The organism is Paenibacillus sp. fava2, assembly GCF_058313675.1.
In genome coordinates this window covers 1264789-1379759 of the sequence record NZ_CM177755.1, presented here as the reverse complement: position 1 = coordinate 1379759, position 114971 = coordinate 1264789, and the positions used below count along the sequence as shown (strand labels likewise).

At 53.1% G+C, this 114971-nt stretch carries 109 protein-coding genes and 2 pseudogenes (1 of these 111 running past the window's edge); 44 read left to right on the top strand and 67 right to left on the bottom strand.

Annotated features, from left to right (window positions below; all coding sequences use genetic code 11):
- Positions 1-64 precede the first annotated feature (64 nt).
- Complete coding sequence (locus AC4G46_RS06075) at positions 65-1216, bottom strand: amidohydrolase family protein (protein WP_491127134.1); 1152 nt, start codon at positions 1214-1216, stop codon at positions 65-67.
- A gap of 118 nt (positions 1217-1334) precedes the next feature.
- On the opposite strand from AC4G46_RS06075, the gene AC4G46_RS06070 reads away from it, so the two are divergent.
- On the top strand, positions 1335-2000 hold the full coding sequence (locus AC4G46_RS06070) for a pentapeptide repeat-containing protein (RefSeq protein ID WP_491127133.1): 666 nt from the start codon (positions 1335-1337) through the stop codon (positions 1998-2000).
- Positions 2001-2004: 4 nt separating this feature from the next.
- On the opposite strand, the gene AC4G46_RS06065 is transcribed toward AC4G46_RS06070, so the two are convergent.
- Positions 2005-2478 carry a SprT family protein gene (locus AC4G46_RS06065; protein WP_491128805.1) on the bottom strand — a complete coding sequence of 158 codons (474 nt, stop codon included), beginning with the start codon at positions 2476-2478 and terminating at the stop codon, positions 2005-2007.
- Positions 2479-2610: 132 nt separating this feature from the next.
- Between AC4G46_RS06065 and AC4G46_RS06060 the strand changes: the two genes are divergently transcribed.
- Both AC4G46_RS06060 and cmpA read left to right on the top strand, forming a co-directional pair.
- Positions 2611-2970: a hydrolase/acyltransferase gene (locus tag AC4G46_RS06060; protein ID WP_090715390.1), complete on the top strand. Its 360-nt coding sequence runs from the start codon at positions 2611-2613 to the stop codon at positions 2968-2970.
- A gap of 112 nt (positions 2971-3082) precedes the next feature.
- Positions 3083-3220 carry a cortex morphogenetic protein CmpA gene (gene cmpA, locus AC4G46_RS06055; RefSeq protein ID WP_491127132.1) on the top strand — a complete coding sequence of 46 codons (138 nt, stop codon included), beginning with the start codon at positions 3083-3085 and terminating at the stop codon, positions 3218-3220.
- A gap of 121 nt (positions 3221-3341) precedes the next feature.
- On the opposite strand, the gene AC4G46_RS06050 is transcribed toward cmpA, so the two are convergent.
- A complete protein-coding gene (locus AC4G46_RS06050; protein ID WP_221803806.1) occupies positions 3342-3509 on the bottom strand; it encodes a hypothetical protein in 168 nt (55 codons plus the stop codon).
- A gap of 160 nt (positions 3510-3669) precedes the next feature.
- On the bottom strand, positions 3670-4161 hold the full coding sequence (locus tag AC4G46_RS06045) for a DinB family protein (RefSeq protein WP_491127131.1): 492 nt from the start codon (positions 4159-4161) through the stop codon (positions 3670-3672).
- 255 nt (positions 4162-4416) lie between these two features.
- Between AC4G46_RS06045 and AC4G46_RS06040 the strand changes: the two genes are divergently transcribed.
- Positions 4417-4971: a CGNR zinc finger domain-containing protein gene (locus AC4G46_RS06040; protein WP_491127130.1), complete on the top strand. Its 555-nt coding sequence runs from the start codon at positions 4417-4419 to the stop codon at positions 4969-4971.
- A gap of 84 nt (positions 4972-5055) precedes the next feature.
- On the opposite strand, the gene AC4G46_RS06035 is transcribed toward AC4G46_RS06040, so the two are convergent.
- Entirely contained in the window at positions 5056-5772 is a 717-nt protein-coding gene (locus AC4G46_RS06035) for a sensor domain-containing protein (protein ID WP_491127129.1), read from the bottom strand.
- A 351-nt stretch (positions 5773-6123) separates the two neighbouring features.
- Between AC4G46_RS06035 and AC4G46_RS06030 the strand changes: the two genes are divergently transcribed.
- Positions 6124-6612, top strand: a complete 489-nt coding sequence (locus AC4G46_RS06030; RefSeq protein ID WP_491127128.1) for a DUF1003 domain-containing protein — start codon at positions 6124-6126, stop codon at positions 6610-6612.
- Between the two features lie 169 nt (positions 6613-6781).
- Here AC4G46_RS06030 and AC4G46_RS06025 read toward each other — a convergent pair whose 3' ends face one another.
- Together AC4G46_RS06025 and AC4G46_RS06020 are read right to left on the bottom strand one after the other, a co-directional pair.
- Entirely contained in the window at positions 6782-7039 is a 258-nt protein-coding gene (locus tag AC4G46_RS06025; RefSeq protein ID WP_090715402.1) for a hypothetical protein, read from the bottom strand.
- 447 nt (positions 7040-7486) lie between these two features.
- Complete coding sequence (locus AC4G46_RS06020; protein ID WP_491127127.1) at positions 7487-9466, bottom strand: GTP-binding protein; 1980 nt, start codon at positions 9464-9466, stop codon at positions 7487-7489.
- Positions 9467-9629: 163 nt separating this feature from the next.
- Here AC4G46_RS06020 and AC4G46_RS06015 point away from each other — a divergent pair.
- Positions 9630-9878, top strand: a pseudogene (locus AC4G46_RS06015) (SDR family oxidoreductase); the annotation flags it as partial.
- Positions 9879-9959: 81 nt separating this feature from the next.
- Positions 9960-10928: an S-layer homology domain-containing protein gene (locus AC4G46_RS06010; RefSeq protein ID WP_491127126.1), complete on the top strand. Its 969-nt coding sequence runs from the start codon at positions 9960-9962 to the stop codon at positions 10926-10928.
- 616 nt (positions 10929-11544) lie between these two features.
- Here AC4G46_RS06010 and AC4G46_RS06005 read toward each other — a convergent pair.
- The 4 genes from AC4G46_RS06005 to AC4G46_RS05990 all read right to left on the bottom strand — a co-directional run bounded on the left by AC4G46_RS06005 (position 11545) and on the right by AC4G46_RS05990 (position 13300).
- The gene (locus AC4G46_RS06005) at positions 11545-11832 is read right to left on the bottom strand and encodes a hypothetical protein (RefSeq protein WP_491127125.1); all 288 of its coding nucleotides are present in this window, start codon (positions 11830-11832) and stop codon (positions 11545-11547) included.
- 24 nt (positions 11833-11856) lie between these two features.
- A complete protein-coding gene (locus tag AC4G46_RS06000) occupies positions 11857-12048 on the bottom strand; it encodes an alpha/beta fold hydrolase (protein ID WP_491127124.1) in 192 nt (63 codons plus the stop codon).
- Between the two features lie 243 nt (positions 12049-12291).
- The gene (locus tag AC4G46_RS05995) at positions 12292-12438 is read right to left on the bottom strand and encodes a glycine zipper domain-containing protein (RefSeq protein ID WP_481856909.1); all 147 of its coding nucleotides are present in this window, start codon (positions 12436-12438) and stop codon (positions 12292-12294) included.
- Between the two features lie 133 nt (positions 12439-12571).
- The gene (locus AC4G46_RS05990; protein WP_491127123.1) at positions 12572-13300 is read right to left on the bottom strand and encodes a hypothetical protein; all 729 of its coding nucleotides are present in this window, start codon (positions 13298-13300) and stop codon (positions 12572-12574) included.
- Positions 13301-13545: 245 nt separating this feature from the next.
- On the opposite strand from AC4G46_RS05990, the gene AC4G46_RS05985 reads away from it, so the two are divergent.
- Entirely contained in the window at positions 13546-14574 is a 1029-nt protein-coding gene (locus AC4G46_RS05985; RefSeq protein ID WP_491127122.1) for a CdaR family transcriptional regulator, read from the top strand.
- Positions 14575-14741: 167 nt separating this feature from the next.
- Here the strand turns inward: AC4G46_RS05985 and AC4G46_RS05980 are convergent, their stop codons facing one another.
- From AC4G46_RS05980 to AC4G46_RS05920, 13 genes are all read right to left on the bottom strand, one after another.
- Positions 14742-15884: a glycerate kinase family protein gene (locus AC4G46_RS05980; protein WP_491127121.1), complete on the bottom strand. Its 1143-nt coding sequence runs from the start codon at positions 15882-15884 to the stop codon at positions 14742-14744.
- Positions 15885-15904: 20 nt separating this feature from the next.
- A complete protein-coding gene (locus tag AC4G46_RS05975; protein ID WP_491127120.1) occupies positions 15905-17200 on the bottom strand; it encodes a GntP family permease in 1296 nt (431 codons plus the stop codon).
- 340 nt (positions 17201-17540) lie between these two features.
- Positions 17541-18158 carry a hypothetical protein gene (locus AC4G46_RS05970; protein ID WP_491127119.1) on the bottom strand — a complete coding sequence of 206 codons (618 nt, stop codon included), beginning with the start codon at positions 18156-18158 and terminating at the stop codon, positions 17541-17543.
- Between the two features lie 323 nt (positions 18159-18481).
- Positions 18482-20680 (bottom strand): Tex family protein, encoded by a 2199-nt coding sequence (locus AC4G46_RS05965; RefSeq protein ID WP_491128804.1) that lies wholly within the window; start codon positions 20678-20680, stop codon positions 18482-18484.
- 149 nt (positions 20681-20829) lie between these two features.
- Positions 20830-22038 (bottom strand): MFS transporter, encoded by a 1209-nt coding sequence (locus AC4G46_RS05960; protein ID WP_491127118.1) that lies wholly within the window; start codon positions 22036-22038, stop codon positions 20830-20832.
- 219 nt (positions 22039-22257) lie between these two features.
- Positions 22258-22812, bottom strand: coding sequence for a TetR/AcrR family transcriptional regulator (locus tag AC4G46_RS05955; RefSeq protein WP_491127117.1), 555 nt, complete (start codon positions 22810-22812; stop codon positions 22258-22260).
- A 205-nt stretch (positions 22813-23017) separates the two neighbouring features.
- The gene (locus AC4G46_RS05950; RefSeq protein ID WP_039870351.1) at positions 23018-23368 is read right to left on the bottom strand and encodes a type II toxin-antitoxin system PemK/MazF family toxin; all 351 of its coding nucleotides are present in this window, start codon (positions 23366-23368) and stop codon (positions 23018-23020) included.
- A 3-nt stretch (positions 23369-23371) separates the two neighbouring features.
- Positions 23372-23653: a CopG family ribbon-helix-helix protein gene (locus tag AC4G46_RS05945; RefSeq protein WP_039878289.1), complete on the bottom strand. Its 282-nt coding sequence runs from the start codon at positions 23651-23653 to the stop codon at positions 23372-23374.
- Between the two features lie 211 nt (positions 23654-23864).
- Positions 23865-25046: an alanine racemase gene (gene alr / locus AC4G46_RS05940; RefSeq protein WP_491127116.1), complete on the bottom strand. Its 1182-nt coding sequence runs from the start codon at positions 25044-25046 to the stop codon at positions 23865-23867.
- Positions 25047-25274: 228 nt separating this feature from the next.
- Positions 25275-26357 carry a LolA family protein gene (locus AC4G46_RS05935; RefSeq protein WP_491127115.1) on the bottom strand — a complete coding sequence of 361 codons (1083 nt, stop codon included), beginning with the start codon at positions 26355-26357 and terminating at the stop codon, positions 25275-25277.
- 163 nt (positions 26358-26520) lie between these two features.
- On the bottom strand, positions 26521-27138 hold the full coding sequence (locus AC4G46_RS05930) for a hypothetical protein (protein WP_491127114.1): 618 nt from the start codon (positions 27136-27138) through the stop codon (positions 26521-26523).
- 47 nt (positions 27139-27185) lie between these two features.
- Positions 27186-27737, bottom strand: coding sequence for a hypothetical protein (locus AC4G46_RS05925; protein WP_491127113.1), 552 nt, complete (start codon positions 27735-27737; stop codon positions 27186-27188).
- Between the two features lie 9 nt (positions 27738-27746).
- On the bottom strand, positions 27747-28589 hold the full coding sequence (locus AC4G46_RS05920; protein ID WP_491127112.1) for a methyl-accepting chemotaxis protein: 843 nt from the start codon (positions 28587-28589) through the stop codon (positions 27747-27749).
- A 282-nt stretch (positions 28590-28871) separates the two neighbouring features.
- Between AC4G46_RS05920 and AC4G46_RS05915 the strand changes: the two genes are divergently transcribed.
- The 5 genes from AC4G46_RS05915 to AC4G46_RS05895 all read left to right on the top strand — a co-directional run bounded on the left by AC4G46_RS05915 (position 28872) and on the right by AC4G46_RS05895 (position 34412).
- Complete coding sequence (locus tag AC4G46_RS05915; protein WP_491127111.1) at positions 28872-30935, top strand: methyl-accepting chemotaxis protein; 2064 nt, start codon at positions 28872-28874, stop codon at positions 30933-30935.
- Positions 30936-31156: 221 nt separating this feature from the next.
- Positions 31157-31339 (top strand): hypothetical protein, encoded by a 183-nt coding sequence (locus AC4G46_RS05910; protein WP_342564624.1) that lies wholly within the window; start codon positions 31157-31159, stop codon positions 31337-31339.
- A gap of 167 nt (positions 31340-31506) precedes the next feature.
- Positions 31507-32412 (top strand): helix-turn-helix transcriptional regulator, encoded by a 906-nt coding sequence (locus AC4G46_RS05905; protein ID WP_491127110.1) that lies wholly within the window; start codon positions 31507-31509, stop codon positions 32410-32412.
- On the top strand, positions 32412-33404 hold the full coding sequence (locus tag AC4G46_RS05900; protein WP_491127109.1) for a hypothetical protein: 993 nt from the start codon (positions 32412-32414) through the stop codon (positions 33402-33404). Before AC4G46_RS05905 ends, AC4G46_RS05900 begins: the two co-directional genes overlap by 1 nt.
- A 33-nt stretch (positions 33405-33437) precedes the next feature.
- Positions 33438-34412 carry a hypothetical protein gene (locus AC4G46_RS05895; protein WP_491127108.1) on the top strand — a complete coding sequence of 325 codons (975 nt, stop codon included), beginning with the start codon at positions 33438-33440 and terminating at the stop codon, positions 34410-34412.
- A 6-nt stretch (positions 34413-34418) separates the two neighbouring features.
- Here the strand turns inward: AC4G46_RS05895 and AC4G46_RS05890 are convergent, their stop codons facing one another.
- On the bottom strand, positions 34419-35267 hold the full coding sequence (locus tag AC4G46_RS05890; RefSeq protein WP_491128803.1) for a helix-turn-helix domain-containing protein: 849 nt from the start codon (positions 35265-35267) through the stop codon (positions 34419-34421).
- A 155-nt stretch (positions 35268-35422) separates the two neighbouring features.
- Between AC4G46_RS05890 and AC4G46_RS05885 the strand changes: the two genes are divergently transcribed.
- The 3 genes from AC4G46_RS05885 (at position 35423) to AC4G46_RS05875 (ending at position 36949) form a co-directional block, all read left to right on the top strand.
- Positions 35423-35845: a MarR family transcriptional regulator gene (locus tag AC4G46_RS05885; protein WP_491127107.1), complete on the top strand. Its 423-nt coding sequence runs from the start codon at positions 35423-35425 to the stop codon at positions 35843-35845.
- Positions 35846-35984: 139 nt separating this feature from the next.
- Positions 35985-36644 (top strand): hypothetical protein, encoded by a 660-nt coding sequence (locus AC4G46_RS05880; protein ID WP_491127106.1) that lies wholly within the window; start codon positions 35985-35987, stop codon positions 36642-36644.
- Positions 36641-36949 carry a hypothetical protein gene (locus AC4G46_RS05875; RefSeq protein ID WP_491127105.1) on the top strand — a complete coding sequence of 103 codons (309 nt, stop codon included), beginning with the start codon at positions 36641-36643 and terminating at the stop codon, positions 36947-36949. The genes AC4G46_RS05880 and AC4G46_RS05875 overlap by 4 nt, the downstream gene beginning before the upstream one ends.
- A gap of 74 nt (positions 36950-37023) precedes the next feature.
- On the opposite strand, the gene AC4G46_RS05870 is transcribed toward AC4G46_RS05875, so the two are convergent.
- The 3 genes from AC4G46_RS05870 to AC4G46_RS05860 form a co-directional block, all read right to left on the bottom strand.
- Positions 37024-37980 (bottom strand): DUF4367 domain-containing protein, encoded by a 957-nt coding sequence (locus tag AC4G46_RS05870; protein WP_491127104.1) that lies wholly within the window; start codon positions 37978-37980, stop codon positions 37024-37026.
- Positions 37977-38567 (bottom strand): sigma-70 family RNA polymerase sigma factor, encoded by a 591-nt coding sequence (locus tag AC4G46_RS05865; protein ID WP_491127103.1) that lies wholly within the window; start codon positions 38565-38567, stop codon positions 37977-37979. The genes AC4G46_RS05870 and AC4G46_RS05865 overlap by 4 nt, the downstream gene beginning before the upstream one ends.
- A gap of 267 nt (positions 38568-38834) precedes the next feature.
- Entirely contained in the window at positions 38835-40058 is a 1224-nt protein-coding gene (locus AC4G46_RS05860; protein ID WP_491127102.1) for an MFS transporter, read from the bottom strand.
- Positions 40059-40297: 239 nt separating this feature from the next.
- Between AC4G46_RS05860 and AC4G46_RS05855 the strand changes: the two genes are divergently transcribed.
- Positions 40298-40873 carry a TetR/AcrR family transcriptional regulator gene (locus tag AC4G46_RS05855; protein ID WP_068728215.1) on the top strand — a complete coding sequence of 192 codons (576 nt, stop codon included), beginning with the start codon at positions 40298-40300 and terminating at the stop codon, positions 40871-40873.
- Between the two features lie 22 nt (positions 40874-40895).
- Here AC4G46_RS05855 and AC4G46_RS05850 read toward each other — a convergent pair whose 3' ends face one another.
- The 4 genes from AC4G46_RS05850 to AC4G46_RS05835 all read right to left on the bottom strand — a co-directional run bounded on the left by AC4G46_RS05850 (position 40896) and on the right by AC4G46_RS05835 (position 43134).
- Complete coding sequence (locus AC4G46_RS05850) at positions 40896-41072, bottom strand: Spo0E family sporulation regulatory protein-aspartic acid phosphatase (RefSeq protein ID WP_491127101.1); 177 nt, start codon at positions 41070-41072, stop codon at positions 40896-40898.
- A 168-nt stretch (positions 41073-41240) separates the two neighbouring features.
- Entirely contained in the window at positions 41241-42005 is a 765-nt protein-coding gene (locus tag AC4G46_RS05845) for a DUF3600 domain-containing protein (RefSeq protein ID WP_491127100.1), read from the bottom strand.
- Positions 41995-42579 carry a sigma-70 family RNA polymerase sigma factor gene (locus AC4G46_RS05840; RefSeq protein ID WP_491127099.1) on the bottom strand — a complete coding sequence of 195 codons (585 nt, stop codon included), beginning with the start codon at positions 42577-42579 and terminating at the stop codon, positions 41995-41997. The genes AC4G46_RS05845 and AC4G46_RS05840 overlap by 11 nt, the downstream gene beginning before the upstream one ends.
- Positions 42580-42717: 138 nt before the next feature.
- Positions 42718-43134 (bottom strand): MarR family winged helix-turn-helix transcriptional regulator, encoded by a 417-nt coding sequence (locus AC4G46_RS05835; protein ID WP_491127098.1) that lies wholly within the window; start codon positions 43132-43134, stop codon positions 42718-42720.
- A gap of 254 nt (positions 43135-43388) precedes the next feature.
- On the opposite strand from AC4G46_RS05835, the gene AC4G46_RS05830 reads away from it, so the two are divergent.
- The 3 genes from AC4G46_RS05830 (at position 43389) to AC4G46_RS05820 (ending at position 46091) form a co-directional block, all read left to right on the top strand.
- On the top strand, positions 43389-43925 hold the full coding sequence (locus tag AC4G46_RS05830) for a DoxX family protein (RefSeq protein WP_491127097.1): 537 nt from the start codon (positions 43389-43391) through the stop codon (positions 43923-43925).
- Between the two features lie 251 nt (positions 43926-44176).
- Entirely contained in the window at positions 44177-45295 is a 1119-nt protein-coding gene (locus AC4G46_RS05825; RefSeq protein WP_491127096.1) for a stalk domain-containing protein, read from the top strand.
- Positions 45288-46091, top strand: coding sequence for a TatD family hydrolase (locus AC4G46_RS05820; protein ID WP_491127095.1), 804 nt, complete (start codon positions 45288-45290; stop codon positions 46089-46091). Before AC4G46_RS05825 ends, AC4G46_RS05820 begins: the two co-directional genes overlap by 8 nt.
- 547 nt (positions 46092-46638) lie before the next feature.
- Here AC4G46_RS05820 and AC4G46_RS05815 read toward each other — a convergent pair.
- From AC4G46_RS05815 to AC4G46_RS05805, 3 genes are all read right to left on the bottom strand, one after another.
- Positions 46639-47910, bottom strand: a complete 1272-nt coding sequence (locus AC4G46_RS05815; RefSeq protein ID WP_491127094.1) for an MFS transporter — start codon at positions 47908-47910, stop codon at positions 46639-46641.
- A 93-nt stretch (positions 47911-48003) separates the two neighbouring features.
- Complete coding sequence (locus AC4G46_RS05810; RefSeq protein ID WP_491127093.1) at positions 48004-49155, bottom strand: winged helix-turn-helix domain-containing protein; 1152 nt, start codon at positions 49153-49155, stop codon at positions 48004-48006.
- Positions 49156-49316: 161 nt separating this feature from the next.
- Positions 49317-50003, bottom strand: coding sequence for a YjgB family protein (locus tag AC4G46_RS05805; protein WP_491127092.1), 687 nt, complete (start codon positions 50001-50003; stop codon positions 49317-49319).
- Positions 50004-50237: 234 nt separating this feature from the next.
- Here AC4G46_RS05805 and AC4G46_RS05800 point away from each other — a divergent pair, with 234 nt between their 5' ends.
- From AC4G46_RS05800 to AC4G46_RS05790, 3 genes are read left to right on the top strand one after another with little or no spacing between them, the layout of a single operon-like run.
- Positions 50238-50834, top strand: a complete 597-nt coding sequence (locus tag AC4G46_RS05800) for an RNA polymerase sigma factor (RefSeq protein ID WP_491128802.1) — start codon at positions 50238-50240, stop codon at positions 50832-50834.
- A complete protein-coding gene (locus AC4G46_RS05795; protein WP_491127091.1) occupies positions 50827-51165 on the top strand; it encodes a hypothetical protein in 339 nt (112 codons plus the stop codon). The genes AC4G46_RS05800 and AC4G46_RS05795 overlap by 8 nt, the downstream gene beginning before the upstream one ends.
- A complete protein-coding gene (locus AC4G46_RS05790) occupies positions 51155-53569 on the top strand; it encodes a hypothetical protein (protein ID WP_491127090.1) in 2415 nt (804 codons plus the stop codon). Before AC4G46_RS05795 ends, AC4G46_RS05790 begins: the two co-directional genes overlap by 11 nt.
- 69 nt (positions 53570-53638) lie before the next feature.
- Here the strand turns inward: AC4G46_RS05790 and AC4G46_RS05785 are convergent, their stop codons facing one another.
- The 7 genes from AC4G46_RS05785 to AC4G46_RS05755 form a co-directional block, all read right to left on the bottom strand.
- The gene (locus AC4G46_RS05785) at positions 53639-53842 is read right to left on the bottom strand and encodes a hypothetical protein (RefSeq protein ID WP_491127089.1); all 204 of its coding nucleotides are present in this window, start codon (positions 53840-53842) and stop codon (positions 53639-53641) included.
- A complete protein-coding gene (locus tag AC4G46_RS05780; RefSeq protein ID WP_491127088.1) occupies positions 53820-54557 on the bottom strand; it encodes a hypothetical protein in 738 nt (245 codons plus the stop codon). Before AC4G46_RS05780 ends, AC4G46_RS05785 begins: the two co-directional genes overlap by 23 nt.
- Before the next feature lie 27 nt (positions 54558-54584).
- The gene (locus tag AC4G46_RS05775; RefSeq protein WP_491127087.1) at positions 54585-55160 is read right to left on the bottom strand and encodes an RDD family protein; all 576 of its coding nucleotides are present in this window, start codon (positions 55158-55160) and stop codon (positions 54585-54587) included.
- Positions 55161-55219: 59 nt separating this feature from the next.
- Positions 55220-55693 (bottom strand): hypothetical protein, encoded by a 474-nt coding sequence (locus AC4G46_RS05770; protein ID WP_491127086.1) that lies wholly within the window; start codon positions 55691-55693, stop codon positions 55220-55222.
- Between the two features lie 30 nt (positions 55694-55723).
- Positions 55724-56152, bottom strand: coding sequence for a hypothetical protein (locus AC4G46_RS05765; RefSeq protein ID WP_491127085.1), 429 nt, complete (start codon positions 56150-56152; stop codon positions 55724-55726).
- 60 nt (positions 56153-56212) lie between these two features.
- A complete protein-coding gene (gene abc-f / locus AC4G46_RS05760; protein ID WP_491127084.1) occupies positions 56213-58057 on the bottom strand; it encodes a ribosomal protection-like ABC-F family protein in 1845 nt (614 codons plus the stop codon).
- Between the two features lie 443 nt (positions 58058-58500).
- Entirely contained in the window at positions 58501-59412 is a 912-nt protein-coding gene (locus tag AC4G46_RS05755) for a helix-turn-helix transcriptional regulator (RefSeq protein ID WP_491127083.1), read from the bottom strand.
- 101 nt (positions 59413-59513) lie between these two features.
- On the opposite strand from AC4G46_RS05755, the gene AC4G46_RS05750 reads away from it, so the two are divergent.
- Positions 59514-59978 (top strand): VOC family protein, encoded by a 465-nt coding sequence (locus tag AC4G46_RS05750; RefSeq protein WP_491127082.1) that lies wholly within the window; start codon positions 59514-59516, stop codon positions 59976-59978.
- A gap of 96 nt (positions 59979-60074) precedes the next feature.
- Here the strand turns inward: AC4G46_RS05750 and AC4G46_RS05745 are convergent, their stop codons facing one another.
- Positions 60075-60998 carry an SMI1/KNR4 family protein gene (locus AC4G46_RS05745; RefSeq protein WP_491127081.1) on the bottom strand — a complete coding sequence of 308 codons (924 nt, stop codon included), beginning with the start codon at positions 60996-60998 and terminating at the stop codon, positions 60075-60077.
- Positions 60999-61179: 181 nt separating this feature from the next.
- Between AC4G46_RS05745 and AC4G46_RS05740 the strand changes: the two genes are divergently transcribed.
- Positions 61180-62202 carry an N-acetylglucosamine kinase gene (locus tag AC4G46_RS05740; RefSeq protein ID WP_491127080.1) on the top strand — a complete coding sequence of 341 codons (1023 nt, stop codon included), beginning with the start codon at positions 61180-61182 and terminating at the stop codon, positions 62200-62202.
- A 121-nt stretch (positions 62203-62323) separates the two neighbouring features.
- Here AC4G46_RS05740 and AC4G46_RS05735 read toward each other — a convergent pair whose 3' ends face one another.
- A complete protein-coding gene (locus AC4G46_RS05735; RefSeq protein WP_491127079.1) occupies positions 62324-63238 on the bottom strand; it encodes a L,D-transpeptidase family protein in 915 nt (304 codons plus the stop codon).
- Between the two features lie 197 nt (positions 63239-63435).
- Between AC4G46_RS05735 and AC4G46_RS05730 the strand changes: the two genes are divergently transcribed.
- Positions 63436-64029 (top strand): hypothetical protein, encoded by a 594-nt coding sequence (locus tag AC4G46_RS05730; protein ID WP_491127078.1) that lies wholly within the window; start codon positions 63436-63438, stop codon positions 64027-64029.
- 475 nt (positions 64030-64504) lie between these two features.
- Here AC4G46_RS05730 and AC4G46_RS05725 read toward each other — a convergent pair whose 3' ends face one another.
- Together AC4G46_RS05725 and AC4G46_RS05720 are read right to left on the bottom strand one after the other, a co-directional pair.
- Positions 64505-65620 (bottom strand): diacylglycerol kinase catalytic domain-containing protein, encoded by a 1116-nt coding sequence (locus AC4G46_RS05725; RefSeq protein ID WP_491128801.1) that lies wholly within the window; start codon positions 65618-65620, stop codon positions 64505-64507.
- A gap of 262 nt (positions 65621-65882) precedes the next feature.
- The gene (locus AC4G46_RS05720) at positions 65883-66947 is read right to left on the bottom strand and encodes an SPFH domain-containing protein (RefSeq protein ID WP_491127077.1); all 1065 of its coding nucleotides are present in this window, start codon (positions 66945-66947) and stop codon (positions 65883-65885) included.
- Positions 66948-67292: 345 nt separating this feature from the next.
- Between AC4G46_RS05720 and AC4G46_RS05715 the strand changes: the two genes are divergently transcribed.
- Entirely contained in the window at positions 67293-68318 is a 1026-nt protein-coding gene (locus tag AC4G46_RS05715) for an ABC transporter substrate-binding protein (protein WP_491127076.1), read from the top strand.
- A gap of 138 nt (positions 68319-68456) precedes the next feature.
- The gene (locus AC4G46_RS05710; RefSeq protein ID WP_491127075.1) at positions 68457-70127 is read left to right on the top strand and encodes an ABC transporter substrate-binding protein; all 1671 of its coding nucleotides are present in this window, start codon (positions 68457-68459) and stop codon (positions 70125-70127) included.
- Positions 70128-70352: 225 nt separating this feature from the next.
- Here AC4G46_RS05710 and AC4G46_RS05705 read toward each other — a convergent pair whose 3' ends face one another.
- The 10 genes from AC4G46_RS05705 to AC4G46_RS05660 form a co-directional block, all read right to left on the bottom strand.
- On the bottom strand, positions 70353-70700 hold the full coding sequence (locus tag AC4G46_RS05705; RefSeq protein WP_491127074.1) for a hypothetical protein: 348 nt from the start codon (positions 70698-70700) through the stop codon (positions 70353-70355).
- A 371-nt stretch (positions 70701-71071) separates the two neighbouring features.
- On the bottom strand, positions 71072-72583 hold the full coding sequence (locus AC4G46_RS05700; protein WP_491127073.1) for an alpha-L-fucosidase: 1512 nt from the start codon (positions 72581-72583) through the stop codon (positions 71072-71074).
- A 5-nt stretch (positions 72584-72588) separates the two neighbouring features.
- Entirely contained in the window at positions 72589-73287 is a 699-nt protein-coding gene (locus tag AC4G46_RS05695) for a copper homeostasis protein CutC (RefSeq protein WP_491127072.1), read from the bottom strand.
- 258 nt (positions 73288-73545) lie between these two features.
- Positions 73546-74445 carry an ROK family protein gene (locus tag AC4G46_RS05690; protein ID WP_491127071.1) on the bottom strand — a complete coding sequence of 300 codons (900 nt, stop codon included), beginning with the start codon at positions 74443-74445 and terminating at the stop codon, positions 73546-73548.
- Positions 74442-75149, bottom strand: coding sequence for an N-acetylmannosamine-6-phosphate 2-epimerase (locus tag AC4G46_RS05685; RefSeq protein ID WP_491127070.1), 708 nt, complete (start codon positions 75147-75149; stop codon positions 74442-74444). The genes AC4G46_RS05690 and AC4G46_RS05685 overlap by 4 nt, the downstream gene beginning before the upstream one ends.
- A gap of 627 nt (positions 75150-75776) precedes the next feature.
- Positions 75777-76595 (bottom strand): carbohydrate ABC transporter permease, encoded by an 819-nt coding sequence (locus AC4G46_RS05680; protein ID WP_491127069.1) that lies wholly within the window; start codon positions 76593-76595, stop codon positions 75777-75779.
- Positions 76592-77473, bottom strand: coding sequence for a carbohydrate ABC transporter permease (locus AC4G46_RS05675; protein ID WP_491127068.1), 882 nt, complete (start codon positions 77471-77473; stop codon positions 76592-76594). The genes AC4G46_RS05680 and AC4G46_RS05675 overlap by 4 nt, the downstream gene beginning before the upstream one ends.
- Before the next feature lie 128 nt (positions 77474-77601).
- A complete protein-coding gene (locus AC4G46_RS05670; protein WP_491127067.1) occupies positions 77602-78894 on the bottom strand; it encodes an ABC transporter substrate-binding protein in 1293 nt (430 codons plus the stop codon).
- Between the two features lie 203 nt (positions 78895-79097).
- Positions 79098-80279: a response regulator transcription factor gene (locus AC4G46_RS05665; RefSeq protein WP_491127066.1), complete on the bottom strand. Its 1182-nt coding sequence runs from the start codon at positions 80277-80279 to the stop codon at positions 79098-79100.
- Between the two features lie 5 nt (positions 80280-80284).
- Positions 80285-82120, bottom strand: coding sequence for a cache domain-containing sensor histidine kinase (locus tag AC4G46_RS05660; RefSeq protein ID WP_491127065.1), 1836 nt, complete (start codon positions 82118-82120; stop codon positions 80285-80287).
- A 283-nt stretch (positions 82121-82403) separates the two neighbouring features.
- Here AC4G46_RS05660 and AC4G46_RS05655 point away from each other — a divergent pair, with 283 nt between their 5' ends.
- Positions 82404-82913: a GNAT family N-acetyltransferase gene (locus AC4G46_RS05655; RefSeq protein ID WP_491127064.1), complete on the top strand. Its 510-nt coding sequence runs from the start codon at positions 82404-82406 to the stop codon at positions 82911-82913.
- A 73-nt stretch (positions 82914-82986) separates the two neighbouring features.
- Here AC4G46_RS05655 and AC4G46_RS05650 read toward each other — a convergent pair whose 3' ends face one another.
- The 4 genes from AC4G46_RS05650 to AC4G46_RS05635 form a co-directional block, all read right to left on the bottom strand.
- Positions 82987-89874 (bottom strand): DUF5695 domain-containing protein, encoded by a 6888-nt coding sequence (locus AC4G46_RS05650; protein WP_491127063.1) that lies wholly within the window; start codon positions 89872-89874, stop codon positions 82987-82989.
- A 24-nt stretch (positions 89875-89898) separates the two neighbouring features.
- Positions 89899-90768, bottom strand: a complete 870-nt coding sequence (locus AC4G46_RS05645) for a carbohydrate ABC transporter permease (protein WP_491127062.1) — start codon at positions 90766-90768, stop codon at positions 89899-89901.
- The gene (locus tag AC4G46_RS05640) at positions 90765-91700 is read right to left on the bottom strand and encodes a carbohydrate ABC transporter permease (protein ID WP_491127061.1); all 936 of its coding nucleotides are present in this window, start codon (positions 91698-91700) and stop codon (positions 90765-90767) included. The genes AC4G46_RS05645 and AC4G46_RS05640 overlap by 4 nt, the downstream gene beginning before the upstream one ends.
- A 68-nt stretch (positions 91701-91768) precedes the next feature.
- On the bottom strand, positions 91769-93196 hold the full coding sequence (locus tag AC4G46_RS05635; protein WP_491127060.1) for an ABC transporter substrate-binding protein: 1428 nt from the start codon (positions 93194-93196) through the stop codon (positions 91769-91771).
- Positions 93197-93857: 661 nt separating this feature from the next.
- Between AC4G46_RS05635 and AC4G46_RS05630 the strand changes: the two genes are divergently transcribed.
- The 3 genes from AC4G46_RS05630 to dnaN all read left to right on the top strand — a co-directional run bounded on the left by AC4G46_RS05630 (position 93858) and on the right by dnaN (position 96338).
- Complete coding sequence (locus AC4G46_RS05630) at positions 93858-94748, top strand: helix-turn-helix transcriptional regulator (protein WP_491127059.1); 891 nt, start codon at positions 93858-93860, stop codon at positions 94746-94748.
- 201 nt (positions 94749-94949) lie between these two features.
- Complete coding sequence (locus AC4G46_RS05625) at positions 94950-95186, top strand: ribbon-helix-helix domain-containing protein (protein WP_491127058.1); 237 nt, start codon at positions 94950-94952, stop codon at positions 95184-95186.
- Between the two features lie 24 nt (positions 95187-95210).
- On the top strand, positions 95211-96338 hold the full coding sequence (dnaN, locus tag AC4G46_RS05620; protein ID WP_491127057.1) for a DNA polymerase III subunit beta: 1128 nt from the start codon (positions 95211-95213) through the stop codon (positions 96336-96338).
- A gap of 73 nt (positions 96339-96411) precedes the next feature.
- On the opposite strand, the gene AC4G46_RS05615 is transcribed toward dnaN, so the two are convergent.
- The 5 genes and pseudogenes from AC4G46_RS05615 to AC4G46_RS05595 all read right to left on the bottom strand — a co-directional run bounded on the left by AC4G46_RS05615 (position 96412) and on the right by AC4G46_RS05595 (position 100879).
- The gene (locus AC4G46_RS05615) at positions 96412-97380 is read right to left on the bottom strand and encodes a sugar phosphate isomerase/epimerase family protein (RefSeq protein WP_491127056.1); all 969 of its coding nucleotides are present in this window, start codon (positions 97378-97380) and stop codon (positions 96412-96414) included.
- Complete coding sequence (locus tag AC4G46_RS05610) at positions 97381-98112, bottom strand: ThuA domain-containing protein (RefSeq protein WP_491127055.1); 732 nt, start codon at positions 98110-98112, stop codon at positions 97381-97383.
- A gap of 57 nt (positions 98113-98169) precedes the next feature.
- Positions 98170-99249, bottom strand: a complete 1080-nt coding sequence (locus tag AC4G46_RS05605; protein WP_491127054.1) for a Gfo/Idh/MocA family protein — start codon at positions 99247-99249, stop codon at positions 98170-98172.
- A 40-nt stretch (positions 99250-99289) separates the two neighbouring features.
- Positions 99290-100213: pseudogene (locus tag AC4G46_RS05600) on the bottom strand (helix-turn-helix transcriptional regulator).
- 204 nt (positions 100214-100417) lie between these two features.
- Complete coding sequence (locus AC4G46_RS05595; protein ID WP_491127053.1) at positions 100418-100879, bottom strand: NanQ anomerase/TabA/YiaL family protein; 462 nt, start codon at positions 100877-100879, stop codon at positions 100418-100420.
- A gap of 147 nt (positions 100880-101026) precedes the next feature.
- Between AC4G46_RS05595 and AC4G46_RS05590 the strand changes: the two genes are divergently transcribed.
- Both AC4G46_RS05590 and AC4G46_RS05585 read left to right on the top strand, forming a co-directional pair.
- Complete coding sequence (locus tag AC4G46_RS05590) at positions 101027-101638, top strand: hypothetical protein (protein ID WP_491127052.1); 612 nt, start codon at positions 101027-101029, stop codon at positions 101636-101638.
- 123 nt (positions 101639-101761) lie between these two features.
- Positions 101762-102499: a glycerophosphodiester phosphodiesterase gene (locus AC4G46_RS05585; RefSeq protein ID WP_491128800.1), complete on the top strand. Its 738-nt coding sequence runs from the start codon at positions 101762-101764 to the stop codon at positions 102497-102499.
- A 79-nt stretch (positions 102500-102578) separates the two neighbouring features.
- On the opposite strand, the gene AC4G46_RS05580 is transcribed toward AC4G46_RS05585, so the two are convergent.
- Positions 102579-103430 (bottom strand): GGDEF domain-containing protein, encoded by an 852-nt coding sequence (locus AC4G46_RS05580; protein ID WP_491127051.1) that lies wholly within the window; start codon positions 103428-103430, stop codon positions 102579-102581.
- A gap of 140 nt (positions 103431-103570) precedes the next feature.
- Positions 103571-104152 carry a histidine phosphatase family protein gene (locus AC4G46_RS05575; protein WP_491127050.1) on the bottom strand — a complete coding sequence of 194 codons (582 nt, stop codon included), beginning with the start codon at positions 104150-104152 and terminating at the stop codon, positions 103571-103573.
- Between the two features lie 224 nt (positions 104153-104376).
- Here AC4G46_RS05575 and AC4G46_RS05570 point away from each other — a divergent pair, with 224 nt between their 5' ends.
- From AC4G46_RS05570 to AC4G46_RS05525, 10 genes are all read left to right on the top strand, one after another.
- Complete coding sequence (locus AC4G46_RS05570) at positions 104377-105534, top strand: phosphodiester glycosidase family protein (protein ID WP_491127049.1); 1158 nt, start codon at positions 104377-104379, stop codon at positions 105532-105534.
- Positions 105535-105567: 33 nt separating this feature from the next.
- Complete coding sequence (locus AC4G46_RS05565; protein WP_491127048.1) at positions 105568-106527, top strand: helix-turn-helix transcriptional regulator; 960 nt, start codon at positions 105568-105570, stop codon at positions 106525-106527.
- Positions 106528-106639: 112 nt separating this feature from the next.
- Positions 106640-107092: an SRPBCC domain-containing protein gene (locus AC4G46_RS05560; protein WP_491127047.1), complete on the top strand. Its 453-nt coding sequence runs from the start codon at positions 106640-106642 to the stop codon at positions 107090-107092.
- Between the two features lie 1123 nt (positions 107093-108215).
- Positions 108216-108470, top strand: coding sequence for a FeoA family protein (locus tag AC4G46_RS05555; RefSeq protein WP_491127046.1), 255 nt, complete (start codon positions 108216-108218; stop codon positions 108468-108470).
- Positions 108467-109198, top strand: coding sequence for a FeoB small GTPase domain-containing protein (locus tag AC4G46_RS05550; protein WP_491127045.1), 732 nt, complete (start codon positions 108467-108469; stop codon positions 109196-109198). The genes AC4G46_RS05555 and AC4G46_RS05550 overlap by 4 nt, the downstream gene beginning before the upstream one ends.
- Complete coding sequence (locus AC4G46_RS05545) at positions 109176-110585, top strand: nucleoside recognition domain-containing protein (protein ID WP_491127044.1); 1410 nt, start codon at positions 109176-109178, stop codon at positions 110583-110585. Before AC4G46_RS05550 ends, AC4G46_RS05545 begins: the two co-directional genes overlap by 23 nt.
- 148 nt (positions 110586-110733) lie before the next feature.
- Entirely contained in the window at positions 110734-111579 is an 846-nt protein-coding gene (locus AC4G46_RS05540) for an STM4015 family protein (protein ID WP_491127043.1), read from the top strand.
- A complete protein-coding gene (locus tag AC4G46_RS05535; protein WP_491127042.1) occupies positions 111576-112853 on the top strand; it encodes an STM4014 family protein in 1278 nt (425 codons plus the stop codon). The genes AC4G46_RS05540 and AC4G46_RS05535 overlap by 4 nt, the downstream gene beginning before the upstream one ends.
- A 20-nt stretch (positions 112854-112873) precedes the next feature.
- Entirely contained in the window at positions 112874-113659 is a 786-nt protein-coding gene (locus AC4G46_RS05530) for an STM4013/SEN3800 family hydrolase (protein WP_491127041.1), read from the top strand.
- A 68-nt stretch (positions 113660-113727) separates the two neighbouring features.
- Positions 113728-114971 carry the 5' portion of an STM4012 family radical SAM protein gene (locus AC4G46_RS05525; RefSeq protein WP_491127040.1) on the top strand. The gene runs 391 nt beyond the window's last position, so only the first 1244 of its 1635 coding nucleotides appear in the window; the start codon lies at positions 113728-113730; its stop codon lies off the right edge, out of view.

Here is a 114971-nt window from a genome sequence, read left to right as displayed (position 1 = left end):
GCAGCCACAAAAAAGCAAAACATCGCTCTCCCGGCTGCCGCTATATTATAGAAGAAATATATTTTTAAGAAACAACGATCTGGCCGTCCTTCATCACTAATCTTACGTTTCGGAGGTTCCCTACATCAGACAGCGGATCTCCTTCAACAACAAATAAATCCGCCCTCTTGCCTGGTTCGATTGTTCCGAGCTCATGAGATACTTTGCCTATTTTTGCACCGGTAGAGGTTGCTGCCACTATTATTTGCATCGGGGTAAGACCAGCCTCCCCTAACAGACGGATCTCTTCCCAAGGCATCCCCAGCCGGTACCAAGGACTTTCCTCTTCCACAAAATCATCCCCCAAGCCAATTTCTCCGCCTGCCAGGACAAACCTGCGGACATTATCCAGCCCTTGCTGCAGCAGCGGCGCACCGAACTTATCCTGGAACATCTGCAGTACAGTTAGCGTAGGAACGATCCGGATGTTCTGCTCTACCATCTGCCGGATCAGACTGTCGTCCAGGCGGTCATAGACCATATGCGCAGCATCGTTAATCCCGGCATCGGCTAAAATCTGCAGATTACGTGAGCTGGTTACATGAGCAGACACATGCGCTCCGTTCTTTGCGGCTTCCTGACAAATGGCTTGCAGCAGTTCCTGGTTAAGCTTGGGCAGCCCGAAGGTGCTGGGGTCGTAGCCGTCTTCCAGTGCTGTTTTGATAAAATGAACGCCTTGCGCCAGTACCTCCCGGACCTTAACTCTGGCTTCCTCCACACTTGCAACCCCTATAGGCGCTTGTCCGCCGTATCCTCCGGGAGCCGTGAACACTTTACCTGAGGTGAGGACTCTGGGAAAAACCCGGCTGTCCAGCTGATTTGTATGTAAGATCACATCATCAATCGTTGCGTCCGTTGTCATGCCTTCGTCACGGACCGTAGTAATCCCCTCCCTGAGACAGGCAGACAGATATTCCTTATGGTAACCGTGCAGCGGCTGGCCCTGAACCCATTTAAAGCTGGTGTGCGCATGGGCATGTATCATTCCCGGCAGGATGGTAAGCCCTCTCAAATCGATTTCTTGTACATTTTCATTCCTAATCCGGCTGCTTGTCTCCTGCTGTGTAATGGCTCTGAAGCGGCCCTTTACGATTTCAATCGTTACGTCGGGTATAGGCCGGACCCCGGTTCCATCGATCAACGTCCCGTTTCTCAGCACAATTGCTTCATTTTTCATGAGAAAATAAACCCTCCAGCACAGAATGTTTGTTTGCATTCAGGAGAGAGTTTACCGCATAATAATTACCAGATGAAGGTAATCTTCATTTATATACGTTTGTTACCTGGAGGCATTCATGAAGAACAAGACGGATAAAGCTGAAAAAAACGATAAAATCGAAACCCCGAAAATCACGGACACCGCTCTTTTGCCGCTGCAGCCTATAGATGCACTGCAGACCAAAGAGGAATACAGCCGCTGCCAGATCAGCGATATTCAGCTGGAGTATCAGGAAGCCGAGAAGGTCTCTTTTGACAAGGTATTATTCAAAAATGTGATCATCAGCGAATCCTCACTCCGCGCCATTGAGCTGACGGATGTGATCTTTGAGAACTGCGACCTCTCTAATGTAAATTTCAGTGAAGCCTTTATCCACCGGACCGAGTTCAGACATTGTAAAATGATCGGCACCGACTTTACCCGCGCCCGCTTCCAGAATGTCTCTGTAATTGATTCACTCTGCGATTTCGCCAGCTTCCGGTTCAGCAAGCTCAAGCTTACCGCCTTCGGGCAATGCTCGCTGAACAGCGCCGATTATTATCAGGCCGACTTTCAGAAAGTCGCGTTTGAGGATTGCAAAATAGACCAGGCCGTCATGGCCGGAGTCAGGCTGAAGGATACCGATCTGAGCAGCTGTGAATTCACCGGACTGCTGGTGGACCTTGAGGACCTGCCGGGCTGCATTATTTCTGCCGATCAGGCGGCTTCTTTTGCCGGACTGCTGGGCCTTGTCATTAAATAACGGATTATTTGCCGGCTTCGAGCGTCAGCAGCTTCAGCCTGCCGGCACATTTGCCGCAGCGGTAGCGTGCCGGATCGGCCCGCCGTTTGCGCGGGTATTCCATGGCACAGGCCGTACACACCAGCTTGTACCGGTAAGGCTGCGGCTTACGCGCCTTGGCTCCGGGAAGGGTCTGGCAATAGCGGCTGCCGCCGACTTTGGCCAGCAGGCTTTTAAAATCGGCATCCCGGTGCATATACCCCCGCTTCGCCAGGTGAAGGTGATAGTGGCAGAGCTCATGCTTGATGATTTTTTCCGTCTCCTCATGTCCATGGATGGCAAGCTGCTGCGGATTAATCTCTATATTATGGCTTTTGGTAAAATACCGTCCGCCCGTCGTCGTCAGTCTGCTGTTAAAGCTGGCCTTGTGCCGGAACGGCACGCCGAAGCTGCTGAGCGATACCCGCTCGATCCACTGCTGCAACTCCTCGTTGCTCATACTGATGCTGGTACTGGTCATAGCGTCCGCCCCCTTTTTTACATATGCAAAATAACATCACCACTTGAATTGTAACTTGCCCATAGGCTACACTGTCAAGAAGGAAGACAAGTACGGAGGGAGACATAGGGAATGCCGAAAATGCGGTATGTAATTTTGCAGCAGCACCAGGAACTGCAGTTTGTAGAAATGCCTGAGGAGTATGCGTACCAGCTGAGTGCGCTAAATCTGCGCCTGAATAAGGAGATTGCCAAGCTGACCGCCGACAATGTGCCGGATCTGCCGCTGGCGGTTGCGGAATGCGATGCGCTGGAGCTTTTGCGTGAAGGGGATGTGCTGGAGTCTGGGCTGGGGTATATCAACCGGCTGGAGAGCGCTTTTGCCTCCATTCAGGAGAAGGAATATCCGCTCATCTCGCTGCTGACCGAAATCCGCGCACTGCAGGCGCAGCTGGAGCAGTGGTACGAAGAGGAAGAAGAAGGCGTGCATTAGGCTTTTTTGTTTAAGACGGATCAAGCAAATTCTTACCCGCTGCCGCACCATTGGGCACCTTTCCCCATATGCTATCTGTACATAGGATGCATGCTCATAAGGAGGGGTACACTTGCCGCAGTGGCTCTGCCATCAACTGATGAAGGCTTATTTCAAAAAAGACCGGCGCCAGATCAAAATGCTCAACGAATGCTGGTTCTTTTACCGTAACTCCGGTGATCCCAGGGAATTTACCCAGCGGGATGTATAGTTTAGAAAGCAAAAGCCGTGTCTACCATCAGGTAGGCGCGGCTTTTTGGATTGGGTGTACTGTGGCAGTCACAGCTGACTTCAGTAAGTGGCACAGTGGCGAGTGTCTGCTCACCCTCTAATTAAAACATCGGGAAGACGTACCGCACCAGGAAGAACAGGATACCAAAGATAATAATGATATAAGCGGCGTATTTAATAAAGGTGGATGCGACAGCGCTGGAGTCCGAGTGCTTGCGTACCTCCGTGCGTTCAACCTCAACACTTCTGTCCTTGTAATTCGGATCCATTATCAATCTCTCCCTTCGATTATCAAGCTGTTATGACATCCATTAACCCCGGATTTTTCTTCTTGAAACAAAGAGCCGCACCCCGCGGCGCCCGGAATGTACTCAGGCAGCAGGAGGTGCGGCTTAAAGATTAGCGAGAATTACGGTACACTGAATAGTCCTAGTTAAAGCTGCGGTTTGACGGCCAGGAGCCCTGCAGCTTGCGGATCAGAACAATCTGACCGGTATGGTAGCAGTCATGCAGGATAAGGCTCATGACCTCTTCGCCGGGAGCGTGTCCGGAACCGCCCCAGTCATACGCGCCCTCTTCCAGCGCTTCAATAATCTCACGCAAGGATGCATGAACCGATTTCAGCTTGGTGACAGCCTGTGTCCAGGCTTCTTCCCCGCTCTCTGTTACTGTAAACGTGGCATCGTTGCTCTCCAGATCCGGCAGCTTCGGAAGCCCCTTAAGCTTACGCAGCAGACGCTCCTTGTAATAAGTCAGATGATTCACCGTCTCCCAGATCGAGTTGCCCGCTTCACCCGGCTTCCAGACCGCCTGTCCGGCATTTACACCCTCCAGCGCATCACTCAGCGGCGGCGCCCAGTCCTCGGTGTCCATGGCATAATCCCAGTTTTGCAGCAGTACTTCGCTGATTTTGTTTTGCATGATATACCTCCTGTGGGGTTATTAATGGTTAGCGTAAAATGCTTAGTACATTCATTGTCCATTGTCTCGTATTTAGTATTCAGCTCAGCTATAATTGATTCATCCTTTGTAACCACTTAAATTCATAAATAATAGTTACACCGAAAATATAGCACAACTCCAAAGCTGAATCAAGTAACTAGCAATACCTAGTTTTAACTGTTACAATCAAGAGAACAATGATTACGGAATAAGTTGCGGGAGGAGGGATATCCAATGCTCTGGGATGATTACATTAACAGCTATTGGCGGGACTGGCGGACCGGCGACCGGAGCCTGGACCGTGACCGACTGGACGATCCGCAGTGGCTGGCGGAGTGGCTAGAGCAACACGGGCTGCCGGCAGCTGCACCGGCAAAACCGGAGGAATTGCAGCAGCTTAAAGAGTTGCGCAGCTTGCTTTGGGAAGAAGTCAAGAAGCTTGTACAGGGAGTTCCCCCGGATCAGTCACTGTTTGACCAGCTTAACAGCTATATGACGGCAGGTCCGGTTATCCGGCAAATCGTCCGTAATCCGGACAAGCCTCCAGAGCTTGCCCTCCTGCCGCAGTGCAGCGATTGGGGACAGATCATGGCCGAGATCGCCGCGTCTTTTGCCGATGCTGTACTGGAGAAGGAACCTTCCCGCATCCGCATCTGCGACAATCCCGACTGTCTCTGGGTCTACTATGATGATACACGCAACCGCTCAAAGCGGTATTGCGATGATAAAATGTGCGGGAATCTCATGAAGGTGCGGCGGTTCCGGGCGCGGAGGAAGGCTGGGGTGTAGAGATAGCGCATAATGGGCGCACTAAAAAATGAGCTGTCCCAGATAACCATTTCATGGCTTTAGGGACAACCCTCTTCATTACTATTAATACCGTTGTACTTCCTCGTAGGGTACAAGCAGCATTCTACGCTGCACATCCATAAGCGACCGAATCGCCCAAGATGCGATCACGGCAACGACCAATCCTACTACAACATAAGAAATGTACTGTTGAGGTAATGTCCAGTGGATATTAAACAAAGTAAATACATTATTCTCAAGAATGTTCAAATCCATCGTTTGCAGAAAAATCTGATGTAGCACTGGTAGTGTAATCAGACTCAATGCAGTCGCTACCATAGCTACCGTAAATGAAAAGAAGACAATACTGGAAACAAACCGCCCCATAATCAACATAATGTTACGTGCAAAATCCGCACCATGAAAACCCAGCTTTATTCGTTGAAGGAACCCTGCTACCTCCTTCTGCATATCTGATCTGTGTTCTTCGGTCGATCTAGGAATATCCAGCAATGATCTTACTAGCTCTTGTTCAAATTTTACAATGTAATCTAATCCCTTAGCTACTGCAAAAAACAAGGGAATACCGATGAAAATCGGTGTTAATCCAATGGATAACGCTAGCCCTGTCACCATAAACACGAAATAGACAATCGTGATCGGCAATGATATTAAGAAATACAAAATACTCCGATATGTCTTGGGACTTCCTCCACGTTTGCGTGGTTTAGATTGTGATTCTACAGGAACTTGTATGGAATCCAGCATTCCAATCGGCCTAGTATACACTTTATCATTCATTTTCCCTGTCCTTCCTCTCACGTTTTTCAATTACTTTCATTATACGTGGTGAAGAGAAGGCTAAAAACAGTCTATGGAATGGAGTTGAACCAGACCTAAGGCTAGGATTTGTTTCTCTGAGCAACAGATAATTTAAGTCTACATATCCAAGGCAGCATGAATCCAATAATGTTATGACTAAAGCGCTTATAACAAATCTGATTGCGCTGAGGTTAATGCACAGTACGAAGATATAGCATCGTACCATGCTATAGGCAGTTTTTTAAACAGGAATAAAGAGGAAAGGCAAAAAGTGAATGCGGGGAGGTGAATTAGGGTATAAGAAATGGAACCAAAAAGGAGTGATATGAGATGAAATCCAAGCGCTCGATGAACTCTAACTTTGATCATACAGCGCATTCGGATTCACTACTGAGGGAACTTGAGAAATACCCCAAGCAGAAACCAAACGAAGACGATATAAAGCGGGTTGCTTCAATGGTTAATGAATACAAAGGCAGCATCAAATCCCATCTGCATGAACAACAGGAACAAAAGGTTGGGCATGGGGAGCGTTTTGCGGATTGGGTTGCGAAATTGGGCGGCAGCTGGCTATTTGTTATCAGTTTCGGTCTGATTGTCATTCTATGGCTCGCGTATGACAGCAGCCGCAGTTCCTTATTTATACTCAGCTTTTGTTTATCCGTCTTTGCGGTATTTCAAGCAGCAATGATCCAAATGAGCCAAAACAGGCAAACTATAAAGGACAAACAGGAACAAATGCTGCATATCGCGATTAACTATAAAGCCGAAAAAGAGAATCTTGAAATGCAGGAGAAACTGCACAAAATCGATAACTAGCTTCAAGCTATCGAGAATCATTTAACGTCAATGCGTAATTCTAAATTTTTTTAATGTATGAGGTCAGAGTTATTTATGCATCAAAAGCTGTGCCTAAGCCATAAAAAAGTGCGCCCCTCCAGTTTCCTGTCCGCTGAGGGCACGCACTTATTCTACATTGGATAGTTATCTACTCTCTGGCCACCGCCATCTCCCGCTCCAGCTCCGCCTCAATTTCTTCATTGCTCACGACAGCTTCCTTTGTCTCCATTATCCCCAAGTGCTGCTTAATCAGCTTCAGATCACTTTGTACCTCCCTGACTCTGGCGTGAATGCTGAACAAGAAACCAAAACCCACCGCAAGCATCGTAAGCAGCCCGTACGGACCAAGGAAGGAGGATATAATGATAGCGGTTACAATTGCAACGATGGTTCCAAGTATGACCATTCGCAAGTCTCCTCATCTCTAAATAATATAGTTTATTCAGTGACTCATTGTTTATTTACGGAAATTTAAACAGATACAGTTAAGAGTAAACCGTTATTTGCTTATATCTTCAAAAATCCTTGGGCAGACGCCTGAGATTACGAATAACTGCACTCTGTACAATTATAATGGACCTTTAAGGGGATTCGGAGGATTAACTGCATTCTATACAACTATATTTACCCATATCACTGATAATTGTGAATTCGGGCCGTTTTAGTTGTATGAAATACATTTAACTCGCGAAACACTCTAAATATCGGCATTTTAGTTGCACAAAGTACACTTGTCCGCTGGCGAGGGTAGTCAGGCCGGAATGATAGCGCTGGGTCAGCCTATCTGCCAGTCAGCCCATTGCCATTCTGTCAACTCAGCCAGCCCTCCAATGCCCCCGCGCGGCAAGCAAATTCACCCCTGCAACGCCTTCCGCACACTCAAAATATATTTCGCCTGGTCCAGCGGGTTCACGCCGCGGCGCGTGCGCTCGGCGGTGACGTCCGGCGGGCACGGCTCGTAGCCGGCATAAGCGGAAGCGAAGGTGCTGCGCCCCTTCGTGTAGGAGCTGAGCGTCACCGGATAATCCAGTGACGTGGCCAGCGGCAGCCGGCCTTCGATGATCATCCGCTCGCCCTGCAGTACGGGCGGCTCGAAGCTGCCGCGCATCTGCACGAGGTCGTTCATCACGCGGCCGGCGTTCTCCTCCGGCACAACGATGCGCACAGCCAGAATCGGCTCCAGCAGCCGGGTGCCGATCCGGTTCAGCCCGTCCATCAGGCCCATCGGCGTAGCCACCGCAAAATCCAGCGGATGGGTATGCCACACATGATGGTTCCCCTCCACCAGCGTCACCTTCAGGTCGGTGACCTCCCAGCCGTACATCCCCTGCTGCAGTGCCTCCGGTACGCGGCGCGCCGTCTCGTTCTGATACTGCGGCAGCAGGTCGGAGCTGCGCACGACCGATTCATATACGAGGCCGCTGCCCGGCGGCCCCGGCTCAATATGAAACCGCAGAATCGCCCAGCATGGCTTCGGCATCAGGTAGGCGACATAGCCTTCGCCCGCAGTGCGCGGCGTTTCCTTGTAGATCACCGACGGCTGGCCGAAGGTGACCTTCAGGCCGTATCGGCTCTGCAACACACTGTCCAGCACCTCCAGCTGGATCGGCCCCATCACCTTGATGTGCAGCTCGCGCTCCTCCGGCAGCCACTCGGCGCCAAGCTGCGGATCCTCGTCCGCCAGCTCCTGCAGCGCGCCGATTACCTTGTGGTCGTCCATGTCTGCGCCCCAGAACACCCGCACGGTCAACAGCGGCACAGCCAGCTTCGCCTCTTGCGGAACCGCATCCGGCCGGCCCAGCACATCACCGATCCGCACGCCGGACAGACCGTAGACTACCGCGATGTCGCCAGCCTCAAGCGCGCCGACATCCTCAGTGCGGCCGCCTTCCACCTTACGGATCTGCGTTACTTTGGCTTCAATCCCCTGGGAGTAGTTCGTTACCGTATCACGGTTGCGGATCGTTCCCTCATACAGGCGGACAAACGCCATCCGGCCCATGCTTTTATCCCGCTGAATATTGTAGACGATGCCGGACACCGGCTCCTCCGCCGCACCTCCCGCCCTCGGAAAATAGTCAATCATCGCATCCAGCAGCTCCGTAATACCGATTCCCCTAGCCGCAACTCCGTATGTGAGCGGGAACAGACGCCCGGCAGCAGCGGCGGTCTGCATGTATTTTTTCCAGTAGAGAAGATCCGGCTCCCCGCCCGTCATATACAGCTCCAGCAGCGACTCATCCCGTTCCGCCAGCGTCTCCAGCAGCTCTGTCCGTGCATCCGTATCCGACTCACCAGACCACAAATCCGCTGCCCCGCGATAATCCTGCTCCCTGCCGAGCGGCTGCTGCACCGGAATAATGTCACCCGACAGATAGGTCCGTGCCTGTGCCAGTACTGCTTCCGGGTCCGCTCCGGTCCGGTCCATTTTATTGACAAAAATCAGCGTAGGAATCCCCAGCTTGCGCAGCGCATTCCAAATCATCTCGCTCTGTGCCTGTACACCTTCAACCGCCGAGAGGATTAGTACCGCGCAGTCCATCACCCGCAGGCTCCGCTCCACCTCAGACAGAAAATCAACATGCCCCGGCGTATCGACCAGGTTCACCTGTACCCCTTTCCAGCTAAAAGAGGCCAATGCCGCCCGGACTGATATGCCCCTCTGCCGCTCCACCTCCATCGAATCGGTCACCGCCGTACCGCTGTCCACACTGCCCAGTGCGCGGATACGTCCGCTTTCATATAAAATATGCTCCGTAGTCGTCGTCTTCCCGGCATCGACATGGGCAAAAATCCCGATATTCATACGCTCTGCGCGTTGCTGCTGATTCATCTATTGTCTCCAGTCCTGTACGTATAAGTTATAATAGCGCTCTCATGCGATAAGTGTACTGCGAAACTGCAGCTTTGATCAATGCCAGAGCCTGCCGGGGTGGTTCATCCGGGGTCATGCGGGTATTAGTTACTGACGTGCCGGAAGGCTTTTTATGTAGCCAATCCGCGTCAATGCGGTCTGCGCTGGTGCTATAGATACGAAAATTGGCGATAATACGTATAAGAGCGATGACCTGAAGGAAGTTAAGATTCCGGTAGAGTTCCCGGAGGGCAGTCATCCGCTGGAGCAGGCTCCCGGCAAGCCGGAGCAGGTCGCGAATCTGGTGCTGTTTCTAGCCTCGGATGAGTCGTTCCATGTTACGGGGACGGAGATTTTTGTGGATGGAGCAGAGTCGCTGCTGCGCGGTTAACTTTTCAAATTGCAATTAATTTGCGCGAGTCTGCAACCTTTTGCCGCTTTTCCCCATCTAGGAGTATGAGAGGTGAGGCACATGAAGAAATTATCATTCCAGACGGGCGCTAAAAAACTGACATTAGCGTGCGGTATCCTGGCGGCAACAGTATCCATGGGAACATCGGCGTTTGCCTTTTCCGATATGAAGGGCGATGCCAACGAAGCAAAGATCAACGCACTGCACAGTGAAGGCATTGTTAACGGAGTAACAAGTGATTTGTTCGCACCCAAAGCAAAAGTAACCTTTGCCCAGGGCGTGCAGTTTATCGTCAGCGGCCTAAAGCTGTCCCCTACCGAATCCGGTAAGGCAAGCGACTATTTTGACAAGGTAAAAGATAATGCCTGGTATGCATCCGCATTCGTAGCAGCCAAGCAGAACGGACTGGCTCTGGACAAGACTGTAGATCCTAACGGAACAATCACCCGTGCCCAATTCGCCCATCTGCTGACCCAGGCGCTGCAGAGTAAAGGAAATTTCCCGGTTACCTTGATGTATGCTATGGTATCTGACGGCGACAAAATGTCTAACGAGCAGATGAACAGCCTGCAGATACTGGTTAACACCCGTATTCTGAGCCTTGGTGCCAACGGCATCTTCCGTCCGACTGAAGCGGTAACCCGCAGCGAAGCAGCGGTATGGGTCCACGATGCTGCCAAATTCGCCAAGGAAGTCATCACTCCGGACGACAGCACGGAAGCTCCAGCCTACGAATACGATGCAGAAGTGAAGGTGGAAAAAGCGGCCGACGGCATCAGCAAAGCCACCGTTACCGTTAACAACCTGCCGAACCCGGGCTACGGCCTCGCTATCGACAAGATCGAATTCGGCAAAAACAAGACTGCTGTAATCTACTTCAGCGTAACCAAGCCTGATCCGAACAGCATGTACCCGCAGGTCATCTCCAGCGCATCTGCTGTGACTTACCTGCCTGAAGGCTACACTGCAACAGTGCAGGCTTCAGATGGCAAAGCGGCTGGTGCGGGTTCAGCGATCAAATTGAAATAAGCTTTACTAAAAAAACAGGCCGTGCTTACCATTCAAGGTAGGCACGGCTTTTTTATGCTGGTATCTGCCTTAGCGTCATCTTAGTCTAGTGTTGATTTATTTGACTAACGCCCCCTTTGGCTATTCATTTGAAGTAGGGGTAAATATTAATTCTCTTATTTGATTTAAAACGCTAGGCGAGCCTTCTTGTGGGTGCATAATAATTGCTACTAACATAGTTATCAAAATAACCGTTATCCAATACAAGTTTTTATATACTCCTGGCTTAATTTTTCGAGTAATCAGTATAGAGATTAACAAAATAACAATATTAAGAAATATGGTTATCGGAACACTCAAAATCCTTCCAAGACCAGTATAAGGAAAGTATTCGATTAATAAAAATATGGTTAGTATACTCGGGATCATGGCTAGTAGAATAGTTTTTATTATCTTTTCCATGTTGGTCTCCTTATTCAGTTTTCTTTATTCTCACATAACGTTATAACACTGAGATTAGATATTCGTGGAATTTATTAAAGTATCCTGCACTGTTTAATTCCCTCGACATGTAAGGATAATCAAATGATAAGCAGCTACAGCTCATCGGAGATTCAAGGTAGTGACTGTTATTATTTCATGTGTTCTTCTTCATTTGATCCATCATTGCTTGAATTTCTTCTCTACTAGCAATACCTGTTCCGTCAAAAGAACACATCATGCATGAACGCAGCTCAAATTCTTTTCCATTTTCATCAATTTCGGTAACGGGTTCAGTCCAATCCATCTCTTTACCACAAAAATCACATATTCTTTTTCCGTAATCACCTTCTTGATAAATATCTTCGTCGTCATATTCATGCACAGAAGCAGCCTCCTTTTTTGTCTTTCCGAAATCTGCATAGGCCTGATTTGAATTAACCAATGCTTATAGATAGGTGTTTCAAAATCAAATTTTAGCACCTAAAAGATCCACTAAAATACAACGGTGTTTTTTTAGTCCTTCCTGAGTTGCTACTTGCGGATAATCAAATGAGCTAGCACATCCAAGGCCGTGGATAAATACAATGGGTGTTTGCTCTCCATGGAAATCATTATAACGAAGCATACATTTCGCTTTTTTAACAAAAAACTCCTTCATTAATAAAATTCCTTTCTATATTGAATTCCTATCATATTTTACCATACAAAAAAAAACGCAGATTCCCACCATGCCGGGATTGCGTCTTCTAATTCAATCCTATTCAGTTACAAGCCACAGATTCCGCCAATCCATCCACTAATATTGCAGATCTATGCTGCTAATGTGGAGTCGTAACCCATCAAATGCTAGTCCTGCTGTTTTTTCTTCTCTATATAAATCCATGTGTGGTAAGTATGAAACTTATTCATTCGTATTAACCTGAGAGAAGATGACTCCAAAAATGATCCCGAAAATAAGGCCAAACAAAATGCTATCAAGTGCTACCCAAAATATAACTCCGAAGCAAAGGCCTAAAGAGACGCCAGTCGTAAGCGATTTATTATTCATGGTAAACACCTCACTTTTCTATTTACTACGATTTAACGGCATGAAAGTTTCTATAATTTTACAAGTTTTAAAAAAAGAAAACGCAAATTCCCACCATGCCGGGATTGCGTCTCCTTTAAACAGTTCTATTTAGTTAAGGCGTCCACTCATCATGCACAATCCCTGCCAGAATCCGGTCCTCACCAACTTTTTCAAAAACAAGCCGAAGACTGCGCCAGTCCATCCCCTGATACTGCGGATCAATGCTGCTGATGTGGTAATCCACATAGTCATATTTGTCGGCGGGGTATACCTCATTGATGTTATTGATCATCGTCCCTTTATTCTCTGCCGTGTTCAGGGAAATCTTCGCATCCTTTGCGAAATCTGCATCATACACAAACCGTTTGAAATACTCGGCAAAAGTCAGCTTGATCGGCTCCCCGCTTCCGGCAAAGCTTCCCCATGTGCGTTGTTCGGTGTCCTCCATCAAACCGCTGATCTCCTCGTGCGTGAAAACAAGGTCGTTCTCAGTGTCCACGTAACCATATGGTGAAAAGCGCACCCCCTGATCCCTCGATACCCAGGCGGACAGGGTGTCCATATTGCCGTTCTCCAATGCTCTCATTACTGTCGAGGCTGCTTCGAGTGCTGTCGGCGGTGTCCCTTCGTCTGGTACTGCTGCTGGGGATGCAGAAGCAGATGGCTCAGCTGAAGGCTCCGGTGACTGGCTTGGTGCCGGCGTCTCCGCAGCAGGCTGTTCTGTCTGTACCGGCGTTGCTGTGGCCTCCGGCTCCGCTGCCGGCGTATTGCTGCAGGCAGCGAGAAGTACGAACGCCGCGGCGGCCAGGGCCAGCTTGCCAGTCTTTTTTACAGTATGCATAAAAACCCTCCTTATTTATTGCTGATATAGGTTAGACGGCCCAGCGGCAGCTTTTGTTGCTGGATCAGCTGTCAATGCCAGGCCTAATCGTACGCTATCGGCTTAATTAACAGCTTCTCTAAAAATACACATTTCCCGCTTTAATCATGGTGATGAAAACGTTATAATTTTGTTCAAGTGCACAAAGTATACTATTATGCCGCGCAGGGGCTTCTTGTCCGGCCTGGCAGAGGAGGATAAACCGGTTGTTTCAGCTCTCAGAGAAGCAGGCACAGGAAATTGTAGACAAAATGATGACGGACATCCCCTACAACATCAACATCATGAACCACGAGGGCATCATCATCGGCAGCGGAACCCGGGAACGGGTCGGTACGGTTCATCAGGGAGCGGTCAAAGCACTGGCAACCGGAACAATGGTCGAGGTCTGGCAGGACGGCCGTTTTGAGAAAAAAGGCACCAACGAACCGATCGTCATCGCCGGCAGCCGCGTCGGAGTAATCGGTATATCCGGCAATCCCGATGAGGTACGCCCCTTTTGCAACATCGTCCGGACGACCGTCTCCCTTCTGATCGAACAAAGAAACGCCCTTGAGGATCTTGCCAATGAGGCGAGCCGTAAAAAAGCCTTTTTGGAGCTGCTGCTATCCCACCAGGGAGCCTATACCCAGAAGCTGCGTAAGGAGGCTGCAGCTTATCAGCTGGATTTGCTGCTCAGAACAACGGTGCTGCTGCTCAAGGGCTTCGTCCCGGCCGAAAAACAATCCAAGCTCCTGCTCGGATATCCCTCTTTCCTGATTGAGGAGGATAGCTGGCTGATTCTGGTTCAGAATCAGGAGGACTGCACCACGCTGATCCGCCAGCTGCTTGACGGACAGCCACGCGCTCTGCTGGCTGCCGGCAAACAGGAAGCCAATATCGCCGAGAGCTACCGCCAGGCTAAATCGGCGATGGGTATCCTGCTGGCACTCAAGCCTGAACAGCAGGCCATTCATTATGCCGAGCATGAATTCTTAGTGAAGCTGAGCCATGCCAATCTGACCGCAAGTGCCGGCACAGTAGTCAAGCTGGAGGATACCGCTGATCTGCTGGAGACGCTGCGCAGCTTCATCAACCATAACTGCAGTGTCTCCCAGACCTCGGAGGCGCTAAACATCCACCGCAACACCCTGCAATACCGGCTGAAGCGGATTGAGAGCCTGACTGGCAAAGATCCGCGCAACCTGCTTCAGCTGCTGGAGCTTACTTATGGCCTGCTGGCATTGTATAAGTGACAAGGTGACTAACTATAATTAACCAGCCCTCGGTGAAGCTTCTCCTCCAGTATGTAAATGATTCCATAGTACAAGTCAAAAAGAGGCCGTCTCCAGCACATTTACATGCTCTGGAGATGGCCTCTATTTGGGTTATTCCTCTACTCTGTGATATGCTCTGCCCCGTTTTACTCGGCCAGCTTCAGCACTCTGGCGATGTTCTCACAGGTCCGTTCGACGTTGGCTGGACCGTCCTTCAGCAGCTTGTCCAGCTCGGAAGCACCTGGCACGATACCGAAGATTGCGTCGATTCCCTCCGCATACAAGGTGTCGATGCCTTCGCCGATATAACCGGCCAGGGCGATGACTTTTTTGCCGCCGGCCTTGGCGGTCGCGGCAACGCCGTAAGGGGTTTTGCCGAATTTGGTCTGGAAGTCGATGCCGCCTTCGCCGGTGAATACCAGATCGGCACCCGCCATTTTTTCCTTCAGGCCGGTATACTCGATCACAATCTCGATCCCCCGCTGCAGCGTTGCCCGGGTGAAGATCATCAGCCCCGCGCCAAGCCCTCCGGCGGCGCCGGCACCCGGCAGGTCGCGGACATCCTTGCCAAGCTGCTGCTTGACGACCTCTGCATAATGGGCCAGATTGGCATCGAGCTGCTGCACCAGCTCAGGCGTAGCGCCCTTTTGCGGCCCGAATACAACAGATGCGCCCCGTTCACCGCATAGCGGGTTGGTCACATCGCAGGCCACGATCAGCTGCACCTGCTGCAGCCGCTCATCCAGCCCCGACACATCGATGCTGGCCAGACGGTCCAGACTGCCGCCGCCGCGCGGCAGTCTCTCACCCGCCGCATCCAGGAACTTTGCGCCCAGCGCCTCAGCCATCCCGGTGCCCCCGTCATTCGTCGCACTGCCGCCGATGCCGATGATGATACTGCGGATGCCGCGGTCCAGACATTCCCGGATCAGTTCGCCGGTACCATAGGTTGTAGTGATCAGCGGGTTGCGGTCTGCCTTATTCACCAGCTGGATCCCGCTGGCCGAAGCCATTTCGATGGCTGCCGTATTGCCGTCGCCCATGATGCCGTACTGCGCAGTAACCGGCTGGCCCAGCGGCCCTGTTACTTCTTTTGTGTACACTTGCCCGCCCGAGGCATCTACCAGGGACTGGACGGTGCCCTCTCCGCCGTCCGCCATTGGAACATGTATATATTCAGCATCCGGATAAACCTTCCGCAGCCCTTTTTCCATTGCCATACAGACTTCTTTCGCGCTCATACTCTCTTTAAACGAATCCGGCGCCAGTACAAAGGTTTTCTCTCTCATTTCCTCACCCCATGTTTAGTTTAGAACAAAAATCCGTAGATAACTGTAGCCACAACCGCCATCGTTCCGCCGACAATCGCCTCGTAAGGCACAACGCCCATACGCTGCTTGATGCTCATTTTCATACTGTCTGCAGTCACGTGGAAGTAGTTCCCCTGCGGCAAAGAGTCGATAACCGTGGCTCCGGTGTGCACCATGACAGCTGCCGCCAGCGGAGCGGTACCCATATCCAGGATGGCCTGCCCGAAGGAGCCGGTTGCCAGAATTACGCCTGTGGAGGTTGAAGCCGTAGCTGCCGCCATCAGAATACCGGAGATCGGTGCCAGGAAGGTGCCGGAAATGCCGGCCGTCTGAATCAGCTGGACCACCTGGGTGGACAGATCGGATGCCGAGATCAGACCCGCTATACCGCCGGCACCGATCAGAATCAGTACCGTTGCCGTCATTTTATTAAGTCCGGAAGAGGTGTATTGCAGAATTTTCTTACTTTGGCCCATAGCCAGCATACCGACAATTCCGGCAATCGGCAGGATATACAAGGCATCCACCTTAAAATTAGCCAATGCGTCAATGCCGGACAGCGAGCCGATCGGATTAATCATCAGCAGGATGACCGCTACAAGCGGAGCGACAATGGCTTTGCCAAGCGGCGGATACTTGGAAGTATCTATGTTACCGTTCAGCGCTTCCTCATCCGTAACCATATTTCCTTTTTTCTTCAGGAGTGAAGCCACAATTACCGTTACAATCAGACCGCATACCGCAGGGATCAGTCCGGCCAGCATCACATGACTGAGATCGAGATCAAAGCCGCGGGCTGCAGCAATCGTATTCGGATTGGGCGAAATGATATTCCCCGCCTTCCCTCCGCCCGACAGTGCCAGCAGCAGCGCCGTTTTGGAAATGCCCATTTTGTTGCCTACCGACAGTGCGATCGGCGCTACAATCAGCACCGCTACCGGAATAAAGACACCTACTGCGGTAATGATCATCGTTGCCAGCGCCAGTGCCAGGATGGCTTTACTGCCTCCGAACTTGCGCACAATAGCTTGGGCTATCGTCTCAGCCGCACCCGACTCCATCATCACTCCGGCCAGCACACCAGCCGCAAGCACACGCAGTACCGTTCCCATCACACTTTGTGTACCGCTTACAAGAACGCTTACAGTCTGCTCCAGGTTGGCACCGCCAATCAACGCCCCGGCAATCGCCCCCAGAAACAAAGCATATACCGGATTGAGCTTTCTCAGTATCAGAATAATGGCTAACGCCAGTCCCGCCAATGCCCCATACCAGCCAATTGTTAATCCTTCCATCGTTAATCCCCCTAGCACTCATGTTGAACACGCTTTCAGTATAATGGCTCACAGAGAGAAAAAATATTGATGAACGGACGAAATCCGTTGTGCAGTTGACCAACTGGGTATTCTGCCGATGAAGCATATAAAAGCGGCTACTACTCTTGGTATCCAGAGCAATAACCGCATACTTTTAATTAAAAACCTGTCTCAATATCCGCAAAATTCTACTTTCGTTCACGGATAGCGTCACTGAAGTCCGCAAACACAGGCTTGTAGCTTAGCAATTCGAAAATAACGTCGTCTCAGTCCGTTAAAAAAATTGTAGATCGATCGTACTCGACGGGCAGGCGTATAGTTAATTGTCCGGTTGCGGTTTCGTATCATCCGTGATCTTTTTAAGCTCAAAAATAGTTGCCTCTGATAACAAGATAAGCCTATCGTTGTTAATAACAAAAAAACTTAAAGGTATGCTTTGTTTTGTAGAAGGGTCACTTATATGTATTACTTTTAATACATCATTTAGTTTTAAATCCGGGATGTCTATTTTATATAGTCTATAAAAAGAGTCAGAGTTATAGCATGCCGTTGTAATCTCATATAAGGGATTTGTTAGTTCATATTGATAAACGCTATAGTTTTTAAGTCCTTTTGATGAAAAAAAAGCTTTATGGATGATCATTTCATCTCCAATAAATTTTTGCCCTGACGGATATTCAGAAGCATCATTATATGAATTTGCAAATCCTAAATGCTTCTCCACTTTCCAGGTTCCATAGACATATTTTTCAGTTTCACTATCCAAACTTATACTGTCCATATCGCAATATTCGGATCTGTTGTTTGGGATAACAGACTCATCCATTGCAGGTTTAGACTCACTGAGAATATTTGGATTGATCGTCATTTTAACATTTTCATAAGCCGAAGCCAGCAGCACCATTATCATAATACAAACCAATAACATCTTATCCATCTTTCACACTCCCGCTATAAAGGTATGTCAAAAATAATATTCATAATCTCATCCGGATTAATTGCCGTTGTGGGCGAAGTTCAAGCTCTGAATTAAGAATACCACATATGGGAAAACCATACAGGTTGCACCCTGCCAGAACAGCGCTTTTGAGTCCTCACTCTGTAATCCGTTCCAGCCCGTTGGCCTGAACCAGGCAGCGGAAACCTACCTGCCCTGCAACAAAAAAATGTCCCCACTGCCGTTTCCGGCATGGGGACATTTTTATCCGTTAGTCTTCAAAACGCACGTTAATGTGCATGTAACATAACTCCAGCTGCAGCCTACTTCACGCTGCCCGCAGCCTCACGAGGCTGGCGCATGGTCAGGCTGACGCGGCCCTTCTTCAGGTCGACGCCGAGCACCCAGACGGTCACGTTGTCGCCAACGGAGACAACGTCCATCGGATGCTTGACGAAGCTGCCGCTGAGCTGGGAGATGTGCACCAGCCCGTCGTTTTTGATGCCGATATCGACGAACGCGCCGAAGTCGATAACGTTGCGGACGGTTCCCTGCATTTCCATGCCGGGAACCAGGTCCTCGATCTTCAGCACATCCGTGCGGAAGATCGGCAGCGGCAGCTCCTCGCGCGGATCGCGGCCCGGACGCTGCAGGCTCTCCAGGATGTCGCGCAGCGTAGGCACGCCGACATCCAGCTTCACGGCGAGCTCAGCGGCATCCTGCGCTTCGAGCTCAGCCGCGACCTCGCGGCTGCCGAGCTTCTCTACGTCCAGCCCGAGCTCGCGGAACAGACGGTCGACCACCGGATATGATTCCGGGTGGATCGGCGTACGGTCCAGCGTATTGTCCCCTTCGGGAATACGCAGGAACCCGATGCACTGCTCGAAGGACTTCGCGCCAAGGCGCGGCACCTTCTGCAGCTGTTTGCGCGTGGTGAACTTGCCGTTCTCCTCGCGGAACTTCACGATATTCTTGGCGATCGTCGAGTTGACTCCCGCCACATAAGAGAGCAGCGACGGCGAAGCCGTGTTCACGTCTACGCCGACATGGTTAACGGCCGATTCCACGACGGCCTTAAGGCTCTCCTCCAGATGCTTCTGCGAGACATCGTGCTGGTACTGCCCGACCCCGATCGCCTTCGGGTCGATCTTGACGAGCTCCGCGAGCGGGTCCTGCACGCGGCGGGCAATCGATGCGGCGCTGCGCTCGGCCACATCCAGATCCGGGAACTCCTCCGCGGCCAGCTTGGAGGCGGAATAGACGCTGGCTCCTGCCTCGTTCACGATCAGGTACGCCAGCTCCGGATCACCGACCTCGGCGATGACCTCGGCGGTGAACTGCTCCGTCTCCCGCGAGCCGGTGCCGTTGCCGATGACGATCAGCTTGATGCCGTATTTGGCAATCAGCTCCTTGAACTTCGCCGCCGCCTCCTTCTTCTTGTTGTTCGGCGGCGTCGGATACGTTACCGCCACCTCCAGCAGCTTGCCGGTGTCGTCAACAACAGCCAGCTTGCAGCCGGTACGGTACGCCGGGTCTACGCCGAGCACATTGCGGCCTCTAACCGGCGGCTGCAGCAGCAGGCTGCGCAGATTGCCTGAGAAAATCGAGATCGCCTGCGTCTCGCCCTTCTCGGTCATTTCCCCGCGCACCTCACGTTCTACAGATGGCGCGATCAGCCGCTTGTAAGCATCCTCAGTTACAGCTTCCAACAGCTCCTTGACCGGGGACGGCCCCTTGATCAGCTTGCGCATAATAAAGGCATGTATCTTGTCAGGAACAACCTCGATCCCGACCTTCAGCACACTTTCCCGTTCTCCGCGGTTGATCGCGAGAATGCGGTGCGGCGGCATTTTATGTACCGGCTCACGGTAGCTGTAGTAGTTCTCGTAGACACTCTCCTGCTCCGCGTCCTTCGCTTCCGAGACAAGAATCCCCTGGCTCGCCGTGTACTGGCGGACCCAGGCCCGGATCACCGGATCATCGGCGATGTTCTCGGCGATAATGTCCATTGCGCCCTGCAGCGCGGACTCGGCACTGTCTACACCCTTGTCCGCATCTATATATTTGGCAGCCTCATCAAGCGGCTGGCCCTGGCGGCGCTGCTCCATAACCCAGTCCGCCAGCGGATCCAGCCCTCTTTCCTTGGCTACGCTTGCTCTTGTCTTGCGTTTCTGCTTGTAAGGACGGTACAAATCTTCGACTTCCTGCAGCTTGACCGCCTTCATAATCTGCGCCTGCAGCTCGGGAGTCAGCTTGCCCTGCTCCTCAATGCTGCGGATAACGTCCTTCTTGCGGTCACCTAGGTTACGCAGATAGCCCAGACGCTCCTCAATGTCGCGCAGCGCATTCTCGTCCAGCTCGCCCGTCATTTCCTTACGGTAGCGCGCGATAAACGGAATGGTGTTCCCTTCGTCCAGAAGACCCACAGTGGTCCGCACCTGCTTCAGGCTGATGCTTAGCTCCTTGGCGATTGCCGCAAGGATCAGTTCCTGTTCCTGCCGGAGCGCTGCATCATCCTGCAGACTGCCGGCATTCGTATTCTCTGCTGCCAATAGTATCCCTCTTTCCGCACACGTGCTGATCTCATAATTGCCTAACTAAAATAGTATCACAGATTGCCGCTGCGCCAAAGTTACCGGGATACTGCATCACCACACTGCACGCCAAAAGCTTACTTCACCTGCACACTGCGCCGGGCCATCCGTTTGGCCGAGCTCAGGGACAGCAGTAAGCAGAGAACCAGCACAAACGCTGCTGCCGCATAAGGGAAATTAATGTCCAGATCGAACAGGACACCGGCAACAATCGGCCCGGCAATATTACCAAGGCTGGTGTACGCAGAGTTCATCCCCATTACGAAGCCCTGCTGCGTCTCTCCGGCCATTTTGGACAATTGGGTGCCGACAGCGGGACGCAGAATATCCATAGCCAGGAACACGATAAACGTCACGGCCATAATCAGGAAGTAGCCGTGAACGAACAGCGTGAGCAGGATGAATACGCCGGAAGCCAGCAGACTGATGGAAATCACTCTATTTTCCCCAAAACGGTTCAAAATCCAGCTAAAAGCAGTCAGCTGCACCACTGCCCCGGCAATCGAGCCGAAGGTCAGCACAAAAGCGATATCCTTAGGCGTGAAGGCAAATTTATGATCGACGAACAGTCCGAACACCGTCTCATAATTGGCAAGGCCGAAGGACATGACGAACACAATAACCAGCCCGACAAAATAAGGCTCCCGGTAAGAGCGCACCAGCTGGGAGATCAGACTTTCATTCTTTTGCTGAGCCGCCGCTGCATCATGGACAGCCGCAGCAACACGTGATTCCGGCAATAAAATAAACGTGATAATAGCTACAAATGCCGCGGCAATCGCCGCCGCGAAGAACGGAACCCGGATCCCGAACTCCGCCAGATAGCCGCCGATTCCCGGTCCGATAATGAACCCGGTCGTGATGGCCGCATTAATCATCCCCATCCCTTTAGCCCGTTCATCCATCGAGGTGGTATCCGCCACATACGCCATAACCGCAGGCATAATCATCGCCGCTCCGATCCCGCCCAGCATCCGGGCCACGAACAGCATCCATGGCAGCTCAGCCACACCGAACACTACCTCCGACAGGGAAAAGACGACCAGCCCCAGCACGATAATTCTTTTGCGTCCCATCCGGTCAGACAATCTTCCGGCAAGCGGCGAGACAATCAGCTGAGTCAGCGAAAAGGCAGCGACCAGCATCCCGACAACACTGCCGCCGATATGCAGCTCATTCATATATGTCGGCAGAATCGGCACTACAAGCCCGATCCCTGTAAACGTTAGAAAGATACTGATCATCAGCATCAGCATGGCACCGCGGTTTCTTAGCAGCAAAGACATTGTGTTTCCCTCCGTTATTACACTTTAAGTTGGTATTGAATCGCCATGCAGGCAGCTTCTGTTTAATTTCCGCTTATCCTGCACATCCCATTCGGTATATATATAAAAATTCATAACTGCTATAAGACCGACCATCCGGTCTAATTAATGGTATGGAAAAGCTTATGCAAACTGTCCGCTAATCCGCCAAGTTCAGCGTTAAGAGCTTCCATTTCACATTCAGGCCCGCATCCCCTGCAGCAGCAGGCGTATGCCGTCCCGGTAATATTTCATTACATCCGCCGGCCCCTCCGAGGGCGCTGTAATTTCTCTGACTCTGCCGATTCCCTCCAGCATACCGCAGACAATCACCACATAATGATCCAGGTTGCCGTTGACCAGATACCCGGAGTCCATTCCCTCCTGCAGCAGCATGCGGCAGGCCGTAGCCCCGGATTCATACAGCTGTGACAGCCGCTGGTAAATCTCCTCTGAATGGATACGGGATCTTGCGTATTCCTCAAGACCACAAATCAGCGGATTCTGAAAATCACCCGCGTAATGTTCTCCAAGCGCATAAAAACGCTCCTCAATTCCTGTGATTCTGCCCCGGATAACATCCCATTCCGCAAGCCACTGCTCTGTATCCTCTTCGACGATGGACAGAAACAGCTCATCCTTACTCGGAAAATGATGATACAGGCTGCCTTTGCTGACTTTTGCAGCTATGCAGACTTCATTCATCGTAACCGCCGCATACCCCTTTTGCACGAACAGGCTGGCTGCCTGCTGCACAATGCGTTTCTTCGTTTCTTCTCCATCCGAGCGTCCTTTTATACCCGTAACCCCCTTTTAAACCGACCAACCGGTCTAATTATAGCACATGAGTTATGATGACTTCAAAAATGGTTGTCGGAATACCTGCCGTATATACTAAAAAGACGTACTGCCTAAGCAATACGTCTTCCTTGTTCACGCGAATATTGGTTCCTGTCCCGGTCTAGAAATCGATCAGGCCCAGACTGATTTGCAGCGAATCATCCACCTTTTTCATGGTATCATCGTCAAGATGGGTGATCTTATCGGTTAAGCGTTGTTTGTCAATCGTCCGAACCTGCTCCAGCAAAATAACGGAATCCCGGTCAAAGCCGTGAGCAGCCGCATCAATCTCCACATGCGTCGGCAGCTTGGCCTTCTGGATCTGGGCGGTGATAGCCGCCACAATAACCGTCGGGCTGAAACGGTTGCCAATATCGTTCTGTATGACCAGTACCGGCCTTACTCCGCCTTGTTCAGAACCTACAACCGGCGAAAGGTCGGCAAAAAAAACGTCGCCGCGTTTAACGATCAATATCTACACCCCGCTTACTAAGCGGCCAAGAGTACTGTCTGCATCTTCCTCCGCGAGAAATGCCTCGCTTGCCATCGTCAAATTGATCTTGGCCATCTCCATGTATCCCCGCTGCATCGATTCCCGGATTGTACGCTTTCTGCGTTCCGTTAGATACAGCTTCATGGCCTGCCTGATCAATTCACTCCGGTTAGAGTTCTCCAATTGGGCTATCCCATCCACTTCCTGCAAAAGATGATCGGGCAAACTGATCATAATTCTTTTGGTGTTCTGCAAATTGGCCAACTTCTCTTCCACCCCCACAAGCCTTCTGCCCTTGTGTTCCAGTGTTACAATATACAAGGAATTTTATACAAGGAATATATGCAGATAGTATATCAAGTATGCTGCATCCCATTATAAACTAGAAATGGCGGTACGTATAGACTATATGTCACACTCGCCTATACGATTATCCTTTGTATTCTTTTCCTGTATAAGCTAAACTGTCACTAAATTAGGACTTCAGCAGTGGATTCACCAGATTGGGGGCAGCACCTTCACGTATATATACGCGCGGTACACGGTGAGCCAGCATACAGATGACTTCGTAGTGAATTGTGCCTAAATGGAGCGCCAGTTCATCCGCCGTAATCGAGGCGTTGCCCTGGCGGCCGATGAGTACAACCTCTTCGCCAGCTTGGATTTGTTCCGCTTCTCCAGCGAAAGATTTGAGCGTTACCATACACTGGTCCATGCAGATTGTTCCGACGACCGGAGCGCGGCGTCCGCGTATTAGCACCTCCGCCTTGCCTGTCAGCATGCGGGAATATCCGTCTGCGTACCCCACCGGAAGCGTTGCAATAACCTCATCGCTGTCCGTGAAGTAGCGGGTGCCGTAGCTGATGCCATAGCCTGGCGGCAATGTCTTGATATATACCGCCTGTGTCTTCAGCGTCATTACCGGGTGTAAAGCCACGCGCTCGTGGTTTACCTCTGTTGAGGGATAAAATCCGTACAAGCTTATGCCTACACGCACCATGTTACTGGATAGGAAAGGTGTATCAATGGCCGTAGCGCTATTGCCCGTATGTATGATCGGGATCTGTATTTCCTTGTCCCGAAGCGTTTCCGCCACGCTCATGAACCGCCGGTGCTGCATCAGTGTATAGCTTTTGTCTTCTTCGTCTGCTTTGGCAAAATGAGTAAACATGCCCTCCAGCTCCGCCTGCGCTGTCCGGTGCACTTCTTCGATGAAAGCGGGCGCATCGGCCGGCAGAAGCCCCAGCCTTCCCATCCCGCTGTCAATCTTGATGTGTACCTTCAGCCGGTGCTCCGGATCTACAGGAAGCTGTCTTACCGCCTCCAGTACCTCCGGCGTGAATAATGTTACGGTCACCTTGTTCTCCCAGGCAACGGCTATGCCTTCCGGTGAGGTATAGCCCAGCACCAGGATAGGAAGTAGTATTCCCGCCTGACGCAGCTCCAATGCCTCATCCAAAAAAGCCACACTAACATAGTCCGCTCCAAGCCGTTCAAGCTCCCGCGATACTTCCACTGCCCCGTGGCCATACGCATTTCCTTTGACGCATCCCATAAATTTCGTTTCCGCCGGCAGAGCCGCCCGGAAAGCTTCGTAATTGGCACGCAGATCATCCAGATTTATCTCGGCAACTGTAGGTCGATAGCTTGCTTGCACTTCAAGGTCACCTTCTTAATTGTAGTAAAACACCGTCACGGATAACCGCAGCGTTTGTAGTCTTACTGCCAATGGTAATCTTAGCGAAGGATGCTGTCAATGTGAGCATGGCTATCTTTTTGCTGATTGTTCAGAGGTCCCGTCATCATCAATCCATAGTACAAAAAAAAGCGGATACGGCTTGTAGAGGATTGGCTCCCACAATGCACTGTATCCGCCTACTGAATATTACTTACCCGATTGTGCCTGCATAGAAGCGGCAATCTGCATCATTTCGTCAAGCGGCAGATTCGCGCTTGTAATCCGGAATTCCACGCCGTCATTCATCCAAGTGAGCGTCTGCTGCTCATCGCCGGTAAGCGCTCCTGCAGTGAATCCGAGATCGACCAGCGTTGCCGGAGCCAGCGATACCGCACGGTCCAGCGGACGGGCTTCCATAATCGTATACTGGTAATCCCCTTCATAACGGATGAGCACCGCATGGTCTTTATTTCCTTCGATTTTGTGGTAGTCCTTGAAGGTTACACCTGCCGGTATGTATTCCGGCTCAATGACCCCGAAATCTCCCGGCTCAGCTGTTACCTGCTCTGCGTTTTCTTCCCCGGCCGGCGCCGCTACCGGATTGCCGTTTTCGTCAACCTCGGCCACCGTGCTTTGGGAAGGGGTGCCGGTTGCCATATTCCTTTGCATATCAAAAGAATCCTTGGTAAATTCCGGATCAAACTTGAAGCTGTCGAACTTCACGTCCACCACGACCTTGGCTTCGGAATCGGAGACCTGCACCTGCTTGGGCTCGTAGGTTTTTTTGGCCAACCAGATCTTCTGCCGTACGAGTGCGCTGCTCTGGTAGTTCGCCGCCACCTCGAATACGTAGTTGTCGCCTTCCTCAGTCAGCTGGCGGTTGTTGTCGGCAGTAATGCCGCGCAGCAGTGTCTGGTACAGATACACCTGACCCTGATTGTCCGGCCAGTCGCTCTGGAAGCGGAAGCTTTTACCGAGGCTTGGGGTGAGCACGAATACTCCTTCATCGTTACGCAGCACGATCTGCGTTACATCCTTCTGCACATTGGAGAGGCTGATCCGGTAATACGAAGGGTTCTTGTACCATACCTCCACCTTATACTCCTGCGGCTGCTCGCCGGTATAGAGAGTCATCGTGCCCGACCCCTGATAGGCTCCCTGCTTGCTCTCCAGCTTGTCAGACACAGCATTCAAATCCTTCACCACGGAAGCGGCGTCCTTCTTCCCGCAACCCGCGAGCACCAGGGCCACGCTCATAATGATCGCGAGTACCCATGTTATCCGGCGCATGACATCATCCCCTTAACCTGTTTTGAAAAGCATTGATTAGTACATGTCTATGAGGGACTTGCCTGCATTATGCAGACGGGCATGACAAGCCGGAAGGATATTCGCGGAGGCTGGCGGACGCGCCAAAAAGCCCATGCAGGTGCACGGGCTTTCGGGTCTGATTTTATTTCAGCGGAATGAGCTGATAAACACTGCTATAGATCATGTAAAATTTGCCGTTTACCATGATAAAGTCATCGAAAAAAACGTCAGGCTGTTCTCCGCCATCGAACGGACATGCGAATGAATACAGCGTTTTGTAGCTTTTGCGGTCCAGCACGGTCAGCGCAGTTTTTAGATTCATGCCGTTATCGGGCGAAATAGAGATGTACTTGTCATCGATCCGCAATCTGTAGGTTATTCCATTAACAGGTATAGGCGAAAGGGGAATATGCATCAGCTGCTCACCGCTGCCGCTCAGTACATAGAACCCTGAATTATTGGCGAACAGAAGCTTGCCGTCCGCGATGTAGACTTTGGCCGTTGTCGGATCAATCTTCTTGGTCCATTTTTCTTTCCCGTTTGCGCCTACAGCGACCAGTTGCGACGTACTCTGAGATATCTTTATGTTGAGAACATAGGTTTCATTGTTAAGCTTGAGTGCTTGCTCTACTGTGCTGGTTGCATTTAACGGAAAGCTGGATTTTTTCTTAAGATTCCAGTCGTGGACGTCAAAGGATACCGATTGGCCCTTGGTATTGTATTTGAGCGTCAATACTTCATTCTCGGCAATTCCTCTCATAAAATTGGCTGGCTGCATTCCCTTGCTTGTGAAGCTTTTAGTCCAGGCTATGGTGCCTTCAGGTTCACTGCTGAGATCATAGAGTCGCCGTACACAATTAATTTGTTATTCACCATATTATGTATACTTATTCTTTTGGGATATAAGGTCTGCCATTGTATCGTCCCCTTGGGGCTTACCGAATACACGAACGTATCATTAGAGAATTGTTTCAGTCCTGCTCCAATTACACTGTAGAGATTTCCCGCTTCGTCAAAAAAGGCATGGTTGCCCAGTTTAAAGCCTCCATAGACCGGAAGTTTCCACTGAACTTTATTCGTCTTCGCATTAATGGTTACGATATACTGCTGAAGCAGCTGCCCCTTGGCATTACGCGGATTATTACCCGTGATTGGCGCTCTGAAGTACAGAAGTCCGTTCGCTGTTCCTAAATAATAATAGCTGTGGGAAGCAACAGGGAAAAGGATCGGTTCCAGCATCTCGAAGGGTTGCTCCGTTCCAGTATCCGGGTTCACGGCCGCAGCAGCAGCGGCGGGGATATAGCTGAGCGGAACAACGACTACCATCAGCACAATTAGAAGACTTAATATTTTTTTCATAGCAGCTCCTTATATCAGCCGGGCAATCTTTTCAATCTCTGCTGCGGAGGCAGCCAGCTGCTGCATGGAGGCTGTAATTTCTTCGGTTGCCGCAGCCTGACGCTCACTCTGGGCCAGACATTCCAGCAGCGTTGCATCCATCTGATGAATATTCTTCTTGATTCTTTCCAGAATGCCGGTGATCTCTTTGGCGGATGAGGCACTGGAAACAGACATTTTCCTGATCTCCTGCGCCACAATACCGAAGCCCCGGCCGTGCTCGGCGGCATGCGCCGCTTCAATGGCCGCGTTAAGACCGAGCAGGTTGGAGTTATCGGCCACTTTTTTAATAAAATCGAGAATCTCATCGGTCTTATGGAGCTCTTCGACCACTGTCTGGCCGAGCCCCTTCAAATCACTTACGATGTTCGCCAGATCAGAAGCGGTGCCCGCAATTTCTTCCGAGGTCGAGCTGATCTCTTCGGAGGTGACGGACAGGACGCTTGCTGCATCGCTTAACGTCTCCTGATTGCTGAGACTGATACCAATCGTAAACACACCGCTAATTGCCCCTTCTCCGTCCCGGATCGGTATTGAGGTTGACTTAAAGGGCCAGCCGTAGATTTCTTTGGAAATATCGGCACTTACCATCTCGCCTGTCTCCAGCGCTGCCCGTATTCCTCCTCTCGGCGGGACGGGCATGCCCTCCTGAATGCGGATATCCAGCTCTGTTCCCGGAAGATAGTAGATAAACTTCTCCATATCTGCCAGGGCGAACATGACATCAATAGGAAATAAGCGCTGTACTAACGGCAGTGATATTTTCAAAGATTCCAGCAACTGCTCATGATTTGTCTCATTTTGGTTAATCAAAGCTTCTCAGCCCCCGCAATAGCATTTTTTGCCCATTATAACATGGGACAATAAATCTCTATGTTACATATGCACACAAAGACTTCAGATTTTTTATTTTTATATCCTATTGCTTGCACAAATACTTGATACAACCAGATTGTAAGAACCAGCTACTGCTCTGATTAGGAAGCGGAGGCATAATAGCTAATATTTCTCAGTCAACATTCATCTTTGCACAGCCGATAGATATAGACGAGTCTGTCTGCAGGGTACTCAAGAAACTAAAGGAGAATGAATACGATGGGGAAAGTAAAAAAAATATCTAATTCAATAAGTAATATCTCTTTGAGGGTGAAGCTTCCTGTCTTATTAAGCTTGTTGGTTGCCTTAGTCCTCTTGGCCACATCGGTAACGGTATACTTCTTCTCCTCGGATCTGCTGCTCCGGAAGAGCAAAGATGAAATTAACGCAAACGTGGACCGCATTGCTGAAGGGCTGTGGACTTCAATACAGCTGCAGGAGCAAGTATCGTATTCAGTATCAGTGCATAATACCTTCAAACAGCTATTGAATCTTAGGGCACAAGGAACCCTGTCTGATGAAGCGTTTTTTTCTTCAGAAAACCCCTACTTTGACAAAGCAAATACTATTCTTCAGGAAAGCCTGAACGGCGGAAGCGCCAGTGATTCCTTGCTCGTCGTGGACCCTAAAGGGACTATCCTTGCAGCAACAAACAAAGACAACATAGGGGCTTCCCGGGCAGACCGTGAGTATTTCACGGAAGCCTTGAAAGGACAACCCTTTGTCAGCGATGCCATTGTATCTAAAAGCAGCAACAAGTTATTACTTGTATTCTCCCAGCCGATCAAAGATTTGGAAGGAAACGTTGTCGGCATCCTGGCGATGACTGTAGACAGCAGCTTCTTCACGGATAAACTCGGCAACATAAAAATTAACGGTCAAGGTAAAATAGAGATTTTAAGCCGGAGCGGAATTATCCTGTATAACTCTACCGACCCTACACGGATCGGACAGAGTCTTGCCGGTACTCCCGGGATGGATAATGTACTGGTAATTAAGGCAACGGATGAGATAGAAAGGCAATCCACTGAATTGAGCACGGAGTATCTGAGAATGAATAAGATCCCAATGGCCGACCTTACTATTTCCGTTATCGATTCCTACGCCGATATTAAACGTCCGATTCAGGATATATTGATGAAAATCTTCATTGTAACGGTTATCGCCCTGCTTGTCGCCATTGGTTTCGGTATGCTGCTGTCGCGTTCTATAACCAAACCTGTTATCAAGCTGACCGCGCTGTTCAAAACATTGGCAAACGGAGATTTAACCATCGGTGCCGATGGCCGCTATACAAGTGAGTTCAAGGATTTGGCTGACAGCTTCAATATCATGGTCCGGCAAAATAAAGAGCTAATCACCAATATGAATAACTCTATTTCAGTGCTCAACACAAGCACCAATGAACTGGAGCAGACTTCTAAACAGACCGCCCGCTCCATTAATGAAACCTCGGTAACCTCCACGAGTATTGCCCAGGCGATGGAACTGCAGTCCAATGATACCGAGCACATAGTCGGTAAGTTCTATGGATTCAGCGAGAAATTTGCTACGATAAACGATAACGCTCAATCCGTCAGACAAAGAGCTGAGGAAATCATTGAGGTCTTCCATACCAGCAATCAGGTCGTTGATGGTTTAATTCAGATCAGTGATAAGAATGAACAAGAGGTCCAGAAAATCTCGGCGATCACAGTAAAACTCCAGGAAAGCTCCAGCAGCATCAGCAATATAACAGGAGCAATCAATCAAATCGCCGCTCAAACGAACCTGCTTGCACTGAACGCATCGATCGAAGCCGCAAGAGCCGGGGAACACGGAAGAGGTTTTGCTGTAGTAGCCTCCGAGATCCGGAAGCTCGCTGAACAGAGCACGAAGCAATCGAATGAAATCTATGACATCATTCAACAGAATCTTGACTATGTCGCAGAAAATAATGATAGCGTAGCAGAAATCAATAATATCTCCGCCAAGCAGGATGAGCTCGTTGCACAGACCCAGAAGGCATTCCAAACCATTCTGGACAAAATCACAGACATCACGGATCAAATTAAAACGATGGCCGATGAAATTGCTCATATGCAAAAAGACAAGGACGACGTGCTCGATTCAGCTCAAAGCCTCTCGGCTACCGGTGAAGAAGTTTCTGCTTCGGTGGAGGAAGTTACCGCTACCATGGTGGAACAATCCTCCACCATTGAACAACTGGCTGAGATGGTAGAAACCATTGACCAGCTCACTAAAAATCTGGCAGAATCAGCCTCTAAATTCCGCGTCGAGTAAGTGTACCATTCTCATACGTTTTCATATTAGACATACCAAAAAGAAACCCGGGTCATTATCAGACCTCGGGTTTCTTCTACGTTTCCACGATATTGGCTTGGCCTGCAGCAAATATCATTTATTTTTCCTCACCCTCTTGCCGATACGACATTTTATGTCGTACCACCTGTTATATACTCCGGATGTAACAATCAAACCAGCGAAATGAGGTACGCAGACCTATGCCCAAAACAAAACGCGGACGTGTGCTTTGGTCCCTTCCTACACGGGGCCGCGGGACATGCCCGATCTGTACAAGCACTCGCATCAAGCTGCTCTATCCGAAAGTGAAAAGCGACGGCACTGGCGTTAAAGTATGCAAACGGTGCAGCAAGGCGCCGCAGGTTAAAGTGGACGCCATCTAAGCTGCTGCGTAATGGCCGGCTATTTCCAGACACTATTCTGGGGCAGCCGGCCTTATCTCCTATCCGGATTTGTCACATAACCGGAGGCTGCCTATACTGAAGCATAGATGAAAACTGCGACACTATCTTTTTCTACTATATATTTACTATAAAAAGGAGACTTTTCCTTGAGCCATACGCACCGCATCCAATGGTTTGACCAGCAGGTGAGAGCCGGCCGCTATCCGAACAGCAGATCGCTCGCAGAGCAATTTGAAATTTCCAAGCGTCAGGCTCAGCGGGATATTGAATATATGGGTTCCTCCTTGTGTGCACCGCTGCAGTATGTAGCCAGGGAACGCGGCTATTGCTATGAGGATGACAGCTTCATGCTGCCTTATCTGTATATGACTGATCAGGAGAAGCAAATCCTCAAATATCTGGCTTACCGTTACAGCCAGTATAATTACGAGAACGGGCCGGAGATACGGCGGATCGGCCATTTGCTGGGCCGCCTGACCGGACAGCAGGAATTGGAGCGTGAGGCACGGCTGCCGCTTTTTGCAGTCAATCCCCGCAGCCTGCAGATGTTTGAGCTGCTGGATCATGCCATCCGGAGCCGGATCACTGTGAAGCTGATCTATGACGGTACAGACGGCGAGCTTGAGCTCTGTCCCCTCAGGCTCGAGAATCACTACGATGCCGACCATCTTATCGCCAGACCGGCGGATCAGCAGGCGGGGCAGCCCAGGTACTATCTGCTGTCCTCCATTCTTCAGCTGCAGCTGACCGGGCAGCATTTTGCAGACGGGCCTGACCCGGGCTCCCGGCCGGCGACCGGACGCAGGCTGAAGCCGTTCACTGCCCGGCTCCGGCTGTCAGCTCCCCCGCCGGACGGACACTGGCACGGCTTCCCGGCGCGATTATGCAGCGGGGATCTCTGCGAGGTAGATTTTCTGGACACAGAGCTGTTTATCCGCCATCTGCTGATGACAGACTGGCTGGAGCTTACCGGCCCCACATGGCTGCAGGATAAAGTAACTGCCAGATGCCGGACTGTACTCCATTTACTGAACCCGGAGGAACCACATTAATGATACTGGATCATATTGAGATGCGCCGGGAGTCGAAATCCTTTACAGATGCAGCCTACGCCATTCTGACTGCAGCCGGCCGCTTTGACGGGCCCAAGTTTATGCTGTCCGGACTCAGCGGCATGGCTTTCAAGTTCGCTGCTCACCGGAGGCTGCTCCACCATTCGGTTACCGCCTACGGCCAGTGGGGCATCGAGCACAACCCCGGCATCGATAATCTGGGGCTTCATACCGTACATGATGCCGGGCGCTCAAGGCACAGCTCCTTCGGGAGCTATCAGCAGGATGCCGTCAACTGGGTCAGGCAGAGCATTAATTCCGGCATCGGTGCCGTATATTGGATACCGGAATTCGGCGTTATACACGGCTATGACGATGAAGCTGAAATATTTTATCTGCAGGACGGCAGCTCCGCAGGCACGCAAGTACTGCTGTACGACAATTTCGGGATCAACTTCACCTCCTTCTGGTATTGCCGGATTTTTGGGGATCAGGTGAGCATTCCGCTGACAGATGCTGTACTGGAATCACTGCGGCTCGCACTGTATAACTGGGACACCCCGTACAAAACGCTCCCCGACCGGGAGATTGCCTCCGGCCGACTGGCCTACCGGTATGTAATTAATGCACTGGGGCAGGACGATTACGATGCCGATGGAGCCGGCTATCTATTAGCTTCCTACCTCTATTCACGCACAGAAATCAGGGATTATCTGCAGGAGGTCCATTGCCGGCTTCCGGGCCTTGACGAGGTTCACCGTCTCTACCGGGAGCTGACACTGATCATTGGCCCGGCAGTTACCGCTGTACTGCCTGCTCTTTCCAAAGGACAAAAGCTGCCGGAAGGCCTGATGGCTTCTTTATGCGATGTATTCAGTCAGGCTGAAGCACTGGAAGAGAGGGCCATGGTGCTCGTCCGCCTGATCTCCGGACGCTATCCTGACCGCAAGCGTTCGCTTGTTCCCCGGTGGGGTGCCCACACCGCCAGGTAACAAACAACTCCCCTCCAGAAAGCAGGATGATCTATGAGCGCAATTATGCTTCCCTCCGTTCAGTTCAGAGCGGAGTCCCTTTCTTTTACAGATGCTTTATACGGTGTACTTGCGGCCAAGGGCTGGTTTAGCCTGCCCAAGCCGATGCTCGCCGGAATGACCGGGGCGTGCTTCCGCTTCTCCGTCCACAGGCAGCTTCATGCCGATTCAGCCACCGCCTACAACTGGATGGCAGAGCATCTGGTGGCCTGCGACCTGATCGGCGTTACTGCTTCACAGTGGGGCGGGTTCCATTTCACACCGACCTTTCCCCTCTATCAGCGTCAGGCTGTCCGGGACATCAAAAGCTCCATCGACCGCGGCACCGCTGCCGTCCTGTGGAAGGACAGATTTGTTATTGTGAACGGATACCACGAAACAAAGCAGCTGTTCTACTATCTGGACGGCCGTTCGGCCGGGGTACAGGAGCTGTCTTTTGCCGGACTGGGTCTGAACCAATCGCCCTATTGTTATTACCAGGTCTACGAAAATCTCCTTGAAACCGAAGTACTCCAGGTCATTAAGGAGTCCTATATGCAGGCTGTATTCCGGGCGGAAACTCCTGATGTTATGTTACCCGAAGCAGACTATGCCTGCGGGCTTGCCGCTTACGACGCTATTCTTAACGCGCTGCAATCCGGTAATTATGATGCTGCAGGCGCCTATGAAACCATCTCTGTCTATGCCGCAGCCAAACGTGATGCCGCACAATATACACGGTTTGCTGCAGGCTACTGGGCTGCTTCACAAGAGGTAGCCCGGTACTATGCTGAATTGGCGGTTTTGTATGAAAAAATGCTGGCTTCTTCCGAGATGAACAGCATACCTGGCGCTCTCTCTGAACCCGGCAGCACCTTCATTGACTTATTTCACGCTGCCCGGGCAGCGGAAACAGCAGCTATCCGTTCGATCCGGACGCTGCTGCATGAGCCGATTGCCAACCGCTTCGATGATGTCGGGCTGCGCTGACAGCTGTTATTCGATCGGAAAGTACAAATCCATAAAAATTGAATTGCCCTGCTCAAGCTTTTCTTCAAGCCAGAAACGCTCATGGCTACAAGAAGTCTGGTAACCTTTGCTGTTTACCCAGGCAGCCAGCTTCTTCCAGCCCAGCGGGATCCGCTCAAAAGGATCAGCGAACGGCTCGGTAATCCGCAGCACAGCATATTTGCAGCCTTCCACATGCTTGTAACTTAGCCCGGAGTCCAGCGATTCGGGCTGCTGATCCACCGCTATCCAATATTCATAGCCGCGCAGCCCCTTTTCCTGCTCCCCGTCAGTAACGGGCACATCAAACCCGAATTGCCTTGCTCCGGCATCCATCCCGGTTTCCCGGGCCCACTCCGTAACCATAGCGATCACTTCCTCCTCCGGATTACGGCTGATCTTTACTCCGCTGACCACACTCATAGACTCCAGGCTGCACACAGTTATCTCACTTAAATACTCCATCATTACACCTCCGTGAAATTGGTTAATCTGCTGTCCCAATACCGGCTTTGGCGGCAAAATATAACCTGCATTCCTGCAGCTGCTGGGCAACTGGCTGAACTCCTGCTGGAAAGCTCTGCTGAACGCCCGCTCCGAGCTGTAGCCGTAATCGAGTGCAATATCCAGTATTCTTTTTCCCTGCATAACCTCCAGCATCGCATGCCCCAGCCGTCTTCTGCGGACATACTCCATCAGAGTGACATCGAGATGAATGCCAAACAGCCGGTGAAAATGAAACTTGGAGAAGCCGGCATACTGTGCGCATTCTTCAATAGTAAGCGGTTCTTTCAGCCTTTCCTCAATGTAATCAATTGTTCTTTGCAGACATTCCATATAATCCAACAGGCTCCACATCCTTACTGCAGCAGTTAAGCCAATTATAATAAGACACGGTTTTCACCGCAGGACATTTCTTGCTGCTTCCAGGCAATAAAGTTATAATCACTATATATTTTAAGAACTAAAATAGTTATGGAGCGTGTCTGCCAATGAGCACGGATCAACAAAAGTCACAGGCTATCCTTAGCCTTATGGATACAATGGCTGCTGTCCAGCAGAAATCACAGGTATTTATTGAACGCATCAACAAGAATGAAACCCTGAGCCAGAATCAGCTCATGCTGCTGTTTCAGCTGCAGCTTGCCGGAAGCCTGAAGATAACGGAAATCGCAGAAAGATTCGTTGTTACACCGGGTGCCGCTTCCTCCATGTGTGACAAGCTGGAAGAGGCCGGCCTGATTCAGCGGGTCCGCACGAATGAGGACCGCAGGGTGGTCAACATCGAAATTACCGGGGAAGGAACCCGGCGGATTCTGCAGCTGTTTGACAGGTTTGAAATCGCCGAGCTGCACAAGTTTACAGATACTCTGCACCAGATCAGCAGCCTGATGAATGAAATTACCGGCCAATAAGCTCCTTACAGCACTGACTCTGTTAATGAGGCGGTGTTTTTTTTTGCTTCAAAGAGAAGGAATTTATTTTATTGACTATATATTATAATAAATATATATTTTAATTATTAAAATAAAATCAGACGAAGGTGATCACTGCATGCTTAGTCCATCCACCCAATCGGCCGCACCAGATATGCCTCCTTTTAAGGTAAGAGGCGCTCTCAGCCGGCGCGAAGATTTGACTGCTTCCTCGGTTGAGGTATTCGGCCAGTTCAAAGCGTCAGGAACAGTGACTGCAGGCCGGTTTAAGGTGTCGGGAGAATGCCGGATTGCCGGGCATTGTCAGGCGGCACAGGTCGACAGCTTCGGAAGCCTGAGGATGCACAGTCTTGAGGCAGAGCATGTCCGGTCCAGCGGATACCTGTCGGCGGCGGAAGATATCACCACAGTAACCTTTCTGGCAAAAGGAGCCGTACAGCTTGGCCGGCTTACCGCCTCAGAGTCCGTTATCATCCGCCTGAGCGCCAGCAGCAGAATAAATCAGCTTAAAACGGAGGGTTCCTTGACTGTAAGCAGCACTTTGCCGGGCCTCTCCTTTTTTACCAAACCTTTTCACCGCTTGAACTGCCGCTTGCTGGAGGGGGATTCACTTCAGCTTGAGCATACGACAGCTGAAAGGGTCTGCGGCAACCGGATTACCATTGGGCCGGGCTGCCGGATTCAGGAGGTCTGCTATACGGAAAGCCTGCATATCGATAAAGCTTCCACGGTAAAAACGATCGTAAAACTTAACAGTCCAGGAGGAACCTCAGAATGAATAACGCCACTGTATTCCGTAAAAATGCTGCGTCCCTTGCCGGCAAAATCGTTGTCAGCCTGTTTATGCTTCCGATCCTCGGTGTATGGACGGCCGGCAGCGCCGTTTGTTCAATCCTCGCGCTAATAGCAGCTTTTCTAGGGTTATTCGGCTGGAAGGGCGTCTCGCTCACCCTTTATCCCGGGTATGATCTGCCGCGTATCCTCAGTTTTCCGTTAGGGCTCGTACTGGCTCTGCTGCTGTATGCTTCATTCGTATATACCAGACGTTTTCTCCGGCGCTGTCTGCACTATATCAAATCCTGAGTTATACCTGCCCCAAGGCAGCAGAAAGAGCCCGCACCATGGCGGGCTTCTCTCTGCCAGTTCCAAGCCTCCGGTTAACGGAGTGATTCGGCGATCTTCAGCACCTCGTCCCGCTCCAGCCCGTGAGTTACAAAATTGTACAACACGCCATCAGCTTCCCAATCCAAATTCCGGTCATCCATCATTACAGCGTCAACACCGTTAAGCTTTACCGGTTCTACTTTACCGTCGAAAGACATTTCGTAGGCCGTTTCCTTGTCGGAATAACGGAACTGCATTTTGAGGTCCTGCCCTTCATGCTCACTGCTAAAGAACAGATCCAGATACTTGCCGTTAACGCCTTCCTCCGACTTAGAGAATTCCCCCCGGTCAAAAGCAAATCCCTCCGGCAGATACTCCGGCAGCTTAACCTTGAACATCGCATATTGGTCCAGCTCCGCCCGGCTCTTCACGGCCACTATACGTTCTGCCGCTTCTTTATCGAGCCGCTCTTGTTCACTTTTGGTAATCAGCTTATCCCCGTCAAAATTAACAATCTGCTCTCCGGCGGCATTATAAATCTCATCAACTTTGAGCGAATCAGAAGTGATTACGTTACCGTCCTTGTCGAACAGCTTGCCCTCCCATTCCTTTGGAAAATCGGGAATCTGCGTTGTATCCATCTCATGGGCAATAATGTTGCCGAGGTTAATGCTCTGCAGCACTCTGCCCAGAAGCTCCTGGGCATATGACGGCTTGACGAAGCTGACGCTCAGCGCACCGGCCACCAAAAGGGATGCCATTATCATGGCCGGGCGTTTCCACCCTGTTTTTATTTTCATTTGTTGTGCCTCCTGTTTAAGTTGGGTACGGCTCTGCACTTTGGCAAGCACTGCCGCCTTATGAGCCTTGCTGTAATCCTGTCCGGCCAGCGCCCGGCCCAGCTCAAGCAGCTCAAGTGATTCCTGCGGTCCGCTCCAGTCCGGAGCATTGTTCAAATGCACACCGTCATCAACAGCCTTTGCAAACTCCTGTACATTGTCTTTTTTCATAGCTGCTCCACGCTCCCTATTTCAGCCTTCAGCTTTTTCATGCTCCGGTACAGAATCACGCCGACGTTGCTCTCGGACATGCCGGTTAGGCTGGCGATCTCTGTATTTTTCAGATCTGCACCAAATTTCAGCGCGACAATATTCCGCTCCTTAGCTGATAAAGCATCCAGTGCCATGCCCAGCCGGTTGTTGCGCTCCCCTTCCAGCAGCTGCTCGTCCGGCGTTTTTTTGCCCGATACCAGCTCCCGGACCGCCTCCAGCGGAAAAAACAGATTTCTCTTCCGGCTGCGGTAATGATCGTTCACGACATTTCTGGCGATGGCGAACAGCCACACCTCAAAGGGTGCTTTGTCCGGGGAGTAGCTGTGCAGCTTGGACCAGGTTTTTTCAAAAACCTGGCTGGTCAGGTCCTCCGCCGTATAACGGCAGCTGACGCGGTAAGCGGTATAGTTGAATATCCTCGAATAATAGTCTTCAAAAACGGAAGTGAACACCCTGCCCGTATCTGCACTAACGGCCGCAGCAGCGGGGTCTTCTTCCTTCACTCTCGTGTGCCAAAACGATTGCAGCAATGCGCGCTCTTGCATCTCTCTCAGGCTCTCCTTTCTTAAGCAAATTCACCGGGCCAAGTGATTTACCCCAGCTAATACGCGGATAATGGGTTTTCATTACAAGCCCTGCAAAAATTCCGTCCGGATGAACATTCAACTCCAGTATCCCTTACTGACGGACCGTTTGTATGCGGATTATGTTGCACTATTACCGGTACAGCAAAAAGCCGCCCGCCGGGCCGGCAAAATCCGGCCTGATGAGCAGCTCTCCGTTTCTTATTCAATGCCTGTCAAATAATCAGCTTACGCCTGCTTCTTCTCGGTCAGGTAATATACGAAAGCCAGAGCCGGTACGGCAATACCGATTAGCGAGGTCAATTCCCAGCCTCCGTAGGCATATGCCCAGCCCCCCAGGGATGAGCCAATCGCTCCGCCAATGAAGAAGATAGCCATAAACAATCCGTTCAGGCGCCCTCTGGCTTCATTGCCCAGGGAGTATATCGCCCGCTGGCCCAGTACCAGATTCCCAGATACGCCCATATCCAGCAGGATAGCTGCGGCAACGAGCAGACCCAGTGTGACTGCAGAATCACTGCGGAACAGGTAAGCGATCAGGAAGGCACCCCCGGCAAGCAGAAAAGCGAGCCCGGTCAGCGGACGGGTCCAGCCCTTGTCAGCCAGTCTTCCGGCAATCGGTGAAGCAACGGCTCCGGCAACACCGGCCAGGGCAAACAAGGCAATCCCCTGCTGGGACAGGTGATACGTATCGGCCAGCCGCAGTGAAACGGTCGTCCAGAACAGGCTGAATGTTCCAAACAGGCTGGCCTGATAGATTGCCCGGCGGCGCAGCACAGGTGTATTCATCAGCAGCGTTCCCAGGGAGCGGATCAGCCCGCCGTAGTTCATAGCCGGAACCGGCTGGCGCTGTGGCAGCACTCTGGACAGAAGAAGAGTAAGCAGGGCAATAATAACAGCTGAAATGGCATAAATGGCGTGCCAGCCCCAGAGCCCCGAGACGAAGCTGGCCAGCGGACGGGCGAACATGATGCCGAGCAGCAGCCCGCTCATTACATTGCCTACTACCCGTCCGCGGTGTTCTTCAGCAGCAAGGAAGGAAGCATACGGCACAAGAATCTGGGCAGCCACCGAGCCGAGCCCGATGAACAGGGAAGCGCTCAGGAACAGCACTGCACTTCGAGCGAGTGTAGCCGCAACCAGTGCCGCCACAACAACGATGAGTGAGATTACAGTCAGCCGGCGGTTTTCGATAATATCACTGAGCGGAACAACGAACAACAGTCCGATTACATAGCCGATCTGTGTCAGAGTGACAATCAGCCCCGCTGCTCCGGAGGACAGGTGAGTTGCTGCGGCGATCGGTCCGACCAGTGTCTGGGCATAATACAGATTGGCCACAATAAGTCCGCAGGAAGCTGCCAGCAGAAAGGTAATCCAGCCGGGCATTGCTGCGCTCTCCGCAGCCTTCTTCGCCCCGGTTACCCCGTTGATTTGACTTACCTGATTCATATTAACTCCACCTTTCACTTTTAAATACTGAACGTTTAGTTTATTAATTATGGATATATAATATACTGAACGTTCAGTTTTGTAAATAGGCAGACTAAATATTTTCGTCTCCGCCATAATTCTGCTGCTCCACCTTTAAGATTGGCTATTTTCTCACGATGTTTTGTATAATGAACGTATAGTTTAGTTTTGTGCCCAATGCTGTACTTGAGCTGATTATGAATCAGGAGGTCATTTTGATGGATAAAAAAAGAGGACGCCCGCGCAACAACGAAGCAGAGGCGGCGATTCTGGCTGCATCCTATGAGCTGCTGCTGGAAACAGGCTTTGAAGCGGTGACGGTGGATAAAATTGCCGAGCGGGCAAAAGTAAGCAAGGCCACCATTTACAAATGGTGGCCTAACAAAGCAGCGGTAGTCATGGACGGCTACCTCTCTGCAGCCACGGCACGCCTTCCGGTGCCTGACACAGGTTCCGTAAGAGAGGATATTGAGATCCATGCGACAAACCTGGCGGTCTTTTTGCGCAGCCGGGAGGGCATGGTCATTACCGGGCTGATCGGTGAAGGCCAGTCCGATGCCGGACTGGCCGAAGCTTACCGGACCCGCTTTTTTGCCCCGCGGCGGCAGGAAGCCCGCGAGCTGCTGGAACGTGGAGTGATGCGGGGTGAGCTGAAGCCGGATCTGGATATCAGCTGCAGTATTGATCTGTTGTACGGGCCGATTTTTTACAGGCTGCTGATTACAGGTGATGTGCTGGATGAGGCTTATATCAAAACGATAACGGCCGCTGCCTTCGAGGGAATCAGACAGTAGCTGCAGCACACCCAGTAAGTAGCTACTCTGCTCTGTTATTTCCCCCTGAATCCATTCTTGTATATATATTGATCAATTCATCCAGCTTCATGGACTGTCTGATTACCCGCGGATGAAGTAGTCCGTAGGTCTGTTCCATTTGATTAAGCCTGGTTCTTTCGTACTCTATTTGCTTGCGCAGGATCTTGAGCTTGTCCATCTGCACTACCTCCCGTACATATTTTAGAGGTATATGTCAAATTATAGGACTGCAGGCTCAATGCATCATGTATAGATATTCAAGGTTCCGTATATGTGCCATCCTACCTGTTAGCGCTGCACAAGGAAAAGACCTGCCGGGGTGTACACCGGAGGCCTTTTCACCTATTCAGGATCTTGGTTTAATCATGATTCCAAGCTGCTTCAGATATGGTCCAAGCTCCTCATACAGCCGGCTAAACCGGGCTGTATCCTCTTCGCTCAGCCGGTCCGGATGAATGCTGCCGTCGGAGTCGGTAATTTCCGCATTATAAGCTTGCAGCTCGTTTATCAGCTGTCTGAATGCTGTGAGCTCCGTGCCGCTGAAAACCTGCTCTCCCCGGGCCAGCTGCTCCTCCCAGAAGGTACCGCTGTCCAGGGGAGGTAATTTGCCGGAAGCAGACGGCTGTGCCTCCTTCTCTATTTTCCCGAAATACGGCTCAAGCTTCTCCGTCAATTCCTGATACATCTCCTGCTCCGTAGGGCTCAGCTGCTCCGGATGAAGGTTCCCTTTGTCATCGGCAATCCTCAGATTATAGCTCCCGATATCATGCAGCAGTTCCGTTAGCGCTGCAAAATCTTCTGTGCTCAGGCTGTTTTTAGCCTGCTGCAGCTTGGCTTCAAGCCTGTTGTACCCTTCCAGCGTTCCGCCATTCTCCATAAAATGTTCCTGCGAGCCGTACACGGAATCCGCCAGATACGTATACCCGGCATAGGCTCCGGTTGGAATCAATAAAGCGGCTGCCATTACTGTGGCGACAAGCCATTTTTTCATGCGTCTTCCCCCTTGTTCCGGAGTAATCCTGCTAAGGATTGTGTCCTTCAGCTCAGGTGGAGCGCTCCAGTCCCCGGCCTCCTCCCGGAGTGCCTGCCGCAGCTGCTGTTCAAGACTCATGCACATCCTCCACCCTTCTGATCTGGATTATGTCGGCCTGATGCTTCCGGCGCAGCTTCTGCAGTGCAGCATGGATTCGCGACTTAACAGTGCCCAGCGGTATTTCCAGAATTGCAGCGATTTCCTCCTGGGAATACTCCTGCAGATAGTGGAGGATAACAGCCTGCTTCAGCTTGAACGGCAACTGATTCACCGCCGTAAGCAGCGCACGGTTCGAGATCCTGTCTACTACCTCTCCTGCAAAATCATGCTCCATCCGCTCGGTTGCCTGCTCCGCCCGCCGGATCAGGCGGAAATACCTCCAGCCCCTGCGGCGGTAAGCAAGGATCTGCCGCATCACCAGTCCCATCAGCCATGGTCTGAACTCGCGGGAATGATCATAACGGACCAGCGAACGGTGCAGCTCCATATAAATTTCCTGCACGATATCCTCAGCATTTACCTGCTCGGAAACAAGGAAACGCACGGTTCTGTACACATCCCGTATCGTCGCTTCATACAGCTCACCGTAGGCTTGGGCGCTGCCGGCCAGCGTCCGCTCAATGAGCTGCGAGTATTCTATTGGATGCTCCATCCGTCATTCCCCCTTCAGGCTTACACTATGTATTGGCGGGCCGGGCAGATTTCGTTCGGTTTATTTTTTGGAGCAGCTATAAAAAAACAGGTCTACAAGAAGATGCCTCTTGTAGACCTGTTACGCTGCAGCGCTGTGTTACAGCTTGATTCGCTCCAGTAAACCGAGCAGCTGCCGCTTCTCCTCCGGGTCAAACCCCTCATACACCGCTGCCAGCAGTGCTGCCGACACTTCCTCAAATACCGGCCGCAGTTCTCTGCCCTTATCCGTGAGGGACAGGCGGAAAATCCGTCCGTCCGTCTGATCCTGCTCCCGCTTCACATATTCCAGCCGCACCAGCTTGTCCACCAGCGCTGTAATCGTAGACTTATCCTTATCAATCGAGCTGGATAACTGATTCATCGTTATATCTTCACGGATGAACAGCTGATACAGAATATCTCCATGTGAGGGGGCAATGCCGTGAATATTATGCTTTTTGAGCTCCCGTTCAATAAACCTGTTGCCGCTCCGGTGAATACGGCCAATGACCGCCAATATTTTGTTCTCGTCCATGCTCTCATGTTAATTTTAACCAAATGTTGTGTCAAGTCCCTGCTCACTACATCATATAGGAGAGTTTGTGCAAGCCTTTTTATGTTTTGTTTTAAAAATATTCAAATTTTAGTTTGATATAAAAATTATTTCGGTAATTGTGATTTATATCACACTTAATGTGAAAAAAATCACTTATTATAAAGCCATCGAAGATGATCATCCGATACCACACAGAGAAAACAACCATACTATACATTTAAGGAGTGGATATCATGTTTAACAACTGGTTCCGTACTAATAAAATCGCTATGCTGCTGCTGACTGTCGTTCGTATATATGTTGGTTATCAATGGATTGAGGCCGGCTGGCACAAGCTGACCGGGGGCTTCGATGCTTCCGGCTTCCTGAAAGGCGCCATTGCCAAAAGCGTCGGCGAGGATGCTACCGTACAAGCCTGGTGGGGAAGCTTTCTCCAGCATGCCGCTCTGCCGAATGTGGATTTTTTCAATCTGCTGGTTCCTGCCGGTGAATTCCTGGTTGGTCTCGGACTGATCCTGGGTACTTTTACTACCTTCGCTGCCCTGATGGGGCTCGTTATGAATGCAGCATACCTGCTCTCGGGCACTGTAAGCACGAATGTTCAGCTGCTGCTGATGGAGGTCATCATCATCGTATCGGCCGCGAATGCCGGTGCAATCGGTCTCGACCGCTGGGTACTCGGTTACCTGCGCAGCCTGTTCCACAAAAAAGACAACTCTGCCGCTTTACGGCCTGCAGCCGCTGCTCCCGGAATGAAGCGCTCCATATAAATGAATAAATCTTCATGCTGCAATGCCCCGCAGACAAGGACAACGCTCCGGCGTCCTTCTGCGGGGCATTGTTTATTTTTGCTCATTATACAGTCATATGTTCCCGTCCGGGGCTGCCGCCATCAAAGCGTAACAAGCTTGTCTTATCAATGTTAACAGAAAGTGACCTTCACACGTTCAATTTGCTTTATACTAATAAGAGTTACGTTTACCAGATTAATGAACAGCATATATAAATGGAGGATTTACTCATGAAAAGATGGATTGCCAGCGTGGCTGCCGCAATGCTGATTGCTGCCTGCCCCTCGGCTCTTGATATAGATAAAACGTTTGCCGCTGCACCGCTAAAACTGATTGTCGACGGAGAAGCCGCACTTACCCCCTTGCATCCGTTTATTAACCAGAATATCGTGTATGTTCCAGTCCGGGTTCTTACTGAATTTTATCCTGCCAGACTGCAATGGGATAACCGTCAAAAGCTGTTGACGATTGCCGACGACAGCACCAGTACGCTGATTAAACCAGGAAGCCAGCTTGTACTCTACTATGGCAGTTCTACTGCGCTTGAAGGCAAGGCTATTCTGCGGAACGGGCGCATGTATATTCCGGCATCTGCGCTGAATCTTATATCCGGAGCCGACTTCCGGCTGGATCAGGAGCAGAATTCGGTATCCATTATATCCGGGAGTGTAAGCACAACGATCCGTACCCCTACAGAAGCGCTTGCTGCCGCGGAGGATCACCCCGAATTCAAAATTTATGCTGCCCTGAAAGACAAAACGGCCTATAAAGGCTATGTGCTTGAGATAAACGGACGGAAACACAAATATGAGTGGCAGACCTACCGGGATCTGAGTCATCCGCCCGAGCTTTATTATGCTGATGTCAATCAGGATGGGCAGCCCGAAGCCGTGGTTATTCTGACACTGGGCACAGGAACGGGAATTGTGGAGCAGGAAATCCACGTCATTAATCCTCAGACCTGGCAGGAGCTTGCCGTACCTGAAGCCTGGGAGGCTGCCAGCCAGCTTGTCTCCTCCAGCATTACTGCAGACGGGAAGGATATGCTCGTTTCGCTGAAGCTTGCCGGCGCCCTTCCTGCGCAGGTGGAACTGCGGCTGCCGGACCGCAGCGACGATCCGAATATCGGCGGAGAAGCAGGCATCGGTACAGTTACTTACTACAGAGTAGATAAAGGACGGCTCAAGGCTGAAGTGAACGTGACAACCGGCTTTCTGGAGAGCATCGGCAGTCTGGAGCTGATTTACAAACCGGCTGCTTCGGGAAAAGCACTGGAGCCGGAAGCCGTCACGTTCCAGGCATACGATGAATATCCGGCAACGGTGAAGAAGCAGGCCGCCAATGATTGATGCCCACATTCATCTGGAGCAGTATGATCAGGCCGTGCTGGTGGACATGCTGCCCGGACTCCCGGGGCAAGGCATTGACGGCTTGATTGCCGTTTCGATGAATTTGGACTCCTGTGCCCGTACATTGGAGTTGGCCCGCAGCGCTCCCGGACTGATCAAGCCGGCCTGCGGCTATCATCCCGAGCAGCCGCTGCCGGAGGAAGCGGAGCTTGCGGCACTGCTCCGCTTCATTGAAGAACACGCCGATGACATGGTGGCCGTTGGTGAAATCGGCCTGCCTTACTACAGCCGGGCCGAAGCGCTGGAGCGCGGCGGGTCTTTTGCAGTAGAGCCTTATGTCCGGCTGCTGGACACCCTGCTTGGCCTAGCCGCAAGGCTTGGCAAGCCGGTGGTGCTGCATGCCGTCTATGAGGATGCACTGACCGTCTGTGATCTGCTGGACAAGCATGGCATCCGCGATGCCCATTTCCACTGGTTCAAAGGGCCGGAGGAGGCCGTCGCCCGGATGATTCAGCGCGGCTATTATATCTCCTTCACTCCGGATATCGTCTACGAGCCGGAGATTCAGGCCCTGGCCAAACGCTATCCGCCGGAGCTGGTTATGGCGGAAACCGACGGCCCTTGGCCGTTTGAGGGGCCTTTTGCCGGCCGGCCTACGCATCCGGCCATGATCCGCGATGTTGCCGCAGCCTGGGGTGCGCTGCACGGCTATTCGCCTGCACAGGCAGAAGCGCTGCTGAGCGCGAATACAGAGCGGTTTTACCGGCTGCATGAGGGTGCTGGAAGCTTAGAATAGTTCGTCGTGTCCTGCGGATTTTTCCGAAAGTCCGAAGGGCTATTTCCTGTTCCTACTTAGGCGATATGCTGGACGGCTGCTCAGTTCCCTGGTGTCACCTGGCAGTCACACTAATGATCCGCAAAGATACAATTTAAAGTGACGGCGTCGCGATAGGTACATGGAGTAATCCAATGGGCCGACGGGGATGCGAATAGTTGCACTTCATGCAGCTAAAACAGCCGGATTTGCCCTATTGTAGTCCTTTAAGTGTAGTTCATACAACTAAAAAAGCTCCATTCCCGCAAAACGGCGGGAAATGGAGAATATAGCTGCACAGAATACACTTACATGTCTGATTCAGCTCAAAAAGCTGTTTTTAGATGTACAGAGTGCAGTTAAAGCAGCATGGCATACCGGCCGGGAGCACCAGCGCGGATGGACTCAGGACTAATCCAGATGGTTGCCCCCGCGTGCCTTAAGTGTGTAATAAGTGTTCCATATATTAACCAACGCGGTGCACCGGCAGCAGTCCGGGAAAGGCTAAGCTATCTTGAAACGTCTCCCTCTACCCTGCCTGCTCCATCCGCTCAGCCCCGGTCTCCCGCTTCTCCCGCCAGAGCACCCGGCCGAAGAGCAGGCCGGCCAGTCCAAGAGCGACCTGGATGAGGCCGAAGATCTGGAAGATACGGCCGGGTCCGGCGAACTGCACCAGCAGGCCGCCGAGCAGCGGGGCGATGATCAGCACAGCGCTGAGCACGGTGTTCTGGATGCCGAAGATGCGGCCGGTCATGTGCGGCGGGGTTTCTTTTTGCAGCATATAGTTGAAGGCAACAGCAAAAGCCCCGTTCCCCGCCCCCAGGATAAAGCCGAGCAGCAGCACCCAGATAACCGGAGCGCCCGGCTGCAGCAGTCCGAGGCCGGCAACCGACACGCCGATCAGCATATAGCCCATTCCCAGCCGCCATGTATAGCTGACTGCGCTGCTCAATTTGCCCAATAGAAGGATGGTCAGCACTGCACCCACACCGGAAGCTGCGACCATCCAGCCCAGCACCGCTTCACCTGTCGGAGAATATACCCGGAACAGGCTGGTGAACTGAAAATCAATGACCTGGATTGCCAGAGCCCCGGCCAGCCCGTACAGCATCATATTCAGCAGGATACGGCTGTTTAGCATGAAGCCCCAGCCTTCCTTCCACATGGTCCGCAGCGGAACCTTTTCTTCTGCGGCTTCCTGTACAGGCTCTGTTTTTGCCTCAATATTGCGCACAGACAGCAGCAGCAGATAAGAGCAGCCGCGCAGCAAGGCATTCAGCACGATACACCACTGGGGTGTAAGGAACGTGAGCGCGAGTCCGCCGAGCAGCGGGCCGGCGATTTTGGAGCCCTGGTTCACCAGCCCGTTCAGCGAGGAGGCCTGGAGCAGCTGGTCTTCTCTGACAATGCTGCGGGTCAGTGACTGCTGGGCGGGGACATTGACCGTTGAGATGGCTGAGCGCAAGGACAGGAGCGGCAGCAGCCAGAACATATTCGGGGCAAGCAGCAGCACCAGCGTCAGCACTGCGGTAAGCAGATCGCAGACCCGCATCAGCTTCAGCTTATTCAGCCGGTCGGCGGCAACCCCGGCCACAGAGCCAAGCAGAATGCTGGGCAGCGCAATGGCTACGGGAATCATCGCGAGCATCAGCGGGCTGACCTGCCAGCGGTACCCGACCAGCACCTGAATCGCCAGAGAATCGAACCAGTCGCCAAAGCTGGCGGTGGCAAAGGCGCTGTATACGCGCACGTAGACTTTGTTATGCAGCAGGCTCGTTCCCTGCTTGGATGTAGCTTCCATCTGACATTCCTCCAGGTACATTTATGGTCTCGATGAACCAGTCATCTTATGACCTAAATGTAGCTGAGAATTGTCAGAGCATTATCAGAGGGATTAGACATTCATCACCCGTAGCAGCAGTTTTTCCAAGGGCTGCTCATAACGGATTAGCCCGCTCTCCTCCATCGCCTCAATAAACCTGCGTTCATATTTACGGTGCAGCGGATGCGAAGGCAAATACAGGCGGCAGTAATGGTAGATCCGGTAAAAGCCGTACAGGCTAAGCGGAACAAACCCCGACCGCTCCAGCACTTCAAGCCCCTCATCCAGCAGCTGCTCGGCTTCAGCCATTTGATTTTCCCGCAGCTGCCAGAGTCCCTTTACAATTTTGTAGCCGCCGGTTTCTCTTAAAAAGGGCTTCTCCTGCAAAATCTGCACCACAGCCTCATCCAGCCGCATAAGCACATCATTTCCTGATCCTGCTGCCAGGTGCGCAAACAGCTCGGTAATCATGGTTACCGGCACAAAGTTATCATAGCCACGCTCCGAGATTGCCTGATAGGACCCGGGGAGCCGCGCCAATGCCCGCTCCGGTGTACCGGAGAGGATAAACAGATCGAGAATCGTCAGAATATCCAGCTCCAGCTGATCCCGCTCATGCATCACCTGCGCATTAACCATCCGCTCACATACAGCAAGCTTCTTTCGGGGGTCTCCGGTGAACATGTAAAATACAAACAAATGAAACAGCCGGTCCTTCAGCGGAACCTCCTCAGTATGAATAAGCCAATCGAGATCCCCCTGCACAAAATGAAGGGTTACAGCAACCTGGGGGTCCAGCTCATAGCCCAGAGTATCCTTTTGGCTGGCCAGACTGAGCATCGATTTGCCCTGGCCGTAGACATGAAACTTGCTGAAAACTTCGCGCATCGCCTCGCGCAGCTCCGGGTCATGGGTAGTCGGATTGAACAGCGGGACTGATGCCGTTTCCTCCAGGGACAGGCAATAGCCGGAGCCTCTTACGGTCTGAAGCGTGAGGCCGCTGAACGGGCGGAGCTTTTTGCGCAAGCGGTAAATATGATCATCTACGGTCCGCTCCACCGGATATTCCAGCGGCCAGACCTTGTCCAGCAGTTGTTCGCGTGTGAAGGTACGTCCCTTATTCCTGTGCATAAATTCCAGCAGCGCAAATTCCTTGGGCAGCAGCTGGATCGCCGTTTCGCCGGCCGCCACAGTAAAATTGCTGCCATCTAATTTCAGTTGCATCGCAAGTTCCTCTTTTCCACGGATAAATCCATGGATGTATTATATCAGCCGGACTTCCGCCCGCTCCAGCCCTAACGTCATACAATAAGCAGAATCCCCTCTAACGGGTCAAAAAAAGAGCAAACCCGCATTCAGCCTGCAGATTCACTCTTTCCTTGCTTTTAGCCTGCCATATTGTTAAAGGAATCCTGTTCGGAAAAGACCGAGATATGATCCACGGTGCCTGTTGCTTCGGGAATAATAAATTTCAGCTGGTACTCCTTACCGGCCTGGTATATATAAATCTTGTCACTGCCGTTCACTGCAGTATCCTCCGGATTGCCAAGCGTCTGTTCAATTTCCTTCAGCGTCAGCTGCTGCAGGTCAGCGGCACTGGAACGGACATCAAAAATTCGGCTGCCCTTATTGGAGCCAAAAACCACATGTTTGGCGCCGTAGGTGGAATAAATGCCTTTGCCGGCTGATTCTTTGATGTCCGGCTCCCCCCATGCCGCCTCAACCTCATCAATCATTCCGCTGTGTGCGGCATATTCCACACCCGGGACCTTGCCCTGTCTGGCCAGCTCCAGCAGCTCCTTGAGCTGAGCGGCACTGTCCTCTGCAGCAGCCCCGTTTCCTGCTGCTGTGTCCGGTGCTGCCGTGGCTGCTGGCGGAGCAGATTGCTCAGCTGCCGCTGGCGAAGGGCTGGCAGTGGCAGCCGGCTGGGCAGGCGCGGACGCCTCAGCTACAGGGGCGTTTGTGGCCGTCGCACTATTCCCGGTATTGCTGCCGGAAGAACTACAGGCCGAAAGTCCGAGTGCGCTGGCCAGTATCATGATTCCTGCTATGGTTTTGAACGATGTTGTCATGCTGTCATCTCCTTGGTTAATAGAACTGCTTGGGTTATAAGTAATGAAATTGACGCGCTGGACGTAATAAAGGTTGCAGACTGTGCTATTGGGGAGACAAACCACCGCCGGAACGTACCGTACCGCTCCGCGCAGAACGGACAGGCTGGAAAGCTGAGTTTATTTTGGACAACTCCTCCCGTATCGAACCACTTGGCAGCAGCAAATAAATTTTAGGGTTACGTACGCAACCATATCGCTGCAGCCCGCATCTTATTAGTAAAGGGAGGGGAGCTTCGTCTGGATATTATAGAGAGAATCAAGGCCAGGGATGAGTCAGCTCTCCGCCAGCTAATGGATGAGTACGGGGATATGCTGCTCAGGACGGCTTGTCTGCTGCTTAGGGACCGGCAGTCTGCCGAGGAAGCCGTACAGGATGCGTTCATCCAGGCTTACGGCAAAATCGGCCAGCTTAAGGAGCCCTCCCGGCTCCGTTCCTGGCTGATTGCGATTACGGTCAACCGGTGCCGGATGAAGCAGCGGACCTGGAGCTGGCGGAGTATTTTTCCGGCGGCAGAGAGCGGGCAGTGGGCAGAGGCTGCAGGCGAAGCGGCTGCAGGTGCGGAAGAGCTTTTTATGGCGGAGTGGCACAATGTAAAGCTGACGGATGCTATCGGGAGTCTGGACTATATCTACCGTGAAAGTCTGACCCTGTATTACTTTCATGAAATGAGTGTACGGGAAATTGCCTTCCAGCTGAAGACCAGGGAGAACACGGTAAAATCGCGGCTTGCCCGCGGACGGCAGCTGCTCAGGCTGATTTTGGAGAAGGAGGACATTGATAATGGATAACGGACGCGAAACAATCAGGCAACGGCTGGAAGAAGAGCTGGCTCATGTCACCTTCTCCGGCCATGACCGGGTACTGGAACAGACCCATCCGCCTACCTTCCGGGCACGTCTAGCCGCGCTGTGGAATAAGGAGCTGGAAATACCGCTGGGGACGCTCGGTGCTGCGGCAGCAGTACTCACGACAGGCGTTCTTCTGTTCTATGCCCCGCAAATTACAATAAAGGAACAGCAATCGATCCAAATACAGGAACGGCGTGAATTAATAGAAACCGGGGGTAACACCTACTGGAAAGACCTTTACGAGCAGGCGGTGAAGCAGCATGAAAATTAGAATCAGGGTCAAGCATCTGGTGCTTTTTCTGCTGCTTCCCCTCACGCTGCTGACGGCCTTTGTGCTTACCCGGCCTTCAGCCCGTGCTGACTTAAGTCCGGCACAGCAGGCTTCCGCAGACGCCAGGACTGTGCTGCTGCAGAAGCTTGCCGCCAGCAGCGGCAGTGCGCGAATGCAGCTTATCCGTGAGACGGTGGTGGAGCCATCCGGCTTTCATACGACCTACTGGTATAACGTATACGCAGGCGGGTCGATGAGCCAGGTCAACCAGATCGGGGAAGATGAGGAAGTCTCTCCGCTTCTGCCCGCGGACAGAATAAAGCTGCTGGAGGAGTATGTTCAGGAAGGGCCGGCTGATCATTCCCTACAGAATGCGGTTAAGCAGCTGGTCTACGAATACGATGCGGCAGGGAATGCCGGCGATCAGGCAGACCAGGCTATTGCTGCTGCTGCACAAAGATTCAGCAGCAAATCTTCAGCTTCCCGCGAGCTGACCCTGCTCCGGGCGGAGCGCGCGCTGAATGCCGGGCGGTTCATTCAGGCCGGGCAGCTGCTGGAGCAGGCAGAGTTCTCTGTCCAGTATAACGAATCAGAACTGGACGCCAGAGCAGCCTGGCTGCAGGGGCGGCTGCTGTTCACACAAGGCAAGGGCCGCGAGGCGCTTACACTGGTTAACAGTGCACTGGAGGAGTACCGTAAGATCTGGGCTGAACGGGATGCCGACCTTAATCCTGCTGGCAGTGGTTCGCCGGAGAACGCCTCCTCTTCTGCCGGCTCCGGCGGTGTGGACGGCGATGGCGCAGATGGCGGTGGCGTGGACGGCGGTGGCTCAGAGGGCGGAAGCAAAGATACTGGCAACAATGCGGCTGAACAGGTGTATAGCACATCATCCTCCACAGAGGAACAGCTTGTCGCGCTTCAGACAGCGCTGCGGGAAGCTGTGAAGCTGGGCTTCGATGCTCCTGCTACCCTATCAGGCACACTCACCAAAAGCGACGGAACCCCGGTAGCCCGGGCAGGTATATTCCTCCGCGCGGAAAGCGAGCTATATCATAGTGTGCAGTCTGACAGTGAGCCGTATCAGATTGTTACGGATGCTAAAGGGCGTTTCCAGTTCTCAGGCGTGATTCCCGGATTCTATCAGATCCAGCTCGGCTTCAGCTTCGAGCAGATTGACGGCTGGACCTGGCCTGTGCAGTCGGACGACTGGATCGAGCTCCAGGCCGGCAGCTCGGTCACACATGATATCACACTCCAGCCGCTGCTGGAGCTGCAATCACCTGTTAACTCACAGGTGCTGACCGGTGATGCAGTACAGTTCAAATGGGAGGCCGTTGATGGAGCCGCCTATTACAATCTGTCAACAACAGTCGATGACAAAGGCAGCTTCTTAAGCAATGTCACCCGCCAGCGGATTACGGATAATCAGGTTGAAGTTCCGGTCACAGAGCTATATAACAGCGGGGGCTTCTCTACCGCCAGCTTCTCTACCATAGAAGGCGGGGAAGGCTGGCAGTCGGTTTCACCCGCTTCCCTGCTCGGCTTTGCCAATCCGGACAGCCGGTTCTCCTGGAGCATTGATGCTTACGATGCGCAAGGTCATGTTATTACCCGCAGCAATGGCTACCGGCTCAATGAGAAGACGGTCGGCAATCTGCCGTTCTTCTATCTGAAATCACGGACTATGACCGCTGCGGATAAGCTCGTTGCTGATCAGAAGCTGGAAGAAGCACTGGAAGCGTACCGTAAGGACTATGCCGAGAATCCGCAGGATGACCATACGCTCAAAATGCTGATTCATCTGCTGTTCGCCAAGCATTCCTATTCCCGGGATGCCGGAACCATGGATGAAGCGATGACCTTATTAGTCAAGCTGGTGGAGCTGAGTCCGGATGCCAATTTTGCTTTCAATCTGGCAGATTATTATCTGGACCGCTCCGACTGGAGCAGCTATAACAAATACCATTTACTGTATCTAAAGCTTAACGGTCACGAACCGGACAGCTTTGACCGTTCCCTGAACGGGGTTGCCCTGATGTACCAGGGCCGGCTGGACGAAGCCCGGCAGCAGCTGGCTCAGGCAATGGAGACAGACCCGAGTCACCGCTTTATCGGCAGTTATCTGGCTGCCGAGCTGGCTGCGGGCCAGCCGCTGGATTCCGTGCTGGAGCTGGCGAAGCGTTATCCCCAGCACCTCTTCAGCCAGAGCGGATATAGCTGGACCCTGCTGATTATGGAGCTGCAGGCGGAACGCGCCGAAGCGCCTGCTGCTTTTGACAAGCTGCTGGCCGAACAGCTGGATGCCTATATGAGCCGGCAGGATGAAGCGCTGGAGCAGTGGTCCGGTGAAGGCACGCCGACGGCGCTTAAAAAATTCATTAAAGCTGTCCTGGAGGTTGGCTAGACTTACGCAGCCGGGACAAACGGCAGCATAGCATGGCAACATAAAAAGACGATCAACATCAGCAGTATGCTATCTGTTGACCGTCTTTTTAGTTAATTTAAGGGCAGTTTTGCCCTTCATTCGGCCCATCCGGCCGCCAAGGCCAATTTCAAGGGCAGTTTTGCCCTTCATTCGGCCCATCTGGCCGCCAAGGCCAATTTCAAGGGCATTTTTGACCTTCATTCGGCTCATTGGGCCGCCAAGGCCAATTTCAAGGGCATTTTTGCCCTTCATTCGGCCCCATCTGGCCGCCAAGGCCGAATTCAAGGACATTTTTGCCCTTCATTCGGCCCATTTGCCCGCCAAGGCCAATTTCAAGGGCATTTTTGCCCTTCATTCGGCCCATCCGGCCGCCAAGGCCGAATTCAAGGGCATTTTTGCCCTTCATTTGGCCCATCTGGCCGCCAAGGCCGAATTCAAGGGCATTTTTGCCCTTCATTTGGATCATTTGCCCGCCAAGGCCGAATTCAAGGGCATTTTTGCCCTTCATTCGGCCCATCTGGCCACCAAGGCCGAATTCAAGGGCATTTTTGCCCTTCATTCGGCCCATTGGGCCACCAAGGCCGAATTCAAGGGCATTTTTGCCCTTCATTCGGCTCATCTGGCCACCAAGGCCGAATTCAAGGGCATTTTTGCCCTTCATTCGGCCCATCTGGCCGCCAAGGCCAATTTCAAGGGCATTTTTGCCCTTCATTCGGCCCATCTGGCCGCCAAGGCCGAATTCAAGGGCATTTTTGCCCTTTATTTGGCTCATTGGACCACCAAGGCCGAATTCAAGGGCATTTTTGCCCTTCATTTGGATCATTGGGCCGCCAAGGCCAATTTCAAGGGCATTTACGCCCTTCATTCGGCCCATCTGGCCGCCAAGGCCAATTTCAAGGGCATTTTTGCCCTTCATTCGGCCCATCTGGCCGCCAAGGCCAATTTCAAGGGCATTTTTGCCCTTCATTCTCACTCTAGCGCACACTTGCCCGCTTCACACGTAATCTTTTCCCGCCCCGTAACCCTCATCCAGCAGCGCACTCTGATTCACCACATAGGTTCCGGCCATCATATCGTGGAGCGCCCGGTTACGCATGCTAAATACAATAAACAGACAGTCGATGATAATGATCAGAGCCAGGAATCCTGTCAGGTCGCTGGCGAGCGGCGCCCAATTGGCATAAGCTTCAGGCAGCTTGGACAGAGTACCGTCCCCGGCGGCAACAATGACGGCCAGCAGGGTGTTGACCAAAAGGAAACTATACCGGATAACCGCCTGCTTCAAGCTAGGGTACTTTCCCTGTTCATTTACAATTTTCGTCCGCAGAATCAGCCTGCCCGGGGTTCCGCCGTATTTGACAACCAGTACGATGTTAAACAGCGAGATCAGGACCCATTGTATCCACAGTGGAATTCCCGACTGGTACCGCTCAGCCGCCGAAACCGCCCAGCCGTTGATAAAATAGACGGGGAGCGCCAGAATCAGAAAATCCACAAGGTTGATCAGCACTCTTTTCCAAAAGCCTGCGTAGTCACTCTCCGCCAAACGTTCCGTTATACTGTGCTCCATGAAAGTCCCCCTTGCTGTATGGTGTCTCACTATAGGCTATTTCCAGTTACGTTGTTCCGTTACTCTAGGCCGATGATATCCCTTGCCACCTGCTTCGCCTCCTCCAGCGTATCCGCCGGACCGGCAATGTAGCCTTCCTTCTCTTTTAAGCCATACTGCTCGTTTACATCATTCAGCATGACCCATATCTTATCCAGTGACAGTGACACGGTTACTATTCCTGCCGTCTGTTTACTGCCACCCCCGGTTACCTCAGACATAACGCCCAGATAATAGCGGCCTCTTTCCCTAAGAGTAACTTCATAATGAAGATCCCCATCCGCCAGCAGCGTGCCGGTCATTTTACGCTCCCCCGGGATTCCTCTGTAAATCTCACCTTTAAGCCCGAGCAATATACTTTTGGCCTCTCCGGTATCCGCTGAATAAATCACACTGCTGTATTCACGCTCAAAAGATTGCGGACGCAGCCACACATACGCCAGTATAAGAACAGCCAGACTCACGATAACTGCTGTAAGACGTTTGGTGTTCATTATTCCTCCTGCTGACGGATTAGGTTATATCTACTGCTTCTGCACCTTAAACTTGAATTGCCAGGTTGCTGTATTGCCAGAGTAGCGTCCGCGGTTTTCCGTCACGGTCACCTTCACCGCTTTGGTTATCGGCTTGGTTACATCGGATACTTTGATTGAGCTGACAGTCTCACCTTTATCCGGTATTTTATCCTGTTCCTCCACATAGCCCTTCAGCCCAATGCTCTCGGTTGCCTTCAATTCCAGGACGACCGATGAGCCTTCGCTTATTTCCTTGTCGTTAATGTAGCCTGCCGTGTACCATTCATTGCCGACATGATTGTTTTCGGTCAGCTCCATACTGACCAGTGTGACCTTTACTTTTACGTTTTTGGCCGCCGCTGAAGTGTACGCTGACGGTACCGCCAGACTGGACAAAAGCAGCAGTGCAGCCGCCAGCTTTGTTCCTTTGTTCCACATTTGAGAGTGCTTCCCCCAATCACTTCATGTATTTACCTGATATTTACTTCTCCGCAGCTGTCAGATTTCCTTTATCTTGCTCTGGATCGTCTGCTGTACGGCCAAAATCTCCTCCAGCAGCTCCCGGTCCTCCGCCTCTGTCCCTGCAGCTTCCATGCTCATAAGTCCGGCCAGCCGGAGCTGCAGCAGCTGCATTTCACCCTCACGGGCCTGCTCCTCCGGAGTCAGCACCCGGCTGCGTTCCTTAGCATAATATTCGTCAAAAGTGCCGGAAAAGAACTGTGGTCTCTCCCCCCGTCCCAGCTTCAGCAGGCGGTTAGCGACCCTGGTATGCAGATAACGGTCATGCGAGACGATGACCAGTCCGCCGGGATAGGCGGCAAGCGCCTCTTCCACCCGCTCCCGGGTGTCGATATCCAGATAGTTGGTCGGTTCATCGAGCACCAGCAGATTCGCCTTGCCGAAATACAGCCGGAGAAAAGCGACCCGGCATTTCTCGCCGAGGCTGAGGTCTCCGATTCTTTTAAACACATCCTCCCGCCAGAACAGGAAGCAGCCGAGAATGGTCCGGGCCTCCGTCTGCGTCATGCCCGGCAGCTCCAGCAGGCTGTCCAGGATGGTCAGCTCCGGGTTCAGGTGCTCCAGCTCCTGGGCAAAATAGGCAATCTTCGTGCGGGGATGCAGCCGCAGCCTGCCGCCGGCGGGCTGTGCGGCACCCGCAATCAGCCTCAGCAGCGTGGATTTGCCGGCCCCGTTCGGGCCGAGCACGGACAGCCGGTCTCCCCGGCGAAGCGTAAGATTAAAATGCTCCAGCAGCTGCGGCGCACCTTCGTAGCCCAGGCTGATGTCCTCCATTGCCAGCAGCGCGTCCCCCTGAAATGCTTCACCTTCCAGCTTCATGTTCAGCTGGGGTGCCGCCTTCGGCAGCTCCACCCGGTTCTTCTCCAGCCGCTCCAGGCTGGCTTCCTTGGCGTGCAGGCGCGAGACGTTCTTCTTCGACTTCGCCCGCCGGAAATCATTTTGCCCGGCGGCAGTATGCGCCTGCTGGAACCAGAGGGCATAGCGGCGGATGCTCTCCAGCAGCTTTTCTTTTTCCAGCTCCTGCTTTTTGTGCTGGCTCTCCAGCGTTCTGAGTTCCAGTTCCTTCTGTTCCCTGTACTGCGTATAAGCTCCGGGATAGCGGCGGCAGCCTGTCGGGCTCAGCTCCAGCACACTTGTTGCAGTCCGGTCGATAAAAGCGCGGTCATGCGACACATATAGCACCGTGCCGGGGTAGGTACGCACCCACTCCTCCAGCCAGATCATCGTCTCCTCGTCGAGATGGTTGGTTGGCTCATCCAGAACCAGCAGCTTAGGCTGCCGGGCGAGCAGCACAGCGAGCTGGACCCGGGTCTTTTGGCCTCCGCTGAGCTGGCGGTAAGGCTGGCTCCACAGTGACGGCCCCAGCTTCAGCTGCCGGAGGCATTTTTCCGCCTTGGCTTCCCAGCCGTATCCGTCAAGCAGCATATAGCTGTCGCAGACCTCGCCGTATTCAGCCACAGCCTCCTCATCTGTGCCACCTGTCTCTTCCAGTCTGCGGGCGAGCAGCTCCATTCTGCCTTTAAGATCCGCGAGCTCCTCTGACGCTGACAGCACAAATTCCATAACGCTGACGCCGGAATCCGTCTCCAGCTGCTGATCCAGCACTCCCCATTCCCCGCGCCCCAGGCCGTAGAAGACGCTGCCCTCTTCAAAAGCAAGCCTGCCCAGCAGGCCCTGCAGCAGGGTTGTTTTGCCGGTGCCGTTGCGGCCGAACAGCAGGACACGCTCGCCTTCAGCGATTTCAAACGATACCCCTTCAAATAAGGGGGTGCCGTCCCATTCTTTTTTTACATTCTTCGCTTTCAATATAGTCATTGCAGTCATATAAATTCCTCCGCTTCCTTATTAGCTCCTTGGTAAACTGCCGCATCCGTTACAGAAACAGCAGCAAAAAACCGCAGCCAGCAGGCTGCGGTACAGGAAACGTATGAAGGGAGCCGCGTACAGGAAAGAAGCGGCAGGACAGACATACCCCTGTAAATAGCTCAAGGCGCATCGTCAATCTTTTGCCAGCCAAATTTCTGTATCGCATGAGTCCCGGCAGACACACGTATCCCTGACCGTACACCCTTTCGCAGGTGTCCCGTGGCATGTGCTTATGCACATCACAAGTAAACTGGTCATTGTATAGGAAACGTGTTAGTTATTCATCAGCCGGTGTCCTCCGTATTGTCCGAAATCAGTAATACTTATAATATAAACAATCTGCGCGGCAGAGATAAGGTTAAGAACGGTTTTAATTGTTTTTGCCCGGCGGGGTGCCTGGATTATTGGTATTTATTAAATATCTCAAGTATATAATTCCGGAATGCTTCAACATATGATTCAGGCTCTACAATGTGCAGTTTTGTTCCGAATCCTGCCAGAAATTCAAATCCAATATTATTATATGGAACCCAAATGGTTGCCATGAAAAGCTCAGAGCCATAGTACTCGATACTCTTTTGCCCGTATCTTTCAATGAATTGATCCTTTATGCCAGGCGAAATCAACGCCTTGACTGCGACCAGTTCCGGCTGATAGCCTGCCTCCTGCTCTTGTTCCGTCAAATCATCTCTGGGAGTATACGTTTGTTCATTCATATGAATATGATTGATCCGGGATAATTTAAATTTTCTATATCCCATACGCTGTAAGCAGAATCCTTTGAGATACCAGCTTGATTCGCTAAAATGCAGCTGGTAGGGCTCAACGGTTCTTTTCGTTGCAATGCCATCTTTATCTGTATAATCAAATGAAACCAAACGTCTCTTTAATATGGATTCCTGCACTGTCTTCAAGATTGGATGAAGCTCAGACCGCCCTTCCCAATTATAAAAAGAAAGCCGGATGGAATCTTTCCGGGACAACGGGCTAACCATGGCTTCTATTTTTCGGATCGTCCTTTCAATTTCTTCGCTCATCAGGATTTGTTCCAGTCCTCCGAGCGCAGCTAATATATTCTCTAAATCCGAGTTGCTCAAAAGACGTTTATCGACTTTGTATTCCCCAATAATACCATAGCCCCCGTACACTCCATTGACTGAATAGATGGGGATGTTTGATAAACTCAAGGTTTCCATATCGCGAAGAATCGTTCGTTTAGAGACATTGAATAATTGCGCGAATTCTGTGCTGGAGACGACATCCTTTTTCAACAGGATCATAATAATCGAAATTAGTCGCTCAACCTTCTCCACCGGCTCACCTCTTTTTTTTAAAATCAGTGTAGAACAGTGACAATAAGATGTCACCTATTATCTACTATACTTCCTTTATAACAAGAAGGAGGTTATGTTTTATGTCAGCTATTGCCTATCTGAACTTTGATGGAATTACTGAACAGGTGATTGGTTTCTATTCGGAGGCTTTAAACGCGATTGAAGTAAAAAAAGCGAAGTTTGGGGATATCCCGCAAGATCCAAACTACCCGCTGCCGGAAAACGAGTTAAATATGATCATGGAATCTTCCATTGCATTCACTGGCGGAAAAATTATGCTGTCGGATATTCTGCCTTCAATGAAGGCGGTAACTGGTGAACTAGTGACAGGGAATAATATCCTGATTAGTCTGGTCATCGACGATAAGCAAAAGCTGGAGGAATACTTCAACCGTTTATCTCTAGGCGGAACTGTGATCATGCCGTTATCCCAAACTCCCTGGTCTTCCTGCTTTGGAATGCTTATTGATCAATTCGGAGTTAACTGGAAATTTAATAGTGACGCAGATGTATTTCTTGATAACATAATGTCCAGTAAACAGTAACTGTAAAAAGACGGCTCCCGGATTAATCCCGGGAACCGTCTTTGTTTGCACTTCCGGCAGCACATTATGCTTCCGTAACTCAACAACAACTACAGGCTATTCTGCGCTCACCAGGCCGCGGATGAAGGTCTCCACATTCTTGGCCAAAAAGGTAACCTTACGGTTATTCGCCAGATCAACAAATACCACTTCCGGCTCCCCGTCATTGCCGGCAGGCCGGTAATCCAGCATTACAACCCCCTGATCGGCCGACGGCGCATCGCATATGACCACGCCGAATTCAGGATAGTTCCATTTATCAATGACAGCCAGGCTGCCCTGCTCACCGCAAAGGGAGTATTTCTTGGTCCGGCCGATGCCACGGATGCCGGAGATCTCAATGTGATCCTTGCCCGCTTCAGCAGCCTGGTTGCCCAGCGGATATTTGGTATTACGGGGAATACCGCCGTTCTGCTGCTTCATCATGGCAATGTAGAAGGTCGGCAGCTTGAAGACCAGCTGCTCTTCCACCGATTCAATCAGCCCGTCCGTTAGCGGCTCAGACACATAGTCCTCCTGCTCTTCTGTGCTGTCCGCCCAGAAATTGGCACCATCGAACTTCGGGAGGGGACGCAAGCCGGTCGTTTTTTTGGCGGATGCTTCTGCTGCGGCTGCTTTGGCTGCTTTCTTAGCAGCTTTGCGCCGGCTAAGTGCCAGAAACTCCAGTGTATCCTCGTCTTCAGGATCAAGACGGTCGGCCGTTTCAAATGCGCTTACAGCCTTGTCATACTGCTTCAGATAGTAATAAGAAAACCCGACACGGTAATGCCAGAGCGGATCATCTTCGCCTTCCTCCTCAACGGACATCAGCTGCTCCAATGCCTCTTCGTAGCGTTCAAGGTTAAGCAGTGCCCTGCCCAGATGGCTGACCAGTATATAATCCCTGTCCTCCTCGGGGATATCCATCACCGCATCCACAATTTCCTGAATCTCGTCTTCTTCGTGCCATAATTCCAACTGTTCCACAAGCTGCTCGCTCATCGTTTCAGGCCTCCCAGTTTCATAACGCATATACTGGTGAAAATTATACCATTTCTGCAGGGCTCTTCTCCACCAAGGGCATCACAGGAGTGATACAGTCATAATTTGCGCAGTTGGCACCTTTATTTTGCAGCTAAATATAGTATGCTGGTTCTAAAAAAAGAATGAGAGGATGTCCGCAGTGCAGCAGAAGGATGTTGTAATCGGAATAGATGGCGGAGGGACACATACCTGGGTCATTGCCGCAGATATCCAGGGAAACATACTTGCCCACAGTATTAAAGGAAGCGCTTCAATTTACAGGGACTCTTCTGTTCAAATGAATGTACAGTCAGCTATAGAGGACGTAATGAACAAAGGCGGGATTGAGGCCGGCCGGGTTGCCGGACTCGCCGCCGGTATTGCCGGCTATGATGCGCCGGAGGATCTGGAGTGGATTACTCCACTTACCGCGGTTCCGGGTTTAACCTGTCCCAAATGGCATGTGAATGATGCCCTTATCGCCCATTACGGGGCTCATCTTGCCCGGCCCGGCATTATTGCCATTGCAGGCACCGGCTCGATTCTGATCGCAATCAATGAAGAGGGACGGTATCTGCGCAATTATGATTTTCATCATTACGCAGCCAGTGCTGCCCGGCTGCTTGGCTATGAGGCGGTTTTTGAGGTACTGGCCGGTCATGCCGATGCCAGCGATGAACGGCTTGTTGCCAGAATGCTGAGGCATTGGAACACGGCTACTGTCGCTGAGCTTTATCATTTGGCATCCGGCGGATTCGATGCTGACCGCAAGGCAAGGGACCGGCGCTTCGGCCGGTTCGCACCGGCAGTCACTGAAGAGGCAGCACTCGGAAGCGCTGCCGCAATCCGGGTCTGCAGCCGGGCGGTTAAGCAAATAAAGACCGGCATTGAACTGCTGGGCGCTTCTTTCAAGCAGCATCATGTACCGGTTGCTTTTATCGGAAGTGTAGCAGGCAGCCGCTATTTTCAGGAAAAGCTGCGTGAGGAGCTGAAAAATGCATCGAACAAGCAATATACGGTTGTAACTCCGCAGCTTCCTCCGGCGGCGGGAGCTGTGCTCTATGCATTGGAGCAAGCCGGACTGCCGGTTACAGCCGGGGTCATCCGCCGTCTGCAGCCCAGCGGCCTGCTGCTCCGGCAGGCGCTTGAACACGAAGCTCCGCCTGATCCAGCGGAATTATAAAGCCAATTGAAAAACGCCGCTTTCTTTCCGGATAGATTCCGAAAGACGCGGCGTTTTTACTAAAACAACTAAATATCATTCATTCAAAGTCCAGCGGGTCCTGCGAACACTGCTACTGCTCTTACAGCTTCACTGTCCCCTCCTTGGCGTTCCACGTGAAGGATAAACCGAACAGCGGAGTCAGGCTGCTGAGCGGAATATAGAGACGGCCGTTTACGTTTTGGGACGCCAGGATGTCTATCTCCTCGCCATTTACCTTAGCCGTGCTGCTTAGCGGCTTATGGACTGCTGTGTAACTGCCTATTGTAATAATCAGCGAGCCGGTACCCGGCTCCTGCTTCAGACTCCCCCCAAGAAGTGCGACCGACTCCCGCAGAGGAATATAGACCCGCGAATTCTCCAGCACAAAGGATTCCTTTACCTTTACCGTCTCTCCATCCACGATAAAAGCGCCTGCCAGTTTAGTCGGGCCGACGGAATATCCATGTTTTGCGGCAATGCTTTTGAGATCGAGGCTGGAGGTTGTAATGATGACCGTTGTGTTCTTGGCCACCTTCGGATATAACCAGTGGATGTCGTCGTTATGCATCCGGATGCAGCCTGCGCTGACATATTTGCCGATCGAAGATTCATTGTTATTGCCGTGAATGGCATAGGTGGTACCATACGTACCGTTCACTTCGAGCCCCAGCCAGCGGTCGCCGAGCGGATTAGCCGGATCGCCGCCGGGAATATTCTCCTTATAATAAGGCCTGTTCTTGGCTTTTAGCACGATCCGGAACGTTCCCTCCGGGGTCAGATTCTTCGTTTTGCCTGTTGCGACCGGAAATACCTTTTCCAGCTTTCCGCCGCTAAAAAAGCCCAGAGTGTTCGTTTTTTTGTTGACGACGATCAGCTCTGAGGACGTTGCCGAACCTGCAGCAGCTGATGCCAATCCGGGAAAACAGGCCGTAAACAACAGTAAAAATACCAGCGGCAGCTTGATACCCGGCAGCCTTCTGCTTCTGTTAAGTCCGGCAGCTTTTTGCCCTTTCATGTTGCCCCACCTCCACATTATGGGTTATTCTGGAAAACTCTTTATACATAGACGGTGTTAACCCGGATAAGTTGCAGTGCAGCCTGTACCTATTTGATCCTGCCTGTCCGCTCAATAATGTTCATGAATATTCACCTTGGCCTCCAGAGATAATAAGCCTGCATTACCAAACCGAAACTGCCAAGGAGGCAATGACTTTGAATCCGAATCTCTCCAGCCAGATCAACCAGTGTGAAACGATTATCCAGCAGCTTGTCGCCCAGACCCAGCAGGCCAGCCAAAACTACCAGCAGCTTCTCCAGCAGGAGCAGCAAAACGCGGCCAAACTGGAGGAACTGGCTCAGCGCGAGCACAAAGCGAGCCAGGTTATCCAGCAGGCGCTGCAGGGTCACAGTACCGTTGTCCAGCAGCTGCAGCAGGTTACTCAAACCTTGAGACAACTGGAGCAGAGTGCACAAACAGTCGGCTACAATACAAGCCCAAGCTATAATACAAATTCAGGCTATAATACCGGGCTCCCGCACTTTAATACCGGAGCCGCCAGCTACAATACAGGAGCTCAGGGATACACTCCTTCCTACAGCTCGTCTATGAATCAACAGCCTATGCACATGCAGCATACTCAGGCTGATGCTTCAATGCATTCTATTCCGTCGCACATCAGCTCAGGAAGCACAATGAGCCCATCAGGTTCGATCGGCCGGATCGGAACCCTTGGCGCAATCGGCTCCATGGGCAGCCAGAACCAGAGTTACGGATCATCCATGAACCAGGGCCGCAGCTTCCAATAAGCAAATTGGGGTGCGGTAGGTTTAAAAAATGCTCCCGGCGTAATGTCCGGGAGCATTTTTTTGATGTTCTGCACCTGTTCCGGGGAAATTTCGGGCCTCGGATGTTTCTGAGATGTCCGTAATGCCTGGGCCGGCGCTCCTTGCGCAGTGGACCAAATCAAAGGAATGGATGTGGCTAATCAAAGGGATTATTCCCTTTGATTTGGCACTTTTAGGCCGCTGATGGTGCCATTAATGGGATTTTTCCCTTTATTCTGGCACTTTCAGCCTACTGTTGGTGCCATTAATGGGATTTTTCCCTTTATTCCGGCACTTTCAGGCTGCAAGTGATGCCATTAATGGGATTTTTCCCTTTATTCTGGCACTTTCAGCCTACTGTTGGTGCCATTAATGGGATTTTTCCCTTTATGCCTACCTTGAGGACCAATTTTTCCGCTGTCAAGGGAATTGCTCTGTGACTAACCAAGCTATGCGCTCAGACCACCAGCCGTCCCCGTTTCTCTGCCAGGCTGATTACCGCTTCTACGCCGGAGTTGAACTCCAGGAAGTCACTCTCCACGCCATCACTGAAGATGACGCCATCCTCCGGCATCTGTGAGGTGATCCGCAGCGGCTCATCCCTGCCGACCCGGCCAAACACTACGCCGGCGGAAGTGGTCCGGCTCGGAAAGGGCTCCCTAACCGTAAAATACAGGTTAGGGTCATCCCAGGCCAGCCGGCTCGCCATGCCGGCTTCAGCTGCAGAAGCTTGACCTTGCCTGCCGCTGTCACGGGACACTCCCGCCGCTGCAGCAGTCTCACCGGCTTTCGCACCTGCGGCCTGCCCCTGCCCATGCCCCTGCCGCTCACCGCCGCCAGGCCTTCCAGCCGCTGCAGCAATACCGCCCGCTGCTCCCCGGGCGGCCAGCCCCAGCCCGGCGGCGCTGCGGGTAATACCCGCCGCCCCGGCGAGCACGCTGCGCAGCCAGCCTGTAGAGCCCAGGCCGGTGGACACGATGATGCCGCTGGAGGATTGCTGCTCGGCGGTTCCGCCGTACTGCAGCAGGTAGCGCGCCGATACATGCGTCCTGCGGCCGATGAACAGGTCGTTCACGCCGTACAGGCTCTGGCCGTCGTTCAGCTCGGCCTTGGCCAATGTCACTTCACGCACCTGCCGGCGGCTGCGGAAGACCTCCGGCAGCAGCAGCCGCAGGTCGTTGACGGTGAACGGCAGCAGCACACCGTCCCAGCGCTGCGGATCGGGATTCACTCCGATCAGCGGCTGCTCCTGCAAATATTTCAGCGTATTGGCCACCAGACCGTCCTGTCCCAGAACGACTACCGTGTCCTCATCGCCAAAAATAAAATTCGGCACATGCTGCCGTTCCAGCACCTGCACCCGGCCCAGTGCACTCAGTTCGATAACCGCCGTCTCCACCGCCTTGCGGTACGTAAGATCCTCGCTTATATAATCACTGAAGTCTGCGCCCAGTCGCTCAATATAGAACTCGGCCTGCTGGACCGTGTTATAGCGGACGACCAGCTCCTCAAGCCGGGTCTTGCGCTTGACCAGCACGATTTTGTTCTCCGACATCCGTACCCCGCTGCTCATCATCGTCCAACTCCTCTCTATGCATCTAACCGACGCGCACCAACTTTTAATATCACCTACACCTGTCCGTTACTCATTGTCCGCCAGTATCACCACGCTGCCCGTCACTCATCATTCGCCTGTATCACCTCACCACACCGCACGTCACTCATCATTCGCCAGTATCACTACACATGCTTTCCCCACCGTCCACCCGCTTCTCTGACTTTACCCGCTCACTGTAACTATCTTCCTGCCCCGTCCTCTATATCTTCCCTGCCTCTCATCGTCCTCCCGCTCCTCTAGCCGCACCTGCACCGCTGCCTGCGCCGCCCGGCGATCCGGCCATAATTCCCTGCAGCAGATCCGGCGTTATGTTCAGCTGCCCGATCTTGCCGGCATTCTCCGCCAGCTCCTGGAAGGCGATGGCGATCAGCTTATCCGGCTTCATGCCGACATTGGTGAGCGCCTGCAGCACATTCGGCGATACGCCCTGCAGCGAATTCATCACCGCAGACAGCTCGTAGGCTTTGGCATCTGCCTCTGCCTTCTGGTTGGCGACTGTCAAACCAATAAGCTCCTGCTTCTTCTCTTCCAGCGCCGTATCGAAGCTGAGCTGCTCCTCTTTCATCTCATTCTGCTTCTGCTTTACGAAGCGCTCGGAATCCAGCTGGGTCTGGCGGATCTGCTTCTTTTTCGTCTCCACAGCAATCTCGGTATTCAGCTCGTTTTCCTTCACCCGGCGTTCCTGCTCAATCGACGCATTGCGGCGTTCATAGAGCGCGTTGTCGGCACTGCGGAGAATCTCCTCCCGGGCCTGTGCCTCCAGCGCACGAAGCGTTTCTTTGTTCGGCACAATGGCCAGAATGGACAGCCCCATCAGCTCAATGCCCAGCTTCTCAATCTCCGCGTTCCGCTCAATCTCCTGGGTGATCGTCTTGGCCAGCCGTTCGCTCGACTGGATCGCCTGGCGCAGCGGCAGCTGCTCCAGCTGTTTTTTAGTCAAAACCTTGGCAATATTAATCACCCGCTGGGCCAGCTTGCCGGGATCATCGGACAGATAGGTGTTTTTTTTCAAATTATAGGTGTAGTTAAGGATCTGCGTTGTTTTACTGTAGTCGACAATCCGGTAGGTCAGCTGTCCCTGCACCGTTACCGTCTGATAATCAGCTGTGATCTCTTCGAACATGAACGGGACATCAATCGAGGAGACAGGCACCACAATGACGGAAGTCGTAGGCACATAATAGTAAAAAGAAAGCCCCACTCCCTCACGCACCACTTTGCCGTTCTTCACCTTGAGCACGTACTCGCTGGGCTGAAATTTCACGAATTTGAATCCGAACATGGTCATTACCTCCCGAAAAGTGTTATTAACATTTTGTTATTAACAACACTTTATCACATTCAACTGATATTATCAATAAGTTAATAACATCTTTTCAAAAATAAAATTCCCTCCCGGCACATTCGCTACAATATTATGATCAGCTGACAACCTGCATACGGTGTGGTCCGAATACCCTTTTAAAATACTGCGCTCTATGTTCACACCTGTTCCGGCCTGTTTTGTACAAAACCAATTCTGCTGCCGGAGTTTGTCCATTGAGCCGCAGAAAGCTTTATTTTATGATGGTGCAAGCGAGAATGATTCTCAGTAAAAAAGATCGTAATTCATCGGGGAGGTACTTTTATGTTGAAAAAAGCAAGACAACCCTTAGCCGTTCTATGCGTCATCTTCCTGATGAGCGCACTTCTGCTTGCCTGCGGAAACAACAACGCACAGACAGAAACTGGCAACGCCGCAGATACAGCAAGCAATACCACTGCCAGTGCAGCACCATCTCCGGAGGCTTCCGCAGACGCCGGCACCGCAGCAGCAGCCGGGACACAGTCCTATACAGATTACATAGGCCACACAGTCGAGATTCCGGTAACACCTCAGCGCATTATTTATTCAGGAGAAACCTACGGCGATCTGGTTGCGCTGGGCGTACAGGCCGTCGGTTACCCGCTGTCTATGGGGGAAGGGCAGATTTTTGAGGAAAAGCTTGCGGGAGTGGAAGATGTCGGCTTCCCGATCAATCTGGAAAAAACACTGGAGCTTCAGCCTGACCTGATCATCTATGCCGGAACGGATGAAGCAGACTTTGAGGCCTTGTCCAAAATCGCGCCGACGGTTATTTTCAACACCTTCGCCCCGCTGGAGGAACGGATGACCGAGCTCGGCGTGCTGCTGGGTAAAAAGCAGGAGGCGGAAAGCTGGCTGGCGCAGTACAAAACCAGTGAAACCGCCATGTGGGAGCAGTTGAAGGCTGCCGGCGTGAAGGAAGGCGAAACTGCCTCCGTCTTCACCTATTATCCGGGTGACCGGCTGTTCGTCATGGCTGCGACCGGGCTGTCGCAGGTGCTCTACGGCGAGGGCGGCTTCAAGGCTCCGGCACCTATACAGACTCTGCTGGATGAAGGCACCGGCTTCCTGGAAATCTCAATGGAGGTCATCAGCCAGTATGCGGGCGACCGGATTTTTATCCTGACTCCTGTAGCTGATGAAGCCAAGCAATCCACCGATGCAATGATACAGAGCGAGATCTGGAAGAGCCTCCCTGCTGTCAAAAACGGCTACGTCTACACACAGGACATCATGAAAACCTCTGCCGACGCCTCGACCAGAGAGTGGCTGCTTACAGAATTGCCGCGTCTGATGGGCGGAAAATAAACGAATCCTATTCGGGCCGGTCTCTTCCCGGCCTTCCGAATGCAAAAAGCTTATCAACATCCGTTGATAAGCTTCTTTGTTTTGGATACAATGAATTTATTTGATAATCATTCTCACTAACATAAGGGAGGCCTGTCCATGCTGCTATCATCCACGCCGCCCGCCCTGCTGCATTCGTTACTGTTTCAGCTTACAGATGCGATGCTGGCCGTCCAGCCGGCCTTGTCCTGCACAGAGCCGCAGACAGCTCAGACTCATCTCCTGCTTATCTGTACCGGAGGCAGCGGCGAGCTTACGCTACCGGGCGGAAGCGTTGATCTGAGTGCAGACAAGTGTTTTCTTCTGTCTCCCGGAACCACATATACAGCAGCTAATCCGGAAACGACGCTGTACTATTATCAGCTCTCCTTTAATATCTACCAGACTGACGGCCGGCCCGTGCTTTATACGCAGGAGCTGCTGCCGGGCAGACAAGAGCTGCTTGTTCATCCGTTCACCCGGGTCATCCGCCTCGCCGAAGAACTGACGGCAGGTCCGGATAACCGCAGTGAAGTCCGGCTGTACAGGCAGCAGCTGAAATTTCAGGAGCTCCTGCTCCTGCTGCTGGAGCATAATTACCCTTCCGATGAGGCGCCGAGCCCAGCCGAGTCCGTGGAAGGAACCATCCGGTATATGCAGGAGCACTATATGGAGAGCATCACAGTCAAACAGCTGGCTGAGCAGGCCGGAGTGTCGCTATGGCAGTATACACCGCTCTTTCAAAAGCTTACCGGCCAAAAGCCGCTCGAATATCTAACCGGGCTGCGCATCAGCCGATCCCAGCAGCTGCTGCTGGAGTCGGCAGAGCCGCTGCGTGAAATCGCCCGGCTGACCGGATTTTCCGACGAATATTATTTCAGCCGCCGCTTCCGCCAGATTACCGGAGTTACACCCGGCCAATATGCTATGACGCAGCGCGGGAAGGTCACTGTTCAGGATTGGACCGGCCATACCGTGGACATTCCAGAACGGCCCAGACGGGTCATCTACCACGGCGAGACGATCGGTGACCTGCTGGCGCTCGGCGTGAAGCCGGTCGGCGGCGACGAGGAATTTGCCCGGAACAGCGTCTATAAGCACCGGCTGAAAAGTCTGGCCAACGTCGGATTCCCGCTGAATCCGCAGCTTACGGCCTCACTCCGCCCGGACCTGATCATCATCGCCAACTCCGATGAGAAGGTGTACAAGCGGGTCTCCGGTATCGCCCCCGCCCTCACCTTCGATTCGTTCGCCCCGCTGGAGCACCGCATGCGCACACTGGGCGGCTGGCTGGGCAAGCAGCGCGAAGCCGAAGCCTGGCTTGCCGGCTTCGCGGACAGGAACGCCGCCATGTGGCAGCGGCTGTACGGCAGCGGCGTGCTCTCGCCCGGCGAAACCGCCTCGGCGCTGATCTTCGACCATGGCAATCATCTCTATGCCATGGGGCTGAGCGGGCTGTCCAGTGCGCTCTATGCTCCGGGCGGCCTGCGGCCGACTGTGGAGATTCAGGAGGCGCTGGACGCCGAGCTCGGCTTCGCCGAGGTCGATCCGCAGCGGCTGCATGCCTACGCGGGAGACCGCGTCTTCATGCTCGTTCCGGAGCGTGAAGACTCCCGCGCAGCGATGGATGCGCTGCTCGAAAGCCCGGCCTGGCGCAGCCTGCCGGCCGTGCAGCAGGGCCATGCCTATTTGCTGGACAGCAGCAAATGGAACTTCAGCGACGCGCTCACACGCGAGCGGCTGCTTACGCTGCTGCCGAAGGTGCTGGGCGGGCACGGCGCCGCCCAGTAAAAGGTAAGGCCCCGCCACTTGGATGGCGGGGCCTTATTGCAGCTGCGCGAGGGTCCGGCAACAACGGGATTTTTACCGTTGGTTGGACTCGGCTTGCAGCGCGTTCAGAGGCACTTTTGCCTCTTATTTAGGCCTCAGGCCAGCTTCCGGCGCATTCAGAGGCATTTTTGCCTCTGATTTACGGCATTGGCCGGCTTTCGGCACATTCAGAGGCATTTTTGCCTCTCATTTCCGCCATAGGCCGGCTTTCGGCACATTCAGAGGCATTTTTGCCTCTGATTTACGGCATTGGCCGGCTTTCGGCACATTCAGAGGCATTTTTGCCTCTGATTTACGCCATTGGCCGGCTTTCGGCGCATTCAGAGGCATTTTTGCCTCTGATTTACGCCATTGGCCGGCTTTCGGCACATTCAGAGGCATTTTTGCCTCTGATTTACGCCATAGGCCGGCTTTCGGCGCATTCAGAGGCATTTTTGCCTCTGATTTACGCCATTGGCCAACTTTCGGCGATTTCAGAGGCATTTTTGCCTCTGATTTACGCCATTGGCCGGCTTCCGGCACATTCAGAGGCATTTTTGCCTCTTATTTAGGCCTCAGGCCAGCTTCCGGCGCATTCAGAGGCATTTTTGCCTCTGATTTACGCCATAGGCCAGCTTTCGGCACATTCAGAGGCATTTATGCCTCTGATTTACGCCATAGGCTGGCTTTCGGCACATTCAGAGGCATTTTTGCCTCTAATTCATGCCATAGGCTAACTTTCGGCGATTTCAGAGGTATTTTTGCCTCTCATTTACGCCATAGGCTGGCTTTCGGCACATTCAGAGGCATTTTTGCCTCTGATTCATGCCATAGGCTAACTTTCGGCGATTTCAGAGGTATTTTTGCCTCTCATTTCCGCCTCGCACCGCTTCCTCCCTGCGCACAGGCGCTTGTGCACAATCATTCTATCTCGCCAGCTCCGAAGCGCTGTATTCGATCCTCAGCACAACAATTCCCTGCCCCCGGACAGCAGCAGCATCAGGCAGCTTCACCGTCAGCCCCTTTACTTCGCGGCTCCATTCCAGCGGCTCCTTCCAGCCGAGCAGCTCCACCTTGCCGAGCTCACCGGCCAGCAGCTTGCAGCCGCTGCCCAGCGTCTCGACGACAGCTGTTCCACCCTCCGGCCAGCCCATGATGGAAGCATACAGCAGCTTGTCGCCTCTGGCCGTGAAGCGCACATCCTGCGCGGTGAACGGGCTGCGCTTCGTATCATTAAAGGTGCCACTGACGATTTGTGTCGGCCCCTCGCCGTACACCTTCCACGGCCGGGTACCGTAAATGGCCTCGCCGTTAACGGCCAGCCAGTCGCCCACTTCGCGCAGCAGCACCTGCTCCTCCTCCGGAATTGTGCCGTCCGCGCGGGGGCCGACATTGAGCAGCATGACGCCGTTTTTGCTGACAATATCGACCAGGTCACCAAGGATGGCTCCCGAGGTTTTATACTTATGGTCGGCAATATGACACCAGGCTGTCTCACCCACCGAGGTGCAGGTCTGCCAAACCTCCGGATTGATGTCGGCCAGCTGGCCGCGCTCCATATCATAGACGGCAGTCCCCTCGGCAAAAGCATCAAATTTATAGTTGATGACCGCTCCCTGCCCCCATTCCGCAGCCCTGTTGTAATAGTATGCAGCCAGCTTTTGCAGATAAGGCTTAAAGACCGGCTGCTCGATCCACCAGTCAAAGTAGAGCAGCTGCGGGCCGTAGCGGTCAATCAGATCACAGGTGCGCACCAGCCAGTCGTCGAGAAACTCCTCATTCGGCGGCAGGATCGGCAGCGGATAAGCCGGATCGCCGTAGGTAGGCTGTGCCGGACCGTAGAGCTCTGCATATGCCGGGTCCTGTACATCGGACGGAATATCGCGCCCGCCGTTGTAATACCACCAGTTCTCTGCCCGGTGGCTGGATACGCCAAAGATCATATAATGCCGGCGTACCGCCGCCGCAAGTTCTCCGATGATATCGCGCTTCGGTCCCATTTTGGCAGCGGTCCACTCGGAGTAAGGACAGTCATACATCGCGAAGCCGTCATGATGCTCAGCCACCGGAACAACAAACGCGGCACCTGCCCGCTTGAACAAAGCCGCCCATTCCTCGGCATTGAATTTCTCCGCTGTGAACTGCGGAATGAAATCCTTATAGCCAAAAGTATCAGGTGAACCGTAAGTAGCAAGGTGGTGCTCGTACACCTCAGTCCCTTCCCTGTACATGTTACGGGCGTACCATTCCGTCCCGAAGGCAGGCACAGAATAGACACCCCAATGGATGAAAATGCCGAACTTCGCATCCTCATACCAGCGCGGAACCGAATAGGCATCCAGCGAATTCCACTCCGCCCGGAACGGGCCGTTTTCTATAGCAGCGCCGATCTCCAGCTTTTTGGCTTTACGCAGTTCATGTAGCGTTGATTTAGACAAGCAGCTCACCTCTTCCAGAAATTCAAAATCTGCCGGACAGCCTCAAGCCGGCCGGGGTCAACCGGGTTTAGCGGATTGCCATCCTTTCTTACCGCAGAGCCGAAATGCACACTGCCTACTGCCGTTTTTTCCAGAAAATCTTTAAGCCCCTCCGCGGTCAGCCCGCTGCCGGCCAGAATCGCAGGCTGTCGCTGGATGTGCGACAGCCGCTGGAGGACAGCAATCCGCTCCGCCCCCTCCGGAGCAGTAGCCTTTCCGCCGGAGGTCAGCACATCCGTAATCTGCCTATAGCGGCACAGCACGTTCAGCGCCGCCAACTGATCCGGAATTTCATCAAACGCCCGGTGAAAGGTCACTTCCATTCCGTCTGCCGCATCCAGCAGCCGCTTCAGCAGCTCCTCATCTATGGAACGGTCCTCGCGGAGCATCCCTGTGACCAGCGAAAGACCGCCGACGGCCCGGAAATGGCGGATATCCCGCAGCATCACGGCAGCGTCCTCCGCGTCATAGCAAAAGGAACGCGCATGCGGCCGCACCATCACCCTCACAGGAATGGAAACAGCTTCCCGCACGGCTTCAGCCAGCCCCAGGCTCGGCGTCAGGCCGCCCTCTAGAATCCCCGTAATCAGCTCAATCCGGTCAGCACCGTGGCGTTCGGCGGTAACCGCATCATTCACCGTTGTGGCAATAACCTCTAACAGCATTTTATATATCCGCTCCTTGTCCAGGGTCAGTCCGGCGGACCGGCCAGGGTTCTCATTGTTTGTCCTTGCCTGTTCTAACCGGCTTGCGGCACAATCCCCGTTTTCTTTCCATACTACACCCGGTACAGCCTCCCGGTCATTGCCATTCGCAGAACAACTTGGCTATCCATCGGCAACATACCTGGTCCCTTTTCCTTTCTCTTTTCACTTCCTCTTATGCCAAAAGTACTTCGGCACTCCTCGCCACTCCGGTACTCTCTAGCTCTGCTCCCTGTCCATGATCAGCTTAGCCGCCCCGAGCATCCCGGCCTCATTCCCAAGCTTGGCCGGCAGCACCTTGATGGACAGCGGGGATAACACCGCCAGCCTGCTCTGCCAGGCCTCCCACCAGACGGAGTGGGAGTCGGCCACCCCGCCGCCGATAATAACGGCGGCGGGATCCAAATAGGACTGGATGTTATGCACCGCATAGCTGAGATCATCCAGATACGCCTCTACCGCACCCGCCGCCAGCGGATGTCCGGCCGCACAAGCTTCCAGCAGCCGCCGTCCGTCCCAGCCGGCAACGACCTCCGCCGCCCGGCGGCTCAGCGCCGTGCCGGACAGATACTGCTCGGCGCAGCCGCGCTGCCCGCAGTTGCAGGGCAGCCCGCCGGGATAGAGTACGGCGTGGCCGAACTCCCCGGCGGCCCCTTGGCTGCCGGACACCGGCACGCCGCGGTGCAGGAACGCTCCGCCGACGCCGGTACCCAGCGTCAGCATCGCGAAGCTGCCGAGCCCGGCGGCCGCGCCGAGCCAGCCCTCGCCGACGGCCGCAGCGTTGGCATCGTTCTCCACCGCGGCCGGCAGGGCAAATTCGGCGGTCAGCGCCTCCGCCAGCCGCATGCCGGTCCAGCCCGGCAGATTGTCCGTCGCATAGCGGACAACCCCTTCCTCGGCGTCGATCCGCCCGGCGCTGCCGACGCCGATGCCCCCCACATCCGCGCCTTCACTGAGCAGGGCGCGGATGACGTCCTTCAGCGCGCGCAGGATGCCTGCCGCGCCTTCAGTGACCGGCGTTGCCGCCTTGCTGCGGGCGGCAATAACGCCATTGGCATCAACCAGCGCAGCCTTGATGCCCGTGCCCCCGAGATCGGCGCCGATGTAATAGCGGCTCACGACTCGCCACCGGCAGGCGCCGCGCTGCGCAGCGCCTCCACATACCGCCCGGCGATCCACTGCGGGCGGGTAATGGCCGAGCCGACCACGACGAAGGCCGCCCCAAGGCGCAGTGCCTCCGCCGCCTGCTCCGGCCGGCTGATTCCGCCTTCGGCCACAACCGGAACCGGCAGCGCGGAGGCCAGCTGTTCCAGCAGTGCAAGGTTAGGAAGCTCTGCGCCTGCAGTCTCTGCGGTATAGCCGCTAAGTGTGGTTGAGATATAATCAACCCCCCACGCCGCCGCCTGCACACCTTCCTCAAACGTTGCAATATCGGCCATCACGGCCACCCCAGCTTGCTTCAGTCCGGCAATTGTCTCCTGCAGGGAACGCCCGTCCGGCCGCGGCCGGCCCGTCCCGTCGATGGCTACAATATCCGCACCGGCGGCATGGATGTCCAGCGCATCCTCCAGCGTTGGCGTAATGTAGACTTCGCAGCCCTCGGTCTGCAGTTTGACCAGCCCGATCACCGGCAGGCCGGTTTCCGCCTTGATCGCTTTAATGTCAGCAGCTCCGCCAGCGCGGATGCCTACAGCCCCCGCTTCCTTCGCCGCCCTCGCCATTGCCGCCATATGATGGCTGCCGTGAAGCGGCTCATGCTCCAGCGCCTGGCAGGAAACGACCAGACCGTGCAGGGGAATCCCTGCCTTTTTTCCAGCGTCCATTAAACCCGTACCTCCTTAGCCATTTAATTCGGTTGTACCCTGTACATTGAATTTCTTGCTGAGCAAGCCGTATAAGTCTCCATCACATTACCGATCCAACTATATAAAATTGATTTGAATGATTGGATTTCCAGCCGCTGCTCTTCTGCAGATTTCTTCATTTATACCGCTGCTGGCGGTTCGAAATCCGCAGACTGGTTATGCTTCCGTAGCGGGCTTTTCTGCGAAAAGCTGAAATAAAGAATTTAGTTGGAAAAAAGCAGCCTAATTTCACTCCACATGCGCCTGAAAAAACTTTAGTTGGAAAAACGACACTTAAATCCGCAGTTTTAATGCAATACGCATACTAAGCTCAAGAATAGATAGCTTTTTTCCACCTAATCCCTGCAAACCACGAAAAACAGCAGAATTAAGCAGCAAAAATCCACCTAAATCCAATCCGGTATTCTCTGTAATCTCGGTAATCTCGGTAATCTCGGTAATCTCGGTAATCTCGGTAATCTCGGTAATCTTGGTATTCCTGATATTCCCGGCACCCCAGGCATCCTCCGCATCCCTTCAGAGTCTCCCGCACATCCCGAAGAATCCGCACGCCCTAACCTGCTCCGCTCCTTTCCCACTCCGCAGCTACCCCTTAACCGCTCCGCCGACCAGACCTTTAATAATAAAACGCTGTACAAACAGGTACAGGATTATGATCGGCAGCGCCACCAGCGCGGCACCGGCGAACATCTGCGGCCAGTTGGTGTTGTATTGGCTTTTGAAGGCCATCAGGCCGACGGGCAGCGTGCGCATTTCCGGCGAAGACAGGTAGACAAGCGGATTGAAGAAGTCATTCCACGAGTTGATCGCCACCACAATCACACAGGTAGCCGTAATCGGCAGAGTCAGCGGAAAAATAATCTGCACAAACGTCCGCCACGGCCCGCAGCCGTCAACCAGCGCCGCCTCTTCAATTTCGCTCGGAACGGTTTTGAAGAAATTCACATACAGGAAGATCGGCAGAGCCAGCCCCGAAGCAATCTGGATCAGCGACAGCCCGATATGCGTATTAAGCAGATTCACCTGGCGCAGCACCAGAAATGCCGGAATCGTACCGGAGAAAGCCGGCAGAATAAGGCCCATCAGGAAAAAGGTCGACATCGCATCCGATTTGTAGCGTTTGCCGTGGTGCAGGCCGTAAGCGGCCAGTACCGAAACGCCGATTGCGGCGGCGGTGGTCATAACCAATACGAGAATACTGTTACCGAAGTAGGGCAGAAGATTACCGGTCTTGAACGCCTCCGAATAATTACTCCACTGCGGGTCCTTGGGCAAGCTCAGCGGGTTCACCGTCGACGGGGTCTGAAGCGAGACGGAGACCAGCACCGCCATCGGCACCAGCACGATAATCAGGGCGACAATGAGCACAGCGTAAATTGATGTTTTCTGCAGGGTTGTTGTCAATTCGCCACCTCCAGACGGCTGAGCAGTTTAATCTGTACATAGGTTACAGCCAGAATCATCACGGACAGAATCATCGCCATCGCGGTGCCGTAGCCCATTTGCGAGGTTTTGAAGGCATACTGGTAGATCATGATGCCAAAGGTCTGGGTCGAGTTGGCCGGTCCGCCCTGGGTCATGATGAACACATGCTCAAACATTTTCATGCAGCCGATGACCGACAGCACGGTGTTGACAATAATCGAAGGAATCAGCAGCGGCAGGGTGACCCGCCAGAATTTATTCCACGGCCCGGCACCGTCAATGCTCGCAGCCTCATAGATTTCACCCGAAACCGATTGCAGGCCGGCCAGATAGATCATCATCGAGTAGCCTGTGTACTGCCAGACCATGACGAGCGCAATCGCATAAATCGCCAGCTTCGGGTCACCCAGCCAGTCCAGGGCGGCCAGTCCGTGTAAACCGATCGCGTCAAAAAATTTCGGCAGAAACCCGACCATCGGCGCGTACATGTAGCTCCACACATACCCGATAACAACCGTATTCAGGATAACCGGGAAGAAAATGACCGCCCGCATCCAGACAATCCCTTTAAGCTTCTGGTCGAGCAGTACAGCCAGCAGAATCGAAAAGCTGTGCTGAAGCACGATAACGACCACCGAGAGAATGAGCATATTTTTCAGCGCGGTCAGCAGCAGCGGATCACGGAAGGCCTCGCGGAAATTTTCCAGCCCCACCCAATCTGCCTTGAACGAAAAGCCGTTCCAGTCCGTGAACCCGTAATACAGGCCGCTGAAGATCGGTCCGGCAAAAAACAGCAGATAGATCAGAAGCGCTGGTAGAATGAACATTATATAGTTACGGAAATTCATGAATTTCATGTTGCGCCTCCATCCTTCACCCTAAAATGGGTAAAAAAAAGAAAAGCTGGCGAAAGACAGAGTCGTCCTTGTTCTGATCTTTCGCTATTCTTTTCTGTTCTTGTGCTATTGTTGTTATCTAAAAAGCCTTAGATATCCTTATCCTGCGCAGCCTGCAGCTGCTCCAGCAGCTTGCTTGTATCCACATCCTGCTTCAGCAGAATCTGCTGGAAGATCGGGAACATGACCGGCTCAATGGATGAGGTCATGCTCGGGAAAATCTGCGCTTCACTCGCATCCACCAGCGGCTGCAGCGATGCGGCAAGCGGGCTGTAGGTTTCGGAGGTGCCGCCCTTGACCGTTACGGCCTGCTTCGTTTCATCGGACCAGATTTTGGCAATTTCCGGATCAGCGACGAATTCCATGAACAGCTTGATCTCTTCCTGATGCTTGCTCCAGGACACGCCGACCAGCAAGTTGTCAGATACCAGATTCGTTACGAGCGGCTGGTCGCCGCGGTTAACCGGAATCGGGAATGCGCCCAGCTCAAAGGCGGAGAAGTCGGCATCAAAGTTCTCGCTGTAGCCCCATTCGCCCATCGGCCACATAGCCGCCTTGCCTTCTTTGAATACCTGGGCCACCTGGTCATAGCTCAGTCCAACGGAGTTCTCCAGCAGATAGCCTTTATCCGCCAGCTCCTTCATCCCGTCAAAATAAGTGCTAAACTCCGGATCGGTCCACTTCTTCTCCCCGCTGGCCAGCTGTGCGAAGACATCCGGGTTGTCATGCTGGTACAGGCCGAACTGCGAGGTGGTGATGAACTGGGTAGCCCAGCCGTCCTTGCTGCCGATGACCATAGGTGCGGTGCCGCTGGCCTTAATCTGTTCGCTGACAGCGAGCAGCTCATCCCATGTCTGCGGAATCTCAAGACCAAGCTCGCCGAACAGCGTTTTATTGTAGAACATTACGATCGGCTGGCTGTTATAGGGAACGCCGTAGGTTTTGCCGTCGACTGTGCCCAGCTTCACCGCTGCTTCCAGGTAATTATCCAGCCAAGGGCTGCCGGTAATATCCATCAGGACATCTTCTTTCGAGAACTCGGCCACCTGGTTGGGGAACAGCCAGAGCATATCCATATCCGATTTGGACACAATCCGGGTACGGATGATTTCGCGGAACTGGTCATACACCTTGTCATGTTCTATCGTGATGTAAGGGTACTTTTCCTGGAATTTATCCACGACCGTCTGGCTGATCGGATTCCAGGTTGTCAGCTTCAGCACAACCGGTTCTTTCTCGGCATCGCTGCCTGCAGCATTTGCTGTTGTATCCGCCGCTGCACTGTTGCTGTCCGAAGCCGCATTACTTCCGCAGCCGGCAAGAACGGCCAATAGACTAAGACTCCATAACGATGACCGCCAGAACCCTTTTTTCTTACTCATGTGTTAGCCTCCCTGACATAAAGTAAATTACTTAAGCCCATATTACCGTTTATGCGTCAGGTTAAATACCGTGCCTAATTGCTGGTTTACAGCTAATTATTGCTCAGTTTTGCTTATTGATGGAGCTGATTAGCTGCAACTGGCTGAAAAATAGATGAAAATTGCTTTTTCACGCAATGATTTGCTGTTCTGCTGTTCCTCAGCTACTGATTGCGGAATTCCAGCGGTGTCATACCTGTGTCATCTTTGAACAATTTACTGAAATAATGCGGATTCGCATAGCCCAGCTTTTCCGCCACCTCATATACCTTGTCATTGCTCTCACGTAGCAGCCTGCGGGCCAGCAGCATTTTTTTGGCCGTAACATACTCATTGAAATGCTGTCCGGTCTCCTTCAGAAACAGGCGGCTCAGGTGGCTTACACTGATGTGGATATGCTCCGCCGTTCCGGCAAGCGTAAGATCCCCCAGCAGATGCTCATCTATATACGCCGTTGCCAGCCGGATCACACCGCTATGCCGTCCGCCGGTTTCCGGTTCCTGCTCGGCCGCAGCCCGGTAGGCTCCCTCCAGCTCCCCGGCTGTCAGGTGAACACCGCTGTAGGTGTAAGCGAGCCGGATGCCGAGCATTTTATCCAGCCCCTGGTCGAGCTGCTCCAGGTAATTCCGCATCGCTCCGCCATCCGCGCGCTCTGCATCCAGCGGCAGGATCCAGACCAGCTCCCTGTCTTCCACATTAAGCAGCTGGCCGCCCCATTCACGGGAGGTATATTCTTCAAGGTAATAACGAAAGGACATGAAGCGGGCCGGACCGGCCGGTTCCGCTGCAGTGCTCCGGGCCATACGCAGCACTGCCAGCTGCCATCCCCTGCTGTAACGCTGCTCCAGTCCGATCTCCCGCCATTTCTCCGGCAGGTCTGCCGGCTGAGTCTCTGCTGTAAGCAGCCGGAGCAGCAGCTCTTCGCGGTCTTTGTCCGTATAGTCTGCGGCCTGCTGCTCCTGATACAGCTCCTTCAGGGTAGCAGCCGCTTTGTGCAGGGCAGCCGCGATCTCCTCCTCCGCCATCGTCGGCTTATGCAAGTAATCCACGACTCCAATCCGCACGGCTTCCTTGACATATGGAAAATCTTCAAAGCTGCTGAAAAAGATAATCTGCACTTTGCCGTACTGTGCCTTAATACGGCGGGCGAGCTCCAGTCCGTCCATACCCGGCATCCGGATATCCGTCATAACAATATGAATCTCCTCGTCCGCAAGCACCTGGAGCGCTTCAAGACCGTTCGAAGCCTCCGCCTTCCAGGTAATCCCCAGCTCATCCCAGTTCAGCATATATCTGAGGCCCAGCCGGACAATGGTTTCGTCCTCCACCACAAGCAAGTTCCACATTATTGTCACTCCCCCATTCTGCTCAGTCTGTCTTGTCCATCCTCCGCCCGGTACGGCAGATGCAGCAATGCCCTCGTTCCCGCTCCGGGTGTGCTCTCAAGCTTCAGCGTATACGGCTCGCCGTAGCGGAGCCGGATGCGGTCGCGCACATTGGCGATTCCGATGCTGTCACCGGATCTTCCGGATGATGGCGGTGTCCCTCCGCCGTTCAGCACAGCCAGCATCTCCTGATCTATCCCTTGGCCGTTGTCACTGATCCAGATCAGCAGCTCCGTGCCCTCCGGATTGACTTCAGCTCCGACCTCAATCTGCAGCAGCCCGCCGCCGCTGTGCAGCGACCCGTGAAATATCGCATTTTCCGCCAGCGGCTGCAGAATCATCGGCGGCACCCTCGCACCAAGTACATCTTCGCTTACGCTCCATTCCACTTCAAAACGGTTCGTATACCTCAGCTCCATGAGACGCATATAATGCCGCAGCAGCTCAAGCTCAGCCTCCAGCGGAACCAGCTCACTGTCCAGCTTCATATTAGCCTGCAGCAGCTTGTTCAGCGACTGGAGCAGGCGGGCAATTCCTTCGGATTGCTGCAGTACAGCAAGCATGCGGATCGAGTTAATCGTGTTAAACAGAAAATGCGGTGTGATCCGTGCCCGGAGCGCATACAGCTCGGCTTCTCTTTTTTGCCGCTCCTTCTCTTCGATGGATTCGACCAGTATACCGAGCCGCTTCACCATGGTGACATAGCTGAGATGAAGCTGGCCGATTTCGCCCCGCACCGGCGGTGCCGCCGGAGTGACGAACAGCCCCCGCTCTACATCCCGCATGGAGGAGATCAGGCTGCGGATCGGCCTCGCCAGCCCGCGGGCCAGCAGCAGCGACAGCAGCCCTGCCAATACCGTTATAATCAGCACCAGAATCATTGTGAAGTTCCGGATAACGTTGGCATCTTCCAGCAGCTCGTCGCGGTCGATCAGCAGATAACTGGTCCAGCCAAGGTATTCACTGTAGGCATACACGCCGGTAGCTGCTTCCAGCCCGTCGCCAAGTGCAGGAACGGTAATCATCCCCCGTGCCGTACCGGTGTGAACGGCCTGGTCTCTGGCTGCGCTGAGAAAACGCTGGTTATCTGCCGTATGCGTAGAGTAGATCAGCTCCCCTTTTTCATCAGCAACCATTACATGCATGCTCTCCATTTGAAAGGAGCGGACAATCTTGTCCATAAAATCCGGCCGGATGTCCACCGCCACCACCCCCGCTGCCGTAAAATCATCATTCAGCAGGACGCGCGAAGCCGTGATCGTCTGAAATGGCGCACTGTTGAACTGCCGTTCCAGCCGGAGACCGGATATGGCGATGCCGCCGTCACGGCTGAGCGTCTCCTGATACCACTCCTCTTTCTCCGGATTGACTGCCTCATTAATGGAGGACCTGTCGCTGACCCTGTACCCGTAAGTATTGCCTGTGCTGCTGTAGAAGACGAGGCCCTGAATCGTGGAAAAGATCGAAGGATACGTGACAAGAAGCTTGGCAAACTGCTGCTGGCTCTCAATCTCCTGATAGCTCCACTGGTCGCGCGGCACATACGGCTGATTCAGAATCTGAAAGATTTCCGGTGTAAAATAGGGAAAGGTGCTGAACCGGTCCACATCCTCAACCTGCCGCTGGATCGCTGCATTCAGCTGGCCGGCAATCACACCCAGATCCTCATTCACCCGCGCTTCCAGTGTCCCGACCGATTTGAAGTACGCCATCGTGCCAATGACCATTGACGGGATAATACCTAACAGGAAGAAGGCGAGCATCAGCTTGCTCTGATAGGTAAGATTGTTCCACCGCCGCATTCTTCATCCCCCCTGGAAGGCTTTAAATTTCATTTATTATAAGGGATAACCTCAGGCGCTGCATGGGAAAAATCAGTATAAATCTCTAGCATCTCCTGTTCTGCGAACCGGTTAAGGAGTCAAAAAGCCCGTCAGAATCACCTTTATATTTGACACAGATATATCATCAGTTCACTGACAAAAAATATATTTGTAAACTTTAATGACACAGGTATAATGAATCTTATGTAAAAAAATAAAAGGATTGTATCCCTTCATTCGATAATCAGAGAGGACTTATACCATGAGCGAACCTATTTCTGTAATTCCTTTGGACGGCTTAACGCCGCCTGTCTTGCACGAATTAAGCAGGCTGCTGACCGACACTGTGGAGGACGGCGCTTCGATCGGTTTTCTGCCGCCGCTCGCTGAAGATGAAGCCACTGCATACTGGCAGGGCGTGCACGGTCCCGGTGTACTCCTCTGGGTTGCTATGGATGGTGAAGCGGTGGCCGGCACCGTTCAGCTCCATCTGGCACTTAAGCCGAATGGAGCACACCGGGCCGAGCTGGCCAAGCTGATGGTACATCCCGATCACCGCCGCAAGGGCATCGCGGGCATGCTGATTGATGCGGCTGAGCGGGCTGCGGCTGCCCACGGCCGGACCCTGATCGTCCTTGATACGCGGGAGGGCGATCCTTCGAACCTGCTCTATCTTTCGCGCGGATACATAGAGGCTGGCAGAATCCCCGATTTCGCTATCTCCGCTGAGGGCGGACTGGACACAACGGTGCTTTATTACAAGAAGCTGTAGCAGCAGACAAAAAGAAGCGGCTTTGGTCCCGTAACACGGGAGCAAAGCCGCTTTATTTATTGCTGGCTGCCCATCATTGCAGCTGCTGATAAATCTTATACAGCACCTGCGCAGCCTGGGCTCTGGTGGTCACGCCCTTAGGATTCAGGGCTGCATTGCCCTGCCCGTTAATGAATCCGAGCTCAACCATCGCAGCCAGATCTTCCGCTGCGTATGCGGCGACTTGGCCGCTGTCTTTGAATTCCTTGAGATCTCCGGAGGTACCGGTCTGTAATGCCGGATCGGCTGCACGCAACGCTCTCATGGTCATTACAGCTATATCCTGTCTGCTGATCTCCGCACCGGGATTGAAATTGCCGCCGGAGCCTACCGTAATGCCGAGGGCTCTGGCAATTCCAATTTCTTCATAATACTGGTTAGTTGCATGAATATCATTGAAGTTCGCATTGAATTCCGCTGTCAGGCCCAGTGTTCTTACCAGCCACGCCAGATACTCAATTCTTGTAACTGTGCTGTCCGGGCTAAAGCTTGTAGACGAGGTGCCGTCTATGAAGCCCTTGGAGGCCATCATTTCCACCGCCGGCTGGTACCATGCATTTGGCGCTACATCTTCGAAGCTTTTTTTGGTGTAGGCAACGGCATACGTACCCGGCTGTGTAGCTGTAAACACTACTGCTTTTTTAACAGCATCATATTTAGCGTGCCTGATCTGAACGGGCTTTCCGTCTGCATCAGCGTACCAGACTGTCAGAAATGCGGAAGCAGCCAGTTCATTAAGCGCTGGAAGATATGGAATCCGCACCTCCACCGGTGCATTCAGGCTGTTCCCAGCTGCTACTGTTCCGTCTATTTTGACAGCCAAATTGATTATTGGTCTGCTGCCGGCCATGCTTTGGGTAACAGGATCAAGCGTAGCCGCGCCGGCGCTTCCAATAGTCAATTCAACATGTTTGGCATCCGCAGCAGCCGCCTTATCCAGCATCGCCGAAGATACTTGTATCGTTCCAAAGCCTGTTGTGATCTCTATTAGCACATCTGCTATATCCGAGCGCAGTGCAGCGGCAGGTAGCTCAATCGTATATCCGCTTCCCCCTGCCATAACTGGAACCTGCACTCTTATGGTCTTTATTCCATTGCTGTCTGCCTTGGCACCCGACAGTGCTCTATTGAGGTCTTCCTGACTGACAGCTAACCCTGCAGCTATGCCGGTCACCGTATCCGGCTTCAGTGCTCCAATCTTAACCACCGCTCCTTCAACTGTGTTGGTCAAAGGTGCAGGTACGTACACTGTTGCCGGCGGCGAGGATGGCACTGGTGTCGCTGTTGGCACTGGCGTCGCTGTTGGCTCTGGTGTTGCCGTCGGCGTTGGCGTCGCTGTCGGCTCCGGTGTTGCCGTCGGCGTTGGCGCCGCTGTCGGCTCCGGTGTTGCCGTCGGCGTTGGCGTCGCTGTCGGCTCCGGTGTTGCCGTCGGCGTTGGCGTCGCTGTCGGCTCCGGTGTTGCAGTCGGTGTTGGCGTCGCTGTCGGCTCCGGTGTTGCCGTCGGCGTTGGCGTCGCTGTCGGCTCCGGTGTTGCCGTCGGCGTTGGCGTCGCTGTCGGCTCCGGTGTTGCCGTCGGCGTTGGCGTCGCTGTCGGCGTTGGTGTCGCTGTCGGCTCTATTGCCGGACTGCCAATAACGATTTCAAGGGATGGACTCGCGTGATGCGTTGCCGTTTCCTTGAATCTCACCTCATAGGTTCCCGTGCCAAGTCCTGTAACCTCTATACCTGCGATGGCCGTCCAGATCCCGGCATCCGCTCCCTGTTTCCGGTATTCCATCGCGGAGGTTACGCCTGTGAGCTTTCCGTCCTTAGTATCGGCTTCACTGACATCTACACCTTTAACCTCTGTAGCAGACGGCGGCTCCTGATCCTGCTTCTGCCCTTCCGGACGGATCACCTCCCATTCCCATAAGCCTACGCCATTATCCCCTGCTGCTGACTGCTTCGTCATCGTAACCCGCAGCGCCTTAACCTCAAGCACCGGATCGAACTCGTACGGGTTCACGGATTCTGCAGGATTATGCTCAACCACCTTGATGCCCTCGGTGACTGTTCCGGCTGTGACCCATTCATTCGTTACGCTGTTCAGTGGAATGTAGGAATAGACGTACTTGGTCGGCGGGGTGATTCCGCCTGCATCTGACCACAGCACCAGATTGGAGCTTTGGATGACAGCGCCCTGCGGCCAGTCATACTGCACCCATTCCGCTGCCCCTGCATTGCCCCAGGTTCCCCAGTGCGACAGGTTAGTGCCTGTTTTTTTGCCGTCATTCACTGCGGCAAGGCTTTCCCATGGCGAGGTATAGCTGGATGATACATTGGCCAGATAGGCCATATTGTTATCGCGCGGACTGAGCAGACGCAAGTCGGTCAGCAGCTTCTCCAGCGCATGGGTAACTTCGCCGTCTGTGGCAGCCAGATTTTTAATGACAGCGGAAGCTTCAGCCTTGGCCGCTTCAACCGGTGCAAGACCCGGTGCGTCAAAGTTTGCAGCGTTCAAAGTATTAACATAGTTATACAGCTTGATCAGCTCTGCCTTATCTACTGCGCCTGTATAGCCGTAGACCTTCCATTCCAGAATCCCGCTTCCATTGGCAGCCGGCTTCATATCCATCCGCACGCCTGTAATATAAGCAGGCTCAAAGGTGGTTGTGTTGTATTTGTTAAGCTCATTGCCTAGCCCCTTCACGGCTCTCGGGGTATACCATTTGCCGTCCCCGTCACGAAGCATCAGCTGCATTTCCTTCGGACGGAAGTTTCCGCCGCCGTCCTGGAATACGTAGACATCCATGGAGGAGGCGAGAAACGGCTGCTCCCATTCATACGTGACCCAGGCCGGATCTCCTTCCCGGCCCCAGTTATGCCAGGCGCTGTTCGGTGCCCCGCGGTTCGGCGAGAAATCACCTGAGCTTTTTGGCTCAATGCCGTTGTTCATCGCTTCCGGATACCCGTCGCCGCCGGAGAAGCTGGCGGACGGCTTAGCGGTCAGCGCGGCATTGGACAGCCCCGAACTCACAACATATACGGTAGCACGAACCTCAATATCACTATCTGTGACTGTGCCGTTGGCTTCAAACTGACCCGCAGCTCCATAGCTGGCCGGATCAATGGCCTCCCACTGAATATCCCGCTCCCCATATCCGTCTTCCGACAGGACATTCACCTTACCCGGAAGAACCGGAGCTGTGTCCTTTTTGGTTACTGTGCTGAGTGCCCGGTAGGCGTCCACAGCATCTTCTTTAATTTCAATCGTGACATCCTTGCTGCCTTGTTTGTCATCGTCTGACGCGGTAAAGGTAAACACATAGGTGCCTGCCTTGCTGATGCGGGCATAGGCCGTTTCCTTGTTACCGGCTACAAAAGTAACCTCACCCGCACCCTCCGGCTTCTGCTTAACCGTCCACGCATAGGTCAGCTCCGGCTCAAATACGGCGCTGTGCACCGGATCGGGAATGGCTGTGCCGGATAATATGACGATGCTGTTATTGGCGACATCCTGTACGGCAGTCACCTGGCTGATCTGCGGAGGCTGCTTCTCAGGCGGCGCAGCCAGCTGGAAGGTCACCTCGCCGGAGCCGGTCTTCGCCCCGTCACCTGCGGTAAGCCGTAACGTATAGGTGCCTTCTTTTGAACCCGTAGCCTGTGTAATGTTTGCCTTCGGATGATTGAAAGTGAGCTTGCCGCCTTCCGGCGTGCTGACAATCTCCCACTGGTAGGTGAGGGTGCCGCCCGGCGCACCATCATCGGTTACAATGCCGTTAAGCATAAACGGAATCAGCGCCTGCGGCTTTTCCACCGCAACTTTTGCAGTCACCTGCGGAGCTTCATTTTCGCCGGTATCCGCTTTTTCGATGACCAGTTCAGCCGTCTTTGCGCTGCTCATATGGAACATGGCCGTACCTTTATTGTTCTGTACATAGAACTGTCCGGCATCTGCACCATCCAGCTTCATTGTATAGTAGCCGTTCCCGATGCCCGCCCCGTCAAAGGTAATCCGCGATGCATGCTCCTTCTCCGCCGTATTCTCAAACTGCAGGGTAAAAGCTTTACCGTCTTTGCGGATGTCCGCGCTTGTCACCTTATCGTTCCCGGAGACCAAATACATCTTCTCATCCAGCAGATTGATCCGTCTGCCGAACCCGTCTTTTGGCGTGATCTGATAGCTGTCCCCTCCATCCGTAACCAGAGCTCCGTATCCGAACAGCCCGAATACCGGATCAGTCACAATATCGGCGCTGATGCTGAGCAGGGAACCGTACAGGCCTTCCTCCGCTTCGCCGGAAAAATCATTCCAGCCGTTATTCATCACCCGCGAGCCGCCATCAAATACATCCTTGGTGCCCGTTCCTCCCTTGTACATGGAATATCTCCATGAGGTGCTGCCCACAGACTGTGCAGCAATCTGCCCCATATTGACGGCATTAAAGTTGGAAATCTTCGCTGCATAGTTGCGCTGCTGGGCGATCGCGGTCTGCTCCTCCGACCTGCCGTCATCCTCATAGCGCAGCCAGTCATCCATAATATAGCCTGCCAGTGAGGCGGTGTACTGGAAGTTCCACCAGCCTTCACCGCCGCGGAATACTGGTACGGAATAATGGAACCAGGTTGGCTGAATACCGCGCATGGCGCGTGTCTTCCAGTCTGCCATTTCCATGCTTTGTTCAGCAGCGGCTGCGCGTCCGTCGTTCGGATAATAGGTGCGCAGCGCCTTGGCCGCCGCATAAGCGCCTTCTTCACCGGTGTTATCATACTCAAATTCGGAACCGTAAGGATAATTGGCATTGGTCATATTCCGGCCTTTGTCCAGAGCGAACTTCCGCTGCAGATTGGCCGATTCGGTCAGCATGCCCTCTTCCTTCAGCGCCTCAATCATATCCGGGATCTGCTGCTCGCCGTAGAATCCGATTGCTCCGCTGGACACCCGGTTGTAGTAGATGCCGTAGGCTTTTTCCAGATAAAATTGCGGGGACTCCCGGTACTCAATCAGGCTTGGATAAGCCTTTTGAATCCGGTACATGTTGAAGAAGCCGGTCGCTTCCATCATTTCCGAGAACGCCCGGGTATACGGCTGCTCTTTATCCGTAAAAGCCCCCGAATCTCTGAGATAGTTCGCTACCGTATAGCTGTTCTGTGTATTTTTCATATAACGTTCCCACATGAAGTCGATCAGGTACGTTTCGATGGAACTGATTTCAGCGGGATCGGGATCAAGCACATTTTTCATCGTCATGAAATTGATATTATCGTGGCTCCAGTCATCCCCCCAGTGGCTGGTGTTCTTGTCGAGGCCGCCGGTGAGATACCAGTCAAAATAGTTGCCGTACGTCGGACTTTTCGGGTCCTTATCCTGCGTCTGCTCCACCATAAATGCGGAATGGGCCTGTGACGTCTGGTCCAGCTCGGCCAGCACATTGAATTCATACTGGGTAAATTTATCGACCCATTCATTGCCAACCTTCAGCTTGTAATTCACACGTACACTGTTATTGCCGATGGAACCGAACTTCAGCGAATAGATATGATGCTGTTCACCGTCAACTATCTTCGTCTCTACGAACTCGTAGGCTTCATCGTAGCCCGGATTCCCGTCAGCCAGGCCGCGGCCGGTTCGGGAATTGTTGACCATCTCTGCTCTAGTCCTGCCGGGCTTGATGTCCGGGATATGCTCTTCGTCAAACGGATCGTTCTCGTCAACATTCTGGATATCGATCGATTGTACGTCGATAAGACTGTCGTCATAGTGCAGATCCAGCTTGGCTGGCATATTAATCGCTGTCTGAAAGCCGGGGACCGCTACCGCATCGATCATGCCTGACTTGTACAGGATGGAACGCAGATTGGCCTCACGGTCCTCCATCGAGGTGGAGCTGTTATTCGGGCTCTGGGCATTAGCCTGCGGCGTATTGTCGCCTGCCCGGACAGCGGAGAATTTGAACTTGTATGTCTGCTCCTGATCCGGTCCCAGCACCAGGCTGGAAGCATCGGTGTAATAGCCGCGACCGGTCTTCCGGATATCCTTCGAGTGGATGTATAGCACATTCAGCCCCGGATACCAGCCGCCGCTGTCGCCGGTCCAGTTCGCGAAGGTATTGCCGGCACGCAGCTCTCCGCTTTCCTGCATCCAGTAGTCCACATATTCGATCCGCGCGCCGCTCTCCGGTACAGGGCTGAACAGCATGAAGTTACCCTCGCCGCTGGTACGGATCGCATAGGAATACCCGCTGTCTGCGCCGGCAAAATTATGCACGGTTACGCGGTCATCATAAGTATCGGATAAGGTCCGGTATTTGTTGTTCCAGGGCATCGGCAGGCCGATATCACCGAATTCAATATATTTGCTGCTCTTGTTCTTCAGCGTGATTTCCCACAGCAGCGAACCGTCTTCAGTATCCATATCGAATACCGACTTGACGTCAAAGCCTTTCATCACCCGCTGGGCGGTTGAATCCAGATTTTGTCCCAGAAAGTTGACTTCAACCTTTTTGCCGTCAGCTGAGGCTGTTTTTTTGATATAGGGGTTATCCGGGTTGATGGTGGAAACCTTGGTTGATCCGCCGGCGGCCAGTGTTTTATTGGTATCCACTTCTGTGAAGCCGTCTCTGTTATCGGGGAACTGCCCGCTGTCACCTGTACGGTACGAAAAAATCATCTCACCCATCCACTGGTGCTGGACATCATTCTGCGGTGAGGTCGTGTTCGGCAGCACAAAATTGATCGGTGCCCCTTTTTTATTGACGGGATTATTGTTGATGTACAGCTCCTCAATCTGGCCCAGATCACCGACTTTGGCAGACAGGCTGGCATTGGAGATGTCGTTCTTTACTGCAGCGGCTGCCAGGGGTTCTGCACCTGCATACAGAGGGATTGCCTGGACAAGCATCAGCAGCGCAACCGCCAGCGGCTTCAGTTTTCGTGTAATCATTCCCATTATAACCTCCCGTTCGGACTAATTTTTTAATCCGGTGAGCGTAATGCCCTCTACGAAATACCTTTGACCAATCAGGTAAAAAAGGACGCCCGGCGCAAACGACAGACAGGTCGCAGCCATTGTCAGCGGCCAGTCGCTTTTGAGCTGGCCCCTGAAGTTGGTCAGCCCGAGCGCAATCGTATATTTATCGCTGGAGTTAATGTAGATCATCTGCTGGAGCAGATCGTTCCATAGCCCGATGAAGATAAACAGCGCGACAACAATCATGGCCGGGCGGATCGCCGGCATGATGATGCTGAACAGGATCCGGAAGTAGCCGGCGCCGTCAATGGTTGCAGCCTGATCAAGCTCGCGCGGGATCGACACAATAAACTGGCGGATCAGGAAGATGTTAAAGGCCCCGCCCCCGCAAAAGTAAGGCAGAATCAGCGGCCAGTAGCTGTCATTGAACCCCAGTCCCCGCGTCCAGCCGATATACAGCGGAATGAGTGTTACCATGGCCGGCAGCAGCATCGAGCCTACGCAGAGCGCCCACAGCAGGCTTTTTCCTCTGAACCGCAGCCTTGCAAAGGCATATCCGCACAGCGTAGCCGTAAAGGTCCCTGCCAGACAGGAGGGAGTGATAATGACCATCGTGTTCCACAGGTACTTCCAGAATTTAAAGACCTCAAGCGTCTTCTCATAGTTGGAGAACAGCCAGTTCTGAGGCAGCAGCGAGGGAGGATACTGATAGATCTCCGCATTGGTCATGAGTGAGGTGCGAAAAATCCACCAGATAGGGAAAAATGCGATCAGTGCAAATAAAATGACAACGGCAAAGGTCAGGATATTCATTGCCCTGTGTCTGCGTTTTTTGCTTTTTAGTCTGCCGTATGCTGCTACACTCACTTGTCGTCGCCTCCTTCATTAAAAATCCACCGGTTCGACGTCTTGAACAGCACGGTAGTAAACACGGCAAGGATGGCGAAAATAATCAGGGTCGTTGCGCAGGCATAACCGAGCCGGTAATTCACAAAGGCCTGATCATACATCAGATAAGTCAGAAAGCGCGATGAGTTGCCCGGGCCGCCATTGGTTAAGGCCAGCGCCGGTGTAACGATCTGGAGATTGGCGATCAGGCTCATCAGCAGGTTGTAGAAAATGATCGGCGTCATGCACGGCAGGGTGATATGCAGGAAGCGCTTCCAACCATTCGCTCCATCCATCTCGGCAGCTTCATGATAGACGACCGGAACATTTTGCAGACCAGCGAGGAAAATAACGATCAGATTCCCCGACAGCCAGACCGAAATCAGGGACAGCGAAGGAACGACATAGCTGGAATCCGCGATAAAGAGGATTTTATTAAGGCCCAGCTCAGAGAGCAAATAGTTAAAGAAGCCGAAATTCCCCTCGTAAAGCCACGACCAGCCTACATAGATCGCTGCAGCAGGCAGTACATACGGCACATAAAAGACAGCCCGGAAAAAGCCCCTCGCCGGAATTTTACGGTTAAGCAGCATGGCAATAAACAGCGAATAGACCATGCTTCCGGCTACCGAAAGGATAGCAAAATAAATCGTCGCAATAATCGAATCCTTAATATAAGGGTCCGTTGTAAACAGCTTGATATAGTTATCAAAGCCGATAAACTCAGGACTCTTCAGCCCCGTCCAGTTCGTCAGGCTGATCCCCAGCACTCCGGCAAGCGGCAGATAAGTCAGGAAGATCAGTCCCAGAAAGGCAGGAATCAGACAGATGTACGCGGTACGCGCCTCGCTGGCATGTATGCGGGATCGCATACGGGGACGGCGTTTTTGCAGCTTAGTAATGGTTTCCATATCTCGCACTCCCTCACAAGTGGAGGCTGGCCGCCGCACAGCAATGCCGGCAGCCAGCCCTCTATTCTTTACTTGTTGCCTGCGTGTACGGCTTTCAGCGCTTCAAGATTTTTGGTGATCGCTTCTTTGGCCGTCGTTTTTCCGGTCCAGACATCACCCAGAACGGAGCCGAGCAGCGTATTGAAGTCTGTAGTATAGTTCGTATAGAACCACGCAGCCGGTCTTGCAGCAGGGGACTGGGCATAATCAACTACCGCGGACTTGTATTCGTCGTATGGCGGGAAGTTCGGATTTTCCACCCATTTGCGGGTGAGCGTCTCATCCTTATACCACTTATCCAGCGTCGGCATCCAGATACCCGAGGAGATCAGCTCCCAGTTGTTTTCTTCCGAGTTGTACCATTTCAGCCATTCCATCGCTTCCTTCGGATGCTTGGTCTGGGAGAAGACGACGTTGGCGCCGCCTGTGCTGATCGTTACCTTATCCTTCATATAAGGCAGGACGGCTACGCCATAATTCAGCCCTTCTTCCTTGGCCGAATTCAGGCTGGTTCCCACATTCCATTGCCCGTTCGTTGCCATAGCGACTGTACCGGCAATGACTGTACGCTGGATGCCGTCATCGGTCTGACCCACGGACAGCGGAGCAACGTGATCCTTCAGGTACAGGTCAGCCACCCGTTGAATGGCTTCCATGCTGGCGTCTTCGCCGATCCGTACCTCTGAACCGTCTTCGGAATAGAAGCCCCCGCCATTGCTGAGCGTCCAGGCTTCCAGCTGCCACGGAAGATTTTCGACGGAAGCGCCGAACTGGACGATACCCTGTTCATCAAAGCCATCCTCGCCGGGATGCTTGCCGTTCTTGTCAATGGTCAGCTTCTTGGCCGTCTCTACGAACTGATCCCAGGTCCAGGCCTGATCGAGCACAGCCGGAGGGTACGCAACACCTGCTTTATCAAACATATCTTTGTTATAGTAGAGCAGGAGAATTTCATTGGCGGCCGCATAGGCCACGGTATTGCCTTTATGTTTGTAAGCCAGGCTGTCGAGCGGCTTGCTGTCACTGCCCTCATACATAGCGCTTACATCGTTCAGCATACCTTCAGAGGACCACTGGATAACTCCGTCTTCCTTCAGCATTCCTGTGTCCGGCAATTGGCCTGCCGTGGCGAGCGTATTCAGCTTCGTCATGTAGTTCTCCCAAGGGATTGCCTGCACCTCGACTTCGATTTTGTCCTGCGAGGCATTGAACCGGTCAGCCACCTTCTGGGTTGTATTCCCTTCTGCGGCACTACCCCACATGGAGTAGACGATTTTAACCTTTTCAGCAGAGGCCTCTGAGGTTTTGGCCGGCTCCGCACTTTTAGTTGCCGTGTTGCCTGTGTTTCCCTTATTTCCTGAGTTTTCCGTGTCTGCCGCGTTATTCCCGCAACCGGCGGCGCTTACCATTAATGCAGTCAGGATAAGACCTGCTCCCAGTTTTTTTGCTGTTTTCATATTTCTGATCTCCCCTCATCATTTACTTCGTTTACCCGGCCAGCCTTCATATTCACCTTGAAATCATTAGCCCAACCTTTTTGTTAAACGTTTAAATAAAATCGAAAGCAAAAGTCCTCTCTGCAGCTTTACAGACCCTGGCACTTTTCCCCTACAGTATATTTTCAACTCTGATCTTTATAACGCAATTATCAAAAGAAACGTGATGCTTCAAAGGTTCAAACCGTGTTCTGCCTGAAATCAGGTTAAATTCCTCCCTCCTTACAACGGCTCAAGCTTCAAGATAATCGTTTAACAAAGAATCCAAGCTTAGTGATCTCCCCTGGTTTAATTGAATGTTGCTGCTCTTCCCCTCCCCGTTACGGAAGCGCTTACTTCATTTTAGCACCCCCCATTTCAATTGAAAAACCGATATTACAACCTATATTTATAAAATTTCAATCTTTTTAGGCGGAAGAGGGTGCTATGGAAACCGGAAGAGCCCGGAAGTGCCTGCCCGTAAAATAAATAGTTCAAAAAAAGAATAATTGATTATATATTTTCACTGTTAATCATAGTTCTTTACTTATGCCAGAAGTTGGGATACATTGGGTGAAACAGGCAAGGCAAGCCGGAGTGCTTTTTCATAATTGCAACCTATGGAGATGGAGGAGCCTATTCAATGAACGCGCCCATCCTGCATTTTATTTCGCCCCCGATTCCCTATTTTGTGGACTGCGGGCATGCGTCATACGAGGTTGGTGATTATCACATAGACCGCAACTGCATTGGGGTGTTTGATTTAATCGTGGTTGTCAAAGGCCTTCTGCCGGTCGGGGAAAATGGTATTTTGCGTGAGCTGGGTGCAGGTGAAGGCGTAATCCTCCTGCCGGACGGCCACCATTACGGGTTCGCCCCCTGCACTGTGCCCACCGAAATCATCTGGATTCACTTCCAGACCTTTGGCAGCTGGCAGGAATGTGCCGATATGAATGAGTGCCTCCTTAATCAGCAGCTCCTGTTTGAGGAGCACAAGAATAAAGCCTATGTCCATCACACCGATCTCTGTTCCATCTTTCTGCCGAGACTTCTGAAGATCTCCGCCAAGGCAATGGAGCTGCTGGAGTTATTTTTTGAGCAGGAATCGGAGCCGAAATCCCTTCGCAACTGGCGCCGGCAGGCCAGCTTTCAATCCTTCCTGCAGCATCTGGACCGCAGCCTGGCTTCACCGAGCGATGCAACCGCAATCCATCTGGCAGAGCAGATTGAGCTGTATATCCGGAACAATTACATGCACGACCTCACCAATCCTGTTCTGCAAAAGGAATTGAACTACCACCCGAACTATCTGGCCAAAAGCATGCTGAAGGTCTTCGGCATGACGCCGATGGCCTACCTGCAATATTACCGGATCGAACAGTCCAAGCGGCTGCTGCTCCAGACCTCCTGGTCTGTGGCGCGTATTGCCGAGGAAGTCGGCTTCCATCATGTCTCCCACTACTCCTCCTGCTTCTCCAAGAAAGAGGGGCTCTCCCCTTCGGCCTTCCGCAGCAAGTTTGTGAAGGAGCGGTAGTGTCTAATAAGAAGAATCAGAAGAAAGACGGATTAGCCTAAAAAGTTGAAATGATTCAGCCGCTCCCGCCCTGGAGTGGTTTTTTTATATTTGTATAGATAAAGCGCTTGAAAATATTGTAAACCAAAACAAGGGTATGATAAGATAAGTATGAAGCGGAATTGAATTAAGTTACCTTAATCAAATAAGAGGTGTATTAGATTGAACGATAACAATATTAAAGTTGGTGTCTCTAATAAAGAAGGTCAGTTAGGTTTTGTTTTTTCGAGGGGCGGTCTTCGAGAGGGTTCAGGGAGGAAACCTATAGGTGTAACTAAAAAAGTATCACTGACTTTAACCGAGGAAATATGGGGAAAAATTGAGGAGTATTGCAAGGACAATGACCTTTCCCGTTCGGAGGTGATCCGGACCGTTCTTGAGTCCCACTATTCACAATAAATTTGTTCGAGGCAGGTGAGGTCTTTGCTGGTTGAGATAACAAAAGATTCTCTTATAAATGCAGTTCGACATGTAATAAAAGCAATAGCAGTGAATAGTCCAATACCCATACTTCATGGGATATTTATTCAAGCAGGTGCGGACGAACTTAGGTTTACTGCAAGTAATACGAGCATGAGCGTACAGTCCGTGATTCCTCAAAACGGTGTTTTTATGGCTGTAAAAAGAACAGGAAGTCTCGTTATACCATCACGTTATTTTTACGACGTTATTCATAAACTAAATGATGAAATAGTTGTACTTGAGACTAAAGAGCAACTGATTCTTTCCATAAAATCGGGGAATACTCAAATACGTTTATGCGGTATGGACTCAGCAGAATATCCTTATTTTGATAATAGTGGAGGGCTTTCAGCTGGTAAACTGCAAGTGAATAATGCTTTGTTAAGGTCAGCAATTAAGCAGGTAGCCATAGTCGCATCCACGTCCGAAACCAGACCCATATTAACAGGAGTTTTCCTCGAGTTCCATAATAATCTCCTAAACCTTACTGCTACTGACGGAGTCCGCCTTGCTTCCCGAACCTTGCATGTAGAAGGTTATACAGCCGGCAGCTTTACCGCAATTATTCCAGCTAAAAATCTGCATGAAGTATCTAAGATGTTAAGTGACGCAGATGATGTGACTGAGATTGAAGTGCGTAATAACAGAGTGAGGCTTATGACAAATGGCCTGAAAGTCGAATCTGCTCTTATTGAAGGAACTTTTCCCTCCATAAAAAATATAATCCCCCAGTCTTATCTATGTGAAATTTTAGTTAATAAAGCAAGTTTGTTAAAAGCAGTTGAATGTGTGACAGTAATGGCTATTGACAACGTTATCCGGCTGGCAGCCGCTTCAGATACATTAAAACTATTGTCCAGAACTGCCGAAATCGGGGATGTCAAAAATGAAATTTTCTTACTAGGGATGAGCGGAGAGGGATTTAACATATCGCTGAACGGAAAGTTTTTTATTGATATGCTTCGTAACAGTGATTGCGCGAATATCCGAATAAAATATGCAGGGAAAACCAGTCCCATTATCGTACTTCCAGAGGATTCAACCATGTCTGCTCTGTTCCTGATTACTCCAGTGATGACGCAAAGTTGATTATTTTTTCAGTTCCTTTAGATAGCTATAAGTGAAAAAGCCGTCCCTCCCGGGAACGGCTTCTTTACACTATTTAAGCCCACCACATATCCAGCGGCTGCTCGCGGATCAGGATCGACTGCAGGTTGGTTACGGCACGCTGGAAGCCTTCGTCTACCGACATCAGCGGGTCCTCATGCTCGATACTTACCACATAATCATAGCCGTAGGTGCGCAGCGCGCTCATAATATCCGACCATTCGGACAGGCTGTGGCCGCAGCCGACGGAGCGGAAAGTCCACGCCCGGGTCTGCACATCGCCGTAAGGCTGCATGTCAGTCAGGCCGTACATATTAATGTTGTCCTGATCGAGATAGGTATCCTTGGCATGGAAGTGGTGGATCGCTCCGGCTTTGCCAAGGATCTTGATTGCGCCGACCGGATCAATCCCCTGCCACCACAGATGGCTCGGATCAAGGTTAGCTCCGATCGCATCACAGGTCGCTTCTCTCAGCTTCAGGATCGTGTACGGCGTATGGCACAGGAAGCCGCCGTGCAGCTCGATCCCGATTTTCACACCATGCTCCTCTGCCAGCTGGCCGATCTCTTTCCAGTACGGAATCAGCTTCTGCTCCCACTGCCAGGTCAGAATATCGCTGTACACAGTCGGCCAAGGTGTAACCGGCCAGTTCGGCGCTTTAGCGTCGTCACTGTCTCCGGCAGTGCCCGAGAACGTATTAACGACCTGAACACCCATCAGCGAAGCCAGCTTGATCGACTTGCGCAGAATCTCGTCACCCTGACGGGCCTCCTCTTTGTCCGGCGAAATCGGGTTGTTGTGGCAGCTGAACGCGCTGATCATAATGCCGCGGCTGGTGAACTTCTCCAGGTAAGCCTTGCGTGCTTCCTCGCTGGCCAGCAGCTCGTCAGTCGGGCAGTGCGGATTGCCGGGGTTGCCGCCTGAGCCGATTTCAACGGCATTCAAGCCTGCGGCTGCGATTTTATCAAGCATCTCATCAAGAGTCAAACTGCCGAATACGGGATCAAATACACCTAATTTCATTTATACGCCCACCTTTTCGCGAATTGGCTCCAGAGCCTGGGAATGGCCGTATACCGGATAATCGCGCTTGGTCGGTGCGCACCAGTTTACGCCGTTGATGATAACCTTTTGGATTTCTTTATGGTAATAGGTCGGATGGGATTCATGGCCCGGCTGGAAATAAAAGATTTTGCCGCTGCCGCGCCGGTAGGTCGAGCCGCTCGGGAACACGTTTCCGCCCTCGAACCAGCCGACAAAGATCAGGCTCTCCGGTGCCGGCACATCAAAATGTGCCCCATACATCTCTTCCTGCTCCAGGTCGATATACTCGCCGATGCCTTCGGCAATCGGATGGCTCGGGTCCATCACCCAGAGGCGTTCCTTCTCGCCCGCTTCGCGCCATTTCAGATCACAGCTGGTGCCCATCAGCTTCATGAAGATTTTGGACATGTGGCCGGAATGCAGCACAATCAGCCCCATTCCCTGCAGCACACGGTTATAGACCCGGTTCACGATCTCGTCGCTTACCTCCTGATGGGCAATATGGCCCCACCATACCAGTACATCCGTGTTATTCAGCACTTCTTCCGTCAAACCGTGCTCCGGCTCATCCAGCGTGGCAGTTGCCGTATCAAACCCGGCTTCCTCAAGAAATCCGGCGATCTGCGCATGGATGCCCAGCGGATACACCTGGCGGATGCGCTCTTCCTGCAGCTCATGGCGGTACTCATTCCATACGGTTACTCTTGTCACTTCTATGACACTCTCCTAAATGGATCTATATTGATTAAATTGATGTTCATTTTGGGCTTAGTCTTCAAAAAATACCGGCATCCCTGTCTCGGACGACTTGTAGATAGCCTCCAGAATCCGGGTTACCACCAAAGCCTGCTCCGGCTTAACAACCGGCTCTGTATCATTAATAATGCTGTCAATCCACTGCGTGGCTTCAACCAGCGCCGGATCTTCGCCCGCACCGTCGTAGAAGTCTACGCCGGCAGCATCCAGGCCGATGTGCTTCTCGAACGTTTTGCCATACTCTTCGCCGTTGATGCGCAGGCCTTTTTCCATATCAGCCCCGCCTTCTGTACCGCAAAGCGTTGTCTTCGCTTCACCGACATCCAGGGTATTCAGCGCCCAGCTGGCTTCAAGCACAATGGTCGCCCCGTTTTGCATGGTAATGAAGCCGATCGCCGAATCTTCAACCGTGAATTTCTCCGGGTCCCACGGACCCCAGGCGTTGGCGGCGTTTTTGCGGCCGGACAGCTTGTGGTAAGCATTGCCCACCGCATATTTCGGCTTGTAATTATCCATCATCCACAGCGTCAGGTCGAGCGCATGGGTGCCGATATCGATCAGCGGACCGCCGCCCTGTGCTTCCTCATCCAGGAATACGCCCCAGGTCGGTACCGCGCGCCGGCGGATGGCCTTGGCTTTGGCGTAGTAGATTTCGCCGAGGTCGTTGTTTTCACATACCTTATACAGGTAAGCCGAATCGGACCGGAAGCGGTTCTGGTAGCCGATTGTCAGCTTTTTGCCGGTACGCTTGGCAGCATCAATCATGGCCTGTGCCTCAGCGGTCGTCTTCGCCATCGGCTTCTCGCACATGACGTGCTTGCCGGCCTCCATCGAGGCAATCGAAATTTCCGCATGGGAAATGTTCGGGGTACACACGTGAATTACATCTATAGTTGTATCTTTCAGCAGCTCTTTATAGTCTGTGTAAACCGCTGCGTTCTCATCTCCGAATTCCGCTTTGGCCTGCTCGGCCCGTTCAGGTACGATATCGCAAAAAGCGACCATGACAGCGCCTTCCACTTTCTTAAGTGCCGGCATATGCTTGCCGGTTGCGATGCCGCCGCAGCCGATAATCCCCACTTTTAAGGTCATTCTCTATTTCCCTCCAACGTTTGTTGTGAACTCTCTGCCTCTAATCATACAAATCCTGAGAAGCGCTTTCTTCCTGCATTCTTGCCCTGTTATTCCTGAATATTGTCTTGTGGTATTTGAGCGGCGAAATGCCGGTTGCCGACTTGAAAAAGTGGTGGAACGTCTTCACGCTGCCAAACCCTGCAGACTCGGCTACGGCTGACATCGGCAGGTCCTCGTTGAGCAGAATCCATTTGGCTTTGTTCAGCCGGTATTCATTGAGGAAGGCGACGAAGGTCATGCCGGTATGCTTTTTGAACAGCTTGGTAAAATAATAAGGGCTGAAGCCCATATGCCGGGCCACCTCATTAAGGGTAATCGGCTCCTGGTAATGCTGCTCGACATAGATAAAAATCCGCTCCAGCCGCTCCAGCATCTCCCGGGACTGGGACAAAGTGTCCTCCGAGAATTTCGGCAGCCTGCCGGCGTTATTCCTGGGCACTTCCCGCAAAATAACCGTCAGCAGCTCAAATAAACGGGCTTTGATCAGATAGGCGTACCCTTCCCCGCGCCGGGTGTCCTCCTCATATATACTTTCGATCAGGGAGATCATCCGCCCGGCCGTTTCCCGGGGCCAGCCTGAGCTGGAATGCTCCATCGCCGTGAACACCTCGCGCAGCGAGAAATCATTGCCGCAGGTGGCTGCCAGCTCCTGAAACAGGCTCAAGTCGAACTGGAGCACTACCCGTTCGCTCTCCGGCGAAGCGAGAAAATAATGCACGTCCCCGCCGTTGATAAACTACACTTCTCCCTGCTCCATACGGATTGGAGTATCATTTATTCCCAGATTTAGTCTTCCCTTAGTTACGTAAATAATTTCGATTTCTTTATGCCAGTGCGGATAGCACAGCTCGTCCCCGCCGCAGATGAGGCTGCGAAACGGAAAATGCTTGTCCACATCCGGAAGCTCGAGATAGATGCTCATAAGTGCGGCTCCTTGTGCGTGTGGTTCTTTTTCTACGGATTATGATAATCATGCCGTATCTTACAGTTATCGTACCTTATCCCTGTAAGCAAAAACAAATGCCTGGACGACCACAGTAACAACGCAAAAAGGACAACGCAAAAAGGACAACGCAAAAAGGAGCCTATCCGGCTCCCTCCTTAACATATGCTTTGCAGTTGTATCCTACAGCTTTATCTTCAGCACAACCTTGCGCACCGCTTCCTTGCCGCCGGCTTCAATTCCGGTCATATGGCCGTCCTGCGGATAGCAGACCACCAGCGCCCCCGGCCCTGCGGTTACCGCTGATTGCAGTTCACCCGTGAAGAACACCGCGTCCTTCTCGGCACTGTATTCCTCTTTTACCGCCAGCTGTTCAATGGCTGCATAGCCGATCCGCTCCGTACCTTCAAGAATATAGTGCAGGTCCAGATTAATCCGGTGCGCCTCCCAGAAGCATTCCCCGGCATCCTTTGTTTCATATTCGTTAATGAAATAGAACATGTTCTCATTAACTTCATGGCGTCCTGCCGCCTGTCCGCTGAAATCCGTATCCCGCAAAAAGTGCAGCCCCGCCTGGATCTTCTCCCCGTAAGCAGCCTCATTCTCAAGCAAATGTCCCAGTGTGTCTACGATCAAGCCGATCATCTCCTGCAATCTCTGATTTATTACCGCCTCTCGCGGCCTACAAAAAAAGAATAAATGATTCCACAGTCCGCAGCTATGCATTTGTTCACGCTTCCCCGGCATATTCTAATACTAGCAACCTTCACAAAACTTGTAGGAGGCGTAAATATGCTGATCTTCCTGATGTACATGTTCGCCGTACTGGGGGTAAGCCTGCTGCTGGCGGCTGCGGTGCTGAGGTTCCGGCTCTCTTATTCCTCATCCAATCTGACCAGGCTGGCCCGTGCACTCGGCTCCTTTAATTTAAATTTTCCCCGGCGGTTCGTCACCCCCGACCAGTCGCACATGATCGCTCTGGATGAAGCCGGCAGAACGCTGGCCATCGGCAGCTGTAGTCCCGGCAAGGCAGAGCATGCGACGGCGCAATTGTACACTTTTGACACCATACTGGGTTCAGAGATCGTCGAGAATGCCCTGACCCTCACGAAAGTCAGCAAGACAAGCCGGATCACAAGCAGCGCCAGAAAAAACAGCTATGGACTCAGCCGTCCTGAAACTGAAAATCACAGCGGAAACCCTGCAGATGCCATTCCAGCAGATGAAGAGGAAGTCAACGAGCTCACACTCAAAATCTACCTCAGCAGCGCCGATACACCCGTTCTGTCCATCCCCTTCCTTCCCGGTATAGCCCCGGCCAGAAAATCGGATCGGGAATACACCCTGGCCTTCTCAGAGGTTCAGCATGTGCATGAAGCGATCCGCGAGATTGTTTCGGCGTAACTCCCGGGCCGGGGCACAAATTGATTGAGACGGACAGGGTTTCGTACAGAGATGTGGAATAAGAGAATAGATGCCTGCAGCAAGCAGGAGCAGGAAATCCATAAGCCGGAGGGAAAACAACGTATGAACAGCATCATCAACTTTGCGCACCGCGGCGCATCCGCAGTCTGCCCGGAGAATACGATGGCGGCATTCCGCAGAGGGCTTGAGCTTGGAGCTACAGGAATTGAAACAGATGTCCAGATGTCGCTTGACGGAGGACTGGTCATTATACATGATGAGCATCTTCGCCGGACAGCCGGAGCTGACGGATTGGTTAAGGATAAGACGCTTAGCGAGCTGCTGGAGCTGGATGCCGGTTCCTGGTTCGGGCCGGCATTCGCCGGTGAACGTCTGCCTGTGCTGGAGGAGCTGCTGGATCTGCTGAAGGACCGGGATACCGTGCTCAACATAGAGCTGAAGAACGGGGTATTCCTGTATACCGGGATGGAGGAAAAGGTTATCGCCGCCGTGCGCGATTACGGTATGAGTGACCGTGTGGTGCTGTCGAGCTTCAATCACTACTCGCTGGCCTATTGTAAATCCCTTGCCCCGGAAATCCGCACAGGGATTCTGTATTCGGAGGGCCTGTACCGTCCGTGGGACTACGCGGACAGCCTGAATGCGGATGCGCTGCACGCCTATCATCCTGCCGTATTGCCGGAATTCGTAGCCGAGGCGGCTGTGCAGGGCAAGGTTTACCACCCGTGGACCGTCAATGATCGTGAAGTGATGAAATCCCTGATAGCCGCCGGAGTCGCCGGCATAATCACTGACTATCCGGATGTGCTGGCCGGACTGCTGGCCGACAGACAGGCGTAATATTGCTGTAAAAAAGAGTCCGGGCTGCAGCCTGTAAACTGGCTGCGCTGCCCGGACTCTTTGTATTAAAGCACTGCATTTAATTGGCTTTGGAGCTGCCCAGCCAGCTTACCGGCTTGATGACATTGCCCTGCTTGTGGACGGCATACCGGCCTCTGCCCAGCTGCTTGGCATTGTACATGGCGGAATCAGCCTCCTTCAGCAGGCGTCCGGGATCAACCCGTCCCTGGCTCGCCGTAATGCCGACGCTGGCCGACACGAACAGCTCATGATGCTCCAGCTGGTAGGTGCGGGTGGTACTCTCCAGGACCTTTAGGGCAAGCTGTTCGGCTTCTTTATAGCTGCAGCGCTTGGCAATGATGACGAATTCATCGCCGCCAATCCGGAAAATATGCCGCTTTCCCTTGCAGGAAAACTGCTGCAGCGTGCCGCCGACCGCCTGGAGCAGCAAATCACCGGCATGATGGCCAAGCTTGTCATTGATCGACTTGAAGCGGTTCAGATCGAGGTATAATACAGCCAGCTGCTCATTAGGCTTGCAGTGATCCCAGAAATGATCCATGCCGTTCTTGTTGAACAGCCCGGTCAGGCTATCCCTGTAAGCCAGCTCTTTAAGGTGTTCCCTTTCAGCCATGATCAGGCCTGTACGGTGGAACAGCCAGATCAAAAAAGCCAGGGTCAGCGAGTAAAGCACCAGCGGGGCAAGCAGGCTGACGCCGTCCGGACTAAAGCCAGGTACAGCCTGCAGGCCGAACAGATGCATGCCGCATAATCCGCAGCTTAGCATAAGAATGATCAGGCTCGTGCGCAGCGCACGGGCTTTTTGGCTTCTGGCCGCGAAATTCCGTCCGGTCCGGAGAACGGAGTAGGCTGTCACTGCTGCGAGGAGAACTGAGAATATAGTAAACATATAATTTCGCGATTCTTCCATGAATAGGAGCACTCCCTTTTACTTCTAATTAAGCAATGACGTAATCTGTCAGGTGAACTGTATTATGCTTATTATCGGCAGGCGGGGTCTGATTCTCCATGGAATCTTTTGGATGGTGCAAGCGGCAGCGCAGATCCCGGTTAAATGCTGTGATGCTCCACACAGTTGTAAAGGTCACAGGTCCAGGCTCCGCCTGACTTTATGATCCGGGTGAGCGAAGTATTCTTCAGCAGCCGGCTCAAATCCAGCCCGGGCACAAGTCCGCCAAGCGTACTCCGGAGAATCGCCCCGTGGCTGACTACCAGTATACGCCGGCCCGGATGACGCGCGGCAAGCTCCTCAATGGCCCTGCTCCCCCGGAGCCGGCCTGACTCATTGGTCTCCAGGCCAAGCTCAAGCGTTCTCCATTCCTTGCCCCAGCGCTCCACTCGTTCCTGTTCCGTCGTGCCCTCCAGGAGACCGCCGTGCATCTCCCGGATACCGGGCAACAGCCCTGCGACCGGAAGGCCCAGCCTGGCAGCAATGATCTCAGCGGTCTGTCTCGCTCTGAGCATATCACTGGAGTAGATCAGCTCCCACTCCTCCCCGCTAAGCCGGCCGGCGATTTCAGCTGCCTGCTGCAAGCCCTCCTCATCAAGCGGATTATCCGTGTGTCCCTGGATACGGCCTTCTTTATTCCATAAAGTGCTGCCGTGCCGGATTAGACCTATCGTTGTTGTCATTGGTGCAACCGCCTTTATTACAGATTGAAATCGATTCCCTAAATTATATACGAAAAGCCTGCCGGGACGCATGCGTCAGGACACATTAACCCTTTCTCCGTAAATTGACGATATATATAGGCAGCGCTATGATTAAGTGGCTCCGGATGCATCATTCTGGGGCAGGTTCCACATTCATCCTGATATACAGGAAATACCGTTTGAAGTCAAAGGAGATTCTGTTCATGTTTAAGAAATGTACCGCCGTCTGCCTCATTCTCTTGCTTATGCTGTCCGCCCTGCCGTCCCTTCAGCCTGGTTCAACCGCATCTGCTTCTGCCGCCCCCAAAAACGCCGTCTTTGTGGACAAAGCCAGCCAGTCCTATATCCCGCTTCGGTTCCTGAACGGCCTGTTCGGAATCAGCTCGGTTCTGAATGCTGGTACTAATGAGATTGAAATATCCGGGGAAAAAGCTTCCGTTCTGCTTAAAGCAGGACAGGCCCGGGCAACCGTCAACGGGAAATCCGTCACCCTGACTGCCCTGCCCTTCAGCGCAAACGGTACAACTTATGTGCCGCTGTCCGTTGTCAGTACGGCAATGGGAATTACACTGAAGTGGAATAAAGAGCAGGGTTCCGTCACCCTGTCATCCGCCGGAGAAGAAGCAATTCTGCCGGTGTTAAGCGGCTCCCTGATTAAACCGGATGCGCCGGCAGCTGTCAGCGCGAAGCATACATACAAGGTCGGCTCCAGATCATTCAGCGTGCAGACCGTCACCATTCCCCTGATGCATCCTTCAGTCCACCTTGATGCTGTGCTTGCGGGCAATACGGTCGGCAAGACGGAAGCGCTCGGCAGCATTGCCAAACGCAGCGGAGCTGTCGCAGCGATCAACGGCACTTTCTTTGATGCCTATACTAACGGGGCTTACAAAGCCCCTTACGGGTATATTATCAGCGGCGGCAAAATGCTCAAGAACAGCCCTGGCGACAAGCGGATTGTGTTTGCCTATGACCGCAACCTGCTGGCAGAGCTGATTCCGGGGAGCGAATTCAGCGCCAGATACCAGAGCGGCAGCATTGAGGGCGCACTGCAGGCTGGCCCGCGGCTGCTGGTGAACGGCAGTGTCTCGCTGAATGTCGCCGCCGAAGGCTTCAAGGACCCGAAAATTCTAACCGGCGGCGGAGCCCGCAGTGCGCTGGGCATCACCCGTGACCACAAGCTGATTCTGCTGACTACCGGCGGGGCTACCATCCCGCAGCTGGCCCAGATCATGAAGCAGGCCGGTGCTTACCAGGCAATGAATCTGGACGGCGGAGCCTCCAGCGGCCTGTATTACAACGGCAAATACCTGACTACCCCGGGACGTCTGATCAGCAACGCGCTGGTCGTTACCCGGTAATCCCATCCTTTTCTGACGGGAGGCCTGTGCCCGATGTCCAAAGCTGACTACATGCTGTCTATCCTCTGGATGCTGCAGCAGCGCAAAAGAACCGCCGCCGAGCTGGCCGAAGCCCTTGAGCTCAGTGTGCGGTCCGTCTACCGCTATATCGATGCGCTCTGCGCCAGCGGCGTGCCGGTCATTGCCGATGCCGGACCGGGCGGCGGCTTCCGGCTGCCGGACCATTTCAGCGCGGCCCCGCTCTTCTTCGATGACGATGAGCGGCGGGCGCTTGTACAGGCCGCCGCGTTCGCCGAAGGCAGCGGCTACCCGTACATCGGGGCGCTGGACAGCGCTATCGCCAAGCTCAAGCGCTACAGCAATGACGAACAGCTGCTGCAGATGCAGCGCCATGAGTCCGGCATGGAGATGCTCCATGCCCCTTCTGTGCCTTTGACTCCGCTGCTGGCGGAGCTGGAGGCGTGCGCCGCGGCCGGGCTGACCGTGCAGATGGAGTACCGCAAAGGCAGCGGGCAGGCAGCCTCCCGGCGTTCCGTCGATCCTTACGGGCTGGTGCACTGGAAGGGCCGCTGGTATGTGGCCGGCTTCTGTCATCAGCGCGGGGAGGTCCGCAGCTTCCGGGTAGACCGGATTGGGCAGCTTGAGCGGAGCGGCGGTGTCTTCATCCGGCCTGAGGGCTTCTCGGCACGGCAGTTTCTTCTGGACAGCCTTCTGCCGGGTCCTGACCAGCAGGCTGCACTTGTCCGGGTTGTGATCGCCTCCAGCGAAGAAGTGCTGAATGATCTGTGCAGCCACTGGCTGTTCGGACATTCACTGGAGCAGCGCACGCCCGGAGAGGCCGTCTTCCTGCTGGACGAGATCATGCTGCTCCGCTATGCGCCGTACTTTCTGCTGCCCTACGGCAGATCGCTAAGCATCCTTGAGCCTGCTGCCCTGAAGCAGAAGCTTGCAGCAGCAGCTGCCGATATCTCCGCTTATTATGCGGAGTCATAAGGTTTATCCGAAATCACTGACCGTAGCTGTCAGTGATTTTTTGGTATATTGTCCGTGTGAAAGAGGTACGCTGCAAGCATACTGAGGAACATAACCTTGAGGAGGAAAATACATGAAGGAACTTAGGTATGAATTCTATATTGGCGCGGCGCCTGCGGCAGTCTGGGACTGTCTCGTTTCTCCCGGAAAAGTCAGTCAGATCTACTACGGCAGCAGTATCCGGTCGAGCTTCGCGGAGGGAGAGCCGCTTGAGTATGTAGGGCCGGGAGCCGACGGTGACGAAACGGTGCATGTATATGGAACAGTACTGGAATACAAGCCGCAGGAGGCGCTGCGGTTCACGCATAAGGCCGGCCCCTCCTATGTAAAGGACGGTGAACCCTATGAATCTGTCATCTCCTGGCTGCTGTCGCCCATCGGCGGCTGCACGAAGCTGATACTGATTCATGACGGCTGGCATCCGGACGATCCTTCTTACGCGCCAAGTGACAGTGCCTGGTGGCAAATCCTCAGCAACACCAAGACCTTAGCCGAAACCGGCAGAACGCTGGATTTTGGCGGCTAAGCAGCAGGCAGGCGCTCAACCTGTCTGCTTGGGCCGGGATGAAGGGCATTTTTGCCTTTCATTTCGGCTGTTTGCCTGCTTGAGCTGAAATCAAGGGTATTTTTGCCCTTCATTTCAGTTCAGGCGACGCTCACTATAAACTAAGTGGAATAAAGCTACTTAAATCAGCAAAATCGGCCAAATTGAAGACATTAGTTGGAAAAAGCACACTTAAATCAGCCGAATCCCCTCATAAAGCAACATTTCGCACAAAATAGATAGCTTTTTTCCAACTACATTGGATTGGAATCAACTTTCCACTTCATTTAGATAGCAATAATCCAACTAAATTCATGTTCGGACGCTGCACTCAGCTCTCGTAACCGCTTATTAGCTTGAATGTCCCAATAAAACCGGGAAAACTTAGTTGCTCCGAACACATACACCTGCCTCTTCACCCCGCCACCTCACCGCCTAAGCCGGAATCAGCAACCTTTTCTCCTCCAACCCCGCTATTCCACCAGACCAGTCACAAATCTTATTTACTCTTCACCCCGCCACCCTACCGCCTAAGCCGGAATCAGCAACCTTTTCTCCTCCAACCCCCGCTATTCCACCAGACCGGCCACACACAACTTTTTTTACTCTTCACCCGGCAACCTCACCGCTTAAGCCGAAGCCGCAACTTTACTTCCTCCAACCCCGCTATTCCACCAGACCAGTCACAAATCTTATTTACTCTTCACCCCGCCCCCTCACCGCTTAAGCCGGAATCAGCAACCTTTCTCCTCCAACCCCCGCTATTCCACCAGACCTGTCACAAATCTTATTTACTCTTCACCCCGCCACCTCACCGCTTAAGCCGGAATCAGTAACCTTTCTCCTCCAACCCCGCCAATCCACCACACCCGTCACAGCTCCTTTTACCCTTCATCCCCGCCTTTGCGCTGAGAAACGTAGGAAGGGGTGCAAAATGGGCGAGTTATCCCGCACCAATCTTTCCCCAAGGAAACTTTATTGTTGCAAGGACAAATTTGTTTACATATACTAATATTGTGGCAAGGAACAATATTTTATCACCTATGCATAATAGATGCTTATCTAAGCTCTATACACATAAAACATAAGGAAAGAAGGAGCTGCTATGGCTGGAGCCGCTATTCCATTGTCTGAAGCATCGAACGGCAGCCTGCTGCGCATCAGCGGCATTGACGTTCAGGGCGTACTGCGAAGAAGACTGCTTGACCTCGGTTTTGTCACCGGCAATACCGTGGAGGTGCTGCGGCGCAGCCCGCTTGGAGATCCTGTCGCATTTCGGGTAAGCAATACAACGATTGCCTTGCGCCGGGAAGAAAGCTCGCTGATCTACGGGGAACTGCTTGGGGGTGAGGAGAGATGAGCCATTATACTGTCGCTTTTGCCGGCAATCCCAACACGGGGAAAAGCACTTTGTTCAACCTGCTGACCGGACTGCGCCAGCATACCGGCAACTGGGCGGGCAAGACGGTGACTACCGCCGAGGGCGAATTTACCCACAACCAGCATGTCTACCGTGCTGTTGACCTGCCGGGCACATACTCGCTGTACTCTAACTCCGCTGATGAGGAGGCTGCCCGGGATTATATTATTTTTGAGCAGCCGGATGTGACGCTGGTTGTGCTGGATGCTACTTCGCTTGAGCGCAACCTTAACCTAGCCCTTCAGGTGCTGGAGATTACAGGCCGGGCTGTTGTATGCATCAACCTGATTGATGAAGCGAAGAAGCTGGGCATCAGCATCAATCTGAAAGCCATCGCCAAGCAGCTCGGCGTTCCGGTTGTGGCCATCTCGGCGCGCAACCAGACCGGAATCGGGGAACTGCTGGATCAGCTGGAGCGCGTGGCGACAGGCGCTTTTACCGGTAAGCCGCTTAAGATTACCTACAGCGATGAGATCGAGCAGGGCATTGCCGAGCTGCTGCCGCTGGTGGAGCAGACCGTAGGCTCCCGTTATCCGGCACGCTGGATTGCCCTGCGGCTGCTGGACGGTGACAGCAGTCTGCTGAGCTCACTCAAAACCCATATGGGACGCAGCACAAGTCCTGCGCATAAGGAGGTAGCCGGCCATGGAGTCACCGCATGCCATTAAAGGTCCCGATCCGCTGGATTCCCTGCTGACAGCAGCCCGGAAGCTGGCCGACAAGGGCGCAATCCGCGATGAGATTGTCACCGGTATCTACGGAGTATCAGCAGGCATCTGCCGTGAGGCGGTCAACTATCAGGATAAAAAGAAGCTTAGCAGCACCTACAAGCTGGACCGGATCGTTACCTCGAAGCTCTGGGGCTTCCCGATCATGCTTGCCGGGCTCGGCCTTGTGTTCTGGATTACGATCGCCGGGGCGAATTACCCGTCCAGCTGGCTGGCTTCTTTTTTCGGCTGGATCGAAGGGTATCTGACCTCCGGCTTCACAGCGGTGAATGCACCTGCCTGGCTGCACGGCGTGCTTGTTCTGGGACTGTACCGGGGCACCTCCTGGGTAATTAGCGTCATGCTGCCGCCTATGATGATCTTTTTCCCCGTGTTTGCGCTGCTGGAGAATTTCGGCTATCTGCCGCGGGTCGCTTTTAACATGGACCGTCTGTTCAAAAAATCCGGCGGACACGGCAAGCAGGCCCTGACCATGTCGATGGGATTCGGCTGTAACGCCGCCGCTATTCTCTCCACCCGGATTATCGAGTCGCCGCGGGAGCGGATGCTGGCCATTCTGACCAACAACTTCGTGCCGTGCAACGGACGCTGGCCGACGCTGATCCTGCTGTCCTCACTGTTCATGGTCGGTGCCTCTGCAACAGGCGCGCTGCGCACCTTCTCCACCGCTCTTGTACTGATGGGGATTGTGCTGGTCGGCATTACCGTCACCCTGACGGTATCCTGGGTCATGTCCAAAACGATGCTGCGCGGTGTGCCGACCCATTACACGCTTGAGCTGCCGCCTTACCGTCGCCCGCAGATCTGGAAGACGATTGTCCGCTCCTCCAAGGAAAAATCACTGAACGTGCTGACCCGCGCCATTGTCGTCGCTGCTCCGGCCGGCATTCTCACCTGGATCCTTGGCAATGTGGTCATCGGCGGGGACAGTGTGCTTAATCATATGGCGGCATTTTTCGATCCTTTTGCCCAGCTGCTTGGTCTGGACGGCTTCATCATTATGGCCTTCATTCTCGGGCTGCCTGCCAATGAAATTGTGCTGCCGATCCTGCTCATGGGCTACATGTCCTCAGGTGCAATGGTTGACGTTGAGGGCATCGGCAGCATCAAGGAGCTTTTTGTGAGCCACGGCTGGACCTGGCTGACCGCGCTGAACATGATGCTGTTCTCGCTGCTTCACTATCCGTGCGGCACCACGCTGGTCAATATCTACAAAGAAACCAAAAGCCTGAAATGGGCGGTGCTCTCCGCCGTCATTCCGCTCGGTATCGCCATCGGCGTTACCTTTGCCATCGCACAGATCGCCCGGCTGCTCGGCTGGGCCTGAGTTATCCTACACACCCGCTTCTCCCGTAACAGGGAGGGGCGGGTGTTTTGCGTCCATTAGCTGAAATACCGTTCCCAGGCCATTTGACTCCGTTTTGCCCAGATGTTAGGGTGAAACTGAATCCAACATTTTCCGGGAGGGATTATTGATGACGGAAGTAAAGCTTGCTGTCGGATACGACGAATATGAAGACGGCCAACGAATGAATACGGAGATTGAGCGCCTTAGCACCAGCCCTGAAGCTGCGCAGCTGACCAGCCTCATCATCGGGGATTGGGGACAGGCCTACGAGAACAGCTCGGATGAGGTTGTGGAGGCTCTTGTTAAACACAGCGGAAGCTTTCCGGCCCTGCGCAAGCTGTTTATCGGGGACATGAGCTTTGAGGAATGTGAAATTTCGTGGATTACGCAGACCGATCTCTCCCCCCTGCTCCCTGCCTACCCCGAGCTTCAATCACTCACTATTCAAGGCGGAACAGATCTTGGCCTCAGCAAGCTGCAGCATGACAAGCTGGAGGAACTCATTATTATTACAGGCGGTCTCAGTAAAAAAGTGCTCGCCGAGATCGCAGCCGGCTCTTTGCCGAACCTGCGCAAGCTGGAGCTCTACCTCGGCGTCGATAACTATGGATTTGACGGCAGTCTCGAAGATCTCCTGCCCCTGATTGAGCCGGGCAAATTCCCGCAGCTGACTTATCTGGGACTGAAAAACAGCGAGATTCAGGACGAGATTGCCGAAGCCCTGGCTGATGCACCAGTCCTCGACCAGCTTCATACGCTCGATCTTTCCCTTGGAACGCTTAGTGACAAAGGCGCGGAGGCGCTGTTAGCCAGTGAGCGGATCAAAAAGCTGCAGGCGCTGAACCTGAGCTATCATTATATGTCGGACAACATGATTACCCGCTGGCGGGCCAGCGGTCTGCCGGTGGATGTCAGCGACCAGCAGAAAAGCGATGACGATGAAGACTGGCGTTATCCGTCCATCACTGAATGATGCAGGAAGCGCAGCCGCTGATCCTGCTGTGCAGCCCCGGCGACAAGCGTTCCGCCGGGATTCAGCAGGCACGCAGCAGGCTTGGGCTGCCCCCTGCTCTGCTCATTTCGTACCATGAGCTGCTGCAGGGTGCTTCGCTGGCGGAGCTGCTGGAGCGCCAAGCACCAGCCGGACTGACGGCTGAGCAAGCGGAGCAGCAAATACCGGCCGCACAGGCTGCCCCGCTCCTGCGGCTGGAGTCGCCCGGCGGCAGCTTCGAAGCCGAGCGGGCCCTTATTGCTCTCGGCGCCCCGGATGCCGCGGAGCAGGATGACTCGCTGAACCTCTTCGCGCAGCAGCGCGATCCCTACCCGCTGAGTGTGAAGGCCGCCGGCCGGCTGAAGGATATACCAGGCGTGCTGCATCATCCGTCCCAGTGGTTCCGCGGCTACTGCCGGCTGCTGGCCAGGATTCAGCGCGAAGCCACCGCACTTCTGCCGGCAGCCCGCTGGCAGAATCATCCCGGCGATATTGCCGCGATGACAGACAAACGCCGGACGCAGCAGCTTCTGGCAGCGTCCGGCGTTCCGGTCCCGCGGCCGCTTGGCGGCAGTCAGCCGCTAGCCGGCTATGAATCCCTCCGGGAGCTGATGCTGGCTAAGCGGATGCACCGGGTCTTCATCAAGCTGGCCTGCGGCTCAGCCGCTTCAGGTGTCATTGCTTATCAGATCAACCCGGCCACGGGGGCCGAGCTGGCAGTTACCACAATCGGGGTCGAGCAGTACATTACCCGTCCCCCCGTGTACTATAATGCCGGGAAGCTGCGGCGCTACACAGACTTTGCAGTCCTGAAGGAAATTATCAACTGGCTATACAGTCACGGCGCCTATGCCGAGCAATGGATTCCCAAGGCAGGATCGGCCGGGGTATCGTTCGATATCCGCCAGCTGGTCGTCCTTGGTGAAGCCGGCCATTCTGTAGCCCGGGTCAGCACTACACCGATTACGAATCTGCACCTGCGCAGCCGGCGGATGACACCTCTGGAGGCCGGACTTACAGAAGCGGAGCAGGAACAGGTACGGCGAACCGCCGTACAGGCACTGGCCGCTTTTCCCCGCTCCGCGGTCGCCGGCATTGATGTTCTCGTCTCGTCAGGGTCAGCCGGCGCAAGACGCACCTATGTAGCTGATGTGAATCCTTTTGGCGACCTGCTGTACGATGTTAAATATGAGGGTTTCAGCACTTACGAATGGGAAATGAAGAAGCTGATGGAATACCGGAATCTATCTACCTAGAAAGGGTGCTATGAACAGTTATGACAGATATGAATACCATCGTCGGCACCCATGACATTCTGATGATTACGCTCGATACCCTGCGTTACGACGCTGCTGTCCTGGAGGAGGCGAACTGTCCCAATCTGTGCGGCACCGGCTCCTGGGAGAAAAGGCATACCCCCGGCAGCTTCACCTACGCTGCACATCATGCTTTTTTTGGCGGCTTCCTGCCGACTCCCGCTAACACGGATAAGGCCTCGCATGTGCGGCTGTTCCATTCCAGGAACACTGGCCTGAAAACCCATCCCCACACCTGGCTGTTCGACACCCCGGATCTTGTATCCGGGCTTGCCGGAGAGGGCTATCGTACAGTGTGCATCGGCGGGGTTATTTTTTTCACCAAAAAAGTGCCCTTAGCCCGCATCCTGCCCGGTTATTTCCAGCAAAGCTACTGGCGGATGACCTTCGGTGTCACGAATCCGCGCTCCACGGAGCATCAGGTGAATCATGCCTTGAAGGTACTGGACAACACCCCGCTGGATCAGCGGCTGTTCCTGTTCCTCAACGTGTCTGCCATCCACGGGCCTAACCATATGTTCCTGCCGGGTGCCCGAAAAGATTCCGTGGACAGCCAGCGTGCCGCACTGCGTTATGCCGACGGGGAGCTGGGACGGTTATTCGCGCGGTTCCGGGAACGCGGCAATCCGGTTTTTTGCATGGCTTTTTCAGACCATGGCACCGCCTACGGGGAAGACGGCTATGAGGGGCACCGCCTGGCGCATGAGACGGTATGGAATGTCCCTTACCGGGAGTTCATCCTCTAACCTGGCACACTGGTTTACCGGTTCAATCCGGATGAAAGGAGAAACGTATGACGTCTACCGGCAACTTTTTGCAGCAACCCAGTACAAATGGCGTAAGACCTTCTCTCTCTTCGGGGGAGGCCGAGCAATGGAAAAAGCAGATTACGTCTAATCCATACCGCAATTATCTCTATTCTTATCCGCACAAAACCGCTTACCGCGAATTTCAGCCGCCTGTTTCTCTGGAGCAGCTGTGGCTGAATGAGCCTGCGGAAACGTTCTTTCTATACATGCATATCCCGTTCTGCGGCGCGCGCTGCGGCTTCTGCAACCTATTCACTCTTCCGGACAAGCGCGCCGATGTTCACGCCCGCTATGTCGATGCGCTGGAGCGGCAGGCCCGGCAGTGGTCGGCTTTTACCGGCCATAAGCCGTATGCACGCTTTGCAATCGGCGGGGGTACGCCGACCCTTCTGGCCGCGCCGCAGCTGAGCCGGCTGTTCCGGATTGCCCGGGAAATCATGGGGCTGGACACCGCCCGGGCCTCGATCTCGGTAGAAACCTCACCTGAGACGATTACGGAAGAAAAGCTCTCTGTCCTCAAAGACAACACCGTTGACCGGGTCAGCATGGGGATTCAGAGCTTTGTTGCTACCGAGTCGGCAGCTATATACCGTCCGCAGAATCCTGAGGTGGTATACCAGGCGCTTGAGCTGCTCGGGAAATACCAGTTCCCGATCCTCAATCTCGACCTGATCTACGGGCTGCCGGGCCAAACGGTGGATTCCTGGCTGTACTCGCTGGGTCAGGCTCTGCTGCATGAGCCGCAGGAGATTTTTATCTATCCGCTCTACACCCGCGAGCATACGATTGTTAAGCCAGGCGATCTGCTGCGCCACGAGGATCTGCGGCATGAGTGTTATACTGCCGCCTGCAGGGTGCTTGCTGAACACGGATACCGCCAGTATTCGATGCGCCGGTTCGCCAAAGAAGAAGCAGGTACAGACAAGGCCATCCTTGACTACAGCTGCCAGGAAGAAGGCATGGTCGGGCTCGGCTGCGGCGCCCGTTCCTATACCCGGGAGGTGCATTACGCCTCCCGCTACGGAGTCAGCCGCAAGGCAACGGAAAGCATCATTGCCGACTACGTGTCAGCGGAGCGTTATGACACGGCTGATTACGGCATTGTGCTGAGTCTGGCCGAGCAGAAGCGGCGGTTCATCCTGAAGGCCATCCTGCACAGCGAGGGTCTGCGGCTGGCTGATTACAGCGAACGCTTCTCTACTTCGCTGTGGGACGACTATCCCGAGCTTGGCCTGCTGCTGGAGAGCGG

Coding starts and splice junctions, on each gene's coding strand:
- AC4G46_RS05695 (WP_491127072.1), bottom strand. CDS start 73,287: ATGCTGTTAGAGGTTATTGCCACAACGGTGAATGATGCGGTTACCGCC.
- AC4G46_RS05775 (WP_491127087.1), bottom strand. CDS start 55,160: ATGGAGCACAGTATAACGGAACGTTTGGCGGAGAGTGACTACGCAGGC.
- AC4G46_RS06060 (WP_090715390.1), top strand. CDS start 2,611: ATGCCGAAAATGCGGTATGTAATTTTGCAGCAGCACCAGGAACTGCAG.
- AC4G46_RS06075 (WP_491127134.1), bottom strand. CDS start 1,216: ATGAAAAATGAAGCAATTGTGCTGAGAAACGGGACGTTGATCGATGGA.
- AC4G46_RS05790 (WP_491127090.1), top strand. CDS start 51,155: ATGAAAATTAGAATCAGGGTCAAGCATCTGGTGCTTTTTCTGCTGCTT.
- AC4G46_RS06035 (WP_491127129.1), bottom strand. CDS start 5,772: ATGAATGATAAAGTGTATACTAGGCCGATTGGAATGCTGGATTCCATA.
- AC4G46_RS06000 (WP_491127124.1), bottom strand. CDS start 12,048: ATGAAGGAGTTTTTTGTTAAAAAAGCGAAATGTATGCTTCGTTATAAT.
- AC4G46_RS05710 (WP_491127075.1), top strand. CDS start 68,457: ATGCTGCTATCATCCACGCCGCCCGCCCTGCTGCATTCGTTACTGTTT.
- AC4G46_RS05770 (WP_491127086.1), bottom strand. CDS start 55,693: ATGAACACCAAACGTCTTACAGCAGTTATCGTGAGTCTGGCTGTTCTT.
- AC4G46_RS05665 (WP_491127066.1), bottom strand. CDS start 80,279: ATGTGGAACTTGCTTGTGGTGGAGGACGAAACCATTGTCCGGCTGGGC.
- AC4G46_RS05685 (WP_491127070.1), bottom strand. CDS start 75,149: ATGGACGCTGGAAAAAAGGCAGGGATTCCCCTGCACGGTCTGGTCGTT.
- AC4G46_RS05670 (WP_491127067.1), bottom strand. CDS start 78,894: ATGAGTAAGAAAAAAGGGTTCTGGCGGTCATCGTTATGGAGTCTTAGT.
- AC4G46_RS06025 (WP_090715402.1), bottom strand. CDS start 7,039: ATGGTCATACTTGGAACCATCGTTGCAATTGTAACCGCTATCATTATA.
- AC4G46_RS05780 (WP_491127088.1), bottom strand. CDS start 54,557: ATGAAGGGCAAAAATGCCCTTGAAATTGGCCTTGGCGGCCAGATGGGC.
- AC4G46_RS05875 (WP_491127105.1), top strand. CDS start 36,641: ATGAATAACGCCACTGTATTCCGTAAAAATGCTGCGTCCCTTGCCGGC.
- AC4G46_RS05575 (WP_491127050.1), bottom strand. CDS start 104,152: ATGACAACAACGATAGGTCTAATCCGGCACGGCAGCACTTTATGGAAT.
- AC4G46_RS05895 (WP_491127108.1), top strand. CDS start 33,438: ATGAGCGCAATTATGCTTCCCTCCGTTCAGTTCAGAGCGGAGTCCCTT.
- AC4G46_RS05565 (WP_491127048.1), top strand. CDS start 105,568: ATGTCCAAAGCTGACTACATGCTGTCTATCCTCTGGATGCTGCAGCAG.
- AC4G46_RS06030 (WP_491127128.1), top strand. CDS start 6,124: ATGAAATCCAAGCGCTCGATGAACTCTAACTTTGATCATACAGCGCAT.
- AC4G46_RS05815 (WP_491127094.1), bottom strand. CDS start 47,910: ATGGAAGCTACATCCAAGCAGGGAACGAGCCTGCTGCATAACAAAGTC.
- AC4G46_RS05545 (WP_491127044.1), top strand. CDS start 109,176: ATGGAGTCACCGCATGCCATTAAAGGTCCCGATCCGCTGGATTCCCTG.
- AC4G46_RS05930 (WP_491127114.1), bottom strand. CDS start 27,138: ATGAGAGGAATTGCCGAGAATGAAGTATTGACGCTCAAATACAATACC.
- AC4G46_RS05580 (WP_491127051.1), bottom strand. CDS start 103,430: ATGGAAGAATCGCGAAATTATATGTTTACTATATTCTCAGTTCTCCTC.
- AC4G46_RS05835 (WP_491127098.1), bottom strand. CDS start 43,134: ATGGACGAGAACAAAATATTGGCGGTCATTGGCCGTATTCACCGGAGC.
- AC4G46_RS05550 (WP_491127045.1), top strand. CDS start 108,467: ATGAGCCATTATACTGTCGCTTTTGCCGGCAATCCCAACACGGGGAAA.
- AC4G46_RS05660 (WP_491127065.1), bottom strand. CDS start 82,120: ATGCGGCGGTGGAACAATCTTACCTATCAGAGCAAGCTGATGCTCGCC.
- AC4G46_RS05820 (WP_491127095.1), top strand. CDS start 45,288: ATGATTGATGCCCACATTCATCTGGAGCAGTATGATCAGGCCGTGCTG.
- AC4G46_RS05570 (WP_491127049.1), top strand. CDS start 104,377: ATGTTTAAGAAATGTACCGCCGTCTGCCTCATTCTCTTGCTTATGCTG.
- AC4G46_RS05635 (WP_491127060.1), bottom strand. CDS start 93,196: ATGAAAACAGCAAAAAAACTGGGAGCAGGTCTTATCCTGACTGCATTA.
- AC4G46_RS05530 (WP_491127041.1), top strand. CDS start 112,874: ATGACAGATATGAATACCATCGTCGGCACCCATGACATTCTGATGATT.
- AC4G46_RS05735 (WP_491127079.1), bottom strand. CDS start 63,238: ATGAAAGGGCAAAAAGCTGCCGGACTTAACAGAAGCAGAAGGCTGCCG.
- AC4G46_RS06050 (WP_221803806.1), bottom strand. CDS start 3,509: ATGGATCCGAATTACAAGGACAGAAGTGTTGAGGTTGAACGCACGGAG.
- AC4G46_RS05860 (WP_491127102.1), bottom strand. CDS start 40,058: ATGAATCAGGTAAGTCAAATCAACGGGGTAACCGGGGCGAAGAAGGCT.
- AC4G46_RS05715 (WP_491127076.1), top strand. CDS start 67,293: ATGTTGAAAAAAGCAAGACAACCCTTAGCCGTTCTATGCGTCATCTTC.
- AC4G46_RS05855 (WP_068728215.1), top strand. CDS start 40,298: ATGGATAAAAAAAGAGGACGCCCGCGCAACAACGAAGCAGAGGCGGCG.
- AC4G46_RS05915 (WP_491127111.1), top strand. CDS start 28,872: ATGGGGAAAGTAAAAAAAATATCTAATTCAATAAGTAATATCTCTTTG.
- AC4G46_RS05865 (WP_491127103.1), bottom strand. CDS start 38,567: ATGCAAGAGCGCGCATTGCTGCAATCGTTTTGGCACACGAGAGTGAAG.
- AC4G46_RS05795 (WP_491127091.1), top strand. CDS start 50,827: ATGGATAACGGACGCGAAACAATCAGGCAACGGCTGGAAGAAGAGCTG.
- AC4G46_RS06045 (WP_491127131.1), bottom strand. CDS start 4,161: ATGCAAAACAAAATCAGCGAAGTACTGCTGCAAAACTGGGATTATGCC.
- AC4G46_RS05880 (WP_491127106.1), top strand. CDS start 35,985: ATGCTTAGTCCATCCACCCAATCGGCCGCACCAGATATGCCTCCTTTT.
- AC4G46_RS05535 (WP_491127042.1), top strand. CDS start 111,576: ATGATGCAGGAAGCGCAGCCGCTGATCCTGCTGTGCAGCCCCGGCGAC.
- AC4G46_RS05785 (WP_491127089.1), bottom strand. CDS start 53,842: ATGAAGGGCAAAAATGCCCTTGAAATTGGCCTTGGCGGCCCAATGAGC.
- AC4G46_RS05970 (WP_491127119.1), bottom strand. CDS start 18,158: ATGGATAAGATGTTATTGGTTTGTATTATGATAATGGTGCTGCTGGCT.
- AC4G46_RS05805 (WP_491127092.1), bottom strand. CDS start 50,003: ATGACAACATCGTTCAAAACCATAGCAGGAATCATGATACTGGCCAGC.
- AC4G46_RS05745 (WP_491127081.1), bottom strand. CDS start 60,998: ATGAGCGAGCAGCTTGTGGAACAGTTGGAATTATGGCACGAAGAAGAC.
- AC4G46_RS05585 (WP_491128800.1), top strand. CDS start 101,762: ATGAACAGCATCATCAACTTTGCGCACCGCGGCGCATCCGCAGTCTGC.
- AC4G46_RS05615 (WP_491127056.1), bottom strand. CDS start 97,380: ATGAAATTAGGTGTATTTGATCCCGTATTCGGCAGTTTGACTCTTGAT.
- AC4G46_RS05910 (WP_342564624.1), top strand. CDS start 31,157: ATGCCCAAAACAAAACGCGGACGTGTGCTTTGGTCCCTTCCTACACGG.
- AC4G46_RS05850 (WP_491127101.1), bottom strand. CDS start 41,072: ATGGACAAGCTCAAGATCCTGCGCAAGCAAATAGAGTACGAAAGAACC.
- AC4G46_RS06065 (WP_491128805.1), bottom strand. CDS start 2,478: ATGAGCAACGAGGAGTTGCAGCAGTGGATCGAGCGGGTATCGCTCAGC.
- AC4G46_RS05540 (WP_491127043.1), top strand. CDS start 110,734: ATGACGGAAGTAAAGCTTGCTGTCGGATACGACGAATATGAAGACGGC.
- AC4G46_RS05720 (WP_491127077.1), bottom strand. CDS start 66,947: ATGTTCGGATTCAAATTCGTGAAATTTCAGCCCAGCGAGTACGTGCTC.
- AC4G46_RS05595 (WP_491127053.1), bottom strand. CDS start 100,879: ATGATCGGCTTGATCGTAGACACACTGGGACATTTGCTTGAGAATGAG.
- AC4G46_RS05960 (WP_491127118.1), bottom strand. CDS start 22,038: ATGTCTTTGCTGCTAAGAAACCGCGGTGCCATGCTGATGCTGATGATC.
- AC4G46_RS05825 (WP_491127096.1), top strand. CDS start 44,177: ATGAAAAGATGGATTGCCAGCGTGGCTGCCGCAATGCTGATTGCTGCC.
- AC4G46_RS05560 (WP_491127047.1), top strand. CDS start 106,640: ATGAAGGAACTTAGGTATGAATTCTATATTGGCGCGGCGCCTGCGGCA.
- AC4G46_RS05630 (WP_491127059.1), top strand. CDS start 93,858: ATGAACGCGCCCATCCTGCATTTTATTTCGCCCCCGATTCCCTATTTT.
- AC4G46_RS05675 (WP_491127068.1), bottom strand. CDS start 77,473: ATGAAATTCATGAATTTCCGTAACTATATAATGTTCATTCTACCAGCG.
- AC4G46_RS06040 (WP_491127130.1), top strand. CDS start 4,417: ATGCTCTGGGATGATTACATTAACAGCTATTGGCGGGACTGGCGGACC.
- AC4G46_RS05925 (WP_491127113.1), bottom strand. CDS start 27,737: ATGAAAAAAATATTAAGTCTTCTAATTGTGCTGATGGTAGTCGTTGTT.
- AC4G46_RS06070 (WP_491127133.1), top strand. CDS start 1,335: ATGAAGAACAAGACGGATAAAGCTGAAAAAAACGATAAAATCGAAACC.
- AC4G46_RS05605 (WP_491127054.1), bottom strand. CDS start 99,249: ATGACCTTAAAAGTGGGGATTATCGGCTGCGGCGGCATCGCAACCGGC.
- AC4G46_RS05900 (WP_491127109.1), top strand. CDS start 32,412: ATGATACTGGATCATATTGAGATGCGCCGGGAGTCGAAATCCTTTACA.
- AC4G46_RS05980 (WP_491127121.1), bottom strand. CDS start 15,884: ATGAGAGAGAAAACCTTTGTACTGGCGCCGGATTCGTTTAAAGAGAGT.
- AC4G46_RS05750 (WP_491127082.1), top strand. CDS start 59,514: ATGTCAGCTATTGCCTATCTGAACTTTGATGGAATTACTGAACAGGTG.
- AC4G46_RS05590 (WP_491127052.1), top strand. CDS start 101,027: ATGCTGATCTTCCTGATGTACATGTTCGCCGTACTGGGGGTAAGCCTG.
- AC4G46_RS05935 (WP_491127115.1), bottom strand. CDS start 26,357: ATGCGCCGGATAACATGGGTACTCGCGATCATTATGAGCGTGGCCCTG.
- AC4G46_RS05845 (WP_491127100.1), bottom strand. CDS start 42,005: ATGAGTCTTGAACAGCAGCTGCGGCAGGCACTCCGGGAGGAGGCCGGG.
- AC4G46_RS05990 (WP_491127123.1), bottom strand. CDS start 13,300: ATGCATACTGTAAAAAAGACTGGCAAGCTGGCCCTGGCCGCCGCGGCG.
- AC4G46_RS05890 (WP_491128803.1), bottom strand. CDS start 35,267: ATGGAATGTCTGCAAAGAACAATTGATTACATTGAGGAAAGGCTGAAA.
- AC4G46_RS05555 (WP_491127046.1), top strand. CDS start 108,216: ATGGCTGGAGCCGCTATTCCATTGTCTGAAGCATCGAACGGCAGCCTG.
- AC4G46_RS05725 (WP_491128801.1), bottom strand. CDS start 65,620: ATGAGCAGCGGGGTACGGATGTCGGAGAACAAAATCGTGCTGGTCAAG.
- AC4G46_RS05840 (WP_491127099.1), bottom strand. CDS start 42,579: ATGGAGCATCCAATAGAATACTCGCAGCTCATTGAGCGGACGCTGGCC.
- AC4G46_RS05975 (WP_491127120.1), bottom strand. CDS start 17,200: ATGGAAGGATTAACAATTGGCTGGTATGGGGCATTGGCGGGACTGGCG.
- AC4G46_RS05830 (WP_491127097.1), top strand. CDS start 43,389: ATGTTTAACAACTGGTTCCGTACTAATAAAATCGCTATGCTGCTGCTG.
- AC4G46_RS05705 (WP_491127074.1), bottom strand. CDS start 70,700: ATGCCTCTGAATGTGCCGGAAGCCGGCCAATGGCGTAAATCAGAGGCA.
- AC4G46_RS05995 (WP_481856909.1), bottom strand. CDS start 12,438: ATGAATAATAAATCGCTTACGACTGGCGTCTCTTTAGGCCTTTGCTTC.
- AC4G46_RS05640 (WP_491127061.1), bottom strand. CDS start 91,700: ATGGAAACCATTACTAAGCTGCAAAAACGCCGTCCCCGTATGCGATCC.
- AC4G46_RS06020 (WP_491127127.1), bottom strand. CDS start 9,466: ATGAATCAGCAGCAACGCGCAGAGCGTATGAATATCGGGATTTTTGCC.
- AC4G46_RS05655 (WP_491127064.1), top strand. CDS start 82,404: ATGAGCGAACCTATTTCTGTAATTCCTTTGGACGGCTTAACGCCGCCT.
- abc-f (WP_491127084.1), bottom strand. CDS start 58,057: ATGACTGCAATGACTATATTGAAAGCGAAGAATGTAAAAAAAGAATGG.
- AC4G46_RS05650 (WP_491127063.1), bottom strand. CDS start 89,874: ATGATTACACGAAAACTGAAGCCGCTGGCGGTTGCGCTGCTGATGCTT.
- AC4G46_RS05810 (WP_491127093.1), bottom strand. CDS start 49,155: ATGCAACTGAAATTAGATGGCAGCAATTTTACTGTGGCGGCCGGCGAA.
- AC4G46_RS05765 (WP_491127085.1), bottom strand. CDS start 56,152: ATGTGGAACAAAGGAACAAAGCTGGCGGCTGCACTGCTGCTTTTGTCC.
- AC4G46_RS05870 (WP_491127104.1), bottom strand. CDS start 37,980: ATGAAAAAAGACAATGTACAGGAGTTTGCAAAGGCTGTTGATGACGGT.
- AC4G46_RS06010 (WP_491127126.1), top strand. CDS start 9,960: ATGAAGAAATTATCATTCCAGACGGGCGCTAAAAAACTGACATTAGCG.
- AC4G46_RS05885 (WP_491127107.1), top strand. CDS start 35,423: ATGAGCACGGATCAACAAAAGTCACAGGCTATCCTTAGCCTTATGGAT.